Source organism: Clostridium aciditolerans, assembly GCF_016316925.1.
Lineage (GTDB): Bacteria > Bacillota > Clostridia > Clostridiales > Clostridiaceae > Clostridium_AM > Clostridium_AM aciditolerans.
This window is the reverse complement of sequence record NZ_JAEEGB010000007.1, coordinates 115,344-203,716: the sequence shown is the minus strand read 5'-3', so window position 1 is coordinate 203,716 and position 88,373 is coordinate 115,344. Positions and strand designations below refer to the sequence as shown.

General features: G+C 31.1%; 86 protein-coding genes, 2 pseudogenes, 3 riboswitches and 1 other annotated feature (1 of these 92 only partly in view). Of the genes and pseudogenes, 64 read left to right on the top strand and 24 right to left on the bottom strand.

From position 1 onward, the window contains the following. Window positions 1-256 precede the first annotated feature (256 nt). Together I6U51_RS08200 and I6U51_RS08195 are read left to right on the top strand one after the other, a co-directional pair. Window positions 257-661: a YkvA family protein gene (locus I6U51_RS08200; RefSeq protein ID WP_211142187.1), complete on the top strand. Its 405-nt coding sequence runs from the start codon at window positions 257-259 to the stop codon at window positions 659-661. A 132-nt stretch (window positions 662-793) separates the two neighbouring features. Next, window positions 794-1,339, top strand: a complete 546-nt coding sequence (locus I6U51_RS08195; protein ID WP_211142186.1) for a cysteine hydrolase family protein — start codon at window positions 794-796, stop codon at window positions 1,337-1,339. A 138-nt stretch (window positions 1,340-1,477) separates the two neighbouring features. Here I6U51_RS08195 and I6U51_RS08190 read toward each other — a convergent pair whose 3' ends face one another. After that, window positions 1,478-2,062: a LysE family transporter gene (locus tag I6U51_RS08190; protein WP_211142185.1), complete on the bottom strand. Its 585-nt coding sequence runs from the start codon at window positions 2,060-2,062 to the stop codon at window positions 1,478-1,480. A gap of 157 nt (window positions 2,063-2,219) precedes the next feature. Here I6U51_RS08190 and I6U51_RS08185 point away from each other — a divergent pair, with 157 nt between their 5' ends. Continuing rightward, window positions 2,220-2,735 carry a helix-turn-helix domain-containing protein gene (locus I6U51_RS08185; RefSeq protein WP_425489755.1) on the top strand — a complete coding sequence of 172 codons (516 nt, stop codon included), beginning with the start codon at window positions 2,220-2,222 and terminating at the stop codon, window positions 2,733-2,735. A 46-nt stretch (window positions 2,736-2,781) separates the two neighbouring features. Then, complete coding sequence (locus tag I6U51_RS08180; protein WP_211142183.1) at window positions 2,782-3,306, top strand: GNAT family N-acetyltransferase; 525 nt, start codon at window positions 2,782-2,784, stop codon at window positions 3,304-3,306. A 45-nt stretch (window positions 3,307-3,351) separates the two neighbouring features. Here I6U51_RS08180 and I6U51_RS08175 read toward each other — a convergent pair whose 3' ends face one another. Beyond that, on the bottom strand, window positions 3,352-3,660 hold the full coding sequence (locus I6U51_RS08175) for a LiaI-LiaF-like domain-containing protein (RefSeq protein ID WP_211142182.1): 309 nt from the start codon (window positions 3,658-3,660) through the stop codon (window positions 3,352-3,354). Next, window positions 3,642-4,157: a hypothetical protein gene (locus I6U51_RS08170; protein WP_211142181.1), complete on the bottom strand. Its 516-nt coding sequence runs from the start codon at window positions 4,155-4,157 to the stop codon at window positions 3,642-3,644. The genes I6U51_RS08175 and I6U51_RS08170 overlap by 19 nt, the downstream gene beginning before the upstream one ends. Window positions 4,158-4,341: 184 nt before the next feature. On the opposite strand from I6U51_RS08170, the gene I6U51_RS08165 reads away from it, so the two are divergent. From I6U51_RS08165 to I6U51_RS08090, 16 genes are all read left to right on the top strand, one after another. Further along, entirely contained in the window at window positions 4,342-5,367 is a 1,026-nt protein-coding gene (locus I6U51_RS08165) for a homoserine dehydrogenase (RefSeq protein WP_211142180.1), read from the top strand. Between the two features lie 219 nt (window positions 5,368-5,586). After that, window positions 5,587-6,498 carry an N-acetylmuramic acid 6-phosphate etherase gene (gene murQ / locus I6U51_RS08160; protein WP_211142179.1) on the top strand — a complete coding sequence of 304 codons (912 nt, stop codon included), beginning with the start codon at window positions 5,587-5,589 and terminating at the stop codon, window positions 6,496-6,498. Window positions 6,499-6,521: 23 nt separating this feature from the next. Further along, a complete protein-coding gene (locus I6U51_RS08155; protein WP_211142178.1) occupies window positions 6,522-7,868 on the top strand; it encodes a PTS transporter subunit EIIC in 1,347 nt (448 codons plus the stop codon). Between the two features lie 72 nt (window positions 7,869-7,940). After that, a complete protein-coding gene (locus I6U51_RS08150; RefSeq protein ID WP_211142177.1) occupies window positions 7,941-9,017 on the top strand; it encodes a DUF871 domain-containing protein in 1,077 nt (358 codons plus the stop codon). A gap of 13 nt (window positions 9,018-9,030) precedes the next feature. Beyond that, entirely contained in the window at window positions 9,031-9,879 is an 849-nt protein-coding gene (locus I6U51_RS08145; RefSeq protein WP_211142176.1) for a MurR/RpiR family transcriptional regulator, read from the top strand. 168 nt (window positions 9,880-10,047) lie between these two features. Further along, window positions 10,048-10,569 (top strand): sigma-70 family RNA polymerase sigma factor, encoded by a 522-nt coding sequence (locus tag I6U51_RS08140; RefSeq protein ID WP_211142175.1) that lies wholly within the window; start codon window positions 10,048-10,050, stop codon window positions 10,567-10,569. Window position 10,570: 1 nt separating this feature from the next. Next, window positions 10,571-12,046, top strand: coding sequence for a DUF4179 domain-containing protein (locus I6U51_RS08135; protein ID WP_211142174.1), 1,476 nt, complete (start codon window positions 10,571-10,573; stop codon window positions 12,044-12,046). Between the two features lie 529 nt (window positions 12,047-12,575). Next, the gene (spoVAC, locus tag I6U51_RS08130) at window positions 12,576-13,055 is read left to right on the top strand and encodes a stage V sporulation protein AC (protein WP_211142173.1); all 480 of its coding nucleotides are present in this window, start codon (window positions 12,576-12,578) and stop codon (window positions 13,053-13,055) included. After that, the gene (spoVAD, locus tag I6U51_RS08125) at window positions 13,056-14,057 is read left to right on the top strand and encodes a stage V sporulation protein AD (protein ID WP_211142172.1); all 1,002 of its coding nucleotides are present in this window, start codon (window positions 13,056-13,058) and stop codon (window positions 14,055-14,057) included. A gap of 17 nt (window positions 14,058-14,074) precedes the next feature. Then, window positions 14,075-14,428: a stage V sporulation protein AE gene (spoVAE, locus tag I6U51_RS08120; protein WP_211142171.1), complete on the top strand. Its 354-nt coding sequence runs from the start codon at window positions 14,075-14,077 to the stop codon at window positions 14,426-14,428. A gap of 216 nt (window positions 14,429-14,644) precedes the next feature. Continuing rightward, the gene (locus I6U51_RS08115; protein ID WP_211142170.1) at window positions 14,645-14,806 is read left to right on the top strand and encodes a zinc-ribbon domain-containing protein; all 162 of its coding nucleotides are present in this window, start codon (window positions 14,645-14,647) and stop codon (window positions 14,804-14,806) included. A 161-nt stretch (window positions 14,807-14,967) separates the two neighbouring features. Further along, window positions 14,968-16,560, top strand: coding sequence for a ClC family H(+)/Cl(-) exchange transporter (locus I6U51_RS08110; RefSeq protein ID WP_211142169.1), 1,593 nt, complete (start codon window positions 14,968-14,970; stop codon window positions 16,558-16,560). A 316-nt stretch (window positions 16,561-16,876) separates the two neighbouring features. Next, complete coding sequence (pepF, locus tag I6U51_RS08105; protein WP_211142168.1) at window positions 16,877-18,679, top strand: oligoendopeptidase F; 1,803 nt, start codon at window positions 16,877-16,879, stop codon at window positions 18,677-18,679. Between the two features lie 341 nt (window positions 18,680-19,020). Next, window positions 19,021-20,028, top strand: a complete 1,008-nt coding sequence (locus tag I6U51_RS08100; protein ID WP_246517163.1) for a C40 family peptidase — start codon at window positions 19,021-19,023, stop codon at window positions 20,026-20,028. A gap of 70 nt (window positions 20,029-20,098) precedes the next feature. Then, window positions 20,099-20,629, top strand: a complete 531-nt coding sequence (locus I6U51_RS08095) for an AAA family ATPase (RefSeq protein ID WP_211142166.1) — start codon at window positions 20,099-20,101, stop codon at window positions 20,627-20,629. Between the two features lie 106 nt (window positions 20,630-20,735). Beyond that, window positions 20,736-21,086 carry a four-helix bundle copper-binding protein gene (locus I6U51_RS08090; RefSeq protein ID WP_211142165.1) on the top strand — a complete coding sequence of 117 codons (351 nt, stop codon included), beginning with the start codon at window positions 20,736-20,738 and terminating at the stop codon, window positions 21,084-21,086. A 127-nt stretch (window positions 21,087-21,213) separates the two neighbouring features. Here the strand turns inward: I6U51_RS08090 and I6U51_RS08085 are convergent, their stop codons facing one another. The 7 genes from I6U51_RS08085 to I6U51_RS08050 all read right to left on the bottom strand — a co-directional run bounded on the left by I6U51_RS08085 (window position 21,214) and on the right by I6U51_RS08050 (window position 28,041). After that, window positions 21,214-22,161, bottom strand: coding sequence for an L-lactate dehydrogenase (locus I6U51_RS08085; protein WP_211142164.1), 948 nt, complete (start codon window positions 22,159-22,161; stop codon window positions 21,214-21,216). Between the two features lie 144 nt (window positions 22,162-22,305). Beyond that, the gene (locus tag I6U51_RS08080) at window positions 22,306-23,328 is read right to left on the bottom strand and encodes a DUF4367 domain-containing protein (RefSeq protein WP_211142163.1); all 1,023 of its coding nucleotides are present in this window, start codon (window positions 23,326-23,328) and stop codon (window positions 22,306-22,308) included. Next, a complete protein-coding gene (locus I6U51_RS08075; protein ID WP_211142162.1) occupies window positions 23,321-23,836 on the bottom strand; it encodes a sigma-70 family RNA polymerase sigma factor in 516 nt (171 codons plus the stop codon). The genes I6U51_RS08080 and I6U51_RS08075 overlap by 8 nt, the downstream gene beginning before the upstream one ends. A gap of 123 nt (window positions 23,837-23,959) precedes the next feature. Continuing rightward, window positions 23,960-24,520 (bottom strand): hypothetical protein, encoded by a 561-nt coding sequence (locus I6U51_RS08070; RefSeq protein ID WP_211142161.1) that lies wholly within the window; start codon window positions 24,518-24,520, stop codon window positions 23,960-23,962. A 443-nt stretch (window positions 24,521-24,963) separates the two neighbouring features. Continuing rightward, window positions 24,964-25,728 carry a CpsB/CapC family capsule biosynthesis tyrosine phosphatase gene (locus I6U51_RS08065; RefSeq protein ID WP_211142160.1) on the bottom strand — a complete coding sequence of 255 codons (765 nt, stop codon included), beginning with the start codon at window positions 25,726-25,728 and terminating at the stop codon, window positions 24,964-24,966. A 596-nt stretch (window positions 25,729-26,324) separates the two neighbouring features. Next, window positions 26,325-27,110: a cell wall hydrolase gene (locus I6U51_RS08055; protein WP_211142158.1), complete on the bottom strand. Its 786-nt coding sequence runs from the start codon at window positions 27,108-27,110 to the stop codon at window positions 26,325-26,327. A gap of 1 nt (window position 27,111) precedes the next feature. After that, window positions 27,112-27,242: riboswitch (cyclic di-AMP (ydaO/yuaA leader) on the bottom strand. A gap of 349 nt (window positions 27,243-27,591) precedes the next feature. Further along, window positions 27,592-28,041, bottom strand: a complete 450-nt coding sequence (locus I6U51_RS08050; RefSeq protein ID WP_211142157.1) for a hypothetical protein — start codon at window positions 28,039-28,041, stop codon at window positions 27,592-27,594. On the opposite strand from I6U51_RS08050, the gene I6U51_RS08045 reads away from it, so the two are divergent. Next, window positions 28,016-28,276 (top strand): hypothetical protein, encoded by a 261-nt coding sequence (locus tag I6U51_RS08045; protein WP_211142156.1) that lies wholly within the window; start codon window positions 28,016-28,018, stop codon window positions 28,274-28,276. The two genes, I6U51_RS08050 and I6U51_RS08045, sit on opposite strands and share 26 nt — an antisense overlap. On the opposite strand, the gene I6U51_RS08040 is transcribed toward I6U51_RS08045, so the two are convergent. Further along, the gene (locus I6U51_RS08040) at window positions 28,234-28,578 is read right to left on the bottom strand and encodes a DUF6483 family protein (RefSeq protein ID WP_211142155.1); all 345 of its coding nucleotides are present in this window, start codon (window positions 28,576-28,578) and stop codon (window positions 28,234-28,236) included. The two genes, I6U51_RS08045 and I6U51_RS08040, sit on opposite strands and share 43 nt — an antisense overlap. A gap of 163 nt (window positions 28,579-28,741) precedes the next feature. Here I6U51_RS08040 and I6U51_RS08035 point away from each other — a divergent pair, with 163 nt between their 5' ends. The 5 genes from I6U51_RS08035 (at window position 28,742) to I6U51_RS08015 (ending at window position 33,934) form a co-directional block, all read left to right on the top strand. Then, complete coding sequence (locus I6U51_RS08035) at window positions 28,742-29,425, top strand: SIMPL domain-containing protein (RefSeq protein ID WP_211142154.1); 684 nt, start codon at window positions 28,742-28,744, stop codon at window positions 29,423-29,425. A 60-nt stretch (window positions 29,426-29,485) separates the two neighbouring features. Continuing rightward, window positions 29,486-29,944, top strand: coding sequence for a peptide-methionine (R)-S-oxide reductase MsrB (msrB, locus tag I6U51_RS08030; protein WP_211142153.1), 459 nt, complete (start codon window positions 29,486-29,488; stop codon window positions 29,942-29,944). A 199-nt stretch (window positions 29,945-30,143) separates the two neighbouring features. Continuing rightward, window positions 30,144-30,770 (top strand): TetR/AcrR family transcriptional regulator, encoded by a 627-nt coding sequence (locus I6U51_RS08025; RefSeq protein ID WP_211142152.1) that lies wholly within the window; start codon window positions 30,144-30,146, stop codon window positions 30,768-30,770. Then, complete coding sequence (locus I6U51_RS08020) at window positions 30,757-31,608, top strand: GNAT family N-acetyltransferase (RefSeq protein WP_211142151.1); 852 nt, start codon at window positions 30,757-30,759, stop codon at window positions 31,606-31,608. The genes I6U51_RS08025 and I6U51_RS08020 overlap by 14 nt, the downstream gene beginning before the upstream one ends. 586 nt (window positions 31,609-32,194) lie before the next feature. Next, window positions 32,195-33,934 carry an ABC transporter ATP-binding protein gene (locus I6U51_RS08015; RefSeq protein ID WP_211142150.1) on the top strand — a complete coding sequence of 580 codons (1,740 nt, stop codon included), beginning with the start codon at window positions 32,195-32,197 and terminating at the stop codon, window positions 33,932-33,934. 453 nt (window positions 33,935-34,387) lie between these two features. Here the strand turns inward: I6U51_RS08015 and I6U51_RS08010 are convergent, their stop codons facing one another. Further along, window positions 34,388-35,335: a LysR family transcriptional regulator gene (locus tag I6U51_RS08010; RefSeq protein ID WP_211142149.1), complete on the bottom strand. Its 948-nt coding sequence runs from the start codon at window positions 35,333-35,335 to the stop codon at window positions 34,388-34,390. A gap of 123 nt (window positions 35,336-35,458) precedes the next feature. On the opposite strand from I6U51_RS08010, the gene I6U51_RS08005 reads away from it, so the two are divergent. The 4 genes from I6U51_RS08005 to I6U51_RS07990 all read left to right on the top strand — a co-directional run bounded on the left by I6U51_RS08005 (window position 35,459) and on the right by I6U51_RS07990 (window position 40,192). Then, window positions 35,459-36,736, top strand: a complete 1,278-nt coding sequence (locus tag I6U51_RS08005) for an aminotransferase class V-fold PLP-dependent enzyme (RefSeq protein ID WP_211142148.1) — start codon at window positions 35,459-35,461, stop codon at window positions 36,734-36,736. Window positions 36,737-36,818: 82 nt separating this feature from the next. Next, window positions 36,819-37,580, top strand: a complete 762-nt coding sequence (locus I6U51_RS08000; RefSeq protein ID WP_211142198.1) for a TSUP family transporter — start codon at window positions 36,819-36,821, stop codon at window positions 37,578-37,580. A 505-nt stretch (window positions 37,581-38,085) separates the two neighbouring features. Beyond that, window positions 38,086-38,658: an NfeD family protein gene (locus tag I6U51_RS07995; RefSeq protein WP_211142147.1), complete on the top strand. Its 573-nt coding sequence runs from the start codon at window positions 38,086-38,088 to the stop codon at window positions 38,656-38,658. Between the two features lie 46 nt (window positions 38,659-38,704). Beyond that, window positions 38,705-40,192, top strand: a complete 1,488-nt coding sequence (locus I6U51_RS07990; RefSeq protein WP_211142146.1) for a flotillin family protein — start codon at window positions 38,705-38,707, stop codon at window positions 40,190-40,192. A gap of 159 nt (window positions 40,193-40,351) precedes the next feature. Here I6U51_RS07990 and I6U51_RS07985 read toward each other — a convergent pair. Continuing rightward, window positions 40,352-40,936, bottom strand: a pseudogene (locus I6U51_RS07985) (peptide-methionine (S)-S-oxide reductase MsrA); the annotation flags it as partial. Between the two features lie 476 nt (window positions 40,937-41,412). On the opposite strand from I6U51_RS07985, the gene I6U51_RS07980 reads away from it, so the two are divergent. From I6U51_RS07980 to I6U51_RS07970, 3 genes are all read left to right on the top strand, one after another. Continuing rightward, window positions 41,413-42,732: a M48 family metallopeptidase gene (locus tag I6U51_RS07980; RefSeq protein WP_211142145.1), complete on the top strand. Its 1,320-nt coding sequence runs from the start codon at window positions 41,413-41,415 to the stop codon at window positions 42,730-42,732. A gap of 162 nt (window positions 42,733-42,894) precedes the next feature. Further along, window positions 42,895-43,590, top strand: coding sequence for a metallophosphoesterase family protein (locus I6U51_RS07975; protein ID WP_211142144.1), 696 nt, complete (start codon window positions 42,895-42,897; stop codon window positions 43,588-43,590). A gap of 17 nt (window positions 43,591-43,607) precedes the next feature. Next, entirely contained in the window at window positions 43,608-43,937 is a 330-nt protein-coding gene (locus I6U51_RS07970; RefSeq protein ID WP_343069580.1) for a hypothetical protein, read from the top strand. A 59-nt stretch (window positions 43,938-43,996) separates the two neighbouring features. Here I6U51_RS07970 and I6U51_RS07965 read toward each other — a convergent pair whose 3' ends face one another. Further along, the gene (locus I6U51_RS07965) at window positions 43,997-45,310 is read right to left on the bottom strand and encodes an aminotransferase class V-fold PLP-dependent enzyme (RefSeq protein WP_211142143.1); all 1,314 of its coding nucleotides are present in this window, start codon (window positions 45,308-45,310) and stop codon (window positions 43,997-43,999) included. A gap of 282 nt (window positions 45,311-45,592) precedes the next feature. Next, window positions 45,593-45,676, top strand: a riboswitch (cyclic di-GMP riboswitch). A 74-nt stretch (window positions 45,677-45,750) separates the two neighbouring features. Here I6U51_RS07965 and I6U51_RS07960 point away from each other — a divergent pair. Genes I6U51_RS07960 through I6U51_RS07950 form a run of 3 tightly spaced genes read left to right on the top strand, consistent with a single transcriptional unit; the run spans window position 45,751 to window position 47,679 of the window. Further along, entirely contained in the window at window positions 45,751-46,122 is a 372-nt protein-coding gene (locus I6U51_RS07960; protein ID WP_211142142.1) for a response regulator, read from the top strand. Further along, window positions 46,119-46,754 carry a chemotaxis protein CheC gene (locus tag I6U51_RS07955; RefSeq protein WP_211142141.1) on the top strand — a complete coding sequence of 212 codons (636 nt, stop codon included), beginning with the start codon at window positions 46,119-46,121 and terminating at the stop codon, window positions 46,752-46,754. Before I6U51_RS07960 ends, I6U51_RS07955 begins: the two co-directional genes overlap by 4 nt. Beyond that, window positions 46,747-47,679, top strand: a complete 933-nt coding sequence (locus tag I6U51_RS07950; RefSeq protein ID WP_211142140.1) for a sensor domain-containing diguanylate cyclase — start codon at window positions 46,747-46,749, stop codon at window positions 47,677-47,679. The genes I6U51_RS07955 and I6U51_RS07950 overlap by 8 nt, the downstream gene beginning before the upstream one ends. Before the next feature lie 111 nt (window positions 47,680-47,790). On the opposite strand, the gene I6U51_RS07945 is transcribed toward I6U51_RS07950, so the two are convergent. The 3 genes from I6U51_RS07945 to I6U51_RS07935 are packed head-to-tail and all read right to left on the bottom strand — an operon-like array spanning window position 47,791 to window position 51,338. After that, entirely contained in the window at window positions 47,791-48,897 is a 1,107-nt protein-coding gene (locus tag I6U51_RS07945) for a DegT/DnrJ/EryC1/StrS family aminotransferase (RefSeq protein ID WP_211142139.1), read from the bottom strand. Window positions 48,898-48,917: 20 nt separating this feature from the next. Further along, a complete protein-coding gene (locus I6U51_RS07940; protein ID WP_211142138.1) occupies window positions 48,918-50,099 on the bottom strand; it encodes a DegT/DnrJ/EryC1/StrS family aminotransferase in 1,182 nt (393 codons plus the stop codon). A gap of 39 nt (window positions 50,100-50,138) precedes the next feature. Beyond that, window positions 50,139-51,338 (bottom strand): MerR family transcriptional regulator, encoded by a 1,200-nt coding sequence (locus I6U51_RS07935; protein WP_211142137.1) that lies wholly within the window; start codon window positions 51,336-51,338, stop codon window positions 50,139-50,141. 143 nt (window positions 51,339-51,481) lie between these two features. Between I6U51_RS07935 and I6U51_RS25065 the strand changes: the two genes are divergently transcribed. The 7 genes from I6U51_RS25065 to I6U51_RS07905 all read left to right on the top strand — a co-directional run bounded on the left by I6U51_RS25065 (window position 51,482) and on the right by I6U51_RS07905 (window position 55,436). Beyond that, on the top strand, window positions 51,482-51,616 hold the full coding sequence (locus I6U51_RS25065; protein WP_281395940.1) for a hypothetical protein: 135 nt from the start codon (window positions 51,482-51,484) through the stop codon (window positions 51,614-51,616). Between the two features lie 133 nt (window positions 51,617-51,749). Then, a complete protein-coding gene (gene aroE / locus I6U51_RS07930) occupies window positions 51,750-52,574 on the top strand; it encodes a shikimate dehydrogenase (RefSeq protein ID WP_211142136.1) in 825 nt (274 codons plus the stop codon). Next, a complete protein-coding gene (locus I6U51_RS07925) occupies window positions 52,567-53,067 on the top strand; it encodes a shikimate kinase (RefSeq protein ID WP_211142135.1) in 501 nt (166 codons plus the stop codon). The genes aroE and I6U51_RS07925 overlap by 8 nt, the downstream gene beginning before the upstream one ends. 14 nt (window positions 53,068-53,081) lie before the next feature. Beyond that, entirely contained in the window at window positions 53,082-53,525 is a 444-nt protein-coding gene (gene aroQ / locus I6U51_RS07920) for a type II 3-dehydroquinate dehydratase (RefSeq protein WP_211142134.1), read from the top strand. Between the two features lie 174 nt (window positions 53,526-53,699). Then, window positions 53,700-54,272 carry a nitroreductase family protein gene (locus tag I6U51_RS07915; protein ID WP_211142133.1) on the top strand — a complete coding sequence of 191 codons (573 nt, stop codon included), beginning with the start codon at window positions 53,700-53,702 and terminating at the stop codon, window positions 54,270-54,272. A gap of 40 nt (window positions 54,273-54,312) precedes the next feature. Next, complete coding sequence (locus tag I6U51_RS07910; RefSeq protein WP_211142132.1) at window positions 54,313-54,690, top strand: VOC family protein; 378 nt, start codon at window positions 54,313-54,315, stop codon at window positions 54,688-54,690. A 23-nt stretch (window positions 54,691-54,713) separates the two neighbouring features. Next, window positions 54,714-55,436, top strand: a complete 723-nt coding sequence (locus tag I6U51_RS07905; protein ID WP_246517158.1) for an MBL fold metallo-hydrolase — start codon at window positions 54,714-54,716, stop codon at window positions 55,434-55,436. A 37-nt stretch (window positions 55,437-55,473) separates the two neighbouring features. On the opposite strand, the gene I6U51_RS07900 is transcribed toward I6U51_RS07905, so the two are convergent. Further along, on the bottom strand, window positions 55,474-56,028 hold the full coding sequence (locus I6U51_RS07900; RefSeq protein ID WP_211142130.1) for a GNAT family N-acetyltransferase: 555 nt from the start codon (window positions 56,026-56,028) through the stop codon (window positions 55,474-55,476). A 287-nt stretch (window positions 56,029-56,315) separates the two neighbouring features. Between I6U51_RS07900 and nirJ1 the strand changes: the two genes are divergently transcribed. The 4 genes from nirJ1 to ahbB are packed head-to-tail and all read left to right on the top strand — an operon-like array spanning window position 56,316 to window position 59,475. After that, entirely contained in the window at window positions 56,316-57,479 is a 1,164-nt protein-coding gene (nirJ1, locus tag I6U51_RS07895; protein ID WP_211142129.1) for a putative heme d1 biosynthesis radical SAM protein NirJ1, read from the top strand. Between the two features lie 52 nt (window positions 57,480-57,531). Next, the gene (nirJ2, locus tag I6U51_RS07890; protein ID WP_211142196.1) at window positions 57,532-58,539 is read left to right on the top strand and encodes a putative heme d1 biosynthesis radical SAM protein NirJ2; all 1,008 of its coding nucleotides are present in this window, start codon (window positions 57,532-57,534) and stop codon (window positions 58,537-58,539) included. A gap of 9 nt (window positions 58,540-58,548) precedes the next feature. Then, window positions 58,549-59,004 (top strand): siroheme decarboxylase subunit alpha, encoded by a 456-nt coding sequence (gene ahbA / locus I6U51_RS07885; RefSeq protein WP_211142128.1) that lies wholly within the window; start codon window positions 58,549-58,551, stop codon window positions 59,002-59,004. A gap of 3 nt (window positions 59,005-59,007) precedes the next feature. After that, window positions 59,008-59,475, top strand: a complete 468-nt coding sequence (ahbB, locus tag I6U51_RS07880; RefSeq protein WP_211142127.1) for a siroheme decarboxylase subunit beta — start codon at window positions 59,008-59,010, stop codon at window positions 59,473-59,475. 73 nt (window positions 59,476-59,548) lie between these two features. Here the strand turns inward: ahbB and I6U51_RS07875 are convergent, their stop codons facing one another. Further along, window positions 59,549-60,214, bottom strand: coding sequence for a hypothetical protein (locus I6U51_RS07875; RefSeq protein WP_211142126.1), 666 nt, complete (start codon window positions 60,212-60,214; stop codon window positions 59,549-59,551). A 232-nt stretch (window positions 60,215-60,446) separates the two neighbouring features. Here I6U51_RS07875 and I6U51_RS07870 point away from each other — a divergent pair, with 232 nt between their 5' ends. After that, window positions 60,447-61,454, top strand: a complete 1,008-nt coding sequence (locus tag I6U51_RS07870; RefSeq protein ID WP_211142125.1) for an asparaginase — start codon at window positions 60,447-60,449, stop codon at window positions 61,452-61,454. 110 nt (window positions 61,455-61,564) lie between these two features. On the opposite strand, the gene I6U51_RS07865 is transcribed toward I6U51_RS07870, so the two are convergent. Next, window positions 61,565-65,029, bottom strand: a complete 3,465-nt coding sequence (locus I6U51_RS07865; RefSeq protein ID WP_211142124.1) for a beta strand repeat-containing protein — start codon at window positions 65,027-65,029, stop codon at window positions 61,565-61,567. Between the two features lie 489 nt (window positions 65,030-65,518). On the opposite strand from I6U51_RS07865, the gene ndk reads away from it, so the two are divergent. Both ndk and I6U51_RS07855 read left to right on the top strand, forming a co-directional pair. Continuing rightward, window positions 65,519-65,923 carry a nucleoside-diphosphate kinase gene (gene ndk / locus I6U51_RS07860; protein WP_211142123.1) on the top strand — a complete coding sequence of 135 codons (405 nt, stop codon included), beginning with the start codon at window positions 65,519-65,521 and terminating at the stop codon, window positions 65,921-65,923. 288 nt (window positions 65,924-66,211) lie between these two features. Then, a complete protein-coding gene (locus I6U51_RS07855) occupies window positions 66,212-67,210 on the top strand; it encodes an NADH:flavin oxidoreductase (RefSeq protein ID WP_211142122.1) in 999 nt (332 codons plus the stop codon). A 108-nt stretch (window positions 67,211-67,318) separates the two neighbouring features. On the opposite strand, the gene I6U51_RS07850 is transcribed toward I6U51_RS07855, so the two are convergent. Next, a complete protein-coding gene (locus tag I6U51_RS07850; RefSeq protein ID WP_211142121.1) occupies window positions 67,319-68,257 on the bottom strand; it encodes a DMT family transporter in 939 nt (312 codons plus the stop codon). Between the two features lie 220 nt (window positions 68,258-68,477). After that, window positions 68,478-68,587, top strand: a riboswitch (TPP riboswitch). A gap of 144 nt (window positions 68,588-68,731) precedes the next feature. Between I6U51_RS07850 and thiS the strand changes: the two genes are divergently transcribed. The 12 genes and pseudogenes from thiS to I6U51_RS07790 all read left to right on the top strand — a co-directional run bounded on the left by thiS (window position 68,732) and on the right by I6U51_RS07790 (window position 83,200). Continuing rightward, complete coding sequence (gene thiS / locus I6U51_RS07845; RefSeq protein ID WP_211142120.1) at window positions 68,732-68,926, top strand: sulfur carrier protein ThiS; 195 nt, start codon at window positions 68,732-68,734, stop codon at window positions 68,924-68,926. 4 nt (window positions 68,927-68,930) lie between these two features. Further along, window positions 68,931-69,731 carry a sulfur carrier protein ThiS adenylyltransferase ThiF gene (gene thiF / locus I6U51_RS07840; protein WP_211142195.1) on the top strand — a complete coding sequence of 267 codons (801 nt, stop codon included), beginning with the start codon at window positions 68,931-68,933 and terminating at the stop codon, window positions 69,729-69,731. Between the two features lie 18 nt (window positions 69,732-69,749). Then, a complete protein-coding gene (locus I6U51_RS07835) occupies window positions 69,750-70,514 on the top strand; it encodes a thiazole synthase (RefSeq protein ID WP_211142119.1) in 765 nt (254 codons plus the stop codon). Between the two features lie 11 nt (window positions 70,515-70,525). Then, window positions 70,526-71,624: pseudogene (thiH, locus tag I6U51_RS07830) on the top strand (2-iminoacetate synthase ThiH). Beyond that, the gene (locus tag I6U51_RS07825) at window positions 71,611-72,240 is read left to right on the top strand and encodes a thiamine phosphate synthase (RefSeq protein WP_246517155.1); all 630 of its coding nucleotides are present in this window, start codon (window positions 71,611-71,613) and stop codon (window positions 72,238-72,240) included. The pseudogene thiH and the gene I6U51_RS07825 overlap by 14 nt, the downstream one beginning before the upstream one ends. A gap of 283 nt (window positions 72,241-72,523) precedes the next feature. After that, window positions 72,524-72,782: a binding site (T-box leader), on the top strand. 234 nt (window positions 72,783-73,016) lie between these two features. Further along, window positions 73,017-74,333, top strand: coding sequence for an aspartate--tRNA(Asn) ligase (gene aspS / locus I6U51_RS07820; RefSeq protein ID WP_246517153.1), 1,317 nt, complete (start codon window positions 73,017-73,019; stop codon window positions 74,331-74,333). A 92-nt stretch (window positions 74,334-74,425) separates the two neighbouring features. Beyond that, entirely contained in the window at window positions 74,426-74,710 is a 285-nt protein-coding gene (gene gatC / locus I6U51_RS07815; protein WP_211142118.1) for an Asp-tRNA(Asn)/Glu-tRNA(Gln) amidotransferase subunit GatC, read from the top strand. 32 nt (window positions 74,711-74,742) lie between these two features. Then, on the top strand, window positions 74,743-76,203 hold the full coding sequence (gene gatA / locus I6U51_RS07810) for an Asp-tRNA(Asn)/Glu-tRNA(Gln) amidotransferase subunit GatA (protein ID WP_211142117.1): 1,461 nt from the start codon (window positions 74,743-74,745) through the stop codon (window positions 76,201-76,203). Between the two features lie 30 nt (window positions 76,204-76,233). Beyond that, a complete protein-coding gene (gatB, locus tag I6U51_RS07805) occupies window positions 76,234-77,673 on the top strand; it encodes an Asp-tRNA(Asn)/Glu-tRNA(Gln) amidotransferase subunit GatB (protein ID WP_211142116.1) in 1,440 nt (479 codons plus the stop codon). A 207-nt stretch (window positions 77,674-77,880) separates the two neighbouring features. Then, window positions 77,881-80,001: a sensor histidine kinase gene (locus I6U51_RS07800; RefSeq protein ID WP_211142115.1), complete on the top strand. Its 2,121-nt coding sequence runs from the start codon at window positions 77,881-77,883 to the stop codon at window positions 79,999-80,001. Beyond that, window positions 79,998-81,554, top strand: coding sequence for an HD domain-containing phosphohydrolase (locus tag I6U51_RS07795; protein ID WP_211142114.1), 1,557 nt, complete (start codon window positions 79,998-80,000; stop codon window positions 81,552-81,554). The genes I6U51_RS07800 and I6U51_RS07795 overlap by 4 nt, the downstream gene beginning before the upstream one ends. Before the next feature lie 191 nt (window positions 81,555-81,745). Continuing rightward, window positions 81,746-83,200 (top strand): MFS transporter, encoded by a 1,455-nt coding sequence (locus I6U51_RS07790; RefSeq protein WP_211142113.1) that lies wholly within the window; start codon window positions 81,746-81,748, stop codon window positions 83,198-83,200. A gap of 66 nt (window positions 83,201-83,266) precedes the next feature. Here I6U51_RS07790 and modA read toward each other — a convergent pair whose 3' ends face one another. The 3 genes from modA to modB form a co-directional block, all read right to left on the bottom strand. Beyond that, a complete protein-coding gene (gene modA, locus I6U51_RS07785; RefSeq protein ID WP_211142112.1) occupies window positions 83,267-84,049 on the bottom strand; it encodes a molybdate ABC transporter substrate-binding protein in 783 nt (260 codons plus the stop codon). A 103-nt stretch (window positions 84,050-84,152) separates the two neighbouring features. Next, the gene (locus I6U51_RS07780; protein WP_211142111.1) at window positions 84,153-84,818 is read right to left on the bottom strand and encodes an ATP-binding cassette domain-containing protein; all 666 of its coding nucleotides are present in this window, start codon (window positions 84,816-84,818) and stop codon (window positions 84,153-84,155) included. Between the two features lie 19 nt (window positions 84,819-84,837). Then, window positions 84,838-85,500 carry a molybdate ABC transporter permease subunit gene (gene modB, locus I6U51_RS07775; RefSeq protein ID WP_211142110.1) on the bottom strand — a complete coding sequence of 221 codons (663 nt, stop codon included), beginning with the start codon at window positions 85,498-85,500 and terminating at the stop codon, window positions 84,838-84,840. 230 nt (window positions 85,501-85,730) lie between these two features. Here modB and I6U51_RS07770 point away from each other — a divergent pair, with 230 nt between their 5' ends. Together I6U51_RS07770 and I6U51_RS07765 are read left to right on the top strand one after the other, a co-directional pair. Next, window positions 85,731-86,777, top strand: coding sequence for an XdhC family aldehyde oxidoreductase maturation factor (locus I6U51_RS07770; RefSeq protein ID WP_211142109.1), 1,047 nt, complete (start codon window positions 85,731-85,733; stop codon window positions 86,775-86,777). Between the two features lie 30 nt (window positions 86,778-86,807). Beyond that, window positions 86,808-88,373: the 5' portion of a sigma-54 interaction domain-containing protein gene (locus I6U51_RS07765; RefSeq protein ID WP_343069576.1), read on the top strand. It continues 312 nt past the right edge of the window; 1,566 of the gene's 1,878 nt are visible here — the first part of the coding sequence; it begins with the start codon at window positions 86,808-86,810; its stop codon lies beyond the right edge, outside the window.

The following is an 88,373-nucleotide window of genomic DNA, read 5'->3' as shown; positions in this document are numbered from 1 at the left end:
CTGCTTAAGATTTAGGCTCTCTGCTTAACTGAGGGATAAGCACTGCTACGCGCCTGGATAAGTTCTTCCCCTAAAGGATAACGTATTCTAAGTGCTAAAGACACTAAGAATACTGTTAATAAGGTTCAGATGGAGAAAGTCATCCTTATAAGCAAACTCCATCTGAACCTAAGAATCACTTGATAAAAAACAAATTTTTGAGATAGTAGCTAAATTGTTAATTCAGAATTTTAATTGGTCAATTTTGAGGTGCTTTATGAAAGATAAATTAAATAAAAGGTTTAAAATTTGGTTTTCCATGATTAAGCAAAAAGTTAAAAAAGTGAAAAAGGAGATTGGAGCATTATATTTGGCATATAAAAGACCTGACGTACCTTTTTATGCAAAATTGGTTTCAGTACTGGTAGTTGGCTATGCTTTAAGTCCAATTGACTTAATACCTGATTTTATACCTGTCTTGGGATATCTTGATGATTTGATTATAATACCACTTGGTATTAATTTTGCTATAAAACTAATACCAAGTGATATTATGAATGAATGCAGACAACAATCAGAAAATATTTTTAATGAGGGTAAGCCTAAAAATTGGGTTGCTGGATGTATTATAATATGTATTTGGATTATATTATTCAGTTATATTTTAATAAAGATAATTTAAAGGATAAAATCGAAAATACGAATAAAAGATTTAAAGCATTAGAGTGAATAGTGGTATAGCCTATGAAAAGTGTGATATAATTGTAAAATAATTCGTATAATTTTACTTTATAACCAAAGGGAGGAAGTGTAAATGAGTAAAGATACTGCTCTTTTAATTGTTGATGTCCAAGTAGTACATTTTGTACGAGAAAAGTATGATGGGAAAAAGCTGTTTAATAGTGAGCAACTACTAAACAATATTAATACTTTAATTGAAAAAGCACGAAACTCGGATACACCTATAATCTATGTTCAGTATACTGAAGGTGATGATTCATTTATAGCAAAGGGAACTCCTTTGTGGGAAATTCATCCTCAGATTAAGCCAAAAGAAGATGATATGATAATCCTAAAATATCATGCAGATCCTTTCTATAATACAAGCTTACATGAAAAATTAAAAGCTTTAGGTGTCAATAAGTTAGTAATAACAGGAGTTCAGACAGAGTTTTGTGTAGATACCACATGCAGATGTGCATTTAGCCTGGGGTATAAAAATGTACTTGTTAGCGACGGGCATAGTACTTATGATTCAGATATTCTTTCAGCATCTCAAATTATTGAACATCACAATAGAATAATAGGCGGACAGGTTTCCTTTGCTGAATTAAAAGAAACAGAAAAAGTAGAATTCTAAGGCCTCTATTCGAGTGTAGGATAACGTAATTATTTAAAGCTAATTAGCAAACCTCATGTACTGTGAATAAATATGTAGCCCCAAATGGGCTACATATTTTAATATATAATTAGTAGTTTAATTTAACAGAGCCGTTAATTAAAGAAACAGTGAAACTGCACAATATACGAGCAATAGCGCCAGAACAGTGTTAACAACCTTATAATTTTTTATAAGGAACTTTTGGAATAAGGAGCCAAACAACGACCAGCAGCAGGTTGCTACCAAAGCAGCGAAAGCAAGAAGCATAGAAAAAACTGAAAGCATTGGAACAGATTTGTAATAGGGTACAACAAAGGTTGAAACGGTTGTAACACAGTAAATTATAGAATTTGGATTGACGAACTGTAGAAGCAGTCCAGATAAAAGTGTGTTTGTATGTTTTTGGTTCTTTTCCTCGCTTTGAGGTTTGCTTTTATAGGTTTTCCATGCAAGCCATAGTATATAGGCTGCGCCAATATAGGACATGATTGATTTGATTGATGGAATAAGATTGTAAAGTGCCATACTAAAAGCACTACATAGAGCGACTAGAATAAATACGCCAGAGAATACTCCTACATTAAACATTAAGCTTTTTTTAAATCCGTACCTACTGGCATTTGACATTGATATAATGTTATTTGGCCCTGGTGAAAAGTTTGAAATAAGGATGTAGGATAAAAATGCAGCAAAATTTGGCATAAGTGTTTACCTCCCCCATCATTGTATGATATAATACACAAAAAGAACAATATATTGCATTGTGCAGTATAATAATATCATTTGTGCATTATACTGTCAATGAGTTGGAGGGAAATTTTTGGATAAACTTAATTTTATTATTGCTGAAAACTTAAAAATGTTTCGTGATAAAAAGAAGCTTAGTCTTGATAAGGTCTCAAAACTAACCAGTGTAAGCAAAAGTATGCTCGGTCAAATTGAACGTTGTGAAGTAAATCCTACTGTGTCAACGATATGGAAGATTGCAAATGGACTTAAAGTATCATGTACTGAGCTTATGAGTATGCCAGAAGCCGATTTAGAAGTCGTGGATAAATCTCAGGTGGAGCCACTTGTTGAGGATAACGGCAGGGTAAGGATATTTCCTGTGTTCCCATTTGACAGTGCAAGACGATTTGAAATGTATTCTCTTGAGATTGATACTGATGGTTATCTATCTACGGAAGCTCACCAACAAGGTACACAGGAATTCATTACGATATCTTCTGGTAAGCTTACTATCAGTATAAATGGCGAAGATTTTGTTGTAACAGAGGATAATTCCATACGATTTAAGGCAGATAGTACTCATTCATATAAGAATAATGATGATACGACTTGCTCATTAACTATGGTTATTTATTATCCGGTATAGAAGTTTATTGATAAAATTAATTCGATAGGGAAGTGAGTTGATTACTTTGAACTATAGGTTACTTGAAAAATCAGAACTTAAACTATTAGGTGAAATTGATAGAAAAGAAATAGTAAACGAAGTTTATTACTTTAAAAATAATAAACTCGAAATAGGAAATGAATTTTATAATATAGAGGGTTGGAATTTAGAGGAACTCAATGATTATATTAATAGATTGTATGATATATATGAAAGAAATGGAACCATATATGGTGCATTTAATAATGATCAAATAGTAGGCTTAGGGGCTTTGGAAAGTAAGTTTATTGGTAGAAATAATGATCAACTTAAACTCGATATGCTGTATATAAGCAGCAATTATCGAAAAAAAGGTATAGGTAAAAATTTAGTGAATTTGCTATCTAAGAAAGCAGAAGAATTAGGTGCGAAAAGTCTATATATATCGGCTACACCGTTCAAAAATACAGTAGAGTTTTACTTTGCAGCAGGTGCAAAAATAACAGATGAAATAAATGAAGAATTATATGAATTAGAACCCTATGATATACATATGATACTGAAATTATAAGAAGAGAGTGTCGCATTTAGTTATGATGAGACACTCTCTCTTTAATTACATTATTTGGTGGTAAAAGCTCTTCGATAAAACAAAATTGCTAAAGGCATAAGTGCCAAAAGACAAAAATAACACAACAACGATTAAAAATAGACTTATAAGATCGTATTTTACATATAGTTTTTGTCTTACTGCCAAGCTATTCAGCACCAGTATTTCGATGCCTAAAGATATAAGAATCAAAGGCCAAAATTTTAAAATTTCTTTTTCAAAGGATAAATTAAAAAAGGTGGATAAAAAGAATATTACTCCTATAGAGATTAATACAATGCCTAGAGTCAAAGTTCCTACTCTTCTTGACTGCATAATTCATCACCACTCTTCTTTATGCTGACTTTTTTGCTCTTCAGAAGCGTACAGCCAATAACAATAAAGATGAAAGATATTATAAGAGATTTAACATACAAAATTATTCTATAATCGAAATAATCTCTTAATATAGGTAGTGCAATATTATTTATTAGTGAAAGAACTCCCATAAGGATTAAGATATAAGCAATATACTTTTCAGCAGGTTTATTTTTAAAGATGTCATCCATAGAATTTACATCAGAAAAAATAGGTAAATTAGTGTTTGGCAAAGGATCTTCACTTAAACTTTTGCTTCTTGTATCAAAAATACTGTAAAACCAGATTACAGGAAGAAAAACTGCTAAAAATTGCAAATCAAAAGAAGCAGCTATAAAAAAAGTAGAGAAGAATAATACCATAAGCTGAATGCCTTGACGTGTAAGGCCTAAATACATATGGCCTGCTCCCGGCACTAATGAAAAAAATGTGGCAACCCTTTTTGAATGTTTCAAATTAAATCACTCCTTGTATTAAATAATTCCTAATCACATAATTAGTTTACTAGGTAAATCTTAAAATAAATGTAAGTAATTTCTTAAATTATTCTTAAATTCTAAACTAGTGCATATGTTTACACAAAATCGCAAATTAAGTAAAATGAGGATTAGAGACGGAAATGAAAAGGAGAAAAATAATATGAGGATTGGGTTAATTGGATATGGTGGAGTAGGTAAAGCTTTTACAAAACTAATTGTAGATAAGAGTTCGATGTTGAAAGAGGAAGGCCTTAATATCGAAATAGTATATATTATTAATTCTAAAGGGGGAGTCTACAATCCAAAGGGAATAGGCTATAATAAATTATTAGCTTTTTCAAACGGAGGAAAAAGTATAATTGAAGACTATGATGAAAATAAAAAAATTACCCCTGATTTTATGCTAGAAAGAAAAGATATAGATTTAATGATAGAGTTAACATCTACTAATAAGGAAACTGGAGAGCCAGCGCTGAGCTATATTTTAAAAGCATTAGAGAATAAAATACATGTGGTTACAGGAAACAAAGGACCAATTATACAGAGGTATAAGAAACTAGAAAAGATGGCGGGAGAAAATGGCGTGCATTTAGGAATAGGATGTACTTGTGGGGGAGCGTTACCTTCTGTCAATGGAGGAGTAATAGAAATGGCTGGCTCAGAAATTTCTTCTATAGAAGGTGTTTTTAATGGTACAACAAACTACATTCTGAAAGAGATGGAGGACACTGGTTGTACTTATGATATTGCACTGAAAAAAGCAAAGGATTTCGGAATATCAGAAGCCAACCCTAGCTTTGATGTAGAAGGATGGGATACTGCATTTAAACTGCTTATACTTACAAATGTAATTATGAAAGAAGAAAAAAATTTGTCTGATATAAAAGTAGAGGGAATTACAAACTTGACGCCATATGATATAGAAAATGCATTAAAAGAAGGAAAGAGATATAAGCTTATTGGACGAACATCTAGAGTTGAAAAAGAATTAAATATGCTTGTTAAATTAGAAAAGGTAGATAAAGAACATCCTTTTTATAATGTAGATGGCAAAAATAAGGCAGTTAGATATATTTCAGATACATTAGGGGAACTAACATTGATTGGGGGAGCTTCAGGTACTACAGCTGCAACAGCTTCTATATTAAGAGATATAATATATATTAGTAGGGTAGCTAGAGTATAATGCTCAAAGCAATAAAAGACGCTAAGTTAACACTTGGTGTCTTTTATTGCTTTGAGTTAGTTTTATTATATAGGAATATATTATTTCTGATTACTGGTATTTATATAAAATTGTATTACTTTTGAAATATAATTTCAAATTTTAAAATCATTATTGAAATTATATTTCAAAAAGTGTATAATAAAATCATAAAGTAAATCAGAAACAGAGGTGGTAGCATTGAAAAGGATTAACCTAGAACAATTAGTCACAGAAGGAGTTAATGAAAATACTAATAATATAGACAAAGTTTCTACACTAGAAATGCTAACTATGATAAACGAGGAGGACAAGAAAGTAGCCTTAGAAGTTCAAAAGGAACTGCCAAATATAGCAAAAGCTGTTGATGAAATAGCAAAGGCCTTTGAAAAGGGTGGAAGACTTATATATGTAGGTGCAGGGACAAGCGGAAGACTAGGTATACTAGATGCTTCAGAATGTCCACCTACTTACGGTGTACCTGAAAATATGGTACATGCAATCATAGCAGGTGGATATGAGGCTATATTTAGAGCGAAGGAAGGAGCAGAAGATAACTTAGAGCTTTGTGAAGAAGATCTAAAAAACATCGATTTTTCAGAAGATGATGTTTTAGTTGGACTTGCAGCTAGCGGAAGAACTCCCTATGTTATAGGAGGACTTAAATATGCAAAGAGCTTAGGAGCTGTAACTGTAGGAGTGACCTGTAATCCTAATTCAGAAATATCGAAACTTGTGGATATTTCTATAGCTCCTGTTGTAGGGCCAGAAGTAATTATAGGTTCTACTAGAATGAAATCAGGGACTGCACAGAAAATGGTATTAAATATGCTGACTACGGGATCAATGATTAAGATAGGAAAAGTATTTAATAACCTTATGGTAGATGTAAAGGCTTCTAATGAAAAACTTGTTGAGAGAGCTAAGAGAATAGTTTCCTTAGCAACAGGAGCAACGAGAGAGAAAGCTACAGAAGTGCTGGAGCAAACTAGCTATAATGTAAAGCTTTCCATATTGATGCTTGAGTCAGGGCTTTCAAGAAAGGATGCTTTAGACTTGTTAGAAAAACATAAAGGGTATATATCAAAGGCTTTAGAAAGTATAAATAAATAATTATTAGAATAGGAGGATTAGTTATGTCACAAAAGTTATCACCAAAAGATATTGCTCAGCAAATTTATAAAGTAGTTGGAGAAAAGCAGAACTTATCACAGGTTGCTCACTGCATGACACGTTTAAGACTTAATATATTAGATATGGGACTTGTAAAGATAGAAGAAATAAAGAAAATTGATGGCGTAATGGGAGTAGTAGAACAAGGTGGACAGCTACAAATTATACTCGGACCGGGAAGAGTAAATAAAGTTGCATACGAATTTGGTCTACTTTCCGGCATAAGCATAGGCGAAATGGATGAAGCAGCTGCGAGAAAATCAGAAATAAGCGCAAAAAATGCTACACCATTTAAGTTGTTTCTTAAAAAAATATCAAATATATTTATTCCATTGATACCTGCTTTTATAGCATGTGGTCTTGTAACTGCTATATTAAACATTGTTCTTAAATATAACCCAGGCTTTGGAGCAGGAACTGTTGGAGGAATATTAAAGGTTGCAGGTAATGCTGTGTATTTTGGATTAAACTTATTTGTAGGTATAAACGCTGCCAAGGAATTTGGCGGATCACCTGCACTTGGTGGAGTAATGGCTGCTGTTATTACACATCCTGATTTAGCAAAGGTAATGCTTGGTGGAAAAGCACTAGTACCTGGTAGAGGCGGTATTATCGCAGTATTACTTGTTGTTGCATTCTCAAGCTGGCTTGAAAAGAAGTTGAGAAAGATTGTACCTGAAGTATTGGATTTATTCTTAACACCACTTATAGTATTGCTTGTAGCAAGTTTTGTAGCAATTTACGCACTTCAACCTGCTGGTGGAATGATATCTGACGCTATAGGAAATGCTACTAAGGCAGCTATTTCTGGTGGAGGAGCTGTAACTGGTTTTATACTTGGTGGAACATTCTTGCCTTTAGTACTTACTGGATTACATCAGGGATTAACTCCGGTTCATGTGGAGTTGCTTAAATCAACAGGATTGAACGTACTATTACCTATATTAGCTATGGCTGGAGCAGGCCAAGTTGGAGCGGCAATAGCTGTATATGTAAAAACTAAGAGCAAGAAAATGAAGAAGACAATTATTACTGCATTACCAATAGGAATCATGGGAGTAGGAGAGCCATTAATATATGGTGTTACTTTACCTCTTGGTAAACCATTCATTGGAGCATGTATAGGTGGTGCCTTCGGTGGTGCTGCACAAGCATTATTTAAGGTTGCATCTACAAGTATGGGGCTTTCTGGCATTCCACTTGCAGCAATAACTAACACACCATTATTATATATAGTAGGCGTTCTAATAGCATATGCAGCTGGTTTTATAGCTACATTCTTATTAGGCTTTGATGATATAATAGAATAGTTCATATAAGAGAGTCTTTCTTTTAAGAAAGACTCTTGTCAATTAAGAATTAGAAGTGGAGGGTGAACAATTATGGGAAAGGGTATTTCTATATATATGGGTTTAAACTACAGTTTAGAGGAGAATATTAGATATATAAAAGTTGCTAGGGAAAATGGCTTTGACAGAATATTTACTTCACTTCATATTCCTGAAGCAAATTATGATATAATTATAAATGAGTTTACCTCAATAATAAAAGAAGCAAAGACTTTAGATATGAAAGTTATAGCAGATATTTCTCCAAAGGGCTTTGAATATTTAAATATACAGCAAAATGATCTAAGAAGGATCAAAGAATTTGGAATTGATGTACTTAGAATTGATTATGGATTTTCGCCAGAAGAAATAGCTGGGTTCACAAAAAATGAGTGTGGACTTAAAATTGAGATAAATGGAAGTACTGTTACAGAAAAGTTTTTGAGAGAGTTTGAAAGCTACGATCCTTGCCTTGAAAATATGCAGGCATGTCATAATTTTTATCCTAGAATGAATACAGGTATATCTATTGATAGTCTACTTAGAAAAAATGATATGTTAAAAAAATTGGATATGAAGATATCAGCTTTTATACCATCTTTAATAAATAAGAGGCCTCCTCTTCAGGAGGGCTTACCTACAATTGAAATGCACAGATTTTTAAAACCTGAAATATGTGCCAAGCATCTTTATGCTCTAGGAGTAGATAACGTATTTTTCGGAGATAGTATACCATCTGATAAAGAAATATGTGAAGTAGGTTCAGTACCAGAGGATATTATTGAGTTAAAGGTGAATCCTATGGTTTCTGATAATATGTCTTTGGATATGCTGAACTATAAAAGTTATACTAATAGGAGTGATGGCGCTGAAGATCTAGTTAGAGCTGTCGAAAGCCGAATGTGTATGAATTCTGGTGTAATTAAACCTGGAGGTATAACTTATAGAAAAAAAGGTTCAATTACTGTAGATAATGAAGGCTATCTAAGGTACATGGGTGAATTACAGGTATGCAGGAGAGATTTAAAGGAAGATAGCAGAGTCAATGTGATTGGAATGGTAATTGAGGAAGAATTATTTTTGCTAGATTATATAAAAGATGAGGGAAAATTTAGATTTAGAATAGTATAAAAGGGGAAAATATATGAACTGTTCGCTAATAATAAAACAAAGTTTTGAGAATATGACTGATTCGGAGAAAAAAATAGCGGAGTATGTTTTAGATAATACAAGTGAAATTTATAAACTTTCTGCTGCAGAATTAGCTTCTTTCACGGATACCAGTGGAGCTAGCGTTATTAGATTTGTAAAGAAAATAGGGTTTGAAGGTTTTCAGGAATTTAAAATTGCTCTTGCCAAGAATGATGTTGAGGAAAAAGACGAAGAATCAGATTACGATTATATAGACGTAAAAGATACAGTTAGAGAGGTAATGTCTAAGACAGCAAGAAAGAATATTAAAACCATTGAGGATACTCTTGAATTACTGGATGAAAAACAAGTTGAAGAAGCCATGAATGCTATTCAAAAGGCGAAGCATATTTATCTCTTTGGAGTAGGCGCTTCAGCGTTAATAGCACTAGATTTTCAATACAAGTTATTGAGAATAAATAAAAATGCATTTATGCATTTAGACAGTCATATGCAGCTTTCAATGGCTGCACACATTGAGGCGGAGGATGTTGCTATTGCAATATCTTATGCTGGGAAAACAAAGGAAGTTTACAGTGCTTTATCTAAGGCAAAAGAAAAAGGAGCAAAGTGTATATCTATAACAAAATACGGCTCCAATCCTGTATCTTCAATAGCAGATATAAAACTTCAGGTGCCAAGTATAGAAAAGGATTTGAGAGTAGGGGCCATATCTTCAAGAATAGCACAATTAACATTAATTGATATATTATTTATTGGAGTAGCAAAGAACAACTTTGGACAGATTGACAGATCTTTGAGAGAGACTAGAAAAATGGTAGAAGAACTTAAGTTTAAATAATAAAGGTAGAACGTATTGGAGAAAACCAATACGTTTTTTTTTCATAGGATAATTCCTAAACTAAATTATAGTTTTTTTGTAAATTTTTAAAACCGTTTACTGATATTCATTGTCTAATAAGTGTAAAATATAAGTTACGCGTAATTTAAAGATTAAAGGAGATTAAATATGATTCTTGAAGAACAGGTAAAGCTGGCAATTGACGGAGATGAAAAAGCTTTTGAATATCTTATGGATATTAGTAAAGAAGGACTTTACAGAATAGCATTTGCCTATACAAAGAATGAACATGATGCATTAGATATACTGCAGGAGACAGTATATAAAGCTTACATTTCCATAAATAAGTTAAAAGAGCCTAAATACTTTAAAACATGGCTAACTAAAATTTTAATTAATAATGCTATTAATTTTATTAATAAGGAAAAGAAAATTGTATCATTAGTGGACAATCTATCTAGTAGGTCTAACTATTATCAAGAAAATAGAATTGAAGAAAAACTTGATGTCCTCAATTATATAGATAGGCTAGAGAATAAATATAAGAATGTGATATTGCTAAAGTATTTTCAAGATCTTACCATAACAGAGATTTCTGAAGTGTTGGATTGTCCAGTAGGCACTGTAAAAACTCATCTTAATAAGGGATTAAGCAGTTTAAGAATATTTATGGGTAAGGAGATAATTTAATATGGATAGTTTAGAGAAGTTAAAGAATGAAATTAAAATTCCAATAGATATAGATTTAGCAGTTAAAAAGGGTATTAAAAGAGGCCGAAGAGAAAGGAAGATAGCAAACTTTAAAAGAACATATAAGAAGATAGCAGTTGTTGCTGCTGTAGTGTTAGTTGTTACAACAACTGTAGGGATTGTTAACCCTGATATAGCAAAAGCAATTCCTGGTATAAAATCAATCTTTAAATTAATTAATTATAATGGTATGGGAGAGAGTTTTAATAAATTTGAACAGTTTTCAACTAGTGTAAATAAAACTGTAGAGAAGGATGGAATAAAAATAACTATAGATGAAATTGTGATTGATAATAACACTTTGGCAATCACTTCAATAATCGAAGGCAAAAAACTAAAAGAAAATGGAGGAGACATGGGGAACATAAAGCTAAATGGTAAATCAGTAACTGCTTATGCTAGTAAGGATAAAAAGATAGATGATAATAAGCTTATTAGGGTAACCTATGCCAACATTTCAGACATGGAATTACCCAATGATATAGATGTTGATTTAAATATCGTTTGGATTGGAGATGTAAAAGGTCCTTGGGATTTTAAATTTAAGGTTTCTAAAACGAATAAATCAACAAACTCAAGAACTATTAATCTGGATAAGAGCATTAAAATACCAAATAGCACACTTAATCTTGAAAAGTTGGTGATAAGTCCATTAGGAAATACAATAATCTATACAGGTGTCTATGATAAGTTAAATGAAAATATGAAAGATGGAATCTTCGGCTTTGTTGTTATAGATGATAAAGGCAGAAAACTGGAAAGCGATTTTGGAGGTGGTTCATCTAACAAAGAAAATTATGAGGGTAAGATAAAGATACTTAATGACTTATCTAATGTTAAAGCGTTAACTATAGTTCCTGTGCTTAAAAACTGGGGAGACAAAACAAAAGAGATTAATGGATTCCATTATTCTATATTGCAAACTACAGTGAACAGTATTGATTTTAGCATCCCTCAGGAAGTTATAACAAAAAGTAGACCTGTAACAGCGAAGGAAAAGTCTCTTGGATATGCTTTTGACAATGTTATTCATGTATTTAATATAGATAAAGCTAGAGAATTCTCAACCATAGAAAAGCTAGTTAACCAGGTGATAAAAGTAGGAGAAAATAGTACCGTTCGCATAAAAGATATAGAGGCAACAGATAAAGAAACCAAAGTTACATTTAAATTTGAAGGTAATGGTGTATATCCCTTCAGAAATATCAATCAAACTGTTATTATAGATAAGGACTATAATGACATAGAACGGGCAGAGGACGGAGCTATAGCTGTGCTTGAAAATGTAGAAGAAAGAATTGTGTCAATTAAGCTGCCACCTATAGACAAAAGTAAAAAGTATAAGATAGCACTTCCTATTGTAGATGAACCTCAAGTTGAAGATAAGTATAAGATAAATATTGATTTAACAAAATAAAAAGGTTCAACTAAAGACTAGGTATTTAAATTACGAATTGAAACTAATTAGAATATTAAAGAAGAGGAGCAGAGGCTTCTCTTTTTCTGTATGCGCCCAATATGGCGACAACTCAGTGGTATGAGATGTCCGGAAAATTATTTTAAATTTCCCTTCTACTTGATTTTATAAAATTAAATTGAATAATTTTAAATATCAAAATGTCACTAAATATGGTTCAAAAGTATAATTTAATAAAGCTTAGAGCATATTAAACATACAAATAATTATCTGTTACATAAGGCATCCGAAAGAAAATAACTAGTCAGTATACTAGTCTATTTTGAGCCATACTGCGTCAGCAGAAACCTTAGATAGGGTTCACTATCTGCGGAACCTGCTTCCTTGTCTGGCACAAAATATCCGTCGCATCTTTGACTTGCTATTTTCTTTCAGATGCCTAAGCAAAATTTACGTATGCAAAGACATAAAAATAGCAACAATAAAATAGGAAATTGAAAAATGTAATATTACGCTAGAAGGTGATAAAATGTCTAATCAGAAAAGAAATCAGTTTACTAAAGAGCAGCAAGAGTATCAAAAGTTTGCAAAAGATAGAGAGCCAAAAAGGCAAGTCTTGAAAAACTGTATTAGAGCATTTATATCAGGAGGATTTATATGTCTTATTGGGCAGGGATTGCAGTGGATGTATATTAATTATTTTCACTTCAAAGAGGAAGCAGCAGGTAATCCAACTTCAGCAACACTAATTATAATTTCAGTTTTACTTACCGGTTTTGGAGTTTATGATAACATTGCACAATGGGCTGGTGCAGGAACAGCCATTCCCGTTACTGGTTTTGCCAATTCAATGGCTTCTGCAGCTATTGAACATAAAAGTGAAGGATATGTGCTTGGAGTAGGTGGAAATATGTTTAGAATAGCCGGTGCAGTAATTGTCTTTGGAGTTTTTTCCGCTTTCGTTATGGCTATTCTAAGAATTACTATGGAATGGTTAGGTGTGATGTAGATGCTTATAGGCAATCAATCTTGGATATTTAACTCCAAACCTGTAATTTTAAGTTCAGCATCTGTTGGAGGCCCTTTTGAAGCATCTGGGGCTATAGCTAAAGATTTTGATATACTGCATAAGGATACATGGATTGGTCAAGATAGTTTTGAAAAGGCAGAAAGAAGACTCTTGGAAGAAGCAGTTGAAATAGCTATACAAAAATCCGGTTTAAAAAAGCAGGATATTCAGTTTTTTATAAGTGGAGACCTTTTAGATCAAATAATTAGTAGTAGCTTTACTGCAAGAACGATAGGATTACCTTTTTTAGGTGTATTCGGAGCCTGCTCTAGCTCTATGGAAGGATTAGCGCTAGCTGCAATGATGGTAGATGGCAATTATGCTAAATATGTTATCTCAGGTGCTTCCAGTCATAATTCAACAGCAGAAAAACAATTCAGATATCCTACTGAATATGGTGGGCAGAAACCACCCACTGCTCAATGGACTGTTACTGGAGCAGGAGCATCACTTTTAGGTCGAAGTGGTAAGGGGCCTAGAGTTACATCAGCAACTATCGGAAAAGTTATTGATATGGGAATTTCTGATCCTTTTAATATGGGAGCAGCTATGGCTCCAGCAGCTGTAGATACTATAAAAGCGCATTTTAAAGATCTAAATATTGATCATTCATACTACGATATTATTGCAACAGGAGATTTAGGCTCAGTAGGACATAAAATAGCAAAGGATTTATTACAAGAACAAGGTATAATTATTCCGGAAAATAAGTTTACAGATTGCGGAATGTTGATATATAAGCCAGAGCAGCCAACTATAGCAGGTGGAAGTGGCTGTGGTTGCTCTGCAATAGTAACATATGGACATTTTTTAAATCGTATGAAAAAAGGCGAGTTAAAAAAGATCTTGATTGTGGCAACAGGGGCTTTGCTATCTCCACTGTCATATCAGCAAAAAGAGAGTATACCCAGCATAGCGCATGCTGTATCCATAGAAATGTAAAAGAGGTGTCATTAGTTATGGTAAAATTTATTTGGGCATTTATAATTGGTGGAGGAATTTGTGTAATAGGGCAAATTATGATGGATGTATTTAGACTTACTCCAGCTCATACAACATGCACATTAGTTGTAATAGGCGCTATCTTAGGTGGATTTGGATTATACGAGCCATTAATAAAGTTTGCAGGTGCAGGTGCATCCGTACCAATTAGCAGCTTTGGTAATGCATTAGTAAAGGGTGCATTATTAGAGGCAAAAAGAGACGGTATCATAGGAGTGCTTACTGGAATTTTTGAGGTTACAAGTGCAGGTATATCATCGGCATTAATTTTTGCATTCCTTGCTTCTTTAATATTTAGACCCAAAGGTTAGGTTGTTAAAATTATAGAAAATAAGTAGTATAATTACAAATTTAGCAATGTGAAAAACAATGAAGATATCTAGACAATATATGCACAATGTGGTATAATGTACACTGTAGAAAAACAGAGGGATTTAATATCATGATAACATTCTCCGATTTTATTTTGGAAAATGGTTGTTTGTGAATTGTTAGATACCCAATATAAAATACGGAGGTATGTTCAAATGGCAGATAAGACATTAAACTGTAAAGATTGTGGAAAGGATTTCATATTTACTGAGGGAGAACAAGAGTTCTACAAAGAAAAAGGATTCGAAAATGAACCAGTAAGATGTCCAGATTGCAGAAGAGCAAGAAAGCAACAACAAAGAAATAACAGAAGATAATTAAGTTTATTTATATAGCTATCGGTTACCGATAGCTATTTTAAATTCCATGATTTTCAAGGGAAATTAAGTTATGAATTCATATAGTTAAATTGATAACTATAAGATAAGAACTTTATTGATTGATGAAAAGCGATATAAGTTAGTGGAGGTGAATTTATATGAAAACCAACAACAGTAATTGTACGACTGATACTTTATTTTTTATGCAAAAATATAGAATCAAGTTAGTAAGTGAAGGTATTATGGTAGGTCTGATATCTGGTTTATTAGTTGTATTTTATAGACTAGCCCTAGATAAAGCAGGTGTACTAGCTAAAAATATTTATAAAACTCAAACAGAAAATATTTGGTTGATACCTATATGGATTACTGTTCTAATAATTGCAGGATACGTTGTAGGAACTATGATAAAGAAAAATCCTATGATCAGTGGAAGTGGAATACCTCAAGTAGAGGGAATATTAATGGGACACCTTAATATGAACTGGTGGAGAGTTATAGTTGAAAAATTTGTTGGCGGTGTTATATGTATTATAGCTGGATTATCTTTAGGAAGAGAAGGCCCATCAATTCAACTAGGAGCGGCTGTAGGTCAAGGGTTTAGCAAAATATTTAAACGAATAAAAATTGAAGAAAAATATCTTATTACTAGTGGTGCAAGTGCTGGTTTAGCAGCAGCTTTTAATGCGCCTTTAGCCGGAGTAATTTTTGCTCTGGAGGAAGTACATAAAAACTTTTCGTCCTTAGTGTTGATTTCTACAATGTCAGCATCTTTGGTAGCAGACTTCATATCAAAAGAATTTTTTGGGTTGAAGCCAATATTTCAATTTGAAAGTTTTTCTGTGCTTCCACTAAAATATTATGCTTTTATTATTATATTCGGAATAATAATAGGTATCTTTGGAGTTTTTTATAATTATACTTTGCTTAAAACGCAAAATTTATATGCAAATCAGAAATGGTTGCCAGTACAGTTCAGACCGATTATTCCATTTGTTTTAGCAGGTATGCTTGGATTGTTTTTACCTGAAGTTCTAGGCGGTGGTCATGAACTTATAGTATCGATAATTAATGGCAATAACACATTAAGATTTTTATTTATTTTACTATTGATAAAGTTTGCTTTTTCAATGATTAGTTTTGGCTCAGGTGCACCAGGTGGAATCTTCTTTCCTTTATTAGTAATAGGAGGAATGACCGGAGCTATTTATGGAACTATTTTAGTTAAATTTGTTCATTTTCCGCCTCAATATGTAAATAACTTTATGATACTAGGAATGGCAGGATATTTTACAGCAATAGTAAGAGCTCCAATTACTGGAAGTATTTTAATTACTGAAATGACAGGTTCCTTTAATCACTTATTATCTTTGGCATTAGTATCTATCATTGCATACATTATAGCTGATTTGATGGGCTCAAAGCCGATTTATGAATCACTACTTGAGAGAATACTGGCAAAGAATGGTCGAAAAGAGTTATCAGAAGATAATAATGTAAAAACAATCTTAGAAGTTGTAGTACATCACGGCTCCTATCTTGAGGGCAAAAAGATTAAGGAACTGAATATGCCAGAGAAGTGTTTGTTAGTGTCAATAAAAAGAGGAGAGAATGAAGTTATTCCAAGAGGAAATACTAGCATTTATGCAGGTGATTATTTAGTTGTTCTAACTAGTGAATATAGTGAAATAAACATAAGAGAAAACCTATTAAAAATGGCAGAAGGTTCTTACGCTATTAATAATGCCTAATAATTTTATAATCATTTTTGTTTATCCGATGACTACCTGCTCTAATACTCCCATAGTACTCGGTAAAAGCAACTATCATCAAAGTGTACACTGCTAGCGGCTAACGACCTGTATAACGATTTACTCTAAAGGATAACGTCTTCTAAGTGCTAAAGATGCTAAGAACTCTGTTTATATGTTATAATAAAGTAAAATATGGGAAAACTTATTTTAGATATAAATATAATTGTTTATATATAGAGGTAAAAGCGGTCAGTTAACCTATATATAATCTAAGTACTTAGTAGTCTTTAAAATTGATAAAGGGGAGATTGTAATGTCAGAGGTTAAAAAGATTAAAACTAGAGATGAAATACCACAGGAGTACAAATGGAAAGTTGATAAAATATATAAGAGTGAGGAGCAATGGGAAAAGGATTTTGAAAATTTAAGGGTGAGAGTTCCTAAACTTACAGAGTTCTCTGGCAAACTAGGGAATGGAAAGTACTTATTAGAATATCTTAAGCTAGATGAAGAGGTATCAAGACTTGCTGGTAAATTAGCAGTCTATGCTCATTTGAAAAGTGATGAAGATACTGCTAATCCAACATACCAAGCTCTAAAAGATAAGATATTTACCTATATTGCGGAAATAGGTAGTACTCAAGCATTTTTTGTTCCAGAAATTTTGAGCCTTCCTGAAGGAACCATAGAAAAAGAAATAGAAAATAATCCAGATTTAAAAATGTATACTTTTCTACTGGAAGATATATTAAAAAGAAAACCTCACACCCTGACAAAAGAAAAAGAAGAGCTCATGGCTTCAGTTTCAGATTGTTTAAATGCACCAGATAGAATTTTTAGTATGTTATCAGATGCAGATATGACTTTTACTGTAATCAAGGATGAGGAAGGCAATAGTGTAGAACTAACAGAATCTAATTATGGAAGCTATATTCAATCTAAAGATAGAAGAGTAAGACAAGAAGCATTCAAAGGATTATTTGACACCTATAATAAATACAGAAATACCTTTGCAGCATCTTTGACCTCATCAATTAAAAACTTTATCTTTATATCTAAAACGAGAAACTATAGTAGTGCCTTAGAATGCTCATTAAAGCCTAATAACATACCATTAGAGGTATATGAAAATACCGTTAATACTATAAATAAAAATTTAAGCTCACTCCATAGATACGTTAAAATTAAGAAAAAGCTTTTGGGATTAGATGAGATTCATATGTATGATTTATATGTACCTATTATCGACACTCCAAAGGAAAACATAGAATTTGATGATGCGGTAAAGATTGTAAAGGAGGGTATAAAGCCCTTAGGAGAAGAGTATTTAAATATTTTCAGTGAAGGAATAGAAGAAGGTTGGATAGACATATATCCTAACAAAGGCAAAAGAGGTGGAGCATATTCTTCAGGAGATTATGATACTATGCCCTATGTACTTTTAAATTACGATTTTAAGCTAAATGATGTTTCAACTCTTGCACATGAGATGGGACACTCAATACATTCTTACTATTCAAGAAAAAATCAACCTTATGTTTATTCTGATTATTCGTTATTTGTTGCTGAGGTTGCATCAACTACAAACGAAAGCTTATTAATAAGATATTTGATAGATAAGGAAAGTGATAAAAATAAGAAATTATTCCTTATAAATCAACAATTAGAGCAAATAAGGACTACAGTATTTAGGCAAGTTATGTTTGCTGAATTTGAGAAAACTACTCATGAGAGCATAGAAAATGGAAAGCCTCTTACTGCAGAAGACTTAAGCAAAATCTGGCATGAGTTAAATGTAAAATACTTTGGACCAGATATGGTTATAGATGATGAGATAAATATAGAGTGGGCTAGAATACCACATTTTTATAGAGATTTCTACGTATATCAATATGCTACCGGATATGCTGCAGCAAATTCCTTTGCGAAACAGATACTTGAGAACGGTGAGAAAGCTGTAGAACTATATAAAGGATTCTTGAAAAGTGGCTCTAGTGATTACCCAATAAATGTGCTTAAAAAAGCTGGAGTAGATATGACAACACCTAAACCATTAGAAGATACCATAAAAAGATTTGATGAGCTACTGGATATGTTGGAAAATAACTTAAATTAAATTATATTATTATGATATATAAGATAGGTGCGAATTAAAATCGTACCTATTTTTGCATTTACTATTTAAAATTTTGTCTAAATATTGTATTATTAGTAGGTGGGCTATTTACGTATTAGTTCCAAAAATTATAAGTTTATCCGATGGTGACAAGTAAAATCTGTTTAAAGTACATAGTGTAGATTTGAATAATATGGATCATAAGGAATAAATGCTCAGTGTTGCCATAAAAAAATAAAAAAAATACTGGATATAATATTAAAATATATAGAAATAAATGATATAATGGGTTTACTTAGTTTTTTGACATAAAGATACAAAATTTTTGAAAAGGGGAGATGATGTTGAATAAATTACTTAAATTTGCTGTTGCTACCTGCACTGGAGTGTTAATGTTCAGCAGTACAGTTTTAGCAAATCCTGCAGCAAATAATAATCAGACTTCAACAAATGAAAGTATTGAAAGAAAGATAGAAATGTTGGACAACCAGATAGAAGACGCCATGAGTAAAATAGAAAGCAACAAGAAAGAATTAAACAGTACGCAAAGTCAAATAAAAAATTTACAAAAGGAAGTATCTGATACTGAAAAAGATATAGCGCTACGCGAAGATATATTTAAGCAAAGAGCAAGAGCGGCATATATCAGCGGTGTAGATAGTTATCTGGATATCATATTAAACTCAAAGGATATCCAAGATTTTGTTTGGAGAATGGAAGCAGTTAAAAAAATTATGCAGTTTGATAATAAAGTAATGGCCGACTTAGGCAGTAAAAAAGAAAAAATGCTTGCAGATCAAAAAGAGCTAAAAGATAAGAATGATAAGTTATTGGCATTAAAATCAGATAATGAAAAAAAGCTATCTAAGCTTAAAATAGATAAAGAAGATCAGAAGAAAATGCTAGCACAGGCGAAAGCTTCAGAAAGAAATTATGCATTAGCAAGCACATCTGGTACAAGCAGCTTATCTAGAGGATCAGTGTCTATTTCAGCTGGCTCTAATAGCGATGTTGTATCTTATGCCTATAATTTTCTAGGTACTCCTTATCTTTGGGGAGGAACTTCTCCATCAGGATTTGACTGTTCTGGATTTACCCAATATGTATATGCTCACTTTGGAGTAGGACTAGGAAGAACTACATATGAACAGATAAATGACGGTTCACCTGTATCAAGAGATCAGCTGCAACCGGGAGATTTGGTTTTATTTGGATCCTCAAGTAATCCGCATCACATAGGAATATATGTTGGAAACGGTATGTACATACATGCTCCTCATACAGGTGATGTAGTAAAAGTATCACCTCTTAATAGGGGAGACTTTTTAACTGGTCGTAGAGTTAAATAATTAAATAGTTTACATAAAATAAGCTCAATTATTGAGCTTATTTTTTCCATATTTAAAATAGGGGGATAAAATGGATAAGATTGTTTGTTTAGTAGGTGAAAGTGGATGCGGCAAGAGTAGTGTTGCTGAAATGTTGGAGAAAGATGGATATAACTATATATTAAGTTACACTGACAGAAAAAAGAGAAACGTTAATGAGAAAGGACATATTTTTGTAGATGTAAATTATGAAACCTGGCTTTCTATGCATAAAGGTTCTGAAATAATAGCTGAAACCTTTTTTGATAAACATCATTATTGGTCAACAAAAGAACAGTATAAGAATAAAGGTGTAAGCGTATATACGGTAGATCCAAGAGGAGTAAGAGAATTAAAGAGGCTAACGAATGATGCTGAAGTAATAGCTATCTATTTAAAATGTGATGAAATTAATAGAATTTCAAGAATGAAAAAAGATAATAGAACCTTAGATAGTATAAATGATAGAATAGAGAATGATAGAGAGGTTTTTAGGATAGTAGAATGCGATTATATTGTTGATGCCAATAAAGAACTTGAAGACGTAGTAAAAGCAGTAAGAGAGATAATAAAGCTCAGCTAAAGTGAAACCTGAATTTACGATAAAAAATGTTCAGTATAAAATTTTGTAGTCAAGAGCAAAATATATTCTGTAGTTAATACATTATTTTTGAAAGAGGTGTTTTTTTATGAATGCTACAATAATGGCTCCTAACGCAGAATATCAGACTTGCATTGATGCTTGTCATAAGTGCGCTCAAATCTGTCAGGAATGTTTCAGATTATGTTTAGAAGAACAAGATGTTAAATCAAGAGAACACTGTATATTAGATCTAATGGATTGTGCAGATGCCTGTTCAATGGCTGGTTGTGCAATGTCAAGAAGAAGCAAACATTTAAAACAAATATGTGAAATGTGTGCTAATATTTGTGATGAATGTGCAAAAGAATGCAGTAAATTTACTGACGATCACAATAGAATGTGTGCGGATGCCTGTCGCAAATGTGCAGATGAATGCAGAAAAATGGTAAGTATGTAGTAACATATTTTACCCAGGCGCATAGTATAAACTGGACAAAGGATAAAACAAAATGAATACCGGTACAAATTTTGCATGAATATTAGGAGCAGAGGTGTCATTTAACCTCTGCTTTATTTAGTTATTATTAAATATGAAGTTGCGATATAAAATCTTTAAGAGAAGCAGCGGATTTCACTAGGTTTTCCTCTTCATAAGAGTTTAATGGTACCGAAAGAGAATCTATTATGCCAGTTCGCCCGATTACTGAAGGTATACTCATATAAACATCTTCTATTCCATATTGCCCTGTAAACATTTTTGAAACCGTTAGTATAGAATTTTCATCACCTAATATTGCTTCAATGATTCTTCTTATAGATAGAGCTATAGCATAATTTGTATAGCCTTTTCCTTGGATAATGCCTTTAGAAGTATTTTTAACTTCCTCAGCTATTGCAATCCTAAAATCACCACCGCATTTTTTACAAATATGATTGCAGTATTGTTCTACTTTCATTCCAGCAATACTGGTTAAACTCCAGGCAGCGATTTCTGAATCACCATGTTCGCCAAGTATATAGGTATGTATATTTCTAGAGTCTATATGGAAATGTTTTGCAAGCATATATTTGAATCTTGATGTATCAAGAACAGTACCAGAGCCAATAACTCTTGAGGACGGGAAACCAGAAAGCTTATATGTTATATAGCTAAGTATATCCACTGGGTTTGAAACCACAATTATTATACTATCTGGGCAGTATTTGGCAACCTCAGGAACGATTGCTTTAAATACTTGAAGATTATTGTTTATTAAATCTAATCTAGATTGTCCTGGCTTTCTTCCTACGCCAGCAGTAATAATTACAATGTCAGAGTTTTTGGTATCAACATAATCTCCAGATATAATTTCTACAGGTTTTACAAAGGATACTCCATGTGATAAATCCATTGTTTCCGCTAGAGATTTTTCCTTGTTTATATCAACTATTACTATTTCTGATGCAAGTCCGGAATTCATTATAGCAAAGGCTGTTGTAGAACCTACAGCGCCAGCTCCTATTATTGATATCTTTACATTTCCAGCATTCATATTCATTCCTCCAAGTTAAAATAAAATTATCAAAACATATATTTTAAAATTATTTCTATAGGCTATTATGTCCTATTTAAATAAAAGGTATTAATATAAAATAAAAGCCTTATGGCGATTTTTATCACTTTTATTTGTTCTATATTAATTAATTGAGCTTAGTATTTTAGTTAATTCATCTTCAGGCAGATTTCCTATAATAGTATATTGTATATTATTATTTACCCACTTGATTTCTGTTATTGTTAAGCTTGGATTATTTGCATCTTTACTTTTAGAAATATATGCTTTCGAGCCTTTAATATCAACACTTGTGCCAACATAGCTTGTATAAGTAGTACTTTTGTTTTGAACTATTTTAAAATAAGTGTTTTCAAAACTATAGTTTAACTTTACACATATTTCTTTAGAGTTATCTTTAGGTACAGATATATCTGTAAGCTCGAAGCCTTTTGGTACATATGAAGGCATAAGAACTTTCCCTCCCCAGAAACTTTCTGCGTCAGCTATACTAGCAGACTTAGGTGAGTCTAGTGATGCTTTTGTTGAAGGAGTATCTTTGCTGGAAATGCCATTTGTAGAAACATCATTTCTTTTATCGGCATTGGTGTTTAATGTTGAGTTTTCTGACATACTATTTGTTGTCTTATCTTCTGCCAAATTACTAGGGAGTTTGATTTCTTCTGTTCTGCTTGAAGTTTTATTTTTAGCGGAATCCATCAATTTGCTATCTTTGCTACTATTATATGAAGTAATTTTTTCTTTGCTTTGATTATTTTTAGTAATAATATCATGATTACTTTGCTGTACTGTGGCTTTAGATTGCTCTTCTTTATTGATAACATTGTTTTTTAATTTATCTTGATTAGCTATATTGCTTCTATCCGAAGATTGATCATTATTAAGGTCGTTAAGGCTAACTGATTTATGGGATACTTCCTTACTGCTTTTCTGTGTCAAATTAGGATTGTGTAGTATAAATTTATAGCTAAAAACTGAAAATGCCATAATAGCTGCAGATGCAGCAGTTACAAAAATAGGTTTAATATTATATTTCTTTTCTTCCTTGCATCTTTTTAGAGTTAATGACTTCAACTCATCAGTAACTTTAATATCTTCAAGAACAGAATTTGTAATTTCTCTCAAATTATTGATATCTTTATTCATAGCTTATCTTCCCATCTAAATTATTTTTTAAAAATTCCCTAGCTCTAAATAACCGACTTCTTACTGTTCCCTCAGGTATACTTAGTATTTTACTTATTTCAGAAGTTGAAACTTCTTCATAATAAAAAAGAATAATTACTTCTTTATACTTTTTAGGAAGCTTCATGACTTCACTTAATAGCTCATTATATTGAAGTTGTTTTATAACCTCTTCAGCGGGATTGTCCACAATATTATCACTGCAATTAATAAGTTTCTGATCTTGGCTAAATACTATTCTTTTTAACCAAGAGCTTCTTAATATATCTTTGCAAGTATTCATAGTAATAGATAAAATCCAAGTTTTCACGCTGCTATTTCCTTGAAACTTATTAAAGTTCTTATATACTTTCACAAACACTTCTTGAAATGCATCTTCTGCGAGGTGTTTGTCCTTTAAGTACATATATGCAATTCTGAGTACGTCATTCCCATATTCATCAATTAGTCTCTCAATCTCTTTATCCATATACGCAATAATATCTTATGTCAAGATATTTTCCTCCTTCCAGCATATTAGACGTACTATAAACATCTTATGCTTCAAAAAACAAATAAAGAATTCAAAAAAAATTTTGTTATAGGATAAATCCTATAACATTCCATAATCAAGAACATATAAATTATTATTTTCATCATATCCAAAGGAATTAATTTTGCAATATTCATTTTGAAGTTCAGGAGAATTAGTAACCCAGGAACTTTTGAATTTTTCTAAAACAGGAAAAAATTTGTCTTCATTTGCAAACTTGAATCCTTTTTCGATATAGGTATATATTGTTTCTGTAGATTCGGTGCTTGTATCTAGTGCATTTAAAAGCTTGTGAACAGTTAAATATAGAAATTTACTTTCGTATATTGCATATACAGGACATAATATCTCTTTGAACTCTTGCAGTCGCTCGTCATCTGATGTATATAAATCAAACTCATTAAGACATTGATCTGCTCCAATAGGTAAACGAAAGCCTGTAGCATCTGAGGAGGCTTTAATTATAAAGTTATCTATTTTATATACACAGCGCATAGATCGTGCTATAATATTTTGTCTAGTTAATTTCCTCAATAAGTGGCTGCTTGTCCTCTTATTACGACCTAATGACATACCATACTGATTTAAAAATTCCTCAGCTTGTTGTAATTCTGTAGTCATAAATCAGTCCCCCTTTTTATCTAGTATAGATTCTCTAAAGTAAATATTTTTAGAAAAAGTTATTCAAGATTGGAAGTTGTTTATTCAATAAATTGACAATTGAATAAATATAAAGATTCTTATTCAATTATTGAATTGTTTTGATAAATAAGAATATTATAATTTATAATAACATAAAAAGAGGGTATTTTAAAAGTCAAAATCTTAACTTTATAAATAATCTTATCCGATGGATATTATCTTCTCAATATGAAGATGATGGATGATAATTTAATTCCATAGTATAGTATAACTGAAAAAATAATATATGCAACAATAAATTTATTTTAAATTAACTCAAGATGTATTATTTATATAAAAAATAAAAATAGGCTTGGATTTTAAATATATCCAAGCCTTAAAATTATAAATATATAGCTAGAGGTGAATTTGGATGTTAATTATTAAGCACCATAATGAGTTAAGGTTTTACCGTGCATAAGTCTATTTACGGAGAAATCGTATTTTAACATTCTTATAGATTGATGTTTTGCTATCATATTTCCTATTGTTAGTTTTTCTATATCATAATAGTCAAGGCTGTGAGTATCAGAACCTACAGACATCAATATGTTATTTTTCTTAAGTTTCTTTAGCAATCTGCTCGTTTTCCAAGAATCTATAGAGTCTACTACTTCATCAAAGTAGTCATATCCTTCATTTACGTTTAATTCCCAAAATAAATTGTGATCTTTTAATGTATTGACAACATATCTTAAACCGTATATTTTACAAGCGGTTAGTAAGTTTGTATGGGCAAGTCCTATTTTACAAGTTAACTTTGATGTGTATTTCCCGATTTCACTAAGTTTAACACTGTGTTTGAAGTAATCTATATACTCTAAAAGCACATAGTCTAATTTATTAAGCTCTTCGTAAGGTAGATTATCCAAGTCACATAATTCTTTATTCATACATATTTCAATTCCTGCAAGTACTTGAATCTTGTCTTTGTACTTTTCTTTCAACTCGTTAATATTTATTATATAATTTTTAATATCTTTTCTTAGCACTGATTGGCATTTATCTGTTTCAAAGTGATCTGAAATACCTATTGTAGTTACAGAATTAACAATTGCATTTTGTATAATTTTTTCAGGTGTGTGTATACCGTCAGACCAAATGGTGTGATTATGCAAGTCCATAAAAGAGATTTCGCTTAAATCCATATAGTTGACCTCTTTTCAATTTAAAATATATTCTGAAAATAAAGATTTATAATAATATAATATATCAAATTATCTAAATTGTAAATAAACTTTGAACGGTTAATACAATAGAATATTAAATGATATAATTCTTTGTTAAAGTATTAATGAATTTTATAATTCGCAGCGAGAGATTTGTGCAAGATTTCATATTTTATATTGCAAAATATGATTTAATGTAGCAACTTTAGTATTTATGCATAGTATAATATTAAACGGGGGATGAAAATAAAAGTTTACCGGTAATATTTTTATTATGATATATGAGCAGGGGATATTAGCCCCTGCTCTCTAATTATATATACAAATTTCAGAACTAAAAACTTTGCTTTTCGGAACATAAAATAAAAGTGGAATGTACTAATTATTGGTAGTGTGTATAGAAGAGGTTAGAATCTTGAAAATATACGTGGTTAAGCTAGGTGACTCCATATGGACTATTGCAAAAGAAAATGGAGTCAGTAAGAAGTGTTGAGAATAAATACAAACAAGATAAAAAGGTTACTGCACGGACAGTAACCTTTTTATTTCACAATATATACTAATTTGTATTGTCTTTAATTATAGTAAGAGAACACCATATTGTCTACTCTTAATGCTACAGTCTTTGACCAAAGCCATGAATTTGTTGTACTATCATCAAAATAGTATAAAGCTCCATTTGTTGGGTCCGCACCGTTTAAAGCCTCATAGGCTGCTTTTATTGAATCTTGAGTAGCAGGTTTATTGATCCATCCGTTTAAAACAGGTGAGAACTGATAATAACCGCCATCTTTTTGATATATTACATCATTTATGCTCTTAGGAAAACGAGAATCTTGAACTCTGTTTATTACAACAGCACCAACAGCTACTTTTGCAGTATATGGTGCACCTTGAGCTTCAGCAGTAATTAATCTTGCCAAAAGATCAACGTCACTAGCAGTGTATGGAATTACAGATTTAGATACTGTAGGCTTTGATGGTTGAGTTGCGGTACTTGATGCAGTTCCTGGTATATTTAATGATTGTCCAGGGTAAATTAGGTTGTCCCATTTATTATTAGCCTGTCTTAAAGAAGACAATGAAACCCCATATTTTTGTGCTATTAAGTAAAGACTGTCACCAGCTTGTACAGTATAAGTTTTTGCTGAAATGTTTAATACCTGCCCTGGGTAAATATTGCTGCTTGAAAGTCCATTATTCTGCATTATTATGTTAGCAGAGGTATTAAAAAGTTTACCTATTTGATATAGTGAGTCACCATAGGTAACTGTATAACTAGCAGCATGTACAGATTTAGCAGATACAAGTGATAATGATAAAGTTATCAAGAATGCTTTTAATTTTTTTGATTTAAACATATTCTTCCTCCTCTTTTGCCTCCGAGGTTAGCTGACGGGTTCGGGTTGAGGTCCCCTACTTTCAAATCTAAAAGATTCACCCCTAAAATAAAATCCCCCGTACTCCAAATGGAGATTCGGCTTACTTGCAAGGTTATTGTAACAATAATCGAGGAGTAATTCTATATAGGATTAATGGGATTATGGGATAAAAAATCCATAATGGGAATTTACCAATGGTCTTAAATTTACATATTAAACATTAAAGTGTAAAACAGGTGTTTAAGTCAAGTATCAAATCTATTTATAGATATAAAAGGCCGAAAATTGACTTGCACTCCAGGCTATGTTTCCAAGCTTCAGTCCGTTAAGCAGAGAGTACTCCCCTGACGTAAGGAGGAGGAGTTTCATATAAAAGTCTTTAAATCTACTTTTAGCTTTACCAACATGGCCCATTGTGTAAAGTAATTTTCGACCTAGTGTTCCTATAAGAAATTAAATGCTATTTAATTTTGGATATGACCCAATGTTTGCCAGACTTTTCGATAGTTAATTCAGCATTTACATATCCAGCATCAAGCTTATCAGCCATTAAGTGGAAGTTTATCATTGCTCTATATGTGATGTAGTTGATTTTTTTATACTCAGTTATCTTATAACTTTCTATCCATGGACTGGAAGCACCAGTTATCCAGCTTGTATTATTAAGAGAATTCTCCATTTTAGCTTTTAGACTTTTACTAAGTACAGCATATTGTAAGGCACCATTCCTCGTCTTTACACCTTTAGCCCATATGTCTACAGCGTCTTCTGGAGAAGTAGCACCAAATTGATTGATAGAATCTTTAAATAAAGTAACAACACCTTGTAGCATGTTTATAGTATTAATAGGCTGATCTTCTTTATAGTTTAAATAGGTATGCAATGTGTTTAGTGATTTTAAACTAAGCATTACAATAGTACCCCTTATAAAAATAGTTATTATTCATTATATTCATGTAGTAAGTATAAGTGAAAAAGCAAATGAGTATCATGATAATGAGGAAGTAACCCATGAAATTGGATTTGCTAGAGAGGCTGTAAATATAGTTCTTTTTACGACCGATGGGTATATAGTTGAAGAAGGAACTCTTGGCGAAATATTTCATTCAATTTTAAACTTTTGTATATCATCTAACCCTCGATAAATTTCTTTTCTTGAAAAATTACTTTTATTCAATTCTTCATCACTTTTTTTAAGTAGTGAACTGTAGAATTCAATTGCGACTTCATATACTTCAGGAGAACTATTTTTTTCTAATTCATCAAAAATTAAATCTTCTGCTTTATTATAATTTCCATCATGAAATAACTTGTTAAAAATTATTTTAAATGTATCCACTGAACTCATTTGGTAAACATTAACCTTCTCACTATACTTTTCTTTTTTATTAAAAATTATTTTTCCAAGGGTTTTACCCAATTGTTCAATTAGCTTTTCGATATTCATAATACTTCACCTTAATTCTTTTTTTAATACCTGTGATAGTGTACATTTATTATAACATAACGTATACAACATTTCATACTTCTGGAATATTAAGTTATGTGAATTAAAAAATTACTTCCCTAATATATATAGTTATAAAACGTATATTTAGGAGGAATTTATTATGCAAAGATATTTCTATAATTATCCGTATTTGAGATATCCAAATACAAATATTAAAAATAATCTTATGACTGTATATGGAAAGGGTAATATAAAGGTTAAGCCTGATATAGCAACAGCTAGCATAGGAGTCGTAGTAGAAAATAAAGATTTAAGTGTAGCTCAAGCACAAAGCATCGAAAAAGCCAACAAAATATTAGATACACTTAAAAGAATGGGGATTAAAGAAAGGGATATACAGACTGAAAATTATACCATAACACCGGAATATGATTACATTGAAGGAAAGCAGGTATTTAGAACATATAAAATTACGAATACATTTAGAGTTACACTAAGAGAGTTAAGCAGAATTGGTGAAATCATTGATGCAGCTGTAGCTAGTGGAGCTAATGTTGTAAATAACATTACTTTCACTATTGAGAATCCAGAAAAATACTACAACCAAGCATTAAAAATTGCTGTAAGAAATGCTTTAGAGAAAGCAAGAGAACTTGGAGATACATTAAATGTTATTGTTAACAATACTCCAATTAGAATAATAGAAGAAAGACAAGAGTATAGACCTGTATACCGCCAAGCTGTATTAGCAGCATCAACTGAAGCTACACCTATAATGGAAGGAGTAATTGAGATTAATGCAGAGGTGAAGGTTATTTTAAATTATTTAGCTAAAACATTTTAAAGTATAGCTTGAATTATATTATCGACTTTAGATAAGCTAATACTAAAGGAGTGATAATAGATGGAGAAAGATGAAGTTTCAAAACCTAAAAAGGAAGAACTATTAAAAAGATTGAACCCTACTCAATATAAAGTAACTCAGGAAAATGCCACTGAAAGACCTTTTGAAAATGAATTCTGGAATCACAAAGAAGCAGGATTATATGTAGATGTAGTATCTGGTGAACCTCTTTTTAGCTCATTAGATAAATTTGATTCAGGCTGTGGGTGGCCTAGTTTTGTTAAACCACTGGAAAAACAAAATATAAAGGAAAAGGCGGATTTTAGCCATAATATGCACCGTATAGAGGTTAGAAGTAAAAATGCTGATTCTCATTTAGGCCATGTATTTAATGACGGTCCACAGGATAAAGGTGGTCTTAGATATTGTATAAATAGTGCTTCATTAAGATTTATTCCTTTTAATGAACTTGAAGAAAAGGGATATGGAGAGTACGTAAAATTATTTAAAAGTAAATAATTTAAAAAAACAATTTGCAATTAAGTATTGTAAATTGTTTTTTTATTATAGACAAACAATATGAGTGCTTGACTCATTAGCGGCATTCATAAGGGTATCTCTACTGTAGTATTAATAATTTTAGAATAGATATTGATATTTTAAATATAAAATGATATTATAAAATAAAAAACCGTCTGGTCGGTTTTGGAGGTTTGTTATGTCTCCTAAAATTAGCGAAGAATCTAAAACACAGAAAAAAAGCTATATAATTGACAATGCCATGAAATTGTTTTCGCAAAAAGGCTTTGTGGAAACCTCAATGGAGGATATCGTAAAAGCTACAGGAATGAGTAAAGGGGGAATATACAATTATTTTAAGAGCAAGGAAGAGATATTTTTAGCAATTGCTGAAGACAGGTTTAATAAAAGACATAGCTTGATAGAGAGCTTTGAAAAAGCTGATACAAGTACTGAGAAATTAAAGAAATATATTCAGTGGGTTTTAGGTGGATTATTTGACGAAGATACATTGTTGAACGCCAGATTTACCTTTGAATTTTGGTCAGTAGTTTCAAGAAACCCAGAGACCTTAGTTGCAGCAAAAAAAAGATATGCATTATTTCATAATGATTTAGAAAGTATATTGAAACAGGGAGTCGCTGACGGAGAATTTAATTCTAAATTGGATATAGATTCAATGATTTACATTATACTATCATCAACAGATGGAATTGGATTTTTCAATAGTGTTATGGGAATTCCTCTTACAGAACCTATAATAGAAAATCATATTGATATGATATTAAGAAAACTTATTGGGGGAAATGAATATGATAGTTTATAAAAAATGCTCAGAAGTAGATATTGATTTAGTTTTTAAGGCTTTTAATAATGGATTTGAAGATTATATAATCAAATTACAGATGCCGCAGGAGTTTTTCATAAAAAGATTTTTCGGTCCAGAGGGAAATAGCTTAGATTTATCATTTATTGCATTAGAGGAAGGTAAACCTGTTGGTGTAGTCCTTGGGGGGGTTAAAATTTATGAGGGTATAAATACAATGAGATGCGGTGCATTAGCAATTCAAAAGGAGTATAGAGGTTTAGGCATAAGTCAAAAATTAATGGAGCTTCATAAAGAAGAAGCAATTAAACAAGGCTGTAAGCAGTTGTTCTTAGAGGTTATTGTAGGAAATGATAGAGCTATAAACTTTTATAAAAGGCTAAACTATGAAAAAATATATGACCAAAGTTTCTACACATTAAACGATATAAATAAAATACAAAAGAGTAGTGAATTAAACTTAAGTATAAAACCGATGGAGACTGCTGGATTAAAAATTATACGAGAAAAAATATTGGATGTGCATATTAACTGGCAAAATGATGTAGACTACTTAGAAAAGTCAGAAGATCAATTGACTTTAGCTGCATGTACGGAAAATAGATTAGTTGGAGTTATAAGTATGAATAAAAACAGCAGAATAAATTTTCTGTGGGTGAATAATTCTTTTAGAAATAAGGGTATTGCAAAAGAATTAATATTGGAAGGAACTAAAATTTTAAACTTACCTAAGGTTACATTAGGGTTCCCAAATAATTCATCCATTCAAGGATTTGCAAATCATACTGGATTTAAACAAGACAAAATAGCACAATATGAAATGTATCATACTTTATAAGAATAGTTTAAATAAAAAAATTAATATAAGTCACAAAAATTTAAAAAATTTATTAAATTTTTAAATTTTTGTGGCTGCTTTTATAAAAATAAGTATATAATAATTCATTTTTCTTATAATATTGATAAAAATATGCAAAAACTCCATTGATTTATGAATGATTAAGTAATACAATGAAATATATAATATTGGTGACATATTTAGCATTACTATTATATTGTTTTTGGCTTAATATCACCATGTATTATTAAATTGCTATTATCTTAATCAAATATTCTGTTTGATTTTATTGCTTCTATATAATCTAAAACCACATTACTTAAAATTCACTCTCCCCCCTGTAGAGGTGGTTTCAAGTAGTGTTCCGGCAGTTTGGGTTTAGAATTATATAGAAGCAAAAATTTTTTGAAAAATTATTTTACTATTGAATATTAGTTCATAAGATGATAACTTTATTTTATTGCATAAAAAACAAATACTAATACAGTTTTGTGACAGATGTATTGATAAAGTAAAACTTGAATCAGATGGGGGTTATAAACAACCACGGGGCAAGTTTCACCGTTAAATTAAAGGAGGGACATAAATGGATACTTTAAAGAAGTTTATAGGATACTATAAGCCTTATAAAAATATGTTTTTTATGGACATGTTTTGTGCTCTTACACTTTCAGCAATTGATCTTGCATTTCCAATGATAGTAAGATATATGCTAAATGATGTATACACAAATAAAACTAGTGATCAAATAATTAAATTTGTAGTTCTAATTGGAGTTGCTCTGCTTGCAATGTATATAATAAGATATTTTTGCCAATATTATATAACTTCATGGGGACATATAATGGGAGCTAAAATGGAAGCGGATATGAGAAGTGATATTTTCAATCATCTTCAAAAGCTATCTTTTTCGTATTATGATAACAATAACACTGGGAAGTTGATGTCTAGAATAATTACTGACCTTTTTGATATATCTGAATTAGCACATCATGGTCCAGAAGATTTATTTATTTCTATAATTAAAATATTAGGCTCATTTATAATACTTATGAATATAAATGTTAAGATTACTTCAGCCTTATTCTTTTTAACTATGGTTATGTTATATTTCTCATACTTCTATAATAAAAAAATGAAGTTTATCTTTATGAAAAATAGACAGAAGATAGCAAATGTCAATGCTCAAATTCAAGATAGTCTTTCTGGTATTAGAGTAGTAAAATCATTTTCAAATGAAGAAGTTGAAAATAGTAAGTTTAAAAAAGGAAATATGGAGTTTTTAGAAACGAAAGAAGCAGGATATTTTATTATGGGAAAATTCTTTAGTGGAAATGGCTTCTTTCAAGGTATTTTATATCTTACTGTTATATTATTAGGTGGAATATTCATTAGTATGGGAGAAGCAAAGGTATCAGACTTAGTTATATATATTTTGTATATAAACATATTTTTAAATCCTATAGACAAACTAGTGAATTTTACAGAGCAGTTTCAAAAAGGTATTACTGGCTTTGACAGATTTTTAGAAATAATTAATACTGTACCAGATATAATGGATAAGCCTAATGCTGTAGAACTAAAAGAAATTAAGGGTGAAATAGAATTTAATGATGTATCCTTCAGCTATGATGATAAAAGTACAATATTAAATAATGTAAATATAAAAGTTAATGCAGGAAGAAATGTTGCGCTAGTAGGACCATCAGGAGGTGGTAAAACTACCTTTTGCAGCCTTATACCTAGATTTTATGAAATAGATAGTGGTTCTATAAAAATAGATGGAAAAGATATTAGAGATATAAAATTAAAATCTCTAAGAAAGGTTATAGGCATTGTACAACAGGATGTATATATGTTTTCAGGTACTATAAAAGAAAATATTGCATACGGAAAACCGGGCGCATCAGATAAAGAAATAATTGAAGCAGCTAAGAAGGCAAATGCTCATGAGTTTATATTGAATTTAGAAGATGGGTATGATACTTTTGTTGGAGAAAGAGGGGTTAAACTCTCTGGTGGACAAAAGCAAAGAATATCTATTGCTAGAGCATTTCTTAAAAATCCACCAATTTTAATTCTTGATGAAGCAACATCTGCTCTTGACAATGAGAGCGAAAAATACATTCAAAAATCCTTAGAAGAGCTTTCAAAAAATAGAACTACTATTGTTATAGCTCATAGATTAAGTACTATAAAAAATGCGGATGAGATATTAGTATTGACAGAGGATGGCATTAGAGAATCAGGAACTCATGAACAGCTTATGCATAAGAAGGGTATATATGCTTCTTTATATAGTTTACAATTTGAACAAGTTTCATAATCAAGACTATAAAGGAATACAAAAATATTTGCTTGTATAAGCGTGAGAGAAGCTTAAGTTAAGGTTCTTTTCATAAACAGAATTCTTGGCTTCAGGTAGAGTTTTGGCTCCATCTGAAGCTTAGAAGTCGTTATCCAGGGACATAGCCGCTCTTTACTCCCGCTTGAAGAAAAGCAGAGAACCCAAATCTTTGATTTGGAGTGAATCGCTTTCACAGAGTGCGATGGGAGTATTAGAGCGGGTAAGTCATCGGATAAATAATCAATCTTAAATTCCCTAATTAAATTATGACAATTACACTAGAAGCAACAATTTGAATATATTGAGATTGTAAATTAAACATTCGTCCATAGTACAATCTCAATATATTTTTTTATTTGCAAAGTTAAGCCGTTTGTTTAGTAAATAAAACTAGTAAATTAAACAAAGAGTACATAAAACTTTCCCAAACCATTAACTTGAAAAAAAAGATGTAACCGAATTTATGAATGCATCAACACTTCTAGATAAATATCGATTCTTTTTTCGTATCAAAACTAGCTCTCTACTAGAAAGCTCGTCCGCTAGTTTATAGAAACAAATATCTTGATTAAAGTTCACATGGTTTACTAAAGAATCTCGTATGAATGCAATTCCCATGCCTTTGCAAGCAATATGGTAAGATGTCATTAATTGGTCTATATACATTGCCGCTTTGGGTACAAATCCAGCTTTTTGACATAATTTCATACTACGTGTATACATGTCATTACCTTTTTTAAGTATAATAAAGGGCTCATTTGAAAATTTGTTTAACTGTATGGATGGAAAGTCAGGAGATAGATGTTTATTATCTGCTATATCCTGAAAGGATAAGCGATAGTCTATTAATTCATCATTGATTTTATAATTTCCTGGCACCGCTAAAATAATATTTTCTCTGCCAATTACGTGATTTTCAAAGTGCTTTGTATCTAAAGAACAACACTCTATTCCTAAATCAATTGTTTCCTTCATCAATTCTTCCTTTAAACCAAGAGAATTGACTTCAGATAAATCTACAGTTATACCTGGTTGTTGTTTTTTGAACTCTGCTATTATATCAGGAAGCACATATGAACAAAAGAAATTTGAACCACCAATAGAAACTTTTCCTGTTTTTAGATTCATTATATCTTGAAAGTATTGTTCAAGATTATTTTCAATGGCTTTGACCTGAAGGATAGCATTTATATACATTTCACCTGGTTCAGTTAAATGTATTGGTGTGGTACTTCTATCGAACAAAGGAACTCCTAGATCGGTTTCTATTTTTTTGATATATGCACTTAGTGCTGGTTGACTGATATAAAGATTTTTTGCAGCTTTTGAAAAGCTACCTTCTTTATAAACTTCGTATACATAGTTCATTCCTTGAAACATTTTACTACCCCTACATATAATTAAATTTATATAATAATTATATAAATATATGAATTAGATTATATCATTTTGTCATGATATAATCAAATAAAGCATGAATGATTTAAAGAGGAGACGTATAAAATGAGTGTTATAAGCAATGGGGAACTATTTTCAAATGAGCTATTAAAAGAAATTAAGGAACGTTTTTACCATGTAGATACTGATCCTAATATTGGTGAAAGGCTTTTTTTCGGTAACGCTGGAGGCTCTTTCAGACTTAAAAAAGCAGTAGAACAATTTAGTAAAATTGATGCTATTCCAGATTATCCAGGGCCTATTCATAAAACGGCATCATATTTACAAAAAGTTCTAGAAGATGGAATTAATGATGTAAGAACTATTTTCAATGCTAAAAGCGGTAGTATTTTTACATCACTAACAGCTTCTCAAGCTATGTTTGACATAGTACGAGCTATTGCTGAAAATATTAATGGTACAAATATGGTAACATCTATACTGGAGCATCCTTCATCATATGACTCAATGGAGTATTATGCTAAAAAATTAAACAAGGAACTTAGAGTGGCAAAAAGCAACCCTGCCACAGGTAGAGTAGATGTTGATGAAATTATTAAATTAATAGATAAAGATACATGCCTATTAAGTGTAATGTATGCATCAAACATTTCAGGTGCTATCTATGATATTGAGAAAATAATAAAAAAAGCTCGTAAAATTAAACCTGATTTATATATTATTGTAGATGCAGTACAGCATGTCCCACATGTTTTAATAGATCTCCAAAAAACTCCTGTTGATGCTATTAGCTTTGCTCCATACAAATTCTTTGGTTGTAGAGGCTTAGGAATTGCTTGGTTATCTGAGAGAGTAGCAGAACTTCCACATCATAAGTTAATTTCTAAAGAAGCTAATGTATGGGAACTAGGTAGTCCTGCTCTATCACAATTTGCTGTAGTTACTGAAATAGTAAATTATGTATGTTGGATTGGCAGCAAATTTATTGATAGTAGCGATAGACGAGAATTATTTGCTTGTGGTATGACAAAAATTGCTCTACAAGAAAGAGCTTTAATGGCTAGGATGCTTAACGGCACTAATGAAATTACCGGACTTAGAAATATGAAAGGCGTTAAAGTATTCTTTGATTATGAAGATCTTACAAAAAGAGATTTTATAATTGCAATTGGCTTTGATAATATAGACTACACACAAGCAGTTAGAGAATATGAAAAAAGAGGCGTTATTGTATATGACAGATTGATTTCTAGCCCATATTCAAAAAGAATGCTTGAGTCTTTCAATTTAGATGGTGCTATTAGAGTTGCACCATTACATTGCAATTCAACTGCGGATATTGATAAATTCTTAAAAGTAACAATAGAGATATCTCAATTATAATCAAATTAAGAGAAGTTGTAATCTAAAAAATATAGTTCAGATATGAAGATTAGTATAATTATTAAAGGAGTGTATATTCTTGATCAATAACTTAATATTTTTATGTGCAGCTGGATTTTGTGCTGCATTTGTAGATTCTATAGCTGGCGGCGGCGGAATTATAAGTATGCCTGCATTCTTAATGGCAGGTATTCCTCCTCATTTAGCATTAGGGACAAACAAGTTTTCTTCTTCCTGTGCTTCCTTCACAAGTTCTATTAAATTTGCTCAATCTGGTAAGGTAGATTTTAAGCTTATAAAGTTTTTAGCTCCATTTACATTAATAGGTGCTATTTTAGGTGTAAATACTGTTCTTAATATCAATGCAAAGTACCTCAATACCATAGTACTGGTACTTCTACTACTTGTCAGCATTTATAGCCTATTTTCAAAGAACATAGGAACTGAAGATAACTTTAAAGGTCTTACTAAAAAGAATATTTTTCTTGGAATGATTCTTGCATTATCCTTAGGTTTCTATGATGGTTTTTTCGGCCCTGGTACAGGTTCATTCTTAATATTCGGACTTATAAGCATATTTTCTTTTGATTTTACTCGTGCTGGTGGAAACGGAAAAGTTTTAAACTTTGTAAGTAATATTGCATCTTTAGGTATGTTTGCACTAAGAGGACAAATTGATTATAAAATAGGAATACCAGTAGCTTTGTTTATGATAATAGGAGCAAAATTAGGGACAAAGGTTGCTTTAAATAAGGGCGCAAAAGTTATAAAACCAATCTTTGTTACTATGTCTCTAGCTGTAGCAACTAAAATGCTTTATGGAATGATAGGTCAAAACTATTAAAAATCCCCATGCTATTCAAGACTTAACTTATATTTAGCAATGAATTTTATTTTTGGATTAAGCTTTCTATTTTCAAAACAAAACTGTTTTTTCTCAAAAGGGAAAAACAGTTTTATTATTTTAAGAAAAGAAAAAAACAACTGTTTAGTGCATAGGTATACCTGGGTTTCTAGCCTATTTTATTGTTAATGCTGATAAATATAATTTAGAGAGTGATATTTAGCATTAGCGAGCGTAAGTTAGAAAATGCAACTTAATTCTAATATTTAATTGTTTGCTTATATAGATTGCCTAATATAACCTATTAAAGATTTGATTTAACTGTAATACGTGGTATAATAAGGTATAATACATAATAAGTTATTAAATAACGCATTATGTATTGTAATTAGCAAATCTACTGATAATCTATATGGCCATTTAGTAAATATATATTATGTAGCAATCATTATAATCCTGAAATAAGACTAAAAATGTTGTACATAAGGTATGAAGGAGGGTTTTTATGGAACATGTATACACTATTGTTTTTTGGGTAGGGGTTATATATACCTTGGTAACATTTTTATTAGGAGGGTTGTTTGACTTTATTCACATTGGAGGGCATATTGATACACATGTTGACACACATGTTGACACTCATATTGATACCCAAGGTTCAGGGCATACACTCACGGTTTTTCCACTAAAACCTATAACTATAGTTTCATTTATCACTATATTTGGTGGCGTTGGGATTATGGGTAATCACTATGGGCTAAACGAAATGTTCACATTCCTACTGGCACTTGCGCTGGGTCTTATGATTTCATTTGTATTATATAAATTTATAGTGGTACCTCTATATAAAGCACAAAATACAAGTGCAGTTTCCCAGGATAAGCTTATAGGAATGAAAGCTATAGTTATATCTCCAATATTAGAAAATGGATTTGGAGTTATATCATATATAGTCAACGGAAATAAATATAATGCGCCTGCACAGCACATTGGTAAAAAATCAATATTACAAGGGGAAGATGTAATTATATATGAAATTAAAAATAATGTATTTTATGTTCAACCTTTAAATGAATAAATTAAAATTTATTAAATAAAAAATATAATAAAAAGGGGAGAGAAATATGTTCAACATGTCAATTATGATTGTTCCTGTAATCATTGTGGGGGTCATTATACTTTTAGCATTGGGGGTTTTCTCCATGTGGAAAAGAGTGCCTCAGGATAAAGCATTGGTTGTTACAGGTCTTAAAAAGAGAGTCATCACTGGTGGTGGTGGATTTGTAATACCAATGTTAGAAAGGACAGACAAAATATCACTAGAAAATATGGAGATTGAAATAAGCATTGATGGTGCTTTAACAGGACAGGGAGTAGGAATTGCAGCAGATGGAGTTGCTGTTGTAAAGGTAAAATCAGATACTGATTCAATTTTATCTGCTGCAGAGCAATTTAATACATCAAATGGAATGCAGCATACTCTTCAAGTTATTGTACACACAACAAAGAATGTCCTAGAAGGTAAGCTTAGAGAAATTGTTTCAAAAATGACAGTAGAAGAAATATATAAAGATAGGGAAATGTTTGCATCTCACGTTCAAGAAGTTGCAGCAATTGACCTTGCACAAATGGGACTTGAGTTAAAGGTTTTAACTATTAAGGATATTTCAGATAAAAATGGATACTTAGAAGCTCTTGGAAAACCAAGGATTGCGGCAGTTAAAAGAGATGCTCAAATAGCAGAAGCAGATGCAGCAAAAGAAACAAAAATTAAAACCTCAGATGCAATTAGAGAAGGAGAGGCTGCTAGGATTTTATCAGAAACTCAAATTGCTGAATCTGTAAAACAAAAGGAATTAAAAGTACAAGCGTATAGAAAAGAGCAGGAGCAAGCCAAAGCTATATCAGACCTTGCATATGAAATCGAATCTAATAAGGTTAAGAAGGAAGTTACTGAAACACAGATGCAGGTAGAGATCACTAAAAAGCAGAAGGAAAAAGAACTTGCAGATGCTACAGTTCAAGTAGAAATTACCAAGAAGGAAAAAGAGATTGAACTTGCTGAAAAAGAGGCTGCTAGAAAAGAGAGAGAACTTGAAGCTACAGTTAAGAAACAAGCAGAAGCGGATAAATATAGACAGGTGCAAACAGCAGATGCAGTTAGATATAAGGAAATTGCGGATGCAGAAGCAAGAGCAAGATCAATTGAACTAGAAGGTAAGGCAAAGGCAGATGCTTTAAAACTTCAGGGTATGGCAGAAGTAGATATAATAAGAGAAAAAGGTAAAGCAGAAGCAGAGGCTATGATGAAAAAAGCAGAAGCATTTAAATTATATAATGATGCTGCTATGGCTCAAATGATTATAGAAAAATTACCTGAAATTGCGAAGGCCATTTCTGAACCATTATCCAAAACTGAAAAGATTGTTATTGTTGATAGTGGTACAGGAGAAGGAAAAGGTGCTTCAAAAGTCACTGGTTATGTTACTGATATTATGGCGCAGCTTCCTGAGGCAGTAGAGGCATTGACAGGTGTAAAAGTTATGGATTTCCTAAGCAAAGGTTCATTAAAGAAAAATGAAGAATCAAAAGATGGAGATGTGACAAAATAAGTTAAGAAACTTATTTTATCCTACTGAAGGTAAGAATCCTGTTTATAAAAAATCAGCCTTTAAATTAGATATTAAATTTAAGGTAAAAGTGACCTGAAATATACTTTTTGGGTCACTTTTATTTAAGAAATTTTATATTTAGAATAAACTTATTTTAGTTTAACAATTAAGAATGTCATCTGAAGATTTATTATTTAATAAAAGAAGTTTTTCAGTAGTGTTATCCCAACTAAACTTTGCCGCAGAACCCTTTATATCATCAACAGCTCCGTAACCAGCAATATAAGAGTTTAAGCGAGCAGCTTCTGTAGAATTTACAAATTCCTTAGCTGAAGGATATTTGTTTCTAATTTCCATAGCTAATGAAGTTTCAAGCTGTAAGTAATATTTTTGATGGTACAGTTCTGCATAATAAAATGTAAACAGAGGCAGGATTTCTGTATAAATTTTAGTTTTTAAATTATTTTCCAAAGTTTTTTTCATATCTAAAGCCGTAGATTTTTGAAGTTCATTAGCGTAAAATATAACAGATTTATACTGTGTAGAATAAGGCTGTCTAGTCGGGGTATGATTTTTCCAAAACATGTCCAGAATTTCTTTATAAGAAAGCTTATCCATATCAAAATCTATTTGTATTGTTTCGGTGTGATCGCCTAAATCACGATAAGTTGGATTTAATTTTTTTCCTCCGCAGTAACCAACTCTTGTAGATAATACCCCATTTAAATGTCCAAACTTGGCATCTGGTCCCCAGAATCATCCAAGAGATAGTGTAGCAGTTTCTATACTATTTTTTAATGTCATATTTTAAGCACCTCCAAAGTATTTTAAATTTACATAATATATAAATGTATAATTAATAATTACAGTGCTAATTCATTTTAGTATCTTCATTTTACTATATAATATTCTTTATATATAGGGTAATAAAGCAGAAAGTCTATATGGATACTTTTCTTTGGCACTCAGCTTATTAGTGGTATTCATAGCTGTACAACTTCCATACTGTTAATAATTTTAAGTATAAGCAGGCACCCAAAATCTTAAGCAAGTATCCAAAATCTATGATTTTAAGATGATCGCTTACACAGAGTGTTGATTTTGAGATGATTGCTTTTAAAATATGATAATATATAAAATGTGAGAGAATGATGAGGATAAAGAAAAGATAACTAGCATATATTAAAAATATATTAGCAAGGACATTTATGGGGGTAATAATGAAGAAGGAACTTACAGTATCAATAATTATATTTATATGTTTAATGATTGGATTTCTATTTAGTGTAAAAATTACTGAAGAGCAAAATAATAAAAGTTTAGTTCAAAACTATACATATTCATCAGAGTATAGGAAGGGTAATGGAAGTTATACTCAGATTGCCAAGCCATCAGAGAAGGCTATAGAATATCAGCAGAAAAAAGTAGCAGTATGGATTACAAGAATAGTTTTAAGTATGATTATTCCAGCTGTATTCTTGTTTTCTGGACTATCAAGTTCTATGAGAAACTGGGCACAAAATAAAAGCAGTATGTTTTTGACAACTATTATATTGTACTTTGCATTGTATTACACGATAAGTTCACTGTTGACGATGCCTTTAGACTATTACAGTAGTTATGTGCTTAAACATGCATATGGTCTTTCTAATCAAACCTTTGGTAAATGGGTTAGCGATTTTTTCAAGAGTTACAGTATTGGGATATTGTCAGGTGCGCTATTCATATGGATTCCTTATTTACTAATTAGGAAGTCGCCAGACTATTGGTGGTTACAGTTAGGAATATTAATAATTCCAATAATATTTTTTGTAACTTTTATTTCACCAGTATATATTGATCCTCTTTTCAATAAATATGAAAAGATGCAAGATACAGTTCTGGAGCAGAAAATTTATGATGAAATAAGTAAAACAACTATTGGGAATAGTAAGGTTTATCAGATAAATAAAAGTGTAGATACAAAAGAAATGAATGCTTATATGACGGGGGTACTTAATACTAAACGAATAGTTCTTTGGGATACAACAATTAAAAATCTTAATCAAAGAGAAGTATTGTGCATTGTAGCTCATGAAATGGGCCACTACCTGATGGGACATGTGTGGAAGGCAATAATCTTTGCAGGAGCCTCCTTTATATTAATTCTTTATTTAATTAATAAAAGTGCAATTTGGATATTAAATAAATCTGGAGGGGTATTTGGATTTACTAAACTTCATGATATAGCATCTATTCCTCTTATAATATTGCTGGTAAATATTTTTATATTTGTAGCTACACCATTGTCTAATGCTTATTCCAGATATACGGAAATGGAAGCAGATAGATTTGAATTAGAACTTACAAAGGATAACGAAGCCTCGATATCCTCAACTATTAAACTTCATGAAGAAAGTCTCGTATTGCCAACTACAGGAGTGGTATATAAACTTTGGAACTATACTCACCCAACCTTCCAAGAAAGAGTAGAATTCGCAAATAAATATAAACCCTGGGAGGAAAACAAACCTCTCAAATATGGAAAGTATATAAAATAGCATAGGAGTACTTGGCCGAAAGTTAACTTATATCTCTTTATATAAGTTAACTTTCTAGTTAATTTCCCCATAGATAGCGAATTCTAAAACTAAAATTTTGATATTTATAATGATGTTTTGTGGTATAATTTACAATATAACCTATAGATGGGAGGTAGAGCTATGAAAATAGCGGTAATTTCAGATGTACACGGTAATTTAGAAGCGTTAAAAGCTGCGTTAGAAAGCATTGAAAAATCAAAGGTTGATACAATAGTTTGTTTAGGGGACTTAGTTGGATATGGACCTTATCCCAATGAAGTAGTTGAACTCATTAGAGAACAAAGAATAATGAACATATTAGGCAATTATGATGCAGCAGTTTTGGAAGAAAAGTTTAATTACATAAGAGATAATGAAGTAAATAAGTTTTGTATGCCTTGGGCAGCAAAAGAGTTAAAAGAAGAAAATAAGGCATATTTAAGATCGCTTCCTAGACAAATAGTATTGGAATTTGAGAATAAGAAGATGTACTTTGTGCATGGAAGTGTAAGAACAATAAATGAATATTTAAAGGAAGATTCTAGAGAAGCGGAAGATGTCATGGAAATATTTGAGGGGAATATTTTAGTATGTGCTCACACTCACATACCATATGAAAAGTCTTATGGTAGTAAACTTTTATTAAATGATGGAAGTGTAGGTAAGCCAAAGACTGGAAGACCTAATGGCACTTATTTAATAATAAATATAGATAAAGAAAAGGTTGAGAGTGAGATTGTTGAATTTGCTTACAATTATGAAAAAACAGCAAGGGCAATGGAAGAAAAGAAAATACATGATAGTTGTATAAATAGCATAAGAACTGGAGTAGAATAAGGTTTGGAGGGGAAATCGTGGAGAATAACAAAATTTTTAAAGGACTCTATATGAATGCTATGCTGCTGGGAGACAGATTGAGGGTTGCTCAAAATAAAGGTTTTACTAATAAAAACTTGGAGGAATCTTATGATGAAATAATGTTTGAGGATATGAATTTACATCATATAGAGTTTGCACCAGCAAGATCAATAATTATTCAGGGATACTTACATATTCCATTTAATAAAAAGTTAACACTTACAAGTATTTTTAAAGGAAAAGCTAAGGAATTAAAAATTTGGTTTAATAAAGATGGAAATGAACAGTTCGAGGAGTTAAGAGAACTTCTCATGGAAAAAAGATAGAATAATAAAAAGAAAGGTATACATCAAAAAAATTGTATACCTTTTTATATGAGTTTTTATTATTGTAGATGAGATCTGTTTTTTATAATTTTATTTATTGTCTTAACTAATATATCTACCTCAGAGTAGGTATTGTAAAAGCTGAAGCTAAGCCTAACCATTCCTGGACGTTTTGAATCCTTGTTTTTTTGATAATGCTCCATTTCATCTAATGGGATTTTTAATAATCTTCTAATATATGGGTGTGCACAAAAACAGCCGCTTCGCACTGCAATTCCTGATATCCTAGATAATTCTTTAGCAGTAATTTCATGATAAATACCTTCTATATTAAAAGGTAATATGGCAACTTTCTCACAATCATCACTAGTATCGCAGTAAATAGTAACTTCCGGTATTTTTTTAAGCTTACTTAAGGCATAATTGTAAATGTCCATTTCATGCTTATCTATATCTTTCATACCTAGATGTTTAAGTGTTTTAATAGAAGCAGTTAAAGCTATAACTCCCATGATATTTGGAGTTCCTGCCTCGTTTTTATCAGGAGGGTCTGCCCAGGTTACGAAGTTATCTGTTACGATATCTATAGTGCCTCCGCCAACGTGATCTGGTTCTGCCTGTAAAAAAAATTCCTTAGGTCCTATAAGAACTCCTATACCAAAAGGAGCATACATTTTGTGAGCTGAAAATGCAAGGAAGTCTATACATCTCTCCCTTCGTGAGGATTTCATACGAATAGGGTAATGAGGTACTAGTTGAGCGCCATCTACTAATATTTTTGCATTATAACTATGGCATATACTAGCTATTTCATATATTGGATTTTTATAACCAGTGACGTTGGAAGCTCCTGTAACGCACACAAGCTTAACTTTTCCATTATATTCTTTTAGCTTATTTTCTAAATCATCTATTTTCAATTTCCCTAAATCGTCTACATCTATATAATCAACTTTAAACTTATTTCTCCAAGGTAAGTCATTAGAATGGTGCTCCATTCTTGTTGTTAAAACTACACAATCCTTATATATAGTTGAAAAAGCATAGGACAATTTATTTATAGCTTCGGTAGCATTTTTTACATAAATAACTGTATTTTCACGATAATCGCAGTGAACAAAATCACATACAATTTTTCTGGAATCTTCATAAATTTTAGATGAAAATATGGATTTGTAGCCTGTCCCTCTGTGAATTGATGAATAATACTTTGAAAAATCAATTATTTCACCTAAAACGGAAATAAGTGGAGGAGTAGTAGCGGCATTATCAAAATTTATGGCAGTTATCGATTTCCCACTCTCATTGGGGATTTTCTCATCTACACCAGCAATTATTTTTCTATAATTAGATTTTGTTTTATCGTGATACATGATAAATCACTCCCTATACTAATAATATGCAGCATTAATGTAGGGAGTGATTTTATTTATCATAAATATGAAATTATATTAACTTAAAGTTAATTAAAGACAGATTTTTTAATATAATAAAAGTAACATAGGTAGTTATAATATTTTGATGGAATTTACATCATTAAATATTAAATGTTGATTTTTTTGTTTTTATTTAGTAAAATTACATTGATTATTATAAATAATTATATAATTATGAATTTATATTTTTATATATGTAAATATGCTTGAGAATTATCTAGCAAAGTTGGAAGCAATGAAAAATTCCTTTTATGTGGGCACCTTAGGAATTTTGAGCTAGTGGTGCACCCTGCCAACAATTAATTAATATTAATTAATTGTTGCTTTTTTTTTACATTTATTATAAAAAAGTTGCAAATAGAAGAGAGGAATTCATTATGTTAAAAATTTTGATTGTTGATGATTCAAATTTTTCTCAAAGAACAATGGCTAATTTAATAAAAAAATTTTTAGAGGATGTGGATATTTATTTTGCAAATGATGGACAAGAAGGACTAGAAGCATATAAAAAAATTAGTCCAGATTATACATTTGTAGATTTATTGATGCCAAATATGAGTGGAAAGGACATGATAGGATTAATAAAAGAATTTAGGGCTGAAGCAAAAATAATTGTAGCCTCTGCAGACGTACAAAAAAGAGTTAGAGAAGAAATAGAAGAATTAGGTATAATGTCATTTATAAATAAACCTTTTAATGAAGAAAAAGCAAAATTTATATGTGAAATGATAAGGAATGATTTAAGATGATTGATAATACACTAAGAAAAGATATATTAAAAGAATTATTCAATATAAGTGTTGGTAAATCAGCTAGTATCCTTTCAGAAATAATTGATAAAAAAATATTATTAAATGTACCTGATGTAGAGATATTGGATATAAAAGACAATAAAATTCAATTAGATAAATATTTCAATGATATAATAGAAGGTGCTATTATGGTATCCTCAATTTCTTTTAAAGAAAGATCAGCAGGAAGAGCCAGCTTGATTTTTCCCGCTGATAAAATGAGGAATTTTATAAATCTTTGTCTTCATGAGGAGAGCAAAGATGAATATTGTGATTTGAATTTTACAGATATAGATTTTGATATTATAAAAGAAGTAGGAAACATAGTTTTAAATTCTATTATTGGAGAAATTGGCAATTATATAAATATAAAGTTTAATTATATGTTACCTGAAATAAAAGTATTTAATAGAATGGATATTGAGGAATTTATAGAAAATGAAGAATATACATACATTTTAATGCTATATGTAACCTTTAATATAGAAAATTCAAAGATTGAAGGAGCTATTGTAATTAATTTGACATTAAAGTTTTTAGACGAGATATTGAAAAAAATATATATGATGGAAGTCGATTTTAATGGATAAAATATTACGTGACACATTAGATTGTATAAATGAAGGAGCTATAGTATTAAACGAAAAATCTGAAATATTATATTGGAATAATTATATGGAATATTTAACTGATATAAAACTAGAGAATGTACTCAAAAGTAATATATATAGCGTTTTACCAGGTTTAAATAAAAAATATTTTAAAGATTTAATTGAAAATGTAATGCAAAATGAATGTAAAATGTTTCTTTCAGCAGCTATGCACAAGGGCCTGATCAGCAGCGATAAAAAATTAAATTTAAAAATAAGTAAGTTAAAAAGTGACGATAGAAAGGTTATTCTTATTGAGTTTATTGATGTAACAAATCAATTCCTTCATATTGAGCAGTTAAGAAAATATGTTCATGATTTATATAAATTAAATAAAGAATTAAAAGAAAAAGAAAAGATTATAAAAAACTTAGCTTATTACGATAAATTAACGGGTGTTGCAAATAGAACATTATTTTATAAATATGCTGAGAAATTTTTAGATAGTGCCAAAAGAAACAATAGTTTGTTAGGATTGATGTTTATAGATGTTAATAAATTTAAATATATAAATGATACGTATGGACATGAAATAGGTGATAAAGTTCTTATTAAAGTTGCTGATATATTAACCAAAGCTACAAGAAAAAACGACGTAGTTGCTAGATATGGTGGGGATGAATTTTTAATATTATTACCGGATATAAAAAGTCTTGATAATTATAAACCTATAGTTTCTAGAATTATTAATAATAAAAACAAAACTATAAATAATGAAAAACAAATAAATATATCGCTAAGTATTGGAGTTAGCTTTTATCCAAAGAATGGAGATACTATTAATGAATTAATAGTAAAAGCTGACAAGGCAATGTATGTTGCAAAAAATAAAGATGGGGAAGATAATTACTTTTGTGATATATAGGATTTTTATCAGAGGACAGTTGACAGAGGACAGAGGGCAGTGAAGGTGAGTTTTCCTCCTTCACTGCCCTCTGTCAATTGTCCTCTGTCCTATAAAAAATAATACGTCGTATTATTTTTTATAGAATTTCTTTATAGTCTCACATACAAAATCTACTTCTTCCTCAGTTATCTCTGGGTAGATTGGAAGAGCTAGAATTTCCTCTGAAATCTTTTCTGATACAGGGAAATCACCTTTCTTATGTCCTAGATAGCTGAAGCATTTTTGCATATGAAGAGGTATTGGGTAGTAAATGCTGTAACCTATTTCGTTTTCCTTTAGGAAATTAGCAAGTTCATCTCTTTTTTCTGCTAGTATATTAAATACATAGTATACTGGACTTTGAGGTCCTTTAATCTTAGGGAATCTTACATACTCGCAGTCTGATAACTTATCCATATACCAGTTAGCAATAGTTTCTCTCTTTTTAATAGCTTCGTCTATGTATTTTAATTTAACTGAAAGTACAGCAGCTTGAATTGAATCAAGTCTGGAGTTATATCCTATATAGTCATAGTGATATTTTTTAGAAGCTCCATGAACTCTGAACATCTTAGTCATTTGAGCTAAGTTATCATCGTTAGTAACTATCATACCACCGTCACCATAACCGCCTAGTGTTTTTGTTGGGAAGAATGAGAATATACCCATATCACCAATAGTACCAGAGTGTTTGCCATTCCATCTCATACCAAAAGCTTCAGCAGCATCTTCTAAAACTCTTATATTATGCTTAGTGGATATTTCCATTATTCTATCCATGTTATTCATTTGAGAGAATAGGTGAATTGGTATAATTCCTGCTGTATTTGAGTTTATTTTTTCTTCTATTTTAGTTGTATCTATTTCAAAAGTTTCCTCATCAATGTCTACAAAAACTGGTTTTGCATTATGTTTTGCTATACAAGAAGTTGATGCTAAGAATGTAAATGGTGAAGTAATAACTTCTTTACCAGAAGTAAAGCCTAAAATGTGTGAAGCTATTACCAAAGCATCTGTACCAGAAGCTACACCGATTGCGTGCTTAGCTCCAGTATACTTTTTTATTTCCTCTTCAAAATTTGTAACAGTAGGTCCTAATATAAAACTACCTTTTTCTATAACGTCAAATATTGCCTTATCAAATTCTGCTTTTTTTTCATTATATTCTCTTTGAGATGTATAAAAATTAACTTTCATATTTACGTACCTCGCTTAATTTATTTTGCCATAACTTTTTCAACTGCTTTAATAAGTTCCTTAACTACATACTCAGCATCTTCTAATGTAAGAAGTGAGTAAAGTGGTACAGAAATTTCATTTGCATATTGTGCATAAGCATTTGGATAATCTTCTATCTTATAGCCAAGGTTTTTATAAAGAGTGAACATTGGCAGAGGAATAAAGTGAACATTAGTAGCTATATCCATATCAGCTAATGTTTTTATAACCTCAGCTCTTTGTTCTTCATTAAAGCCTTTAATACGTAAAGGATATAAGTGATAAGAAGTTACAGTTTCGCCTTCTCTTTCGAAAGGTAGTATAGCCCAATCCTTTTCACCTAAGTGTTTAGAATAAATATCAAATATTGCTTTACGCTTTACAAGCATATCTTCATATCTTGTTAATTGTACTAAGCCAATAGAAGAAGCTATATCTGTAAGATTGCATTTGTAACCATCTGTTACTATATCATATTGCCAAGCTCCAGCTTTCATCTTTGAAAGAGCATCCTTTGATTGGCCATGTAAAGATGCTAATTTAAATTCTTTATATAAATCTTCTCTGCCTTTAAAGTTATTATCACCAAAGCTTATAGCTCCACCTTCAGCAGTAGTAAAGTTCTTTACTGCATGGAAAGAGAATATGTGGAAATCCGCTTGACCTCCGACTCTTTTTCCTTTATATTTTGCACCGAAGGAATGGGATGAATCAGATACAAAAATTATATCTTCACGATTCTTTTTCTTTAACATTGCACGAACTGCATCATAGTCTACTGGTATTCCAGCAAAATCAACAGTATAAATTGCTTTTGTTTTAGGAGTAATAGCATCTGCTATTTTCTCTATATCTATTATGAAACTATCCTTTTCAACATCTACAAATATTGGCTTGATACCTCTATGCAAGGAAACGCTAGCAGTAGCAGTATAAGTATAAGGAGTAGTTATAACTTCATCTCCTTCTTTTATATCAAAAACTTTTAATACAAGCTCTAAACCTGCAGTAGCACTGTTTAATGCAACAGCCTTGTTAGTTTCTAGATATTCTGCTAATTTTGTTTCAAATTCAGCAGTTTTAGGTCCGGAAGTAATCCAGCCTGATTTTAAAACCTCAACAACTGCATCAATTTCTGCTTGAGTTATATCTGGTGGTGAAAATGGTATTTTTTTATTCATTATAATCAATCCTTTCATTTTTACCTTATTAAACTTTTATTATTTTCTTCCTTTAAAAAAACCTGTGTCTTTAGTAATATATATTCCTCCAGTTTCTTTGATTTCTTTTTGCAAAAAATCTATAAGCTGCTGAAGTTTTTCATCAGTAAATATTTCTTTTGTGTTCCCAGGCATAGAAAATATATAATCAATAAGGGGAGTTGGGTGAGTAACTACTAAACTATCATTATATCTATTTAGTTTTACCTCTTTAAACCATTTTGAAACCTGACCCAAACCATTTTCTAGCTGAAAACTTTCAGTAGAGTCCCAACTTTTTGTAGTTATGCTTTCAGAATTAAATCTTGAGACAATTTCTCTCATCTCTTTCATGTGGTTTTTACCAACAGTGGAAGCGTAAAAATATCCATTTGGTTTTAAAACTCTCTGTATTTCAGAAAATGCCTTTTCTCTGTCTGGTACATGATACAACATATGATTTGCTATTACAACATCGAAACTACAGTTTTCAAAGGGAATGTTTTGTGCATCTACAATTTGAAATTTAAATCTTTGAGATTTAGTATCTAAATTTTTTTTAGCATCTTTAAGCATTCCATTGGAAAAGTCCGTTAATGTAATATTCCAGCTTATAGGGATATCATTAAAATTTTTCTCCCAAAGGCTACCGTCACCACAGCCCAGTTCTAATATATGTGCATTTTCTGGAACTTGCATTTGATTAAAAAACCAATTCATCCAGCCTTCTTTATTAGTACTGAAAAGCTCATGAATTCTTATTCTTGCCTTTAAGTTTGAAGCATTTTCGTATTGTTCAGACCACTTTTTATCTATGTTTATTACATTAATTATGTTTATAAATTTATCCCAGTTTAATACATTGCTCTTATCCAGCATATGGACAGTTTCATCTATTGACTTTATGACCATTTGTATATGCTGTATTTTTTCTTCCATTATGGACTTTTGTATTTCTAAAGATTTTTTAAAGTCTTGGTCATTTATGTCATGTTTCATTATATTGGCAATATCATCTAAAGAGAGTCCTATGAACTTTAATGTTAAGATTTTTTGAAGTCTTCCAAAGTCCTGCTTGCTGTATAACCTATGACCTAGATCGTTGTGACAGTTAGGCTTTAATAAACCTATTTTGTCATAATATCTTAAAGTCCTTAAAGTAACTCCAGCTTTTTTGGCAAATTCACCTGTAGTAAATAAAGTATTTTCCTTTTCGGACATTTTACCACCTCTACTTAGACTATTTTAACACATGACGTAAGGTAAGGTGCAAGTATTTTTTTGCAAGAACAGATAAATTTGCTATAGTTTTAATCACAATTTTATTTATGGTATATAAACTAAAAGTATAAGGGGTGAATTACATGGGGCGTAGGAAAGGATGCAGACACTGTATATATAGATATTTTGACTGCTGTAGGTATTGCAATATTTTAGGATTAGAGCCTAACTCTGATTTGATACTTGTAATAATTATATTAAAACATATGAGAAGATAAAGATAACGTAGGGTTTCTTTGTGAAACTCTATGTTATTTTTATATTTTAGATTTTTTCTTTATTATGTAGTAAAATTTTTGTAATATATTATTATGAGTATAGAAGAAATGTAAGGTGAGGTGCAAAAGAATAATGAGTAACATTTACGGACTTATAGGAGAAAAATTAGGACACAGCTTTTCTCCACAAATTCATAACATGATTTTTGAAAATATAAACCCAAAAGCGGTATATAATTTATTTGAAATTAAAAAAGAAAATTTAGAAAAAGCAGTAGAAGGACTTAAGGCTCTTGAAGCTAGAGGAGTAACTGTTACCATACCATATAAAGTAGAGATAATTAAGTATCTTGATGAGATATCTCCTGAGGCTGAAAGAATAGGAGCTGTAAATACAGTAGATTTTAAAAATGGAAAGTTAATTGGATATAACACAGATTATTATGGCTTTGGTGAAACATTAAAAAAAGCAGCAATAGATATTACAAATAAAAGTGCAGTAATATTAGGTACTGGCGGTGCATCTAAGGCGGTAGTTCAGTATTTAATAGATAATAATATTGGGGAACTTATATATGTAAGTAGAGAGCCTCAAAAGGTCAACAATCTAGGAGATTTTAAAGTAATATCCTATGAGCAATTACATGAGCTAGAAAATAAGGATTTAATTATAAATTGTACTCCATGCGGTATGTACCCTAATGTAGAGAATAGCCCGGTAAGGAAAGATATTTTAAAAGAATTTTCAGTAGCTGTTGATATAATATACAACCCTCTAGAAACAAAATTTTTATCTGAGGCAAGAGAGTTAAATTTAAAAACAATAAATGGACTATATATGTTAATTGCTCAAGCAGCTGCTGCTCAGGAAATTTGGCATGGAATAGAGATAAGTAATAATGTTGTAGATAAAATATATGAAAAACTACAGCTTATGATAGGTGAAAATAATGAATAAGCTAAATAAAAATATTATTTTAATAGGTATGCCAGGCTGTGGAAAAACAACAATAGGCAAGGTTTTAGCTAAGAGACTTAAAGTCGAATTTATTGATATGGATTGGTATATAGAAAAACAATCTGGAAAAACAATTTCTAAAATTTTTGAAAAAGGTGAAGAATATTTTAGACAATTAGAAAATGAAGCTGCCAGAAAATTAGGGGAGAAAAATCAAGTTATAATATCTACAGGTGGAGGAGTAATAAAAAACCTAGAGAATATAGAACTGCTAAAGAAAAATGGAATAGTAGTTTTTATAGACAGACCAGTAGAAGATATTAAAAAAAACATAGAAACCTCTAAAAGACCTCTTTTAAAACAAGGTGTAGATAAAATTTACGATTTATTTAAAGAAAGATACAATATATATAAAGAGTGTTGTGATTTTCAAATTATAAATGACAGTAGTATTGATGAAATTATACAAAAAATAATTAAAATATTAAACTAAAAGGAGAAAGTACAGTGAAGATATTAGTTATCAATGGGCCTAACTTAAACTTTCTTGGTATAAGAGAAAAAGGTATATATGGAGATAAAAACTATGAAGATCTCTGCAACCTTCTGGAAGAAAGGTCCAAGGAATTAAAATTTGAACTAGATATAGTTCAAAGTAACATCGAAGGAGAAATAATAAACCATATACAAAGGGCATATAATAAAAAGTACGATGGTATAGTAATTAATCCAGGAGCATACACTCACTATAGTATAGCTATTTATGATGCTTTAAAATCCGTAAATATTCCTTCTGTTGAGGTGCATTTAAGCAATATACATAGGAGAGAAGAATTTAGACATAAATCTGTTACAGCTGCTGCTTGCGTTGGGCAAATTTGTGGCTTTGGATTCTTGGGATATGTCATGGCATTTCAAGCATTAATTGACTACCTTGAAAATAGCAAATAAATTAATTATAGTAACCTACAGGAAACCTAAGTACAAAAAAGTGCTTTCTTGAATAGAGTTTTTATATAAAACTATAATGGTTATATAGAATATATTTTACAATAAAAATTCTAATAATAATTTTGTACTATTAGTTGTGGTTTTAACTAAGGTACTGCAAGGGGTGTGTAAAAGTTGATTAGAGAACTAGTTTTGAAAAACAGAACTTATAGAAGGTTTTATGGGGAACATAATATAAGTATGGAGAGCTTAAGAGAATTAATTGATCTTGCTAGAGTATCTTCATCTGGAACAAATATGCAGCCATTAAAATATATTTTATCTAATGACAATGTAAAGAATGAAAAAATATTTAAGCACCTTAGATGGGCTGGATATCTAAAGGATTGGGATGGTCCGGAGGAAGGAGAAAAGCCTAGTGCATATGTAATAGTGCTTAAAGATTTGAACATAAGTAAAAATTGTTGGTGGGATCATGGTATAGCTGCACAAAGCATACTCCTAGGAGCTGTTGAAAAAGGATTAGGCGGTTGTATGTTTGGCAGCATTGATAGAGTTGGATTGGCAAAGGATCTTAATATTAATGATAATTATGAAATTCTTATGGTAATTGCACTCGGTAAACCAAAGGAAGAGGTAGTACTAGAAGAGCTACAGCCATCAGGAGATATTAAGTATTGGAGAGATGAAAAAGCTGTTCACCACGTACCAAAGAGAAAATTAAAAGATATCATTTTAGATATTTAATAAAACTGGCTAAATTTATTAATAATAAGAGGTGTTAAAAATGAAATTTAAATTTGAACATAATAATATCAATGTGCTAGATCTTGAAAAGAGTGTAAACTTCTATAAAGAGGCATTAGGCTTTGAAGAGGTTAGAAGATATCATGCCCCAGATGGAAGCTTTACTTTAGTATTTTTAAAGGATGCAGGCAGTAGTCATACATTAGAACTTACATATCTTACAGATAGAAAAGAGCCATATAATTTAGGAGATAACGAAATACATATGGCTGTAACAACAGATGACTTTGATAAAGCATATGAGCACCACAAAAAGATGGGTTGTATATGCTACGAAAATAAGGGGATGGGACTTTACTTTATAGCTGATCCAGACGGCTATTGGACAGAAATTTTACCAAATAAAAATGTAGTATAAATGATCTTGAGGTGAAGTTAAATTTGAATAAAGCAAAAATACACTATTTATATCATGATGGATTTATAATAGAAACAAAATCTAATATTTTAATCTTTGATTACTTTAATGATGATGTTGAAAAAAGAACTTTGCAGCATGGTGTGATTTGCAGAGAAGCACTACAAACAGAAAAAAACGTCATGGTGTTTGTTTCTCACTCGCATTTTGATCACTTTAACCCAATTATATTTTCATGGAAAGAAATAAATCCTAGCATAAAATACATTTTAAGTACTGATATAGAAAAAAATGATGATTTTCCTGAAGTTATCTATATATCAGAAGGTGAAAATATAGAGGTTGATGACATAGAGATAAAGGCATATGGATCTACAGATATAGGAATATCCTTCTTAGTAAAGGTAGATGGAATTTCCATATTCCATGCCGGAGATCTAAATTGGTGGCATTGGAAAGAAGATAGTGATGAAGAAAATTCAGCTATGGAAAAAGCCTTTAAGAAAGAAGTAGAAAAGTTATCTAATGAAAAGATAGACATAGCATTTTTTCCTGTAGATCATAGGTTAGAAGAATACTACTACCTTGGAGGAGAGTACTTAATCGAAAGGGTAAAACCAAAACTTTTTATACCAATGCACTTTGGTGATAACCCAGAAATAACAAAAAGCTTTAAAGAAAAGATGACTAACCGCTCCTCAGATATTGTAGAGATACATGAGAGAGGGCAGGAGATATTGTTTTAAATTAGATGAAAACAAATAATTTATAGGGCCTTGAGCCCTATAAATTTCTATTTTCCCATTCGCTGCGAAGAATTCCATAAAGATACATGTCATATCTTTTACCATCTCTATGAATGAACTCTCTATAAACACCTTCTCTTTTAAAACCTAAGCTTTCATAAAGTTTTATAGCCGGGTCATTATAGGATAAAACATTAAGCTGAATTCTATGTAAATTCAGTTCTTGAAATCCAAATTCCATAGTAAGTAGCAAGGATTCTTTTCCGAAACCTCTTCCTCTAAAGCTATTATCTCCTATACCTATATAAATAATAGCAACTCCATTATTCCATAGTATATTTTCAAAACCAGTAACGCCTATAAATTTATTCTCTTCTATTGTTCTTACTGCAAATATATATCTATCATTAGAATTTCTTATATCTTGAAGCATTTCTAAAAGTTGTGGTTGTGACTTAGGAAATGCTGCAATCATATCGTAATGTCTTAAAAACTTTACATCATTGTACCAATTTTCAAAGGTATTTAAGTCCTCTTCTTTTAAGGATGTCAGTCTTAGATTAGATCCTTTTAGCAAGTCACTATTTAACATTTCTTCACCTCTTGATTTAATATATATATATAAAGAAACTAACTAGAAAGTTAACTTTCGACCTAGTACCTCTATATATAACTTAAGTTTCACTTTATTCCAGTTTATTATAACTCATAATTTACCATTTATCCAATGGTAATAGTATATTTTAAATACTTCTTTTGTTTTTTAGTATTTAAGTGTAAAATTACTAATAAAATGTATAATGTAGAAAGCATTCGCACAGAAAGGAGATTATATTGAAGATAGTTTAACTTAATAAATTATCTCAATAAAAATTAAATATGATTAGTGTTACAAAACTGTTATGTGATTCTGAAAATTTTGGAGACAAACTTCGTTATATTAAAGGTGCTTCAGATGAAAAATATGGAGTAAGTCCAGGTAGAGGTCCGGTAGTTGTATGGAATTGTACAAAGGCTTGCAACTTAAAATGTTTACATTGCTACGCAGATTCAGATTGCAATAAGCATGATGGAGAATTAAGCACTGAGGAAGCTAAGTATTTTATTGAAGATTTAGGTAATTTTAAAGTACCAGTTATACTTTTTTCTGGTGGTGAGCCATTAATTCGAAGCGATATCTTTGAGTTAATAGAACATTCAAATAAAAAGAATATAAGAAGTACTATTTCTACAAATGGCACATTACTTGATAAAGATGTCTGTAAAAGTTTAAAAAGTCTAAATGTAGGATATGTTGGAGTTAGTTTAGATGGAATTGGATCCAGGCATGATGATTTTAGAAGAACTAAAGGAAGCTTTGATAAGGCTTTAAGTGGAATAAGAAACTGCTTGGAAATAGGTCAAAAGGTAGGACTTAGATTTACTATAAATCGTCATAATTATGACCAACTTGAGGATATTTTTAGGCTTATTAAAGAAGAAAAAATACCGAGAGTGTGTTTTTATCATCTTGTCTATTCTGGAAGAGGAAGTGAAATGATAAAGGATGATATAACAAAGGAAGAAACAAGAGACGCTATGGATTTAATAATTGAAAAAACAATTGAACTTGGAAAAGAATATGAAATTTTAACTGTAGATAATCATGCAGACGCAGTATATATATATTTACAAGCACAAAAAAAACATCCTGAATTAGCATCTAAGGTCTTGAACTTAATAAGTATGAATGGAGGCAATAGATCTGGCATGGCCTTTGGAAATGTGGATTATAGGGGTGATGTTCACCCAGATCAATTTACATGGCAGCATACTTTCGGTAACATAAGAGATAGTAAATTTAGTGACCTATGGAAAAATAATTCACATCCTATAATTCAAGGATTAAGGAATAGGAAAACTTTATTAAAAGGTAGATGCAGCAGCTGTAAATGGCTATCAATATGTAATGGAAATTTTAGAGCTAGAGCAGAAGCTGTAAGTGGAGACTTTTGGGAGTCGGATCCCGCTTGTTACTTAAGTGATAAAGAAATAGGATTATAATTGACAGGAAACACTTTACTTCGTTTTAAGGTGATTAGGGGGAATGAACAAAATGATAATGTCTTGGAATATTACAAATAAATGCAATATGTATTGTGATCATTGTTATAGAGATGCAGGAGAAAAAAATAATGGTGAACTTACAACAGAAGAAGGGAAATCACTCATAAGAGAGATTTCTAAGGCAGGCTTTAAAATAATGATTTTTTCTGGTGGAGAACCACTGGTTAGAGAAGATATATTTGAACTTATAGCCTATGCTAATGAATTAAACTTAAGGCCAGTTATAGGTACAAATGGTACGCTTATTACTAAAGAAGTAGCATCAAAGTTAAAGGAATGTGGATTAAAAGCTGTAGGAATAAGTCTAGATAGCTTAAATGGAAACAAGCATGATAAATTTAGAAGGTATAAAAACGCATGGAGAGATGCACTGTATGGAATGAAAAACTGCAGGGATATAGGATTACCTTTTCAAATTCATACTACAGTTATGGATTGGAATAAAGATGAGGTTACAAATATAATAGATTTTACTGTTGCTATGGGTGGAGTTGCCCATTATCCATTTTTTTTAGTTCCCACTGGCAGAGGTGAAAATATTGCAGATGAATCTCTTAATAAAGAGGAATATGAAGAGTTATTAAAAATCATTATGTCTAAAAAGAAAGAAGTTAATATAGAAATAAAACCTACTTGTGCACCGCAATTTGTTAGAATAGCAAAAGAACTAGGTGTAGAAACAAGATTCAGCAAAGGGTGTCTGGCAGGAACAAGTTATTGTATCATAAGCCCTAAAGGAGATGTACAGCCTTGTGCCTATTTGAATAAAGTAGCAGGCAATGTAAGAGAAGTTCCTTTTAGTGACATATGGAAAAATAGTGAGATTTTTAATGAGCTTAGAACACTTAATTATGGCGGCAGCTGTGGAAATTGCAAATATAAAAATTCTTGTGGAGGATGTAGGGCAAGGGCTGCTTACTATAGTGATGGCAACTATATGGCTGGAGACTCTATATGCAAATACTCTAATAATGAAGAAAATGTAAAAATTCAATAGAGGTGTTACATGGATAATATAGATAAAAAGCTGCTTAATTTAGTTCAGAATGGCCTACCTGTGGAGTCAAGACCATTTCTAACTATAGGTGAAAAACTTGGAATTACAGAAGAAGAGGTTATAAATAGGCTAGAAAAGTTAAAAAGAGAAACCTTCATAAGAAGAATAGGGGGCATTTTTGATTCGAAGAAATTGGGATATGTAAGTACTTTATGTGCAATTAGTGTTCCAGAAAAAAGAATTGAAGATGTATCAAAAATAATTAATAAATATGAGGAAGTGACACATAATTATATCAGAAATCACCATTATAATATGTGGTTTACAATAATAGCGCAGTCAAAAGAAAAGATAGATGAAGTTATAAGGGATATAAAATCTAAAGCAGAAATTAATAGAATAATTAATTTGCCTTCGGTTAAACTTTTTAAAATTAGAGCTACTTTTCATATCAATGGGGGGTAAAAGATGTTTAATTCAATAGAGAAGACTATTATTAGCAAGCTTTCTGGAGACATTCCTTTAGTAAAAGAACCATACAAAAAAATAGCAGAAGAAGTTGGTATTACAGAAAAAGAGGTATTAGATAAAGTCAAGGATCTTCAAGATAGAGGCATTCTTAGAAGGGTAGGGGGAATACTATATCATAGGCAAGCAGGATTTAAATATAATGCAATGGTAGTATGGGTAATACCTAAAAATAAAATTGAAGAAACCGCTAAAACAATATGTCTATTCAAAGAAGTAACCCATTGCTATCAGCGGCCAACTTTTGATGGGTGGCCTTACAATCTTTTTACAATGATTCACGGAGAAAGCACTGATTATTGTGAAAATGTCATAGGGCAAATAGCAAAGAGTATAAAAATCCAAGATTATAAGGTCTTATATAGTTTAAAAGAATTGAAAAAGAGCAGCAAAAGATATTTCGATTGATAATAAAAAGAGCATTCTTATTTATAGAGGAATGCTCTTTTATTTAAAATTATTTTAATTATATATGAAACATTTAACTATATGAAATGTTCTTTTGATAGTTAGTAATTATCATAAGATTATCAAAATATAAATAGTTAAATAAATGCGGAGAATCCTTCAAAGCTATAGTTAAGCCTAAATTAGAGTCTATTGAGGAAACATTAATTTTAGAGACAGTCAGGTCGTATAAAAAATCTCTAAAGAGAAGTTTTTCTGCTGAACTGTTATGCAGTATTGTACTGTTTATAGAAGAATAGCTTAAAAAGGCATCAAAGCTTGGAATTACATTATAAACAATACTAGTACCATTATAAAGAGTAATTTTAACATCGCCTATAACTTCCTCTGGTGAGATATCATGAATTTTAGATATCTGATATTTGGTTAGGTTAGGGAAAGTATTATTTAAAAATAAATCATTGGCGTATATATAATTAAACAATATCTTATGAGAATTACTAGAAATAAAGCAGAAAAGATAGCTATTATACATAATCAATTCTTCATTAAATCCATAATCAGTTTCTTGTATTATTATTTTTTCAGAATTTCTATAAGCTTCAGAACAGAGCCTATTAAATTCAATATTCTTCTCCTTTATATTTTCATCATGAGGCCAATAAGTATGAAAGGCATTGTTAGTACTAGAGAATGTTATCTGTTTTCCATTAAAATTTATAGAATATATTAGAAACACCTCCAAATTACTTTTGATAATTTATCATCAAAAATTAATAATATCTATACATTAATATATAAAACAGGCATTAAATATTCTAAAATAGGAAATGTTTATAAATTACTGAGCTTTTAATTTTATAGGAGAATATACTGAAATACTTAATATTATAATTATATAAACAGAATTATTGGCATCAGGTGGAGTTTGGCTGTAATTAAGAGAATGTGTACCCAAAAGGAGGGTTAGTATGTCAGAAGTTCTTGTAAACGTTACCAGAGGGCCTTTGGTTGAAAGTATTCATAGAGGTTATATAGCTGTAGTTGACAGTAAAGGACAACTATTATATCACGTTGGGAATCCCTACAAAGTTAGTTTTATGCGTTCAGCAGCTAAGCCTATTCAAACATTAAATGTAATCTTAAGTGGAGCGGCAGATAGGTTTAATTTTACAGAGGAAGAGCTTGCCATAATGTGCGCATCACATTATGGAGAGGATTTTCATAGAAAAGTAGTAGAAGGAATATTAAATAAGATAGGGCTTTCAGTTGACAATTTACTATGCGGAGCTACATTATCTTTAAGTCCTAAATATGCAAAAGAACTTATATGGAACCATGTTAAACTGAAGCCTACGCATACAGATTGCTCTGGAAAACATTCAGGAATGCTTGCAGTATGTATTCATAAAGGATACAGCATTAATAATTATAATATAGAAAACCACTCAATTCAAAGAGAGCTAAAGAGTATTGTCGCAAAAATTTGCGAAATAAATAAAGATGAAATTTACTTAGGAATAGATGGGTGTACTGTACCAGTATATGGTATGCCTTTATATAATATGGCCTTGGGTTTTGCGAAGTTGGCAAATGCAAATTCTTTATCAAAGGAATATAAGGATGCTTGTGACAGAGTGTTCAGAGCCATGAATAAAGCTCCAGAAATGATTTCTGGTACAAATGGCTTCTGTACTGAACTTATAAAAAATACTAAGGGTAAACTTATAGGGAAGCTAGGAGCTGAGGCAGTATACTGTATTGGTGTAAAAGACAGAGACCTTGGAATAGCAATAAAAGTAGAGGACGGCAATTATAGGGCGGTGTGGCCAACAGTTATAAAATGCCTAGAGGACTTAGGAGTTTTGGAGGAAAATGAAAGTATAGCTCTACAAAAGTATAGAGTTGGCAAAAACTTGAACAATATAAGAGAAGAGATAGGAGAAGTTAGAGCTGTCTTTGACTTAGTAAAAAATTAAATACTCAATAGGGTGTTAATAGATAAAAACCCTGTTTAGTTGAGCAAAGCTTATACTAAACAAGGTTTTTGTCATTTTTAAATAAGTATTACTAAAGTAAACTTAAATTTTTAATTTTCAGCAGTATAATCAATTTTAGTTCTACTGCTTTCAATCTTACCAAGACTTGTAACTGTGATGTACACACTTCCAGCACTTGTACTAAGTTGAGATATAGTAATAGTTGCTTGTGTATCATTAGATGAAACTACTGCGGTACCAATTAGGTTTCCTCCAGTAGCAGCATCATAAACCTTTATTAAATCATTTGATGATAGATTATTTACTGTTATTACATCAGATGTACCAACTGCATTATTCACAATACTAACGTTTCCTGGATAAAGAGCAGCTGATGTTTGCTCAGCTATATAATCAGCTTTTGTTCTTTTACTTTCACACTTTCCGAAATTTGTAACGGAAACATACACACTTCCTGAAGCGGTAGTTAACTGTGAAATTGTAACAGTAACTTCATTACTGTTAGCGGAAACAACAGCATAACCTAGTAAATTACCACCTTGTGCAGCATCATAAACTTTAACAACATCATTAGCTGTTAAGTTCTTAACTGTCACTGTATCTGAGATTACAGCATTGTTTGTAATAAATATATTTCCTATAACAGGTGCTGATGACTCTGCAAGGTAATCCGCTTTAACCCTATTACTTTCTGTTTTTCCAGATCTTATTACGGAAATATATACGCTTCCAGCATTAGTTCCAAGCTGTGATATAGTAACAATAGCTTGAGAATTACCACTGGATACTGTTGCAGTTCCAAGTAAACTTCCGCCTACTTCAGAACTATAAACTTTAACTACATCGTTAGTAGCTACGCCTGTAACAGTAATAATGTCGGATGTTCCAGAATTATTTTCTATAGTTATATCACCTATAGATAAATCATTAGATTGAGATTCAGCATTATATTGTACTGCAGTTCGGCTGCTTTCTGTTTTTCCTGTACTTGTTAAAGATACATAGATAGTTCCAGAACTAACACCAAGCTGTGTTATGGACACGATTGCTTCCATACTGTCACCGGACACTGTAGCAGAACCTAATAAATTACCACCTTGTGCACTATCGTATACTTTTACTATGTCATTTGATTGAAGACCTGCAAGTTTTACAGTATCTTTTATACCTGCATTGTTTTCAACAATTATATTTGCGGCATTAGGTGCGCTGCTTACAAGCTTTGCAGAATACGCTGCTTGAACTCTATCGCTTTCAAGCTTTCCTTTACTAGTAATAGAAACAAACACATTACCTGCTTCAGAACCAAGTTGTGTAACAGATATTGTCGCTTCTGTATCATATGTTCCTACAGTTCCAGAACCAAGTAAGGTACCACCTTGAGCAGAGTCATATACCTTTACTACATCATTTCCGGTAACTCCAGAGACTGTTACTGTGCTAGCCATTCCTGCGTTATTTATAATAGATATTTTACTAGTTACTGGCGATTTGGATTTAGACTCTGCAGAAAATCCTACTTGAGTCCTGCCGCTTTCACCTTTATTAGTACTAGTTACAGAAATATATACACTTCCTGCATCATTTCCAAGCTGTGGAATTGAGACTGTTGCTTCTGTTTGATAATTGTCCACAGTTGCAGAGCCAAGTACAATGCCGCCTTGAGGGGAATCATAGACTTTTACTACATCATTGGCAGAAAGTCCATTTATTTGTACAGTGTCATTCATTCCAGCATTATTAGTAACGATTATGTTTTCTGCTTTAGGATCACTGGATTTCGCTTCGGCTAAATAATCAATTTTTATTCTATCACTTTCAGCTTTATTTAAACTAGTTCGAGAGACATAAACACTACCAGCCGTTGTTCCAAGCTGTGCAATAGATATTGTTGCATTTGTTTCACCTGAGGCTACTGTAGCAGATGCAAGCAGATTTCCGCCTTTAGCTAAATCATATACTTTTATAACATCATTTTGAGAAAGGCCACTTACACTAACAGTGTCTGCACTTCCTGATCTATTAGTAATAGATACATTATTTGCATCTAATGAATCAGACTTAGACTCAGAAGAATAATCAACTTGTGCTCTACTACTTTCTAGCTTACCTTTGCCAGTTATAGAAACATAAACACTTCCAGCTGCAGATCCAAGCTGAGGTACTGATATAGTTACATCTGTAGCACTATCCGGTACTGTTGCAGATGCAAGTAAATTACCACCACTAGCACTATCATATACTTTTACTAAGTCACCAGCATTTAACTGAGATACATATATAGTATCTGCTTTTCCTGCGTTATTAGTAACTACTATATTCTCAGTATCTACTGAGTTAGACTGAGATTCTGCAGAATAACTTACTTTTTTCCTAGAGCTTTCAAGCATTCCAGGAGTAGTAATAGAAATGTAAACATTTCCTGCTGCAGTTCCGAGTTGTCCTATGCTAACTGTTGCGCTGGAATCTGATGATGCCACTGCTGATCCAAGCAATTTTCCACCAGTGGAAGCATTATACACATTTACTTTATCTCCTTGGGTAAGGCCAGTAACGTGTATTGTATCAGATTTACCAGAATTGTTAGTAACTGTTACATTATCTGCTTGTATTATATCGGATTGACCTTCTGCAGAAAAACCTACTTCAGTTCTAGTGCTTTCTAATAATCCTGGGCTTTTCACAGAAACATAAACATTACCAGCAGCAGTTCCGATTTGTGATATAGTTAATGATATTTCAGTCTTTTGTGAACCTACTGTTGAAGAACACAGTAATTTTCCGCCAGTAGCTGCATTATATACATTAACTTTATCACCAGCAGCGAGACCAGACACATATATAGTATCTGACTTTCCTGAATTATTTGTAATATTTATATTATTTGAGGATGGAGCTTCAGACTGACCTTCTCCTGGAAAATCAATTTGTACTCTATCACTTTCATGCATTCCTTGTGTTGTAACTGCAGCATATACACTTCCAGCGTTTATCCCTAGTTGAGAGATAGACATAGTTGCATCTGTTTTATTAGAGCCTATTGTTGAAGAACACAGTAATTTTCCACCAGTTGCTGAAGTATATATCCTTACAACATCACGAGGAGCAAGACCAGAAACATAAATGGTATCTGATTTTCCTGAATTATTTGTAATTTTTATGTTATCCGCTAAAGGTGACTCAGATTGACCCTCTGCAGGATAACTAATCTCTGTTCTACTACTTTCTGTCATTTTAGCTGAAGTAACTGTTATATAAACACTTCCTTCAGAACTTCCAAGCTGTGATATAGATATTGTTACATCTGTCTTTTGATTAGATACAGTTTTTTTACCTAGTACTTTTCCACCACTTGAAGCATTATAAATGGTTACAATATCACCACCAGTTACACCAGTAACATATATAGTGTCTGCTTTTCCTACATTATTTGTAATAGTTACTTCGCTAGGAATTGGTGCAACTGAAGCGCCCGCTGCCTGAACTATAGTACCTTGAACCGCAGTATAGGATAACAGCAACAGGCTTAAAATTCCTGAAAAAATTTTTTTCATTGCTAAATTTCCCCCTATGTATACAAATAGTTACTGACTTTAGTTAAGTTTTTCAATGTTTTTATACTAAAGTCTATAACTTTTGTTTTTATAGAAATAAACATACAAAGCTATCTGAAAAATTAAATCATAACACTCCCTTCAATTGTATATTTAGATACTTTATTGAATGTTTATTCTTATCATGAATTAAATGTGACAAATAGTCACAAACTTGAACAAAGCTTGTCTTTTATCAGACAACTATCAATTACTATAATCGAAATTGCATTTCCATTCTTGATAACTTATTCATTATTTTACAAAACCTTTACAATTAAGCCCGCTATATTATAGAATATTAGTATATATATAGTTGCAATTTGTCGAATTAATTGTATTGAAATAATTAGTTAATTTGATGTAACATGATTTGCAGTAGGAATAATAGTTGGGTATTTTGGGAATATATTACTAAAAACATCTGTCAATGATAGAAAGGATGATATAATGGAAAAAACATTAGTGCTTATTAAACCAGATGCTATGGAGAGAAAGTTAATGGGTGAAATAATCTCTATTTATGAGAAAAAAGGACTTCACATATCAGCTTTAAAGATAATAAAACCATCCATAGAAATTGCAGAAAGTCATTATATTGAGCATAAAGGTAAACCATTCTTTAAAGAGCTTGTTAACTTTATTACAAGAGGCGAAGTATGTGCTCTAATTATAGAAGCAGACAATGCCATTGAGTTGGTGAGGAAAATGAATGGAGCAACCAATCCATTAGATGCGGATATGGGCAGCATAAGAGGTCAATTTGCAGTATCAAAATCGGAAAATGCTGTTCATTCTTCTGATTGCGCAGAAAATGCTGAACGTGAGATGAAAATATGGTTTCCAGAAATATAATTGGTTTAAAGTTTTAGTATGTTTAATTTTAGTTTCTTTTAAATTGTGTTGAAGTAAAAAAAGTATCGTCGCAGCAAGGCTTACGATACTTTTTTATTAAAGTTCAAAGAAAATCTAGTTTCAGAAGAAGATGTTTATAAAAATCTGTATCTTTTTTGTAACTATGTATATAGAAAGTGCATTCTTGTTTTTAGCTAATATAAATGCTAATGTTTAAATGTTAACATATATAATATTAAATAGTATAAAATGATAAAAAGAAGAGTTAAATAAAAGGAGGATATGCTTATGTCATATTTGCTTAAACCATTACAAGTGGGCACATTAAAATTAAATAACCGCTTGGTTATGCCACCTATGGCTACTGCAAAGGCTGAATCTGATGGAAGAGTGAGTCAAGATATTCTTGATTATTATAAGGAAAAATCTGAAGGAGGAAATATATCCTTAATTATAATTGAACACAGTTTTATTACTCCAGAAGGGAAAGCAAGCAAAAATCAGCTTTCTGTTTCCGATGATGATATAATTGAAGATTTACGAAAGTTAGCTGATGTTATTCATCAAAATGGTTCAAAAGCTATTATGCAGCTCAACCATGCTGGAAGTGCAGCAGAGAAAGAAGTTATAGGAACAATGCCAGTTGGCCCTTCAGCGGTTATAAATCCACGTAAAGGAAATATACCACGTGAACTTACTAGCAAAGAAATTGATGATATTATTCAAGCTTTTTATGATGCTGCTCGCCGCACAAAGGAAGCTGGATTTGATGGAGTGGAAATACATTCTGCCCATGGATATCTACTTAATCAATTCTTCTCTCCATTAACTAACAAGAGAAAAGATGAGTATGGTGGAAGTATTCATAACCGTATTCGTATTCACCTAAAAGTTATTGAAGCAGTACGCAGCGCTGTAGGTGATGATTTCCCTATTCTTTTGAGATTAGGAGCTTCCGATTATATGGAGGGTGGAAGTACTATAGAAGATAGCCAAATTGCAGCTAAAGAATTTGAAAAAGCTGGAATAGACATTTTAGATATTTCCGGTGGTTTTTGTGGATATGTTGTATCAGGTTGTACTGAGCAGGGATATTTTGCGCAACTTTCAGAGTCTGCTAAGAAAGTTATCTCAATTCCTGTAATTCTAACTGGTGGAATAACGGAAGCAAAAGCTGCTGAACAGCTGTTAGCTGATGGGAAGGCAGATCTTATTGGTGTAGGAAGAGCTATTTTTAAAGATTCTACTTGGGCACAGAGAGCTGTAGAAAGTCTTCTTACAATATAATTTAATACACAAAAGAAAATTGATCATAAATGGTTTATTAGAAAAAGTCATCTAACTAAGAAAGTGTTTAGTTAGATGACTTTTGCAACTTTAAATTGTAATATTTTATTATACTCCCTCAATTTCCTTAGCTACAATTTCATCTTTAAAGCTAAAGCGGCTGGTTCCCCAAACTCCGATAAGTATCATGATAGAACCAATTATATGATAATATTTAAATTCTTCATGTAATATAATAACTCCTGCAGCAATAGATACTATCGTCGAAAGATTTGCAAATACAGCTGATTTAGAAGCTTCAATTTTAGAGAGAGTAAAGTTTACTAAGAAAAATGCAATAACTGAAGACAAAATTCCTAAATAAAATATAGATATAATGAAATCCTTACTCTTAAATGGTAAAAGGTAACTGCTAAAAGTACCGTATATCATGTGTTCACCTAGTGAAAATATATTAAAGAATAATGCCGCTGTTCCCATCATAAAATAGGTTATTTCCATAGGTGTAAAACTTGAAGAAAGTTTTCTTGACATTATGTTGAACACTGCAGCGGCCATTACTGTAATTATAAGAAGCACAATACCAATTATACCGGTACTTCCTGAATTTGTACTGTTCATAAAGGCAATATAAGCGACACCTGATACCGACAGAATTATAAAAAATAATTGAAGACTAGAAAATTTTTCTTTAAGAAAATATGAAGCCAATATTGTAACGATTATAGGAATAAGGGCTATCATAATCCCTGCAAAAGATGATGACGAATACTTAATTCCATAGGTTTCAAAAATAAAATAAATTACAGGCTCCATAAGTGCCAGGAAAAATAAATTTTTTACAGGCTTATTTTTATAGTTTACTTTAATAACTTTAAAAGTTACAAGTAAAGTCATTATTACAAAAGCAGTTAAAAATCTAAAGGAAAGCAGCGAAAAAGGAGACGCTACATTTAAAGCTCTTTTAGAGAATAAAAAGCTTAAACCAAATATAATAGATGTAGTAGTAGCAGATAAATAAGGAAGCATATTTTTGTTATAATTCATAAAGATCCTCCATTTTGTAATACTTAGTTAAATCAAAGATTTAAGCATTTTGTACTTCAAATAATATAATACAATTATATCATAGCATAATGCAATAAAAATTCATTAAATAAACAAATATGTAATATTTTAATTTTCATTAATGATTACAACTGTATATACCTATTGATTTATAATATAGTTTATGGTAAATTAGACTTAGAAATCGATAACAATTTAATATTATATCAAGGGGAGCCTATAAAGATAGGCTGAGAGTGGAATGTTATTCCTTACCCTCATAACCTGATTTGGGTAATGCCAACGTAGGGAGAGACTGGATAGCTGCATTTTATCACAAATTCTCCGAATTTGTGATTTTTTATTTTAGCTATATTCGTAATTTTAGATGTTAAGTATCCTAATAAATTAGGTTATGAGGGAAGCATATATTTATTTGCTTTCCTTTTTATTTTGCAAAAAGGAGGGAGTTAAATGATTATAAATGGTGAAGCAATGGATATAAAAGAAGGCACTACAGTTTCAGAATTACTTAAGATTCTAAATCTAGATTGTCAGAAGATCGTAGTAGAAGTGGATTTAGAAATATTAAATAAAGATAAATTCGCTACAAGAATGCTAACCAGTGAATCTAAAGTTGAAATAATCCGTTTTGTCGGAGGTGGCTAAAGTGATTAATGTTTTTGTAAATGAAAAAAGGTATGAGGTAGAGAATAACACTACTGTTTTTGAGCTCAAGGAAAGTATCAAAAAAGATGCAGATGTAATTGTATATAATGGATTTATCATAAAAGCAGATTATAAGCTAAAAGAAAATGATAAAGTTGTCTTTATAAAGAAAGGTGAGATTCCTAAGTCAGAAGATATGCAAGCGATGCTTATGTCAAGACATACACCCTTTGTGCATGAAAAAATAAAACAAGCCTCTGTAGGAATTGCGGGATTAGGTGGTCTTGGTTCAAATATAGCTGTGTCTCTTGCAAGAATAGGAATTGGAAAACTGCTTTTAATAGACTTTGATGTAGTAGAACCAAGCAATTTAAATAGACAACAGTATTTTATAAAACATTTGGGTATGAAAAAAACAGACGCACTAGAGAAAATAATAGTTGATTGCAATTCCTTCGTTAAAATTGAAAAAAAGGAGATCTTTATTGAGGAGAATAATATCATTGAAACGTTTAAAGACATAGACATAATAGTGGAAGCTTTTGACAATCCAGTTTCTAAAGCACTGCTCGTAAATACAGTGTTAAGTAAAATGAAAAATAAAAAAATAGTTGCAGCTTCTGGCATGGCAGGGTACTTTTCCAGCAATTCAATTGTTACTAAAAAGATAAAAGAGAACTTTTATTTAGTTGGCGATGGAGAAAATGAAGCTAAACCAGGCTGTGGACTTATGGCACCTAGAGTAGCTATAGCTGCGAATCATCAGGCAAATGCAGTGTTAAGAATTATATTAGGAGAAGAATAAATAAATGGAGGTTTTATCATGGATAAATTAATAATTGGTGGTACAGAATTAAATAGTAGATTATTTGTGGGTACAGGTAAGTACTCATCTAATGAAATAATACCTAAAATTCTAGAAAGTTCGCAATCACAGGTTATTACTGTTGCATTAAGAAGAGTTGACTTAAAGTCGCAGGACGAAAATATACTAAATTTTATAAACAAGGATTGTATACTACTTCCTAACACTTCAGGAGCAAGAAATGCAGAAGAAGCTATTAGACTTGCTAGGTTGGGAAAGGCTGCTGGATGTGGCAACTGGGTTAAGATAGAGGTTATTTCCGATAACAAATATCTTCTTCCAGACAATTTTGAAACGATAAAAGCTACAGAAATTTTAGCAAAGGAAGGATTTGTAGTTCTTCCATATATGAATCCAGATTTAATGGATGCTAAGAGACTGGAAGATGCTGGTGCTGCAGCAGTAATGCCATTAGGTTCGCCTATAGGAACTAATAGGGGTATAAGGACAAAAGAAATGGTAAGAATTTTAATCGATGAAATAAAATTACCTATAGTTGTAGATGCTGGAATAGGAAGGCCTTCAGAGGCAGCAGAAGCTATGGAAATGGGAGCAGATGCAGTGCTAGTAAATACAGCTATAGCTACTGCTGGAGATCCAATACTAATGGCTAAGGCATTTTCATTTGCAGTACAAGCAGGTAGAATGGCTTATCTATCAAAGTTAGGTTCCCAAAGAGAATATGCAGAGGCATCATCTCCTCTTACAGGATTTTTACGATAGGAAGTGAAAAAATGAGTTTTTATGAAACAATAAAAAGGTTTCAGGATTTTGATTTTAATAATTACTTTGAAAAAGTAACGAATAGTGACATTGAAAGAGTTTTGTCAAAGGATAGAATAAATGAAGAGGATTTTTTAAAACTGCTTTCTCCAAAAGCTGAAAATTATTTAGAAGCTATAGCGCAAAAGGCAAGGGATATTACATTAAGGCATTTTGGGAAAAGTATAGTGCTATACACACCTATATACATTGCTAACTATTGTGAAAATAGATGTGCCTACTGCGGATATAACGTGGAAAATAAAATTGCGAGAAAAAAGCTTACTTTTGACGAAGTGGAGAAGGAAGCCAAAGCTATTGCAGCAACTGGATTAAAGCATATAATAGTTCTAACTGGTGAGTCTTCATATTATACTCCAGTATCATATATAAAAGATTGTATAAAAATACTGAAAAAATACTTTAGTTCAATATGTATAGAAATATATCCATTAGAAGAAAAAGAGTATGCAGAACTTATTGAAGCTGGTGTGGACAGCCTCACAGTTTATCAAGAGGTATATAACGAAAAAATATACGATAAGGTACATATTCTATAAATACAGACTTGAAACTCCTGATAGGGCCTGCAGAGCTAAAATTCATTCTGTTGGAGTAGGAGCATTACTGGGACTTTATGAATGGAGAAGTGAGGCATTCTTTTCTGGACTTCATGGAGCGCACATTCAGGACACATATCCTGACGTAGAAATCAATATGTCTGTACCTAGAATAAGGCCTCATGCAGGAAGTTTTGTCGATATATTTGAAGTTACAGATAAAAATGTGGTTCAAGTAGCTTTAGCTTGCAAGATATTCTTGCAGAGAGCGGGAATCAATATTACTACAAGAGAAAGCAGAGATTTTAGGGACAACTTTATTCCTCTTGGAGTTACTAAGATGTCTGCAGGAGTTTCTACAGAAGTTGGAGGTCATTCAGAGGGTGATAAGGGAGATGGCCAGTTTGACATTGCAGATAATAGAACTGTGGAAGAGGTAAAAGAGGCAATAATAAAAAAAGGATATAATCCAGTGCTCAAAGATTGGGGAGACTTAAATGCAGGGTTATAAAGAAGAAGTTAATATGTTTCAACTTAAAGGAAATAAAAAGATATATGTAGTAACAAATAGGAAGCTCATAAGAGAAGGAAGTATCTGCGATGTAGTAGAAAGATGTGCAAAAATGGGTGCCGATGGAGTAATACTAAGAGAAAAAGATTTGGGTTATGAAGAGCTTAAGGATATTGCTTTAGGTGTTAGAAACATTACACAAAAGTATAATATTCCATTAATTGTGAATGGAAACATTGATGTGGCTATGGATATTAAAGCAGATGGTTTTCACAGCAGTTTTCAAGCTTTTAAAAATATAGCTGAAAAGATGGGTGTGGAAAAGAGAATTAAAAGAAGGGAAAGCAAATTTATCTTTGGTGTTTCAATTCATAAACTTGAAGAAGCTTTAGAAGCGGAAAAGTTAGGTGCAGATTATCTGATAGCAGGGAATATATTTGAAACAGATTGTAAGCCTGGACTAGAAAGTAAGGGGGTGGAATTTTTATCAATAATATGCAGCAGTGTCAGCATACCTGTTATAGCAATAGGAGGCATAAATATTGATAATATAAAAAATGTCTTAGCAGCTGGTGCCTATGGAGCAGCTGTTATGTCATATGCAATGAAAATTTAATAGATATTATGAATAAAAGTCTTTTTTATGGAAAACTTAACTTTATAATGGAGTGTACTTAAGAATGGATAAAAAACAACAATAAAACTTCAGAAAAAAATAAATCATATAATAAAAAGTGACTCCATAATGTAGCCTTTATACTATTAATATAATATCATGTAATAAGTTATAGTAATAACTCATTATAAAGAAATCGCAAAGATATTAAAAAATTATTAAAATAGGGTATTGACGTATACTAATATTGTAATTATAATAAAGAACATAAAGTTGAATTTTCAGAAAAGCGATGATGGGGAGAGTAAATATAGTCGGAATTTAAAGAGAATTCGGGATGGTGGAAGCCGAATATGAACACTGTATTGAAGAACACCCTAGAGTGCTAACCGAAATTTATAAGAGTAGGCTTAGACGCAGCGTCCAGCGTTATAGGGACTAGGTATCGAGAAAGCATGATTTTTCAATGTATTATCTGTACTGAATTGAGATGGCTTTAAAAGCTAGCTAGGGTGGCACCACGGAAATTATTCGTCCCTATACCATAACGGTATAAGGGCGTTTTTTTATTTCTAAAAATGCTAAAGTACAGAATATTATTGAAAATGAATTAAGGTATTATTTTGTTTTCGATAAAGATATGCTTGCTGATATCATGAGAGAGCTTTAATGCTAATTGGGGTGGCACCGCGGAATTGTATTCGTCCCTGTATCTTTAAGATACAGGGGCGTTTTTTTATTGGTGAAAAAAATAAAAAATTTAGGAGGTAAAGATTATGGAAATGTTAGTAAAAGAAGAAGTAGGGTCAAAAGAAAGAGTATATGTAGAAGATGTTAAAAAGGCTCATGGTGATGAAGTTTTAGTAAGAGGGTGGGTACACAAAATTCACGACTTAGGCAAATTTGGTTTTGTACACCTTAGAGATAAAACAGGAATAATTCAATTAGTTGCAGATAAAGAAATACTTAAAGAGTTGAGAGCAGAAATGAGTGTAGAAGTAGTAGGAACTAAAGTTGAAAACTCTAAGGCACTTGGTGGAATTGAATTGCAAATTAAAGATTTAAAAGTTTTAGGAAAAACCTATTATGATATGCTTCCGATAGCAGTTACTCAAGGGAAGACAAAAGTACACCTAGAAACGGAATTAGACCACAGAGGCATAAGTCTTAGAGCGCCAAAGAAAAGAGCAATCTTTAAAGTTCAGGAAGAAATAGTAACAGCTTTCAGAGATTATTTAAGAGGTGAGAAATTTTCAGAAATTCATACACCAAAAATATTAGGAACAGGTACAGAAGGTGGATCAGAAGTATTTACTGTAAACTATTTTGATCGCAGAGCCTTTTTAGCTCAAAGTCCTCAATTTTATAAGCAGATGATGGTAGGAGCTGGATTTGAAAGAGTGTTTGAAATAGGTCATGCATATAGAGCTGAGCTTCATAACACATGGAGACATTTAAATGAGTACGTAAGTCTTGACGTAGAGATGGGATTCATAAAGGATGAAAATGATGTTATGGATTTAGAAGAAGGCTTTATAAGATATTTATTTGACTATCTAAGAAAGACTTGTACAAATGAGTTAAAAATGTATGAAATAGAGCTTCCAGAAAAAGTTGAAATTCCTAGAATACCTCTTTCAGAGGCTCACAAAATATTATTGGGAAAGTATAGTAAAAAATCACCAGTAGGAAATATAGATGCTGAGGGAGAAATATTATTTTCAAAATATGTAAAAGAAACTTATGGAAGTGATTTTGTCTTTCTTACAGAGTATCCAGTTGCTAAAAGACCAATGTATGCAATGCCTGATGGTAAAGGAATGACAAGAAGCTTTGACTTGATATATAAAGGCTTAGAAATAACTACAGGAGGTCAAAGAATTCACGACTATGAAATGTTAAAGGAAAACATTATAAAATTTGGACTAAACCCTGAGGATTTTGATTTCTATATTGAAAACTTTAGATATGGTATGCCTCCACATGGTGGATTTGCAATAGGTCTTGAAAGATTAACTATGAAAATATTAAACCTAGAAAATATAAGAGAGTCTACGTTGCTACCAAGAGATATGAAAAGAATGACACCCTAGGAATATCCAAACAAATAACAAGTGAATATGATAGCATATTTTGCGTCATACTGCGTTAGCAGAACCTAAATAATGAACTGGAGGAAATAAAAATGATTAGTATTGATGAAGTAAAATATATTGCTAAACTTTCAAAACTAAAGTTTACGGAAGAAGAAGCTGAAAAAATGGCAGCAGAGTTTGGTGCAATTCTAGGACATTTTGAATATATAGATAAATTTGATTTAAGTGACATAGATATACATCCAAAGAGAGAAGGCTTAAGGTCAGTGATAAGAAAAGATGAAGAGAAAGTCTTCGAAGATAAGGAAAAACTGTTCCAAAATGTTAAAACCAAAAGAGAAACTTATATTGAAGTTCCAAAGATAATTGAGTAAAGAATTAAATATTAAAATCGGGAGGAAGTCTTATGAGAATAGGAGCTATGACAGCTTATGAGATAAAAAAAGGTATAGAAGAAAAGGAATTTACGTCTGAAGAAGTTGTAATAGAATTATTTAAAAGAATAAAAGAAGTAGATAAAGATGTTGATGGATATTTAACATTATGTGAGGAAGAAGCGCTCAAAACCGCAAGAGCTATTGATGAAAAAATTACAAAGGGAGAAAAAGTAGGTAAACTGGCAGGAGTGCCTATTGCTGTAAAAGATAATATATGTACAGATGGAATTAGAACTACTTGCGCATCTAAAATGCTAGAGGATTTTATTCCACCTTACGATGCTACAGTAGTTAAAAGATTAAAGAAAGAAGATGCAGTTATTATTGGAAAAACAAATATGGATGAATTTGCAATGGGATCATCTAACGAAAATTCCGCATTTAAAAAGACAAAAAATCCTTGGGATTTAAAAAGAGTTCCAGGAGGATCCTCAGGTGGTTCAGCAGCAGTTGTAGCAGCGGGAATAGCTCCAATATCTTTAGGATCTGATACTGGTGGATCTATCCGTCAGCCCGCAGCCTTTTGTGGAGTTACAGGGTTTAAGCCTACTTATGGATTAGTATCCAGATTTGGATTAGTTGCTTTTGCATCCTCACTTGATCAAATAGGTCCTTTTGGTAAAACTGTTAGAGATTGTGCACTTACACTTGAGGTAATTGCAGGTCATGATTCAATGGACAGCACTAGTTTAGGTAAAGAATATGATAAAGATTATTTAAGTGCATTAGATGGAAGTATTGAAGGACTAAAAATTGCAGTTCCAAAAGAATTCTTTGGAAAGGGGCTTAACAGCGAAATAGAAAAGGCTATTAAAGATACAATGGAAAAGTTGAGAAGTATGGGAGCTGTAGTAGAAGAAATATCAATGCCTATTACAGAAGAAGGACTTTCAGCTTATTATGTAATATCCTCAGCAGAAGCTAGTTCAAACCTTTCCAGATATGACGGAATAAGATACGGATACAGAGCTAAGAATTATGAAACAGTAGATGAACTTATGGAAATGTCCAGAAGTGAAGGCTTTGGAAAAGAAGTTAAGAGAAGAATAATGCTTGGGACTTATGTATTATCCTCAGGTTATTATGATGCTTATTATAATAGAGCGCAAAAGTTAAGGAAGAAGATACAAGAGCAGTATAAAGAAGTATTTGAAAGCTATGACTTAATTTTAAGCCCTACTTCACCGGTATTACCATTCTTAAGTGGAGAGAAGAGTTCAAATCCACTAGAGATGTATCTAGCAGATATATATACTGTAAATATAAACTTGGCTGGAGTGCCGGCTATATCAATACCATGTGCCTTTAGCAGCGAAGGTCTTCCAATAGGTGTTCAAATCATTGGACCACATTTTGGTGAAAAGAAAATATTAAAAACCGCCTATGCCTTAGAGCAGGAGCTAAATATAGATACACTAGCAATAAAGTAGTAAATTAACTTAAAAGGAAGGAGCGTAATTATGAGTTATGAAACAATAATTGGTTTGGAGATACACGTTGAATTAAATACAAAGACAAAAATATTTTGTAACTGTTCTACTAAGTTTGGTTCTAAACCAAACAGCAACACATGTCCAGTATGTTTAGGCTTACCAGGAACTCTACCTGTATTAAATGAGGAAGTTGTTAATCTAGCTATAAAAGCAGGGAAGGTTTTAGGTTGTAAAATAAATAAATTAAATAAGATGGATAGAAAAAACTATTTTTATCCAGACCTTCCAAAGGCTTATCAAATTTCACAATTTGATTTACCAATTTGCAGCGGAGGATATGTAGAATTTGAAGTAGATGGAGTTAAAAAGAAAGTAAGATTAAATAGAATACACATAGAAGAAGATCCAGCAAAACTTGTTCACTTGGAAGATGAACCCTTTTCTTTAATAGACTATAACCGTGCAGGAGTACCACTAGCAGAAATAGTTACAGAGCCAGATATTCACTCTCCAGAGGAAGCAGTAGCTTTTCTTAAAACTTTAAAGTCTTTATTAGAATATGCAGAAGTGTCAGACTGTAGAATGGAACAAGGATCTTTAAGATGTGATGCTAATATTTCTATGAGACCAGTAGGACAGGAATCATTAAATACCAAGGTAGAAATTAAGAATATAAACTCCTTTAAAGAAATTCAAAAAGCTCTAGAAAAAGAAGAAAAGAGACAGAGAGAGCTTTACACCTATGGAGAACAGCATAAAATAAAGCAAGAAACTAGAAGATGGGATAGTGGAAAGGGAAGAACTATTTCTATGAGATCAAAGGAAGATGCTCACGATTATAGATATTTTCCAGATCCAGACTTGGTTCCAATTATAATAAAAGAGGAACAGATAGAAGCTATAAAAAATACTATTCCAGAGCTTCCACATGCGAAAAAACAAAGATTTATAGAAGAATACAAATTAGGAGAAAAAGAAGTAGAAATTCTCGTAGGAGATAAATCTCTTGGAGCGTTCTATGAAGAGGTAGTAAAAGAAGGAGCTGATCCTAAGATTGCCTCTAACTGGATTTTAGGAGATTTACTTAGAATATTAAAAGAAAAAGAAATAGAATGCAGTGATATGACTTTAAAACCACAGTTGCTATATAGCCTTATAAAGCTTATTGACGAAGGGAAAATAAGTGGTACTACTGCTAAAGAAGTATTTGACGAAATGTTTGTAAGTGGAAAAAATCCAGAAGATATAGTAAAGGAAAAGGGATTAAGCCAGATAAGCTCATCAGAGGTATTAGAAAAAGTTGTAGATGAGGTTCTAGTTGCAAACCCTAAGTCTGTAGAAGACTATAAAAATGGAAAGCTTCAAGCTGCTGGATTCTTGATGGGGAAGGTAATGAAAGTTACTAAAGGTCAGGCTAATCCGGCAGTAGCTAGGGAACTTATAGAGACAAAACTTATAGAATATTAATTTTAAAAAAACTACCTATGAATAATGGGTAGTTTTATTTTAGGCAAAAGGCCATGCAATTATTAAAACTCGGATATAAAGGAAAATATAAGAGAGGATTTTGCTAAATAATGTAGAATAATTTATTTAATAGAAATAATTTTAATCTTCATGATACTCATAAAATATTATAATCAATATTTCAAAAGATTGGTAGAGGGGATAATTATGAGAAAAAAAATGGTTTCATTAAAAACAGTTGTGGCTATGTATTTTATATCTTTTATAATTATTATTCTATCTATTTTGGCTATTCTGTGGAAAGCTGATTATAATTGGCTAGCTAAAGAGCAAGGAGATAAAATTTTAAAAGCATTAAATGAAAACACTCAACAAAGCCTTAGGGATATGCTCAGCAAACCACTTGAAATTAATCAATTGTTTGCAGGGGATATCTCTAGAGAAAAATACTTTAATGATAAAGACTTAAATAATATTGAGGATTACACAAAATATTTTTTAGAGAAAATAAAAAATCAAATGCCTCAAGTAACTGCTATAGGTTATGGTGATGAAAGGGGAAATTATGTCGGAATTAGAGTTAATGATAATAATGCATTAAATTTGATGCTTAAAGATAAAAGAACAGAAAATAAACTAAATATTTATAACAAAGAGATTTTGGAAAGTAGAATATCTACATCTTATGAGGGATATGACCCAAGGACTAGGCCTTGGTATATTCCAGTTAAGAAAACCCTTAGGGAGCAATGGTCAGATATTTATATTAATAATGATGAAAAAATGGAAGCAACTATCTCTACTTTAGTACCTGTTTTTGATAATTCTAAAAATTTTAAGGGAGTTACCTGTATAGATATAAATCTTAGTAGAATAAATAAATTTTTAAAAGCCAATGAAACTAAAGGAACAGGAGTAATATATATTGTTGATAAAAATTGGAATCTAATTGCTCATTCTGGAGATGAAGCAGTTATGAAGATTACTCAAGAAAATCCAAACGCGAACAAAATGGTTAATGCCGCTGAAAATAAGAATATCTTAATAAGCAAAACAGCAAAATACTTACAAGAAAACAGAATAGCTCAATATAAGACTATTCAAATAAACATAGAAAATGAACAGAATTTTGCATTAATTTCTCCGATGGAAGAGCCTCAGGGACTTGAGTGGAGGGTAGTTGTTGTTATACCAGAAAAAGATTTAATGGGTACAATAAAAGCTAGACAAAATATCACTATAGCTATTATTTTAATAATTACCATAATTGGAGCTTTAGCTGGTCTAGTTATATTAAAAAGAATTATTAATCCAATATTGGAAAGTTCTAAAGCGGCATTTCAACTATCATCAGGAAACTGGGATGTAAAATTAGATACAGAAAAGATTCAATTTAATGAGATTTATGAATTATCAATAGCATTCAATTATATGTCAGCGAATCTAAAAAAATCCTTTAATGAACTTGTTGAAGCTCAAGATGAAATCAAAAGGCTAAATGAAGCTGAAAAGCAATCATTAGAAAATTTAGTCTTAGAGAGAACCCAGGAATTGAGAATTGCTATGAAAGAATTGATTGATAAGGAAAAGTTAGCCTCATTAGGTAGTTTAGTATCTGGTGTTGCTCATGAAATTAATACGCCTTTGGGTGTATCAGTATCTGCGGCATCATATTTGGAATCTATTAATAAGAAAAACTTAGCACTATTGTCTGAAGGCAAGATGACTAAGAAAAACTTTGTCGAATATATAAACTCTATAGATGAAAGTTCAAAAATACTAAATGTAAACTTAAATAGGGCATCAGAATTAATCAAGAGCTTTAAAGCTATTGCTGTAAATCAAATTATAGAAGAAAAAACAAATTTTAATTTATATGAATATATTCAAACTGTTTTGTTAAGTTTGAAACATGAATATAAAAACACTAATCATCAATTTATTATAAACTGTGATAAGGACTTGGTGATTAACAGTTATTCAGGAGCTTTTTCACAGGTAATTGTAAACCTAATTATGAATTCTCTTATTCATGGATTTAAAGATAAAAAAGATGGTACCATTAAAATAGATATAAATAAAAATGATGATAAACTTTCAATATTATATTCTGATAATGGATGTGGTATTTCAGGAGAAAATATTCAAAAAATATTTGATCCTTTTTTTACAACTAATAGAAATAAAGGTGGAAGTGGATTAGGTTTAAATGTGGTATATAATCTAATTACTGGACCATTAAATGGGAAAATAGTTTGCGAAAGTGTTGTTGGACAAGGTACTACTTTTAAAATTAACATTAGTCTAAGTCAAGGAGTGGAAAGATGAGTAAAATGTTAGAATCTAAAGATATTGAACTAGATTTTTTAAGTGATGAAGAGGAAATAAAGCCTCGATTATATGGTAAGTATAAGATTGTTATTGCAGATGATGATGAGGAAGTTCACACTGTAACAAAAATGATTCTTAAGGATTTTGAGTTTGAAGGTAAAACCTTAGAATTTATTGATGCATATAACGGAAAGGAAACAAAGGAAGTTTTATTAAACAATCCTAATACTGCGATTTTATTTTTAGACGTAGTAATGGAAGAACAAAATTCCGGGCTTGAGGTTGTAGAATATTTGCGTAAAACGTTAAAAAATAAAATGACTAGAATTATTTTACGTACTGGACAACCAGGAGAGGCTCCAGAAGAGAAGGTAATCAAAGAATATGATATAAATGACTATCGTTTAAAGACAGAAATGACTGTTACAAGATTACACACAACTATGTATTCTGCATTAAGAAATTATAGAGATATGCTTCAAATCGATAAAAATCGCAGAGGCTTAGAAAAAATTATTGAAACTAGTGCAAATCTATTTAAGCACAATACTCTAGATCAATTTTTAAGTAACATTTTAAGTCAATTGTCTTGCTTTTATCAAGAAGATGCTGAAATATTATATATCCGCGAAGCATCAACTAAATTATCTAACGGTTTTGTAACTCTTGATAAAAGCAATATAACTACAATCGCATCCGCTACTGGAAAATATACTGAATACATTGGTGAAAATATAGAAGATATTTCTGAATTGGAGTATATTTCAAGATGGATAAAAGAGGACTTACATGAAAGTGGAAAGGTTCATTTTATTGGTAAAGGCTTCATTATTAAAAATAGTGGTGAAAATAATTTAAATAACTATATATTCATTGAAGGTGACTCGGAATTATATGATTTTAATTTGATCAATTTATTTTTAACAAATTATTCTGTAGCTTTAAATAACTATATACTAAACAATATGATTTTAAATACACAGAAGGAAATTATTACAACTTTAGGAGAAGTTGTTGAAAATCATTTTGAGGATACCGCTGGACATGTTCAAAGAATTTCTGAGATGATGTATAAATTTGCATTGCATAACAGTTTTTCTTCTTCTGAAGCAGAAGTACTAAAAATTGCTAGTACCATGCATGATATTGGGAAAATAGCTATACCTGATGCTATTTTGAAAAAAAGAGGAAAATTAACAGAAGATGAGTTTGCAACAATCAAAGAACATACTATTTTCGGGAATAAAATTCTCAATAAATCAGAGTTAGATATTTTGAGAATAGCTGCAGAAATTGCATTAAATCATCATGAAAAATATAATGGAACAGGATATCCTAATGGTTTATCTAGAGAAGATATTCCACTTAGTTCTAGAATGATGGCAATAATAGATGTTTTTGATGCAATGACACACAAAAGAGTTTATAAAGAGGCTATAAGTATTGAGGAAACTTTGGAATATCTTAAAAATCAAAAGGGATTGCATTTTGATCCAAAACTTGTGGATATATTTATAGAAAATTTAAATGATATATTGATAGATGTCTAAAAAATTGAGAATATTTTTCATGTAAAAAAGAAAAAATTCCAAGCATTTAAATATATAACACAATAAAAATAATTAAGCTATAAATAGGGTAAAATATCAATAGAAAAGCCTATATATAATGCAAGTAAATAAAGTATTATATAAAGTTAACTTGGAAACTTTTTACTAGTGAGGGGAGCATATAGCTTAATATGATTAAAGAAAAAATTAGCATTGAAGATGAAAAAGAAAAAATATATAAAAGAAGATGGATTATTTTAGCGGTAGTTTTAATGGGTACCCTTATGGCTACATTAGATAGCAGCATTGTAAATGTAGCGCTCCCGGATATGTCTTCTAAGCTTTCCGTTGGATTAGGTGAAATACAGTGGGTTGTTACTAGCTATCTAATTGTTGTTTCAGCTTTCGTATTGATTTTCGGAAGAGTAGCAGACATCATAGGGAAAAGCAAAGTTTATCAATATGGCTTTTTAATATTTACAATTGGATCACTATTGTGTGGACTATCAGGGACTGTAAGGTTTTTGATTTTTTCTAGAATTATCCAAGCTATTGGTGCTGCTATGACTATGTCATCGAACCAAGGTATAATTGCAGCAACATTTCCTCCGAATGAAAGAGGAAGGGCATTAGGACTTTCCGCTACTACAGTTGCCGTAGGTACAATGCTTGGTCCTCCTGTAGGAGGAATTATGGTAGAACTTTTTAATTGGCAGTCTATATTTTTGATAAACATTCCAATAGGGATAATTGGATATTTAGCAGGAAGAAAAATATTGCCTATAGAGAAAAAAACTCAAGGACCTATATACTTTGATTTAAAAGGTTCAATTATATTTATAATTTTTGTTGTATCATTATTTTGGGCTATGCTAAGCGGAGAAAGCTTAGGGTGGAAAAATTACAAAATTATAATAAGCTTTATAATAAGTGCTATTGCTTTAGTTTCCTTCTATTTTGTAGAAAAGAAGCTGGAGCAGCCGATGCTTGATTTCAAAATGTTTCATAATAAGCTATTTAATTTAAGCATATTTTGTGCCTTTGTTTCTTTTGTGGCAATATTTTGTAATAATATAATTCATCCATTTTACCTTGAATATATAATGAATATTAGCCCGGGAAAAGCAGGTATACTAATGATGATCTTTCCAATAAGTGCAGGTACCATTGCACCTATAAGTGGTTATCTCTCAGATAAAATAGGCAGTGAGCTTCTTACTGTTTTTGGCTTATTTGCAACAACAGTTGGTCTTCTTTTAGTAGGATTTCTAAATACAACTTCAACATACTTTGACATAGTGATTAGGGTTGCTGTATTAGGCTTAGGAAATGGGCTATTTCAATCACCTAATAATTCTATTGTTATGTCTCTTGTGCCTCGCGATAAGTTGGGAATAGCAGGAAGCGTTAATGCTCTAGTGAGAAATATGGGGATGGTTTTTGGAATAGCTTTTTCAGTAGCATTGCTTTATAACAGGATGAGTGCAAAGATAGGATATAATGTGACTAGTTTTGTACCAGGAAGACACGATGTATTTATATATGCTATGAATATTGTATACATAGCTGCGGCTTCAATTTGTGCCATTGGGATGATACTAACAATTATAAGAATGATTAAAAGAAGAAGAATCAATAATAAGTAAAATTATAAAGAAAAGAGCTTTAAATAGAGCTCTTTTCTTTATAATAATAACATTAATAATAAAATTTTAACTTACTGTTTCAAAACCATATTTTTTAAATGTAGCTTTGGCATCCTCTGAGTTTAAGTATTCTAGAAATTTTTTAGCTTCATCTTTATTTTTGCTAGAGGATATAACAGCTTCAGGATATAATATTGGCTTATGTAGTTTTTCATCAAAAATTTGAACTATTGAGCAATTTTTTAGACTTATAGTATCAGAATTATAAACTATGCCAGCAGCAGCTTCACCTTTTTCAACATAAGTTGCTACTTGAGTTACATCCTTACCATAAACTATTTTTGAGCTGATTTTATCCCACTGATTTAAGTTTGTAAGTGTCTCTTTAGCATATTGACCTGCAGGAACAGAAGCAGGTTCTCCTACGGATATTTTAACGTCATTATTTATTACGTCATTAATGCTCTTAATTTTATCTTTATAATCATTGGAAACTATTAGAACTAGCTTATTTTTCAATAGATTTTTCTTAGTGTCCTTATCTATTAAGTTTTTAGTATTTAAATCATCCATTTGTTTCATTCCAGCGGAAATGAAAATATCTACAGAAGCTCCTTGCTCTATTTGTTTTTGCAAGGTTCCAGAAGAACCAAAATTTAATGTAAGTTTCACATTATTCTTTTGCTCATATTTTGGTTTGAGTTCATTTAGAGCATCTTTTAAGCTAGCGGCTGCAGAAATAGTAATATTTTTTTCAGGACTTTTATTGGCTTCATTTGCTGTTTTGCCGCAGGCGGTAAAGGAAATTAGTGATAAAACTGCCATTGCAGAAATTAATATTTTTCTCAAAATAAGTTCCCCCTTAAAGTTATCAATTTACTAAAATAATGCATTTTAGTAGAAATAAAATTTTAGTTGATTAAAAGCATCGATGCGTAAAATGTATATTTAATTACATAATTATGTTACGTTTTGAAGTTTCGACATCGCAAATGTTACCGGATTCAATACTTATTATCCTATCTCCTAATAAACGAGCTTCTTCTGGATTATGGGTAACTAATATAATATCAATTCTCCATAACTTCTTTAATTGAAGAAATTCTTTATACACAGAATTTTTAGTGTTCACATCTAAGGCAGAAAAAGGTTCATCTAAAAGTAGCATTTCAGGTTTTACTGCCAGTGCTCTTGCTAAAGCAGCTCTCTGCTTTTCACCACCGGATATTTGATTTGGATATCTATCTTCAAGATGATAAATATTAAATACATTCATCAAATAATCTATGTAATCAGAATCCTTTAGTTTTTTGCATTTAGTTCCAAAGGATATATTTTGTTTTATAGTCATGTGAGGAAATAAAGCATAATTCTGAAAAACATATCCAATATTTCTATCCTTAATTTTTATATTTATTTTTTTATTAGAGGAGAAAATTGTCTTGCCATTCATTGTTATAGATCCTTCGTCAGGAGTTTTAGTTCCACATATACAATCTAATATTGTTGTTTTTCCTGAGCCTGAAGGACCTTGAATAACAAGAACTTCTTTATCAATAGAAAAGTTAACATCTAAATTAAAATAATTCATTTTTTTAAATAATTTAATATCAATCATTTATTATTTCCACCTTAAACTAATTAGTATTCTTTTTCTTTGTCCACATGTTTAGTCCATAAATTAAAGTAAAACTAAATATCAAGACAATAGTGAAAAGTATATTTGCAGTTTTAGTATCTCCACCTTCAACTGCAAAATATATAGCTAGTGGAATTGTCTGTGTTTTGCCAGGAATGTTTCCAGCTACCATAAGTGTAGCTCCAAATTCTCCTAAAGCTCTGGCAAAAGAAAGAATTGTACCACTAAGTATTCCAGTATAAGCCAAAGGTAAAGTAACTTTAAAGAATACTCTAGCTTCACTGGCACCAAGAGTTCTAGCAGTATTTTCATATATCTTATCAACGCTCATGAAAGCTGCCTTACAACTTTGATACATTAATGGTAAAGAAACTATATAAGAAGCAATACAAGCAGCTGCGGTAGTAAATATTAAATGCACTCCAAAGAGATTATAAAGAACTTCCCCAATAAAACCTTTTTTTCCTAATAAAATCAGCAAACCATATCCTGTTACAGAGGGAGGAAGTACCATTGGTAAAATTATTATAGCTTCTAATATATCCTTGCCTTTAAAATTGTACTTTGTAAGCACTCTTGCTAAGAAGACACCAGTAATTAATGTAAAAATTGTTGAAATTAAAGATACTTTTAAAGATATAATTAAAGGATTTAATATCATAAAAACGACCTACTTCTGTTTTAATTTAAATTAGTTGAGTTTTATAGACTTTATACATATTTAGTTTAACTTACTAAATATTATATGTAAACAAGTACAGTATTATAAAAAATGTTTAAATAATGCGCAATGTTCAAAAAATAATCATTAATTTAATTTTGCTCATTGGACAATGAGACATAAATATTTTATAGTATAAATATAAAATGTTGTTATCAGAGGTGATATACATGTTTCAGATATATGATATAGCAAGTGAGCTTATAGATAAAAGAGAAAGTTTTGTTTTAGCTACTATTTTACATAAAAATGGTTCAGCACCTCGTAGACGAGGATCTAAAATGATAATAAAAAATGACTTTTCAATTATAGGAACCATTGGTGGAGGACTATTTGAGGCTCTTACAGTTAAGTTGTCCAAAGAGGTGTTTGGTAACAAAAGAACTATAATTAAAAACCTTGATTTGTCAACTGAGGGTGGTGGTTCTCTAGAAATTGTATGCGGCGGAGAATTAAAAGTACTAATGGAATATGTTGATGCTGAGAACAATAATATTGCAGAAATATATAAGCAGTCATCTAACTTAAGGAAACAAGGAATAAATTATTCAATAGTAACAAAAATAGAAAGCAAAGATGAAATTCTTCATAATAACTGCAAGTGGATTTGCACTGAAACTGATTTTTATGGGGAAGAAAGTGATATAGTCCAACCAGTATTTCAAAAGATTAGAGAAAATTTTAAGGAAGTAACAATGCAAGTATTTATGGCAAATAACGAGAAATACCTGGTAGAACCTGTACTGAATTGTGAAACAATATACCTATTTGGTGCTGGACATGTATCTCAAAAATTAGCAGAGATTATGAAAATGTTAGATTTTAAAGTTGTAGTTTTGGATGACAGGAGAGAGTTCGCTAATAAAGAAAGATTTAAAACTGCAGATAAAATTATTATACTTTCTGCATTTGATGATATTTTAAAACATATAGAAATAAATGATCAAAGTTATGTAGTGATAATAACAAGAGGACATGCCTACGATAAAGATATTTTAGCACAAGCCTTAGAAACAGATGCTAAATACATAGGGATGATAGGAAGCAAGACAAAAAGAAGCTTTATATACAGCCAGTTAAAAGATGAGGGGTATACTCAGAAGGAATTAGATAGAGTATTTTGTCCTATAGGACTGGAAATTTCGGCACAAACTCCAGAAGAGATAGCCATTAGTATAGCTGCGGAGTTGATAAAAATAAGAAGATGCAGCAAGTAAAGTTAATACTTTGTAAAAGGAGTAATAAAAGTGATTAAAGAATCAGATATTAAAAATTCTCATGAAAGATGCAGGAATATTGGCATTGATGCTGAACAAGTTTTTAGTAAAAAGATATTGGATGAAATAGAACTTAATATTAAGTATGTAATTAATAGAGAATTAATTATAAATGCTTTGCCTCATATAGAGAATTTGGTTAAATATCCAGAGTATGATGAGTTTTTTTATATACTTACAGACTGTGATGGCTGCATATTAAGTGTTATTGGTAATGAGAAGACAGTTGCTGAGATTTTTGATATGAAAATAATACCTGGTGCATACATGGATGAAGAAAACATTGGAACAAACTCTATAGGCATGGCAATAAAAAACAAATGTCCTGCAATGGTTTCATCCTCAGAACACTATATTAAGGCCTATAGTAAATGGACATCCTTTGCTGCTCCTATAAAAGATAACAATGGCTTAATAATAGGAATTCTAAGCATTGTAGGGACTTCAGTACAGTTCCATCCTCATACCATAGGTATGATTATTTCTTCCTGCAGTTCTATTGAGAAAATGATTGAGATTCAAAGATTAAACAAGATTCAATACGTAATAGATAAACACATAAAAACAGTTTTTGATGCAATTCCAAAAGCTTTAATTATATCTGACATAGAGGGAAAAATAAGAACCTATAATAAAAAAGCTTTAGAAATATTTAGAGCTACAGAGGAGCAATTAAAATCATCAAAGGTTAATGATGTTGTAAAGGACTGGGATAACATAATAAAAGAAATATATTTAAGTAAAAGTGTTTCAATGGAAGTAAGTATACTAAATAATTCTAAATATAGGTTAATGGCAAAACCAATATATAATACAGAAGACAATATAATTGAGATAGTATATATTTTTGAAGAACTGAGCAAAAGCAGAAATTTTAATAATAAATTCAAAAACTATCAAGCTTTTTATACCTTTGATAAAATAATTAGTGAAGAAGAGAGCATAACTAGTACAATTGAATATGCTAAAAAGATATCTAATAATAAAGGAACAGTGCTTATTACAGGAGAAAGTGGGACAGGTAAAAATTTATTTGCAGAGTGTATTCACAACTACAGCAGTAGAATGGATGGTCCTTTTGTAAAAGTAAATTGCAGCTCAATTCTCAAACCACTTATTGAATCAGAGCTCTTTGGATATGAATATGAAGATACAGTAAGTGGTAAAAAGGAAATTAATGTAGGGAAACTTGAACTAGCTGATGGTGGTACTATATTTATTGAGGAGGTAGGGGACTTATCAATAAATGCCCAAACAAAAATACTTAAAATGATTCAGGAAGGCGTTATAACCAGAGTTGGCAGCAATAGACCTATACCTGTAGACGTAAGAATTATAGCATCAAGCAGTAAAAATTTAAAGGAAGAAGTTGAAAAAGGAAATTTAAGAAAAGATCTATTTTATCGATTAAATGTACTGCCTATTTACCTTCCGCCACTTAAGGATAGAAAAAGTGATATATCCGTTCTTATTGAGCATTTTATGAAGATGGAAGTCCAAAAATGTAATAAAAATAATATTATTATACCTAAAGAG

What these genes read in the sequence shown, in the direction of transcription:
- I6U51_RS08200 (WP_211142187.1), top strand. Translation starts at nt 257, where the DNA reads ATGAAAGATAAATTAAATAAAAGGTTTAAAATTTGGTTTTCCATGATT.
- I6U51_RS08195 (WP_211142186.1), top strand. Translation starts at nt 794, where the DNA reads ATGAGTAAAGATACTGCTCTTTTAATTGTTGATGTCCAAGTAGTACAT.
- I6U51_RS08190 (WP_211142185.1), bottom strand. Translation starts at nt 2,062, where the DNA reads ATGCCAAATTTTGCTGCATTTTTATCCTACATCCTTATTTCAAACTTT.
- I6U51_RS08185 (WP_425489755.1), top strand. Translation starts at nt 2,220, where the DNA reads ATGTTTCGTGATAAAAAGAAGCTTAGTCTTGATAAGGTCTCAAAACTA.
- I6U51_RS08175 (WP_211142182.1), bottom strand. Translation starts at nt 3,660, where the DNA reads ATGCAGTCAAGAAGAGTAGGAACTTTGACTCTAGGCATTGTATTAATC.
- I6U51_RS08165 (WP_211142180.1), top strand. Translation starts at nt 4,342, where the DNA reads ATGAGGATTGGGTTAATTGGATATGGTGGAGTAGGTAAAGCTTTTACA.
- I6U51_RS08155 (WP_211142178.1), top strand. Translation starts at nt 6,522, where the DNA reads ATGTCACAAAAGTTATCACCAAAAGATATTGCTCAGCAAATTTATAAA.
- I6U51_RS08150 (WP_211142177.1), top strand. Translation starts at nt 7,941, where the DNA reads ATGGGAAAGGGTATTTCTATATATATGGGTTTAAACTACAGTTTAGAG.
- I6U51_RS08145 (WP_211142176.1), top strand. Translation starts at nt 9,031, where the DNA reads ATGAACTGTTCGCTAATAATAAAACAAAGTTTTGAGAATATGACTGAT.
- I6U51_RS08140 (WP_211142175.1), top strand. Translation starts at nt 10,048, where the DNA reads ATGATTCTTGAAGAACAGGTAAAGCTGGCAATTGACGGAGATGAAAAA.
- I6U51_RS08135 (WP_211142174.1), top strand. Translation starts at nt 10,571, where the DNA reads ATGGATAGTTTAGAGAAGTTAAAGAATGAAATTAAAATTCCAATAGAT.
- spoVAC (WP_211142173.1), top strand. Translation starts at nt 12,576, where the DNA reads ATGTCTAATCAGAAAAGAAATCAGTTTACTAAAGAGCAGCAAGAGTAT.
- spoVAD (WP_211142172.1), top strand. Translation starts at nt 13,056, where the DNA reads ATGCTTATAGGCAATCAATCTTGGATATTTAACTCCAAACCTGTAATT.
- spoVAE (WP_211142171.1), top strand. Translation starts at nt 14,075, where the DNA reads ATGGTAAAATTTATTTGGGCATTTATAATTGGTGGAGGAATTTGTGTA.
- I6U51_RS08115 (WP_211142170.1), top strand. Translation starts at nt 14,645, where the DNA reads ATGGCAGATAAGACATTAAACTGTAAAGATTGTGGAAAGGATTTCATA.
- I6U51_RS08110 (WP_211142169.1), top strand. Translation starts at nt 14,968, where the DNA reads ATGAAAACCAACAACAGTAATTGTACGACTGATACTTTATTTTTTATG.
- pepF (WP_211142168.1), top strand. Translation starts at nt 16,877, where the DNA reads ATGTCAGAGGTTAAAAAGATTAAAACTAGAGATGAAATACCACAGGAG.
- I6U51_RS08100 (WP_246517163.1), top strand. Translation starts at nt 19,021, where the DNA reads ATGTTGAATAAATTACTTAAATTTGCTGTTGCTACCTGCACTGGAGTG.
- I6U51_RS08095 (WP_211142166.1), top strand. Translation starts at nt 20,099, where the DNA reads ATGGATAAGATTGTTTGTTTAGTAGGTGAAAGTGGATGCGGCAAGAGT.
- I6U51_RS08090 (WP_211142165.1), top strand. Translation starts at nt 20,736, where the DNA reads ATGAATGCTACAATAATGGCTCCTAACGCAGAATATCAGACTTGCATT.
- I6U51_RS08085 (WP_211142164.1), bottom strand. Translation starts at nt 22,161, where the DNA reads ATGAATGCTGGAAATGTAAAGATATCAATAATAGGAGCTGGCGCTGTA.
- I6U51_RS08080 (WP_211142163.1), bottom strand. Translation starts at nt 23,328, where the DNA reads ATGAATAAAGATATCAATAATTTGAGAGAAATTACAAATTCTGTTCTT.
- I6U51_RS08075 (WP_211142162.1), bottom strand. Translation starts at nt 23,836, where the DNA reads ATGGATAAAGAGATTGAGAGACTAATTGATGAATATGGGAATGACGTA.
- I6U51_RS08070 (WP_211142161.1), bottom strand. Translation starts at nt 24,520, where the DNA reads ATGACTACAGAATTACAACAAGCTGAGGAATTTTTAAATCAGTATGGT.
- I6U51_RS08065 (WP_211142160.1), bottom strand. Translation starts at nt 25,728, where the DNA reads ATGGATTTAAGCGAAATCTCTTTTATGGACTTGCATAATCACACCATT.
- I6U51_RS08055 (WP_211142158.1), bottom strand. Translation starts at nt 27,110, where the DNA reads ATGTTTAAATCAAAAAAATTAAAAGCATTCTTGATAACTTTATCATTA.
- I6U51_RS08050 (WP_211142157.1), bottom strand. Translation starts at nt 28,041, where the DNA reads ATGCTTAGTTTAAAATCACTAAACACATTGCATACCTATTTAAACTAT.
- I6U51_RS08040 (WP_211142155.1), bottom strand. Translation starts at nt 28,578, where the DNA reads ATGAATATCGAAAAGCTAATTGAACAATTGGGTAAAACCCTTGGAAAA.
- I6U51_RS08035 (WP_211142154.1), top strand. Translation starts at nt 28,742, where the DNA reads ATGCAAAGATATTTCTATAATTATCCGTATTTGAGATATCCAAATACA.
- msrB (WP_211142153.1), top strand. Translation starts at nt 29,486, where the DNA reads ATGGAGAAAGATGAAGTTTCAAAACCTAAAAAGGAAGAACTATTAAAA.
- I6U51_RS08025 (WP_211142152.1), top strand. Translation starts at nt 30,144, where the DNA reads ATGTCTCCTAAAATTAGCGAAGAATCTAAAACACAGAAAAAAAGCTAT.
- I6U51_RS08020 (WP_211142151.1), top strand. Translation starts at nt 30,757, where the DNA reads ATGATAGTTTATAAAAAATGCTCAGAAGTAGATATTGATTTAGTTTTT.
- I6U51_RS08015 (WP_211142150.1), top strand. Translation starts at nt 32,195, where the DNA reads ATGGATACTTTAAAGAAGTTTATAGGATACTATAAGCCTTATAAAAAT.
- I6U51_RS08010 (WP_211142149.1), bottom strand. Translation starts at nt 35,335, where the DNA reads ATGTTTCAAGGAATGAACTATGTATACGAAGTTTATAAAGAAGGTAGC.
- I6U51_RS08005 (WP_211142148.1), top strand. Translation starts at nt 35,459, where the DNA reads ATGAGTGTTATAAGCAATGGGGAACTATTTTCAAATGAGCTATTAAAA.
- I6U51_RS07995 (WP_211142147.1), top strand. Translation starts at nt 38,086, where the DNA reads ATGGAACATGTATACACTATTGTTTTTTGGGTAGGGGTTATATATACC.
- I6U51_RS07990 (WP_211142146.1), top strand. Translation starts at nt 38,705, where the DNA reads ATGTTCAACATGTCAATTATGATTGTTCCTGTAATCATTGTGGGGGTC.
- I6U51_RS07980 (WP_211142145.1), top strand. Translation starts at nt 41,413, where the DNA reads ATGAAGAAGGAACTTACAGTATCAATAATTATATTTATATGTTTAATG.
- I6U51_RS07975 (WP_211142144.1), top strand. Translation starts at nt 42,895, where the DNA reads ATGAAAATAGCGGTAATTTCAGATGTACACGGTAATTTAGAAGCGTTA.
- I6U51_RS07965 (WP_211142143.1), bottom strand. Translation starts at nt 45,310, where the DNA reads ATGTATCACGATAAAACAAAATCTAATTATAGAAAAATAATTGCTGGT.
- I6U51_RS07960 (WP_211142142.1), top strand. Translation starts at nt 45,751, where the DNA reads ATGTTAAAAATTTTGATTGTTGATGATTCAAATTTTTCTCAAAGAACA.
- I6U51_RS07955 (WP_211142141.1), top strand. Translation starts at nt 46,119, where the DNA reads ATGATTGATAATACACTAAGAAAAGATATATTAAAAGAATTATTCAAT.
- I6U51_RS07950 (WP_211142140.1), top strand. Translation starts at nt 46,747, where the DNA reads ATGGATAAAATATTACGTGACACATTAGATTGTATAAATGAAGGAGCT.
- I6U51_RS07945 (WP_211142139.1), bottom strand. Translation starts at nt 48,897, where the DNA reads ATGAAAGTTAATTTTTATACATCTCAAAGAGAATATAATGAAAAAAAA.
- I6U51_RS07940 (WP_211142138.1), bottom strand. Translation starts at nt 50,099, where the DNA reads ATGAATAAAAAAATACCATTTTCACCACCAGATATAACTCAAGCAGAA.
- I6U51_RS07935 (WP_211142137.1), bottom strand. Translation starts at nt 51,338, where the DNA reads ATGTCCGAAAAGGAAAATACTTTATTTACTACAGGTGAATTTGCCAAA.
- I6U51_RS25065 (WP_281395940.1), top strand. Translation starts at nt 51,482, where the DNA reads ATGGGGCGTAGGAAAGGATGCAGACACTGTATATATAGATATTTTGAC.
- aroE (WP_211142136.1), top strand. Translation starts at nt 51,750, where the DNA reads ATGAGTAACATTTACGGACTTATAGGAGAAAAATTAGGACACAGCTTT.
- I6U51_RS07925 (WP_211142135.1), top strand. Translation starts at nt 52,567, where the DNA reads ATGAATAAGCTAAATAAAAATATTATTTTAATAGGTATGCCAGGCTGT.
- I6U51_RS07910 (WP_211142132.1), top strand. Translation starts at nt 54,313, where the DNA reads ATGAAATTTAAATTTGAACATAATAATATCAATGTGCTAGATCTTGAA.
- I6U51_RS07900 (WP_211142130.1), bottom strand. Translation starts at nt 56,028, where the DNA reads ATGTTAAATAGTGACTTGCTAAAAGGATCTAATCTAAGACTGACATCC.
- nirJ1 (WP_211142129.1), top strand. Translation starts at nt 56,316, where the DNA reads ATGATTAGTGTTACAAAACTGTTATGTGATTCTGAAAATTTTGGAGAC.
- nirJ2 (WP_211142196.1), top strand. Translation starts at nt 57,532, where the DNA reads ATGATAATGTCTTGGAATATTACAAATAAATGCAATATGTATTGTGAT.
- ahbA (WP_211142128.1), top strand. Translation starts at nt 58,549, where the DNA reads ATGGATAATATAGATAAAAAGCTGCTTAATTTAGTTCAGAATGGCCTA.
- ahbB (WP_211142127.1), top strand. Translation starts at nt 59,008, where the DNA reads ATGTTTAATTCAATAGAGAAGACTATTATTAGCAAGCTTTCTGGAGAC.
- I6U51_RS07870 (WP_211142125.1), top strand. Translation starts at nt 60,447, where the DNA reads ATGTCAGAAGTTCTTGTAAACGTTACCAGAGGGCCTTTGGTTGAAAGT.
- I6U51_RS07865 (WP_211142124.1), bottom strand. Translation starts at nt 65,029, where the DNA reads ATGAAAAAAATTTTTTCAGGAATTTTAAGCCTGTTGCTGTTATCCTAT.
- ndk (WP_211142123.1), top strand. Translation starts at nt 65,519, where the DNA reads ATGGAAAAAACATTAGTGCTTATTAAACCAGATGCTATGGAGAGAAAG.
- I6U51_RS07855 (WP_211142122.1), top strand. Translation starts at nt 66,212, where the DNA reads ATGTCATATTTGCTTAAACCATTACAAGTGGGCACATTAAAATTAAAT.
- I6U51_RS07850 (WP_211142121.1), bottom strand. Translation starts at nt 68,257, where the DNA reads ATGAATTATAACAAAAATATGCTTCCTTATTTATCTGCTACTACTACA.
- thiS (WP_211142120.1), top strand. Translation starts at nt 68,732, where the DNA reads ATGATTATAAATGGTGAAGCAATGGATATAAAAGAAGGCACTACAGTT.
- I6U51_RS07835 (WP_211142119.1), top strand. Translation starts at nt 69,750, where the DNA reads ATGGATAAATTAATAATTGGTGGTACAGAATTAAATAGTAGATTATTT.
- I6U51_RS07825 (WP_246517155.1), top strand. Translation starts at nt 71,611, where the DNA reads ATGCAGGGTTATAAAGAAGAAGTTAATATGTTTCAACTTAAAGGAAAT.
- aspS (WP_246517153.1), top strand. Translation starts at nt 73,017, where the DNA reads ATGGAAATGTTAGTAAAAGAAGAAGTAGGGTCAAAAGAAAGAGTATAT.
- gatC (WP_211142118.1), top strand. Translation starts at nt 74,426, where the DNA reads ATGATTAGTATTGATGAAGTAAAATATATTGCTAAACTTTCAAAACTA.
- gatA (WP_211142117.1), top strand. Translation starts at nt 74,743, where the DNA reads ATGAGAATAGGAGCTATGACAGCTTATGAGATAAAAAAAGGTATAGAA.
- gatB (WP_211142116.1), top strand. Translation starts at nt 76,234, where the DNA reads ATGAGTTATGAAACAATAATTGGTTTGGAGATACACGTTGAATTAAAT.
- I6U51_RS07800 (WP_211142115.1), top strand. Translation starts at nt 77,881, where the DNA reads ATGAGAAAAAAAATGGTTTCATTAAAAACAGTTGTGGCTATGTATTTT.
- I6U51_RS07795 (WP_211142114.1), top strand. Translation starts at nt 79,998, where the DNA reads ATGAGTAAAATGTTAGAATCTAAAGATATTGAACTAGATTTTTTAAGT.
- I6U51_RS07790 (WP_211142113.1), top strand. Translation starts at nt 81,746, where the DNA reads ATGATTAAAGAAAAAATTAGCATTGAAGATGAAAAAGAAAAAATATAT.
- I6U51_RS07780 (WP_211142111.1), bottom strand. Translation starts at nt 84,818, where the DNA reads ATGATTGATATTAAATTATTTAAAAAAATGAATTATTTTAATTTAGAT.
- modB (WP_211142110.1), bottom strand. Translation starts at nt 85,500, where the DNA reads ATGATATTAAATCCTTTAATTATATCTTTAAAAGTATCTTTAATTTCA.
- I6U51_RS07770 (WP_211142109.1), top strand. Translation starts at nt 85,731, where the DNA reads ATGTTTCAGATATATGATATAGCAAGTGAGCTTATAGATAAAAGAGAA.